99 protein-coding genes and 2 tRNA genes (2 of these 101 running past the window's edge) are annotated in these 115,343 nt (G+C 60.8%); 78 read left to right on the forward strand and 23 right to left on the reverse strand.

Going from position 1 to position 115,343, the window contains the following annotated elements; all coding sequences use genetic code 11:
* Positions 1-950 carry the final stretch of a selenium-dependent xanthine dehydrogenase gene (gene xdh / locus ACKUTP_RS04650; RefSeq protein WP_409063652.1) on the forward strand. Its footprint begins 1,828 nt before the window's first position, so 950 of the gene's 2,778 nt are visible here — the last part of the coding sequence; the start codon falls outside the window, past its left edge; its stop codon occupies positions 948-950.
* 489 nt (positions 951-1,439) lie between these two features.
* Here the strand turns inward: xdh and ACKUTP_RS04655 are convergent, their stop codons facing one another.
* Entirely contained in the window at positions 1,440-2,438 is a 999-nt protein-coding gene (locus ACKUTP_RS04655; protein ID WP_409063653.1) for a hypothetical protein, read from the reverse strand.
* Between the two features lie 764 nt (positions 2,439-3,202).
* On the opposite strand from ACKUTP_RS04655, the gene ACKUTP_RS04660 reads away from it, so the two are divergent.
* Positions 3,203-4,360 (forward strand): IS110 family transposase, encoded by a 1,158-nt coding sequence (locus tag ACKUTP_RS04660; RefSeq protein WP_409063376.1) that lies wholly within the window; start codon positions 3,203-3,205, stop codon positions 4,358-4,360.
* 207 nt (positions 4,361-4,567) lie between these two features.
* Entirely contained in the window at positions 4,568-5,959 is a 1,392-nt protein-coding gene (locus tag ACKUTP_RS04665; protein ID WP_409063654.1) for an ATP-binding protein, read from the forward strand.
* A 295-nt stretch (positions 5,960-6,254) separates the two neighbouring features.
* Here ACKUTP_RS04665 and ACKUTP_RS04670 read toward each other — a convergent pair whose 3' ends face one another.
* Positions 6,255-6,380 carry a hypothetical protein gene (locus tag ACKUTP_RS04670; protein ID WP_255360338.1) on the reverse strand — a complete coding sequence of 42 codons (126 nt, stop codon included), beginning with the start codon at positions 6,378-6,380 and terminating at the stop codon, positions 6,255-6,257.
* A 258-nt stretch (positions 6,381-6,638) separates the two neighbouring features.
* Here ACKUTP_RS04670 and ACKUTP_RS04675 point away from each other — a divergent pair, with 258 nt between their 5' ends.
* Positions 6,639-7,373, forward strand: coding sequence for an exonuclease domain-containing protein (locus ACKUTP_RS04675; protein WP_409063655.1), 735 nt, complete (start codon positions 6,639-6,641; stop codon positions 7,371-7,373).
* Positions 7,374-7,483: 110 nt separating this feature from the next.
* Here ACKUTP_RS04675 and ACKUTP_RS04680 read toward each other — a convergent pair whose 3' ends face one another.
* The 3 genes from ACKUTP_RS04680 to ACKUTP_RS04690 form a co-directional block, all read right to left on the reverse strand.
* On the reverse strand, positions 7,484-7,906 hold the full coding sequence (locus tag ACKUTP_RS04680) for a hypothetical protein (RefSeq protein ID WP_409063656.1): 423 nt from the start codon (positions 7,904-7,906) through the stop codon (positions 7,484-7,486).
* A 380-nt stretch (positions 7,907-8,286) separates the two neighbouring features.
* Complete coding sequence (locus ACKUTP_RS04685; RefSeq protein WP_409063657.1) at positions 8,287-9,273, reverse strand: hypothetical protein; 987 nt, start codon at positions 9,271-9,273, stop codon at positions 8,287-8,289.
* 123 nt (positions 9,274-9,396) lie between these two features.
* Entirely contained in the window at positions 9,397-10,050 is a 654-nt protein-coding gene (locus ACKUTP_RS04690; protein ID WP_409063658.1) for a transcriptional regulator, read from the reverse strand.
* Between the two features lie 277 nt (positions 10,051-10,327).
* Between ACKUTP_RS04690 and dpaL the strand changes: the two genes are divergently transcribed.
* The 5 genes from dpaL to hydA all read left to right on the forward strand — a co-directional run bounded on the left by dpaL (position 10,328) and on the right by hydA (position 16,548).
* Positions 10,328-11,542, forward strand: coding sequence for a diaminopropionate ammonia-lyase (gene dpaL / locus ACKUTP_RS04695; RefSeq protein ID WP_161145232.1), 1,215 nt, complete (start codon positions 10,328-10,330; stop codon positions 11,540-11,542).
* A 74-nt stretch (positions 11,543-11,616) separates the two neighbouring features.
* Complete coding sequence (locus ACKUTP_RS04700) at positions 11,617-13,002, forward strand: YgeY family selenium metabolism-linked hydrolase (RefSeq protein WP_055252228.1); 1,386 nt, start codon at positions 11,617-11,619, stop codon at positions 13,000-13,002.
* Between the two features lie 201 nt (positions 13,003-13,203).
* Positions 13,204-14,406, forward strand: coding sequence for a knotted carbamoyltransferase YgeW (gene ygeW / locus ACKUTP_RS04705; RefSeq protein WP_055287465.1), 1,203 nt, complete (start codon positions 13,204-13,206; stop codon positions 14,404-14,406).
* Between the two features lie 150 nt (positions 14,407-14,556).
* The gene (locus ACKUTP_RS04710) at positions 14,557-15,171 is read left to right on the forward strand and encodes a nucleotidyltransferase family protein (RefSeq protein ID WP_152067670.1); all 615 of its coding nucleotides are present in this window, start codon (positions 14,557-14,559) and stop codon (positions 15,169-15,171) included.
* Positions 15,172-15,180: 9 nt separating this feature from the next.
* Entirely contained in the window at positions 15,181-16,548 is a 1,368-nt protein-coding gene (hydA, locus tag ACKUTP_RS04715; protein WP_152067671.1) for a dihydropyrimidinase, read from the forward strand.
* A 110-nt stretch (positions 16,549-16,658) separates the two neighbouring features.
* Here hydA and yqeC read toward each other — a convergent pair whose 3' ends face one another.
* Positions 16,659-17,393, reverse strand: coding sequence for a selenium cofactor biosynthesis protein YqeC (yqeC, locus tag ACKUTP_RS04720; protein ID WP_409063659.1), 735 nt, complete (start codon positions 17,391-17,393; stop codon positions 16,659-16,661).
* Positions 17,394-17,495: 102 nt separating this feature from the next.
* On the opposite strand from yqeC, the gene yqeB reads away from it, so the two are divergent.
* The 23 genes from yqeB to ACKUTP_RS04835 all read left to right on the forward strand — a co-directional run bounded on the left by yqeB (position 17,496) and on the right by ACKUTP_RS04835 (position 32,067).
* Positions 17,496-18,290, forward strand: coding sequence for a selenium-dependent molybdenum cofactor biosynthesis protein YqeB (gene yqeB, locus ACKUTP_RS04725; protein ID WP_409063660.1), 795 nt, complete (start codon positions 17,496-17,498; stop codon positions 18,288-18,290).
* 9 nt (positions 18,291-18,299) lie between these two features.
* Positions 18,300-19,343: an XdhC family protein gene (locus tag ACKUTP_RS04730; protein ID WP_409063661.1), complete on the forward strand. Its 1,044-nt coding sequence runs from the start codon at positions 18,300-18,302 to the stop codon at positions 19,341-19,343.
* 311 nt (positions 19,344-19,654) lie between these two features.
* Positions 19,655-20,212 carry a 50S ribosomal protein L5 gene (rplE, locus tag ACKUTP_RS04735; RefSeq protein WP_006235260.1) on the forward strand — a complete coding sequence of 186 codons (558 nt, stop codon included), beginning with the start codon at positions 19,655-19,657 and terminating at the stop codon, positions 20,210-20,212.
* 79 nt (positions 20,213-20,291) lie between these two features.
* On the forward strand, positions 20,292-20,477 hold the full coding sequence (locus tag ACKUTP_RS04740; RefSeq protein ID WP_022094280.1) for a type Z 30S ribosomal protein S14: 186 nt from the start codon (positions 20,292-20,294) through the stop codon (positions 20,475-20,477).
* 119 nt (positions 20,478-20,596) lie between these two features.
* Positions 20,597-20,995 carry a 30S ribosomal protein S8 gene (gene rpsH, locus ACKUTP_RS04745; protein ID WP_006235262.1) on the forward strand — a complete coding sequence of 133 codons (399 nt, stop codon included), beginning with the start codon at positions 20,597-20,599 and terminating at the stop codon, positions 20,993-20,995.
* Between the two features lie 33 nt (positions 20,996-21,028).
* Complete coding sequence (gene rplF, locus ACKUTP_RS04750) at positions 21,029-21,565, forward strand: 50S ribosomal protein L6 (RefSeq protein ID WP_346970120.1); 537 nt, start codon at positions 21,029-21,031, stop codon at positions 21,563-21,565.
* A gap of 75 nt (positions 21,566-21,640) precedes the next feature.
* A complete protein-coding gene (gene rplR, locus ACKUTP_RS04755; protein WP_006235264.1) occupies positions 21,641-22,009 on the forward strand; it encodes a 50S ribosomal protein L18 in 369 nt (122 codons plus the stop codon).
* Between the two features lie 14 nt (positions 22,010-22,023).
* Positions 22,024-22,548: a 30S ribosomal protein S5 gene (gene rpsE, locus ACKUTP_RS04760; protein WP_006235265.1), complete on the forward strand. Its 525-nt coding sequence runs from the start codon at positions 22,024-22,026 to the stop codon at positions 22,546-22,548.
* A 2-nt stretch (positions 22,549-22,550) separates the two neighbouring features.
* A complete protein-coding gene (gene rpmD / locus ACKUTP_RS04765) occupies positions 22,551-22,733 on the forward strand; it encodes a 50S ribosomal protein L30 (protein ID WP_006235266.1) in 183 nt (60 codons plus the stop codon).
* A 3-nt stretch (positions 22,734-22,736) separates the two neighbouring features.
* Positions 22,737-23,186 (forward strand): 50S ribosomal protein L15, encoded by a 450-nt coding sequence (rplO, locus tag ACKUTP_RS04770; protein ID WP_006235267.1) that lies wholly within the window; start codon positions 22,737-22,739, stop codon positions 23,184-23,186.
* Entirely contained in the window at positions 23,180-24,466 is a 1,287-nt protein-coding gene (gene secY / locus ACKUTP_RS04775) for a preprotein translocase subunit SecY (protein WP_035137447.1), read from the forward strand. The genes rplO and secY overlap by 7 nt, the downstream gene beginning before the upstream one ends.
* 18 nt (positions 24,467-24,484) lie before the next feature.
* A complete protein-coding gene (locus tag ACKUTP_RS04780) occupies positions 24,485-25,111 on the forward strand; it encodes an adenylate kinase (protein ID WP_006235269.1) in 627 nt (208 codons plus the stop codon).
* Positions 25,108-25,896: a type I methionyl aminopeptidase gene (gene map, locus ACKUTP_RS04785; RefSeq protein ID WP_006235270.1), complete on the forward strand. Its 789-nt coding sequence runs from the start codon at positions 25,108-25,110 to the stop codon at positions 25,894-25,896. Before ACKUTP_RS04780 ends, map begins: the two co-directional genes overlap by 4 nt.
* Before the next feature lie 104 nt (positions 25,897-26,000).
* Positions 26,001-26,219 carry a translation initiation factor IF-1 gene (gene infA / locus ACKUTP_RS04790; protein ID WP_035137443.1) on the forward strand — a complete coding sequence of 73 codons (219 nt, stop codon included), beginning with the start codon at positions 26,001-26,003 and terminating at the stop codon, positions 26,217-26,219.
* 150 nt (positions 26,220-26,369) lie between these two features.
* The gene (gene rpmJ / locus ACKUTP_RS04795; protein WP_006363204.1) at positions 26,370-26,483 is read left to right on the forward strand and encodes a 50S ribosomal protein L36; all 114 of its coding nucleotides are present in this window, start codon (positions 26,370-26,372) and stop codon (positions 26,481-26,483) included.
* Between the two features lie 14 nt (positions 26,484-26,497).
* On the forward strand, positions 26,498-26,872 hold the full coding sequence (rpsM, locus tag ACKUTP_RS04800; protein ID WP_022094275.1) for a 30S ribosomal protein S13: 375 nt from the start codon (positions 26,498-26,500) through the stop codon (positions 26,870-26,872).
* 14 nt (positions 26,873-26,886) lie between these two features.
* On the forward strand, positions 26,887-27,291 hold the full coding sequence (gene rpsK, locus ACKUTP_RS04805) for a 30S ribosomal protein S11 (protein WP_006235274.1): 405 nt from the start codon (positions 26,887-26,889) through the stop codon (positions 27,289-27,291).
* 19 nt (positions 27,292-27,310) lie between these two features.
* Complete coding sequence (gene rpsD / locus ACKUTP_RS04810; protein ID WP_006235275.1) at positions 27,311-27,907, forward strand: 30S ribosomal protein S4; 597 nt, start codon at positions 27,311-27,313, stop codon at positions 27,905-27,907.
* Positions 27,908-27,939: 32 nt separating this feature from the next.
* Positions 27,940-28,881, forward strand: coding sequence for a DNA-directed RNA polymerase subunit alpha (locus tag ACKUTP_RS04815; RefSeq protein WP_006235276.1), 942 nt, complete (start codon positions 27,940-27,942; stop codon positions 28,879-28,881).
* A 30-nt stretch (positions 28,882-28,911) separates the two neighbouring features.
* The gene (gene rplQ / locus ACKUTP_RS04820) at positions 28,912-29,379 is read left to right on the forward strand and encodes a 50S ribosomal protein L17 (protein WP_055287451.1); all 468 of its coding nucleotides are present in this window, start codon (positions 28,912-28,914) and stop codon (positions 29,377-29,379) included.
* A gap of 92 nt (positions 29,380-29,471) precedes the next feature.
* Positions 29,472-30,296 (forward strand): tRNA pseudouridine(38-40) synthase TruA, encoded by an 825-nt coding sequence (truA, locus tag ACKUTP_RS04825; protein ID WP_409063662.1) that lies wholly within the window; start codon positions 29,472-29,474, stop codon positions 30,294-30,296.
* Positions 30,297-30,499: 203 nt separating this feature from the next.
* A complete protein-coding gene (locus ACKUTP_RS04830) occupies positions 30,500-31,444 on the forward strand; it encodes a glycosyltransferase family 2 protein (protein WP_409063663.1) in 945 nt (314 codons plus the stop codon).
* Between the two features lie 185 nt (positions 31,445-31,629).
* On the forward strand, positions 31,630-32,067 hold the full coding sequence (locus ACKUTP_RS04835; protein WP_006235280.1) for an arginine repressor: 438 nt from the start codon (positions 31,630-31,632) through the stop codon (positions 32,065-32,067).
* A 188-nt stretch (positions 32,068-32,255) separates the two neighbouring features.
* On the opposite strand, the gene ACKUTP_RS04840 is transcribed toward ACKUTP_RS04835, so the two are convergent.
* Entirely contained in the window at positions 32,256-34,460 is a 2,205-nt protein-coding gene (locus tag ACKUTP_RS04840; RefSeq protein ID WP_409063664.1) for a transglycosylase domain-containing protein, read from the reverse strand.
* Positions 34,461-34,622: 162 nt separating this feature from the next.
* Between ACKUTP_RS04840 and ACKUTP_RS04845 the strand changes: the two genes are divergently transcribed.
* From ACKUTP_RS04845 to ACKUTP_RS04860, 4 genes are all read left to right on the forward strand, one after another.
* Positions 34,623-36,581: a peptidase U32 family protein gene (locus tag ACKUTP_RS04845; protein WP_409063665.1), complete on the forward strand. Its 1,959-nt coding sequence runs from the start codon at positions 34,623-34,625 to the stop codon at positions 36,579-36,581.
* Positions 36,582-36,677: 96 nt separating this feature from the next.
* Positions 36,678-37,889, forward strand: coding sequence for a tyrosine--tRNA ligase (gene tyrS / locus ACKUTP_RS04850; RefSeq protein WP_006235283.1), 1,212 nt, complete (start codon positions 36,678-36,680; stop codon positions 37,887-37,889).
* A gap of 384 nt (positions 37,890-38,273) precedes the next feature.
* Positions 38,274-40,094, forward strand: coding sequence for an adenine deaminase (locus tag ACKUTP_RS04855; protein WP_409063666.1), 1,821 nt, complete (start codon positions 38,274-38,276; stop codon positions 40,092-40,094).
* Positions 40,095-40,300: 206 nt separating this feature from the next.
* Complete coding sequence (locus tag ACKUTP_RS04860) at positions 40,301-41,095, forward strand: Cof-type HAD-IIB family hydrolase (RefSeq protein WP_195444904.1); 795 nt, start codon at positions 40,301-40,303, stop codon at positions 41,093-41,095.
* 344 nt (positions 41,096-41,439) lie between these two features.
* On the opposite strand, the gene ACKUTP_RS04865 is transcribed toward ACKUTP_RS04860, so the two are convergent.
* The 7 genes from ACKUTP_RS04865 to ACKUTP_RS04895 form a co-directional block, all read right to left on the reverse strand.
* Positions 41,440-42,552 (reverse strand): IS110 family transposase, encoded by a 1,113-nt coding sequence (locus ACKUTP_RS04865; protein ID WP_409063434.1) that lies wholly within the window; start codon positions 42,550-42,552, stop codon positions 41,440-41,442.
* Positions 42,553-42,773: 221 nt separating this feature from the next.
* On the reverse strand, positions 42,774-43,616 hold the full coding sequence (locus ACKUTP_RS04870) for a Cof-type HAD-IIB family hydrolase (RefSeq protein ID WP_409063667.1): 843 nt from the start codon (positions 43,614-43,616) through the stop codon (positions 42,774-42,776).
* 86 nt (positions 43,617-43,702) lie between these two features.
* Complete coding sequence (locus ACKUTP_RS04875) at positions 43,703-45,121, reverse strand: citrate synthase (protein ID WP_409063668.1); 1,419 nt, start codon at positions 45,119-45,121, stop codon at positions 43,703-43,705.
* A gap of 77 nt (positions 45,122-45,198) precedes the next feature.
* A complete protein-coding gene (locus tag ACKUTP_RS04880) occupies positions 45,199-45,486 on the reverse strand; it encodes an ACT domain-containing protein (RefSeq protein WP_006235289.1) in 288 nt (95 codons plus the stop codon).
* Positions 45,487-45,880: 394 nt separating this feature from the next.
* Positions 45,881-46,588: a site-specific integrase gene (locus ACKUTP_RS04885; protein WP_409063878.1), complete on the reverse strand. Its 708-nt coding sequence runs from the start codon at positions 46,586-46,588 to the stop codon at positions 45,881-45,883.
* Between the two features lie 18 nt (positions 46,589-46,606).
* Complete coding sequence (locus ACKUTP_RS04890) at positions 46,607-46,858, reverse strand: helix-turn-helix transcriptional regulator (RefSeq protein WP_006235292.1); 252 nt, start codon at positions 46,856-46,858, stop codon at positions 46,607-46,609.
* A gap of 9 nt (positions 46,859-46,867) precedes the next feature.
* A complete protein-coding gene (locus ACKUTP_RS04895; RefSeq protein ID WP_147336061.1) occupies positions 46,868-47,380 on the reverse strand; it encodes a hypothetical protein in 513 nt (170 codons plus the stop codon).
* 552 nt (positions 47,381-47,932) lie between these two features.
* Here ACKUTP_RS04895 and ACKUTP_RS04900 point away from each other — a divergent pair.
* The 20 genes from ACKUTP_RS04900 (at position 47,933) to ACKUTP_RS04995 (ending at position 72,781) form a co-directional block, all read left to right on the forward strand.
* A complete protein-coding gene (locus ACKUTP_RS04900) occupies positions 47,933-50,155 on the forward strand; it encodes a hypothetical protein (protein ID WP_117734371.1) in 2,223 nt (740 codons plus the stop codon).
* A gap of 5 nt (positions 50,156-50,160) precedes the next feature.
* Positions 50,161-50,901: an ATP-binding cassette domain-containing protein gene (locus tag ACKUTP_RS04905; protein ID WP_117769450.1), complete on the forward strand. Its 741-nt coding sequence runs from the start codon at positions 50,161-50,163 to the stop codon at positions 50,899-50,901.
* Positions 50,902-51,180: 279 nt separating this feature from the next.
* Positions 51,181-52,869: an ATP-binding cassette domain-containing protein gene (locus ACKUTP_RS04910; RefSeq protein WP_409063669.1), complete on the forward strand. Its 1,689-nt coding sequence runs from the start codon at positions 51,181-51,183 to the stop codon at positions 52,867-52,869.
* A 1-nt stretch (position 52,870) separates the two neighbouring features.
* Complete coding sequence (locus ACKUTP_RS04915) at positions 52,871-53,215, forward strand: hypothetical protein (RefSeq protein ID WP_409063670.1); 345 nt, start codon at positions 52,871-52,873, stop codon at positions 53,213-53,215.
* Between the two features lie 366 nt (positions 53,216-53,581).
* Positions 53,582-54,007, forward strand: coding sequence for a 50S ribosomal protein L31 (rpmE, locus tag ACKUTP_RS04920; RefSeq protein WP_055285657.1), 426 nt, complete (start codon positions 53,582-53,584; stop codon positions 54,005-54,007).
* Between the two features lie 309 nt (positions 54,008-54,316).
* Entirely contained in the window at positions 54,317-57,124 is a 2,808-nt protein-coding gene (secA, locus tag ACKUTP_RS04925) for a preprotein translocase subunit SecA (RefSeq protein WP_373093136.1), read from the forward strand.
* Entirely contained in the window at positions 57,124-58,272 is a 1,149-nt protein-coding gene (gene prfB, locus ACKUTP_RS04930; RefSeq protein WP_195521201.1) for a peptide chain release factor 2, read from the forward strand. The genes secA and prfB overlap by 1 nt, the downstream gene beginning before the upstream one ends.
* 165 nt (positions 58,273-58,437) lie before the next feature.
* Positions 58,438-59,328, forward strand: coding sequence for a YitT family protein (locus tag ACKUTP_RS04935; RefSeq protein WP_195247200.1), 891 nt, complete (start codon positions 58,438-58,440; stop codon positions 59,326-59,328).
* A 208-nt stretch (positions 59,329-59,536) separates the two neighbouring features.
* Positions 59,537-60,367, forward strand: a complete 831-nt coding sequence (locus ACKUTP_RS04940; protein ID WP_225093804.1) for a transketolase — start codon at positions 59,537-59,539, stop codon at positions 60,365-60,367.
* 1 nt (position 60,368) lies between these two features.
* Positions 60,369-61,310 carry a transketolase family protein gene (locus ACKUTP_RS04945; protein WP_117769460.1) on the forward strand — a complete coding sequence of 314 codons (942 nt, stop codon included), beginning with the start codon at positions 60,369-60,371 and terminating at the stop codon, positions 61,308-61,310.
* A 504-nt stretch (positions 61,311-61,814) separates the two neighbouring features.
* Positions 61,815-63,035, forward strand: a complete 1,221-nt coding sequence (gene ftsE / locus ACKUTP_RS04950; RefSeq protein ID WP_022094244.1) for a cell division ATP-binding protein FtsE — start codon at positions 61,815-61,817, stop codon at positions 63,033-63,035.
* Positions 63,022-63,942: a permease-like cell division protein FtsX gene (gene ftsX, locus ACKUTP_RS04955; RefSeq protein WP_117769462.1), complete on the forward strand. Its 921-nt coding sequence runs from the start codon at positions 63,022-63,024 to the stop codon at positions 63,940-63,942. Before ftsE ends, ftsX begins: the two co-directional genes overlap by 14 nt.
* A gap of 135 nt (positions 63,943-64,077) precedes the next feature.
* Positions 64,078-66,213, forward strand: coding sequence for a ribonuclease R family protein (locus ACKUTP_RS04960; protein ID WP_409063671.1), 2,136 nt, complete (start codon positions 64,078-64,080; stop codon positions 66,211-66,213).
* A gap of 176 nt (positions 66,214-66,389) precedes the next feature.
* A complete protein-coding gene (locus ACKUTP_RS04965; protein ID WP_055310347.1) occupies positions 66,390-66,995 on the forward strand; it encodes a recombinase family protein in 606 nt (201 codons plus the stop codon).
* 104 nt (positions 66,996-67,099) lie between these two features.
* Positions 67,100-67,681 carry a VanZ family protein gene (locus ACKUTP_RS04970; RefSeq protein WP_409063672.1) on the forward strand — a complete coding sequence of 194 codons (582 nt, stop codon included), beginning with the start codon at positions 67,100-67,102 and terminating at the stop codon, positions 67,679-67,681.
* Between the two features lie 204 nt (positions 67,682-67,885).
* Positions 67,886-68,737 (forward strand): MurR/RpiR family transcriptional regulator, encoded by an 852-nt coding sequence (locus ACKUTP_RS04975; RefSeq protein WP_409063673.1) that lies wholly within the window; start codon positions 67,886-67,888, stop codon positions 68,735-68,737.
* Positions 68,738-68,747: 10 nt separating this feature from the next.
* Positions 68,748-69,671, forward strand: coding sequence for an N-acetylmuramic acid 6-phosphate etherase (gene murQ / locus ACKUTP_RS04980; RefSeq protein WP_138340408.1), 924 nt, complete (start codon positions 68,748-68,750; stop codon positions 69,669-69,671).
* 57 nt (positions 69,672-69,728) lie between these two features.
* The gene (locus ACKUTP_RS04985; RefSeq protein WP_035137407.1) at positions 69,729-71,159 is read left to right on the forward strand and encodes a PTS transporter subunit EIIC; all 1,431 of its coding nucleotides are present in this window, start codon (positions 69,729-69,731) and stop codon (positions 71,157-71,159) included.
* Positions 71,160-71,276: 117 nt separating this feature from the next.
* Complete coding sequence (locus ACKUTP_RS04990; RefSeq protein ID WP_409063674.1) at positions 71,277-72,329, forward strand: MupG family TIM beta-alpha barrel fold protein; 1,053 nt, start codon at positions 71,277-71,279, stop codon at positions 72,327-72,329.
* A 92-nt stretch (positions 72,330-72,421) separates the two neighbouring features.
* The gene (locus tag ACKUTP_RS04995) at positions 72,422-72,781 is read left to right on the forward strand and encodes an arsenate reductase family protein (RefSeq protein ID WP_347479471.1); all 360 of its coding nucleotides are present in this window, start codon (positions 72,422-72,424) and stop codon (positions 72,779-72,781) included.
* Positions 72,782-72,977: 196 nt separating this feature from the next.
* Here the strand turns inward: ACKUTP_RS04995 and ACKUTP_RS05000 are convergent, their stop codons facing one another.
* Positions 72,978-73,388 carry a hypothetical protein gene (locus ACKUTP_RS05000; protein ID WP_409063675.1) on the reverse strand — a complete coding sequence of 137 codons (411 nt, stop codon included), beginning with the start codon at positions 73,386-73,388 and terminating at the stop codon, positions 72,978-72,980.
* Positions 73,389-73,664: 276 nt separating this feature from the next.
* On the opposite strand from ACKUTP_RS05000, the gene ACKUTP_RS05005 reads away from it, so the two are divergent.
* From ACKUTP_RS05005 to ACKUTP_RS05030, 6 genes are all read left to right on the forward strand, one after another.
* Positions 73,665-73,738: transfer RNA gene (locus ACKUTP_RS05005), tRNA-Gln, on the forward strand.
* 17 nt (positions 73,739-73,755) lie between these two features.
* Positions 73,756-73,832: transfer RNA gene (locus ACKUTP_RS05010), tRNA-Glu, on the forward strand.
* A 94-nt stretch (positions 73,833-73,926) separates the two neighbouring features.
* Positions 73,927-74,844, forward strand: a complete 918-nt coding sequence (locus tag ACKUTP_RS05015; RefSeq protein WP_148332039.1) for a hypothetical protein — start codon at positions 73,927-73,929, stop codon at positions 74,842-74,844.
* Complete coding sequence (gene smpB / locus ACKUTP_RS05020; RefSeq protein WP_006235325.1) at positions 74,834-75,304, forward strand: SsrA-binding protein SmpB; 471 nt, start codon at positions 74,834-74,836, stop codon at positions 75,302-75,304. Before ACKUTP_RS05015 ends, smpB begins: the two co-directional genes overlap by 11 nt.
* Before the next feature lie 206 nt (positions 75,305-75,510).
* The gene (locus ACKUTP_RS05025; RefSeq protein ID WP_117746556.1) at positions 75,511-76,014 is read left to right on the forward strand and encodes a flavin reductase family protein; all 504 of its coding nucleotides are present in this window, start codon (positions 75,511-75,513) and stop codon (positions 76,012-76,014) included.
* An 88-nt stretch (positions 76,015-76,102) separates the two neighbouring features.
* Positions 76,103-76,246, forward strand: coding sequence for a rubredoxin-like domain-containing protein (locus ACKUTP_RS05030; RefSeq protein ID WP_035137395.1), 144 nt, complete (start codon positions 76,103-76,105; stop codon positions 76,244-76,246).
* A 151-nt stretch (positions 76,247-76,397) separates the two neighbouring features.
* Here the strand turns inward: ACKUTP_RS05030 and ACKUTP_RS05035 are convergent, their stop codons facing one another.
* Positions 76,398-77,654: an Nramp family divalent metal transporter gene (locus ACKUTP_RS05035; RefSeq protein WP_409063676.1), complete on the reverse strand. Its 1,257-nt coding sequence runs from the start codon at positions 77,652-77,654 to the stop codon at positions 76,398-76,400.
* A 361-nt stretch (positions 77,655-78,015) separates the two neighbouring features.
* Between ACKUTP_RS05035 and gltB the strand changes: the two genes are divergently transcribed.
* The 5 genes from gltB to ACKUTP_RS05060 all read left to right on the forward strand — a co-directional run bounded on the left by gltB (position 78,016) and on the right by ACKUTP_RS05060 (position 88,420).
* Positions 78,016-82,713: a glutamate synthase large subunit gene (gltB, locus tag ACKUTP_RS05040; protein ID WP_409063677.1), complete on the forward strand. Its 4,698-nt coding sequence runs from the start codon at positions 78,016-78,018 to the stop codon at positions 82,711-82,713.
* A 5-nt stretch (positions 82,714-82,718) separates the two neighbouring features.
* Positions 82,719-84,200, forward strand: a complete 1,482-nt coding sequence (locus ACKUTP_RS05045; RefSeq protein ID WP_409063678.1) for a glutamate synthase subunit beta — start codon at positions 82,719-82,721, stop codon at positions 84,198-84,200.
* A 415-nt stretch (positions 84,201-84,615) separates the two neighbouring features.
* On the forward strand, positions 84,616-85,323 hold the full coding sequence (locus ACKUTP_RS05050) for a hypothetical protein (protein WP_409063679.1): 708 nt from the start codon (positions 84,616-84,618) through the stop codon (positions 85,321-85,323).
* Positions 85,324-85,516: 193 nt separating this feature from the next.
* Complete coding sequence (locus ACKUTP_RS05055; RefSeq protein WP_409063680.1) at positions 85,517-86,593, forward strand: hypothetical protein; 1,077 nt, start codon at positions 85,517-85,519, stop codon at positions 86,591-86,593.
* 456 nt (positions 86,594-87,049) lie between these two features.
* On the forward strand, positions 87,050-88,420 hold the full coding sequence (locus ACKUTP_RS05060) for an amidohydrolase family protein (RefSeq protein WP_349074071.1): 1,371 nt from the start codon (positions 87,050-87,052) through the stop codon (positions 88,418-88,420).
* A 107-nt stretch (positions 88,421-88,527) separates the two neighbouring features.
* Here ACKUTP_RS05060 and ACKUTP_RS05065 read toward each other — a convergent pair whose 3' ends face one another.
* From ACKUTP_RS05065 to ACKUTP_RS05095, 7 genes are all read right to left on the reverse strand, one after another.
* Positions 88,528-89,001 (reverse strand): hypothetical protein, encoded by a 474-nt coding sequence (locus tag ACKUTP_RS05065; protein ID WP_055310332.1) that lies wholly within the window; start codon positions 88,999-89,001, stop codon positions 88,528-88,530.
* A gap of 146 nt (positions 89,002-89,147) precedes the next feature.
* On the reverse strand, positions 89,148-89,420 hold the full coding sequence (locus ACKUTP_RS05070; protein ID WP_022094020.1) for a metal-sensing transcriptional repressor: 273 nt from the start codon (positions 89,418-89,420) through the stop codon (positions 89,148-89,150).
* Positions 89,421-89,555: 135 nt separating this feature from the next.
* On the reverse strand, positions 89,556-89,777 hold the full coding sequence (locus ACKUTP_RS05075) for a heavy-metal-associated domain-containing protein (protein WP_260699774.1): 222 nt from the start codon (positions 89,775-89,777) through the stop codon (positions 89,556-89,558).
* 147 nt (positions 89,778-89,924) lie between these two features.
* Complete coding sequence (locus ACKUTP_RS05080; RefSeq protein WP_409063681.1) at positions 89,925-92,264, reverse strand: heavy metal translocating P-type ATPase; 2,340 nt, start codon at positions 92,262-92,264, stop codon at positions 89,925-89,927.
* Positions 92,265-92,764: 500 nt separating this feature from the next.
* Positions 92,765-96,100 carry a CAP domain-containing protein gene (locus tag ACKUTP_RS05085; protein WP_409063682.1) on the reverse strand — a complete coding sequence of 1,112 codons (3,336 nt, stop codon included), beginning with the start codon at positions 96,098-96,100 and terminating at the stop codon, positions 92,765-92,767.
* Positions 96,101-96,420: 320 nt separating this feature from the next.
* Complete coding sequence (locus tag ACKUTP_RS05090) at positions 96,421-98,505, reverse strand: protein kinase domain-containing protein (protein WP_409063683.1); 2,085 nt, start codon at positions 98,503-98,505, stop codon at positions 96,421-96,423.
* 171 nt (positions 98,506-98,676) lie between these two features.
* Positions 98,677-99,639: an FHA domain-containing protein gene (locus tag ACKUTP_RS05095; RefSeq protein ID WP_409063684.1), complete on the reverse strand. Its 963-nt coding sequence runs from the start codon at positions 99,637-99,639 to the stop codon at positions 98,677-98,679.
* A gap of 518 nt (positions 99,640-100,157) precedes the next feature.
* Here ACKUTP_RS05095 and ACKUTP_RS05100 point away from each other — a divergent pair.
* From ACKUTP_RS05100 to ACKUTP_RS05150, 11 genes are all read left to right on the forward strand, one after another.
* A complete protein-coding gene (locus tag ACKUTP_RS05100; RefSeq protein ID WP_409063685.1) occupies positions 100,158-102,401 on the forward strand; it encodes a DEAD/DEAH box helicase in 2,244 nt (747 codons plus the stop codon).
* A 621-nt stretch (positions 102,402-103,022) separates the two neighbouring features.
* Positions 103,023-103,784 carry a 4Fe-4S dicluster domain-containing protein gene (locus ACKUTP_RS05105; protein ID WP_409063686.1) on the forward strand — a complete coding sequence of 254 codons (762 nt, stop codon included), beginning with the start codon at positions 103,023-103,025 and terminating at the stop codon, positions 103,782-103,784.
* A gap of 233 nt (positions 103,785-104,017) precedes the next feature.
* Positions 104,018-105,130, forward strand: a complete 1,113-nt coding sequence (locus ACKUTP_RS05110; RefSeq protein ID WP_409063434.1) for an IS110 family transposase — start codon at positions 104,018-104,020, stop codon at positions 105,128-105,130.
* A gap of 556 nt (positions 105,131-105,686) precedes the next feature.
* Complete coding sequence (locus ACKUTP_RS05115) at positions 105,687-106,199, forward strand: PTS glucose transporter subunit IIA (RefSeq protein ID WP_158556878.1); 513 nt, start codon at positions 105,687-105,689, stop codon at positions 106,197-106,199.
* 18 nt (positions 106,200-106,217) lie between these two features.
* The gene (locus tag ACKUTP_RS05120; protein ID WP_409063687.1) at positions 106,218-107,072 is read left to right on the forward strand and encodes a PRD domain-containing protein; all 855 of its coding nucleotides are present in this window, start codon (positions 106,218-106,220) and stop codon (positions 107,070-107,072) included.
* Positions 107,073-107,171: 99 nt separating this feature from the next.
* Positions 107,172-108,788 carry a PTS transporter subunit EIIC gene (locus tag ACKUTP_RS05125; RefSeq protein ID WP_409063688.1) on the forward strand — a complete coding sequence of 539 codons (1,617 nt, stop codon included), beginning with the start codon at positions 107,172-107,174 and terminating at the stop codon, positions 108,786-108,788.
* Between the two features lie 3 nt (positions 108,789-108,791).
* A complete protein-coding gene (locus ACKUTP_RS05130; RefSeq protein WP_409063689.1) occupies positions 108,792-110,174 on the forward strand; it encodes a 6-phospho-alpha-glucosidase in 1,383 nt (460 codons plus the stop codon).
* A 256-nt stretch (positions 110,175-110,430) separates the two neighbouring features.
* A complete protein-coding gene (locus tag ACKUTP_RS05135; RefSeq protein WP_409063690.1) occupies positions 110,431-112,263 on the forward strand; it encodes an NAD(P)-binding protein in 1,833 nt (610 codons plus the stop codon).
* Between the two features lie 50 nt (positions 112,264-112,313).
* Positions 112,314-114,068, forward strand: coding sequence for a [FeFe] hydrogenase, group A (locus ACKUTP_RS05140; protein ID WP_409063879.1), 1,755 nt, complete (start codon positions 112,314-112,316; stop codon positions 114,066-114,068).
* Positions 114,069-114,070: 2 nt separating this feature from the next.
* On the forward strand, positions 114,071-115,123 hold the full coding sequence (locus tag ACKUTP_RS05145) for an ABC transporter substrate-binding protein (protein WP_409063691.1): 1,053 nt from the start codon (positions 114,071-114,073) through the stop codon (positions 115,121-115,123).
* A gap of 3 nt (positions 115,124-115,126) precedes the next feature.
* A protein-coding gene (locus tag ACKUTP_RS05150) for an ATP-binding cassette domain-containing protein (protein ID WP_409063692.1) crosses the window boundary here: on the forward strand, positions 115,127-115,343 show its 5' end (the start). The gene runs 1,163 nt beyond the window's last position; only the first 217 of its 1,380 coding nucleotides appear in the window; its start codon is at positions 115,127-115,129; the stop codon falls past the right edge of the window.

A 115,343-nucleotide genomic window follows, 5' to 3' on the forward strand; every position in this document is an offset into this window, starting at 1 on the left:
TGGGCGTGGGCCTGCCCGATGCCGGCCGCTGCAAGATTCGCGTCGAGAACGGCGTGGCCGTGGTCTATGCCGCCACGTCCGACATCGGCCAGGGCTGCAACACCGTCTTTTTGCAGGACGTTGCCGAGGCATGCGGTCTGCCGCTTCACTGTATTGCCAACGGCGAGTGTTCTACCGAGAACGCTCCCGACTCCGGCACCACGTCTGGCTCGCGTCAGACGGTCGTGACCGGCGAGGCCGTGCGCGGTGCCGCCTTCCTGCTGCGCGATGCCATGCTTGACATCGAGGCCGGCAAGCCCGCACCCGATACTCCCGTGAGCGCGCATGGCGACGGCGTCAAGATCGAGTACGACGACGGTCGCGCCTATCAGCTGCACACGCAGGAGCTCGTCGCCGGCCAGGGTATGCATCCTCAGGATCCCGCGGCCGCCATCAAGGCGCTCGAGGGATGCGAGTTTGGCTACGTGTACCTGGAGCCGACCGACAAGCTGGGTGCGGATGTTCCCAACCCCAAGAGCCACATCTGCTACGGCTTTGCCACACATGTGGTCATTTTGGATGATGACGGCCGCGTGAGCGAGGTCTATGCCGCGCACGATTCCGGCAAGGTGGTCAATCCCATCTCCATCCAGGGTCAGATCGAAGGCGGCGTGCTCATGGGTATGGGCTATGCGCTTACCGAGGACTGGCCGCTCAAGGACTGCGTACCCCAGGCAAGGTACGGTACGCTCGGGTTGTTCCGTGCGCCCGAGATTCCGGATATCCACGCCATTTACGTGGAGAAGGACGAGCTGTTGCCCGTGGCATACGGCGGCAAGGGCATTGGAGAGATCGCAACGATTCCCACGGCGCCCGCCGTACAGAACGCCTACCGCGCGTTTGACGGCAAGCTGCGTCCAGATCTGCCCATGGTGGATACGCCTTACAGCCGCGTCCGCAACCGCGGGTAGGGTAGGGCGCGGACGGTCATTGCTGACGAGCTGTTCGCGCTCAACATCAACTGTATATGCTGCGCCTTTGGCCCCAGCTCCATCGCGAGCCGGGGCCTTTTGTTTGGAGCGCCTCCGCATGCGGAAGCTGCGTCCCAGATTTCGGCTCCAGAATGGGACGTACTTTCCGGACGGGGCTTCAAACGGAAACTGTATCCCGGATTCGACGCTCAGAATGGGATGCGTTTTCCGGTAGAGGCCTCAAATGGAAAGTGTGTCCCGGAATATGGCTCCAGCCTGGGATGCATTTTCCGGTTGAAGCCTCAAGCGGAAACTGCGTCCCGGAATTCGGTCTCGGAACGGGTCGTGCTTTCCGGATCGCCCCTCAACCGGAAGCTGTGTCCCGGAATCATGCCTCAGAATGGAACGCGCTTTCCGTTGGCGTGGCCGTTGGGAAAACACGGCCCAGATAGGGGGGATGCGATCCGGCGATGCGCGGCCTAGCAGCTCCTACAGGTCCACCTCGTTGAGCCATGTCGGTAGAGCGGTCTGCCGGATGCCTGCCGTCTGCAGCTTTTTGGCGAGCATTCCTGCCGAGCGGACCTCGTTCATGGTAAAGCGCAGCAGAGGGTGGCCGTAGAGCGATAGGTGCGCCTCGCGCTGTCGTTCGGCAACGAGCGCCTCGGCGGTGGTGCGTCCGGCCAGCATGGTCTGGTCGGTATATTTGATGAGCCCGTCGAGCTCGCCCAGCGTGAGTTCCCGCGCCTGGCGCTCCCAGGCAAAGTCCGTTCGTATGGGCTTGGCCGAATCGAAGGGGTCCGTCAACTCGTATTGAAGCCAGTCGGGCGCAAAGCCCGTCTCGATCATGACGGCTCGGGTGACCGATTCCCCGCCGCTCTCGGCGCGGGCGTCGGCATATCGAAGCGTTGTGAGGGCGGTGCGAATCGCGCGACCATTGCGTGCAGTCGCTCGTTGCTCAACGGCCTCCATCAGCTGTTCCGGCGCAAGGCCGAGCTTTGAGATCGCCGAATCGGCAATGGGCATGCCGTCGGCAAAACCAGTTTGCAGCAGGCAATCTGTGGCCGTTTGGATGGGCGGCGTTACCGATATGCCGGCTTTGCGTATTGCTCCGGCCGGCTCAATCTGGTGCCGCTGAATATGTGCGCCCGGACGAGCCGACGGCTTTGTCGAGCTGCAAACATGCACGACGTTCAGGTGTCGCCACGAGACCTCGAGCCCCAGCGGGCAAGCTGCCGAAAACGAGCAGAACGTCCAATCGGGATGGATGATCGCAAGGGCGCGGATAATCTCGCAATGGCGTTGCGCTCGGTTGAGTTCATCCCAGCGCGTTTTTCGCGCAAACAACCCCGGAATGGGCGAGACAACCGTGCCGCCGGTGCGCCGAAGGAGCGCTTTTCGGATCGCCGCGCTCGGGGGAATCAGACAGCGCCCCTCTTGTTCGGCTTGAGTGAGCAGTTGGTCGATGAGCTGGTCATTGCAATGGGTCATGAGCTACCGCCTCCTTTTGGATAACAAAAACGTATCAGCTGGAACTTGCCGCTCAGCTGACCAAAAGCTGACCAAAATCTAACCATGCAGGTAGATGGCCTGGTTTTGACGTCATTTTTTGAAGCTGAATCGGTGGGCGGTAATCGGCGACCTTGAACGGTAGCTGGATATGAAGTCTTGGTAAGTTTCGAGACGTGTACTTTTTGAAAAAGAGCATTCTATCTGCTGTTTTGTGTTTCTGGATCGCATATTTGAAGGCATGTGATAAGGGCGGAGGATCGTCGTCTTGTACCTGAGGAAACCGTGACCCGGAATGAGCGCTCGGAATGGGATGCATTTTCCGGTAGAAGCTTCAGCGGAAAGTGCATCCCAGAATTCAGGCTCAGAACGGGACACGCTTTCCGGATGGAATGCTTGGCGGAAACTACGGCCCAGTTTTTGGCTCCAGAACGGGATATATTTTCCGGAACGGTCCACGTGCGGTGGTGTACCCATTACAGTCTGAAATAGGTCATCGATAAATTTCGATGGCGAGCATTCGGCGCATTGCCTACGATACGGGCAAGCCCCGAGGGGCCGCCGATCGGGCGCCTCCGGATGGCCGTCTGCCCCTGCCCCGTAGAGGGCCCGGGGGGTGTTGCCACCGGGGGCGCTCGCCGCTCCGGACGACTGATAGGAAACTGCCGGGCGCAAGCGCCACGGCCAGGTAATGTGGGTGTCGCGGGGAGGGGTTCCGATCGGCCTACCGATTGGAGGATACCACCGTGGCACCAATTAGAATGTCGGAAGCCGTCATCGGGCTCGATGTCGGGAAATCGTCCCACTGGGCATGCGTCGCGACTCGAGACGGCGAGGTGCTGTTGAGCACCCCCGTCGCGAACAGGGAGGACGACCTGGACTCGCTGTTCGGCCGCTTCCCCGATGCGCTCGTGGTCGTCGACCAGTCGCGCAACATAGGCGCCCTCGCGCTCGCCCGCGCCAGGGCGGCCGGGATGTCGGCGGCGTACCTGCCGGGACTCGCGGCGCACGGGGCCGCCAGGCTCTTCGCCGGCGACGCCAAGACCGACGAGCGAGACGCGATGGTCATCGCGAAGACGGCGCTTGGCATCCCCGACGCGCTCCTGCCGGTCGGAGACCCAGGTCCGACGATTGCGGCGGCGAGGGCGCTGGCCGCCCAGAGGAACTTCCTGACCTGCGAGAACACTAGGAATAAGAACCGGCTGCGCAGCATCCTGCTGGAATCGTGCCCCGCCTTCGAGGCACTGGTCGACCTGTCCGACGGGCCCCAGCTGAGGCTCATGGCATCCCTCGGCGGGGCCTGGTCGGTAGCCGACGCCGGGCCCCGCAGGGCGGCGGCGCTCACGCGTGGGGCGGCGCGCGGTAAGATCGAGGCCCTCGTCCGCTCGACAACCTCCTCGACAAGGCCGGATGCGTCGGTCGTCGCCGCCGAGGACCGGGCGGTGAAACTGCTCGCGCGCAGGATATCCGAGAACTCGGCGGAGATCGAGGCGATCACGGCGGAGATCTCCGCCCTGCTCGAGGGCGACGATACCTACCGATGCCTCCTGACGGTGCCGGGCATCGGGCCCAAAACCGCTTCCGAGCTTGCGATCTCCATCGACATCGAAGACTTCCCCAGTCACGACAGGCTCGCGTCGTACTGCGGCCTGGCGCCGCGCAACCGCCAGTCGGGAACCTCGATCTCCTCGGTGACGGCATCGCGCCAAGGCAACAAGAGGCTGAAGAACCTGCTCATATTCTCATGTAACTGCCTCACCCGGACAGAGGGGAGATGGGGCGACTACTACACCAGGTGCCGAGAGCGGGGCATGTCGCACGGCAAGGCGCTCAAGGCGCTGGCGCGAAAGAGACTGAAGGTCATCTACGCGGTCATGCGAGACAGGGTGCCTTACGCAGCCTAGCCGAAACGCACCGAGCAGACTGAAGCCCACCGGCCTAATGGCTTGGCGTCAGCATGCCGCGATTCGGTCGCACGAAGAGCATTTCCCAGTTGACAAAACTATAGGAACACCCCCCTTGCGTGGCCCGCTTGTCGAATTACGTTATAGCTAGCTATATTATAGGAAGATATAATATAGCTAGCTATAACGTAAAGGAAGGATGGCCCTATGTTTATCGGAAGAACAGCGGAAATGTCCGAGCTCAATCGACTGTATGGCACGGGCTCCTTTGAAATGCCTGTGATTTACGGCCGCCGTCGTGTGGGTAAAACGCGCCTTATCACAGAGTTCATCCAAGGCAAGAAGGCTATTTACTTTCAAGCTCGTCGTACCAATGCGGAGGCAAACCTGCACGGCTTTAGCCAGGCGATACTTGCAGGCTCGGTTGGTGCTGCAGGCGTGTCGTTTCGTAGTTTTGACGAAGCGTTCGATGCATTGGCCACCATGGCTCGCACGGAACGTTTGATTGCCGTGATCGACGAGTATCCCTATCTCGCCCAATCGAATCCCGAGATCAGCTCGTTGCTGCAAGACAAGATCGACCACTTATACAAAGAGACCAGGCTAATGCTGATCCTATGTGGCTCGTCTCTTTCGTTTATGGAGGAACAGGTGTTGGGCTACGAGAGCCCACTATACGGTAGGCGTACGGCCCAGTTTAAGATCATGCCGCTCGATTTTACGACGACCCTCGGGTTGTGGCAGAGCATGGGTCGCGAAGACGCTGCGGTTTGCTATGGCATGACGGGCGGCATTCCTGCATATATCGAGAAAGTCGATCCTGCCGCACCGCTCAAGGACAACATCAAACGTCTTTTTCTTACTCCTACGGGCTATCTCTTTGAGGAGCCGAGTAACCTGCTATTACAAGAGTGCCGCAATCCCGAGCAATATGATGCGATCGTGCAGGCAATTGCTCAGGGGTGCTCGAAGATTTCGGAGATTGCGAGCTCTACGGGAATCCCTGCGAGCAACGTAAAGAGCTATGTGGATAAGCTGGCATCGCTTGGGATTGTCGAGCGCGAGCTGCCCTTAAACGAGACGAGCAATAAGCGAGCCGTGTATCTGCTGAGCGATCAGATGTTTAGGTTCTGGTACCGGTTTGTGCCGCAGAACATCGGGCTGATTCAAAACGATATGGCCGAGATGGCGTATAAGCGCATTGAGCCGCACGTATCGGATTACATGGGCACGGTCTTTGAGCTTATATGCAGGCAATACGTGTACGAACTTGCGCGGGCGGGCCAGCTCGATGTGGTTCCGGCGAGCGTCGGGCGCTGGTGGGGGACGGACAATCGCACGCATACGCAGGAAGAAATCGACTTGATTGTTGACGATGGCGAGGGCACTGCGCTGTTTGCGGAGTGCAAATGGCGCAATGAGCCGGTGGGCGAGGATGTTCTGGAAAAGCTCGTGTACCGAAGCGAGCTCTTTAGACGGCAGCATAAAAGCTACGTGATCTTCTCGAAGCGTGGCTTTACGCAAGGATGTCAGGATGCTGCGGCGAGCAGGGGAGATACCAAGCTGATTTCGTTTGCCGAGATGTGCGAGCGGAGATAACCAAGCGCGCTCTGATTTGATGCTCGGAATGGGATGCGCTTTCCCTTTGCGGCCTTTGGCGGAAACTACGTCCCGGATTCCCGCTTCAGGATGGGATGCCGTTTCCGATAGAGGCATGGGGCGGAAAGTGCGTCCCAGAATCCGGCGCAACGCCGCTGGAGTAGAGGGGCGAGCTCCGGACTTCGTAACCGAAAATCCATTTGTTAAACCTGGCACCCGTGGGTAGAATAAGGTCGACGGCAGCCCAAGGGTGATAGCTGGGCAGCGCCGTTACTTCGATTAAGGGGTCAATGCCTTAGAGGCGTCGACCCCTCTTTTTCTGCTTCGTACGCTGCTTGAGTGCCTCGGTAAGTCCGATAAGCGCCGTGAGGAGCGAGACCAAAGCGGTCAGGAGCTTCACGAAATCAGTCAGATCGGTCATGGGCATCACCTCCCGTCGCATGGAGGGCGCTGCCCGGCACATGGAACTGCCGTCAACAACTGCAATTCTATCAAAGTACTGCTATAAATACGAATATATGTTCGATAATAACAGTGACATGATTCTCTCAAAGTGTGGCTTTACGCAAGGATGCCGGAAAGCCGTGCTGTGCGATTTCATGTCCGCACGGGTTCCTATCCTTACGGCAATGTAGCCGCCTATGTAGCAAGCGGCAGTTGACGGAGAAGGGCCCTAACCGTGTCAGCTGAAAAGACGCCGTGTATCTCGGCTATCGATACGACGAACTTTGCGCGTCAAATCGTGCTGGACTTCGAGTTTGCGCCGGTGCCAAAGCAGCGCCAGCGCCGTGGGCTGCGCAACGAGATTATCGAGGTCGGCGCCGTCAAGCTCGATTACCACGGCAACGTTATGGGCGAGTTCTCGCAGTTTGTGCAGACGGAATTTACCGAAGGCGTTGCGTTTCCCGTCCGCGAGCTTACGGGGATATCGGCCGTGGACACCGCGATGGCCGACCCGCTCTACATGGTGATCAAAAGGCTCAGCGATTGGATCGGCCGCTACTCCGCCCAGATAGTTTGCTGGAGCGGGACGGACCGTCGACAGCTTATGACCGAGTGCCAGGCAAAGCAAATCGACCTTGCCGCATTTCCTACGGACTGGGCCGATCTGCAGGCGTTTTACACCTCGATCATGGACGTGGGCAGCCACGAGTGCGTCTCTTTGAATGACGCGGCGACGTGGTTTGGCATCGAGTTTGACGAGTCGACGGGTCACGCCCACAGTGCCCTAGCCGACGCGCGCGTGACCGCCAAGTTGCTCAAGCAGGTGATGGACGGGGACTATCGCGTGAGTCCGCGCGCCCAGGAGATCCGCCAGCGGTGGGGGATGGGCGAGCGAGCCCAGACGCGCCTTTCCAGCAAGTGCCCCGAGCTGGGCGACCTGCTGCTGAGGCTGAAGGCGGAGGGGAGGTAGGCCTTTTGAGAACGCCATTCGGTTTGGCATGGCAGGGCTGTAAGCGCGACTTCGCACTGCTGTTTGAATCGAAGCGTCAACCAGTATGACGAGCTGTCTGGTCTGTCTGCCTACACCATCGCAATCCCGCGCGCCGCGCTCAGCAGCTCGTACTCCCTCTGGCTCCACTGGCGCAGCTCGGCCGCGTCGACGGCGTTGCGGCACAGATCCAGGAATACCTCAGCGCCTTCACAGAAGCACTCGCGGGCAAAGGCGCCGGATCCGTCCGCAACACACACGTCGTCGGCAAACAGCTTCCAGCTAGACGGCTCGCGCGAATCGTCTCCGAGCAGCTTGATCTGCAGTACGTGCGGGTCGTCGGCGTCGCAGAGCTCTTCCTCGAGCACCTGCACCGTAAAGCGCATCTGGTGGGAAAGGCTGCTCTTGACCATGGCCGAGGCGTAGCCATTTGGCTTATCCAGAAGATGCATGTGATTCGGTTTGACGACTTGGTTGTGGAAGTTGCGCTCGCTGCGCACAGAGAAATTGTCCATACGGACTCCTTTCATCGATGTTGGCAGGGCCACCGTGCCTCTTGACCGGTTGGCGTTGGGATCGTGGAGCCAACTCTCTACCCCGACTCTGGATAAAACGCGCCCGCTCCTTGCGGGCAAGATGGAGTCTATCAACGTGTACGGACTCAACGTGTACGGACAGAAATCAAGCGCCATCCGCGAAATGACGCGCGGATGGCGTTGGTTTCCCAAGTGATTATTCGGCTTTCATCCGGAAAAGTGTCGAAATCAGCCGTGTAAAAGTACGGAAAAGTGTCGAAATAGGCACCTTAAAACTTCGGAAAAGTGTAGTTGGATGACAAAACAGCACTTAGAAGCCGATGCTGGATGCGGGATCCTGCGGCTGCCTTCAGCCCTCGCTACTCGTCGTCTCCGTCGTTGGGGTCGCCCTTGAGGGTGTTGATGTCCAGGTACTGGTTATCGTCCTCTTTTTGCTGGGTTTCCGACTCCGCTTGGGTGGGGCCGCGGAACAGCTGGAATCCCTCAAACGCAATGACACCGAGCAGGGCAATGATAATGGCGATAAAGGCAACCTTGACTGCCTGCGGAAATTCCGAGAAACGCAGCGCCTTTTCCTCGGCGTAATAATCGGCGAAGCGCTCTTCGCCCGTGCTTTTGGTATACGCCGGCGTGGACGCGGCCTCCGGGTCATATTCCGGTGCGGGCGTGGCAGCGTACGGATCGTTGAGATAATCGCTCGATGCGGTGCCATAATCCTCTGTCTCGATGCGATCGTTGCCAGCATAGCCATCGGAATAATCGGAATATGCCGCACCGCCCTCATAGTCCGCGGCGCTCGTGTTGGCGGCAAAAAGCGGGTTAACTGGAACGTCGAGCGCCGGCATGCCGGTAGAGGTCTCATCCAGATCGGCTGCAGCCCAGGAATCGTAGGCAACCTGATGGACAACGGGCTCATCGAGCCTTGCGACCGGAGGCTTGCGTGCCGCAGGAACAGGCAACTGCTGGGCGCTGTACATAACGGTGCTGTCGGCCGATTTGCCCTGCGTCGCTGCAGCGAGAAATGCCGCCGTCTCGGACGGGTCGCTTGCGGGGCGGGGAGCGGGCGTGGGCGCCGAAGTGGGTGCGGGCGTAGGCGCGGGCGTCGAAACAGGCGACTGCGCAAGAGTCGGCGCAGATGCGGGCTTAGGCGCAAGTGCGGGATCGGGGCTTGACGGGCGAGCCCCGCCGCTCATGAGTTCGTCGGCGGTCCACGGGCGATCATTCATCACGTCGTCAAGGCTCAGCGAAAACAGGTCGTCTTCACTCTCATCGAACATGTGGTGCACATGTCCACCAATTGCCGGAATCAATCCGCGACCGGTGCATGATGCCTTGCTTAACGCCATTCTGTCCCATCCTTTCGAAATACCAATGACATCGATTATATGGAACTTCCCAAGCGGCCCGGTCTTGGATTCGTGCTTTCCAGAACTCGCGCCCAAAAGGGGAGGGGCAATCCAGGCGAGTGCCTACTTGTCGCCGGCCGCCGCCTTGGCCTCATTGAGGTAGCTATAGAAGCTGTACTTGGAGATGCCAAAGAACTCGCAGGCGCGCTCGCTCGACTTGGAAATGAGGAAGGCGCCGCGACGGTCGAGGTAGCCAATGGCACGAATGCGCTCGTCTTTGGTCATGAGCGCCGCGGGCTTGCCCACAAACTGCTCGCACTCGTGCAGCAGGTCCTCGAGTAGGTCGCCGATGTTCTTGGTAATGGGCTCGGGCTCGGTATAGCCCGTGCCGCCGGTGCCGGTAAAGGCGTCGAGCGAACGCTCAAAAGCCTTCATAAGCGTAATGTCAAAGTTGATGCCCAAAATGCCGACGGGCTTGCCCTCGTCGTTGCGGATAAAGATGGTAGAGGACTTGAGCAGCTTGCCATCGGTGGTTTTGGTGAGGTATGGCTCGCGGTCGTGCACGTCGGTGGTGCCCTCGTGCATGGACTCAAACACAATATGGCTGGGGCCGTCACCCAGTTTGCGCCCGCTGACGTGGCCGTTTTCGATCACTACGATGGAGTGGTCCACGTCCTCGGTCTCCAGATCGTGGACGACGATTTCGCAGTTGGGGCCAAATTGGAGCGCCAGGCCGTGTGCAAGGCGCTTATAAAACTCAATCTGTGCGGGGGTCATAGGTGCCTTCCTAAAAATTAGTTTGGGCTCACTGTGCCATAAACCACACATGACCGCAAACAAATCCATCAACAAGGCAATTCATGACCGTTCGGCGGCGAAAAAGTACCGATTGCGGCAACAAACAATTCGTTAGGTATACCAATCAAAAAGTGTGATAGAACATTACTAACAAACTTTTTGTTTGGCATCCACATAAAAGTTCAGTCGTATGAATGGGAATGGGCTGAAACGCGTATGCGGGGGCCGGCAAGAGAGGACTTAAGGAGTTCACCGTATGGCCGATAAGATCCAGTGGGCGAGCAACACGATGCCCAAGAGCGATGACAAGCACTTGGGAATCATGAGCCTCGACCACGTGAAGAAGGCCCGCGCCTTCCACCAGTCGTTCCCCCAGTACACCGTCACTCCGCTTGCTCGCCTGGACGGTCAGGCCGCGCGCCTGGGCCTGTCCAACCTGTGCGTTAAGGACGAGAGCTATCGCTTTGGCCTCAACGCCTTTAAGGTTCTGGGCGGATCGTTTGCCATGGCCAACTACATTGCCGACGAGACCGGCAAGGACGTTGCCGAGTGCACCTTCGATTACCTGACCTCCGATCAGCTTGCCAAGGACTTTGGCCAGGCCACCTTCTTTACCGCCACCGACGGCAACCATGGCCGCGGCGTGGCATGGGCTGCCAACAAGCTGGGCCAGAAGGCCGTCGTGCACATGCCCAAGGGTTCCACCAAGCCCCGTTTTGATAACATCGCCGCCGAGGGCGCCACGGTGACCATCGAAGAGGTCAACTACGACGAGTGCGTGCGCATGGCCGCCGCCGAGGCCGACGCCTGCGAGCGCGGCGTCATCGTTCAGGACACCGCCTGGGAGGGCTACGAGAAGATCCCGTCCTGGATCATGGAGGGTTACGGCACCATGGCTTCCGAGGCTGCCGAGCAGCTGCGCGAGATGGCCATCAACCGCCCGACGCACGTGTTTGTCCAGGCTGGCGTGGGTTCGCTCGCCGGCGCCGTGGTGGGCTATTTCACCAACCTGTATCCCGATAACCCGCCCACCTTCGTCGTGGTTGAGTGCGCACCTGCCGCCTGCCTGTACAAGGGCGCTGCCGCCGGCGACGGCGATCCGCGCATCGTGGACGGTGACATGCCCTCCATCATGGCCGGTCTGTGCTGCGGCGAGCCCAACATTCTGGGCTGGGATATCCTGCGCAACCACGCCACCGCCTTCGTGTCCTGTCCCGACTGGGTCACCGCTCGCGGCATGCGCACCCTGGGCGCTCCCGAGAAGGGCGACCCGCGCGTCATCTCCGGCGAGTCCGGCGCTGTGACCACCGGCCTGGTCGAGACCCTCATGCTCGATCCCGAGTATGCTGAGCTCAAGGAACTCATCGGCCTGGACAAGACGAGCTCCGTGCTCTGCTTCTCCACCGAGGGCGACACCGATCCCGACCAGTATCGTCGAATTGTTTGGGAAGGCGAATATCCCACTTGCTAATCGTTGGGGCGGAGTAAATAGGTATCGCTCCGCCACCTCACAGGTAGATTCCTTCGTTTGAAAGGTTATGAACAATGGCTAAAGAACTCGATTTCGACGCTATCAAGGCTGCTGCTGAGTCCCACCGTGCTGATATGACGCGTTTTCTTCGCGCAATGATTAGCCATCCCTCTGAGTCCTGCGAGGAGGGTGAGGTTGTTGCCTGCATTAAGGCTGAGATGGAGAGTCTTGGCTATGACGAGGTCAAGGTCGACGGCCTGGGCAACGTTATGGGCTTTATGGGCGAGGGCGACAAGATCATCGCCATCGACTCCCACATCGACACCGTCGGCATCGGCAACATCGAGAACTGGGACGCCGATCCTTATGAGGGCTACGAGACCGACGAGATCATCTACGGCCGCGGCGGCTCCGACCAGGAGGGCGGCATGGCTTCTGCTACCTACGCTGCCAAGATGATGAAGGACATGGGCCTCATCCCCGAAGGCTACAAGATCATGGTCGTCGGCACCGTCCAGGAAGAGGACTGCGACGGCATGTGCTGGCAGTACATCTACAACAAGGACGGCATTAAGCCCGAGTTCGTCATTTCCACCGAGCCCACCGACGGCGGCATCTATCGCGGTCACCGCGGCCGCATGGAGATCCGCGTCGACGTTCACGGCACCTCCTGCCACGGCTCCGCTCCCGACCGCGGCGACAACGCCATCTACAAGATGGCCGACATCATCGCCGACGTCCGCGCCCTCAACAACAACGGCTGCGACGAGTCGACCGACATCAAGGGTCTCGTCAAGATGCTCGACCCCAAGTACAATCCCGAGCACTTCGAGGATGCCCGCTTCCTGGGCCGCGGCACCTGCACCGTCAGCCAGATCTTCTACACCAGCCCCAGCCGTTGCGCCGTGGCTGATTCCTGCGCCATCTCCATCGACCGTCGCATGACCGCCGGCGAGACCTGGGAGTCCTGCCTGGACGAGATCCGCAACCTGCCGGCCGCCAAGAAGTACGGCGACGACGTGAAGGTCTCCATGTACATGTACGACCGTCCGTCCTGGACCGGCGAGGTCTACGAGACCGAGGCTTACTTCCCCACGTGGATCAACAAGGAGACCGCTCCGCACGTCAAGGCCCTCGTCGACGCCCACAAGGCCATGTTTGGTGACGAGCGCATCGGCTGCGAGCCCAGCATGGACAAGCGCACCGGTCGCCCGCTGTGCGACAAGTGGACCTTCTCCACGAACTGCGTCTCCATCCAGGGCCGCTACGGCATCCCCTGCGTGGGCTTTGGCCCGGGTGCCGAGTCTCAGGCTCACGCTCCCAACGAGGTCACCTACAAGGACGACCTGGTCACCGCTGCCGCCATGTACGTGGCTGCCCTGAACCTCTACGATCCGAGCCAGGCCGATGGCGACGCCACCGTGTTCCGTGCCGGTCTGACCAACAACAAGATCGATTAGTCCCATTCCTCGATTTTGTTGAGCCGGGGGCTGCTCGTGTCCCCGGCACCCCCTGTTGACTTGGGGCCCGCGGTCGTTATCTCCCATGCTTCCTCAACGGTGGCGGGTCCTCGTCATGGTGCTCTGCATGTTCTAGCCACACGCGCATGCCGGAGCACATCTACTCATTGCGATCGTTTCATCTTTAGAAAGGACATTTCCATGGACGCTAAGTTTACCGAGCTCGTCGAGCAGCTGAACGGCCTCGACTTTAAGGGTATGTACGGTAGCGACTTCCTGCACACTTGGGACAAGACCACCGACGAGCTCAAGGCGCTCTACATCGTCGCCGACGCCCTGCGCGAGCTGCGTGAGAACAACGTTTCGTCCAAGATCTTCGACTCGGGCCTGGCCGTCTCCCTGTTCCGCGACAACTCCACCCGTACGCGCTTCTCCTTCTCTAAGGCCGCCAACCTGCTCGGCCTTGAGCTGCAGGACCTGGACGAGAAGAAGTCCCAGATCGCCCACGGCGAGACCGTCCGCGAGACCGCTACCATGATCTCCTTCATGGCCGACGTCATCGGCATCCGCGATGACATGTACATCGGCAAGGGCGATGCCTACATGGCCGAGGTCTCCGAGTCTGTCCAGCAGGCCTACGAGGACGGCGTTCTGGATCACCGTCCCACACTCATCTCCCTGCAGTCCGATTCCGACCACCCCACGCAGTCCTCTGCCGACATGCTCTACCTCATCAACGAGTTTGGCGGCCTCGAGAACCTCAAGGGCAAGAAGGTTGCCGTCACCTGGGCCTACTCGCCCTCTTACGGCAAGCCGCTGTCCTGCCCGCAGTCGCTGATCAGCCTGCTGCCCCGCTTTGGCATGGACGTCACCCTGGCCCACCCCGAGGGCTACGACCTCATGCCCGAGGTCGTCGAGCGCGCCAAGGGCTATGCCGCCGAGTCCGGCACCACCTTTAAACAGGTCAACACCATGGCCGAGGCTTTCGAGGGCGCCGACATCGTGATCCCCAAGAGCTGGGCTCCGTTTGCCGCCATGGAGAAGCGTACCAACCTGTACGCCGAGGGCGACGACGCCGGCATCGCTGCGCTCGAGAAGGAGCTGCTCGCCCAGAACGCCACCCATCAGGATTGGTGCTCCACGACCGAGCTCATGGAGAAGACCGCCAACGGCCAGGACACCATCTTTATGCACCCGCTGCCCGCCGACATCTCCGGTGTCTCCTGCGAGCACGGCGAGGTCAACGCCGACGTCTTCGACATGCACCGCGTGGGCATGTACAAGGAGGCCAGCTACAAGCCGTACGCCATCGCAGCCATGATGTTCCTGCAGAAGGTTGCCGATCCCGCCGCTACCCTCAAGGCCCTCGACGAGCGCAACACCGCCCGTTGGCTCCAGGCCTAAAGCCGGGTTGAGGTAAGCCATGTAAAGGGGGCGCTCTGCCAACCGGCGGGGTGCCCCTTTTTTGCATCGCGGGCGTGTGGGATAAGCGCTTTCGATGTGGATGCCCGCGGCGCGAGTTATGGGTACGATGGTTTCAGGGGAGGTATCACCATGAAACTTGGATGCGTCATTATGGCTTCGGGCGAGGGCAAGCGGTTTGGCTCCAACAAGATGCTTGCCGATATCTATGGCGAGCCGCTGATTGCTCGGACCATCGATTCGGTTCCCCGGGGCTTTGACGTCGTGGTTTCGACGCGTTGGCCCGAGGTCGCTCAGATTTGCGAGGACAAGCATTGCCCGTGCGTGCTGAACGATGGCGAGCTGCGCAGCGAAAGTGTCCGTGCGGGCCTTTCGTGGGGAGTCGAACGCGACTGGAAAGGATGCCTCTTTTTGCCGGGCGACCAGCCGCTCGTGAGTTCGGATTCTTTTGAGGCTATGGTTCGTGCATTTGACGAGCGTGGCCGCAAACATCCGGTGCGTCTTGCGTGCAACGGTGAGCCTTCGAGCCCGGTGCTCTTTCCGGCGGAACTGTTCGATGCACTTATGTGTCTTGAGGGCAAGGACGGCGGGGGCTCGATTCTCAAAGGTCGCGTCGACGTTGCGCTGGTCGAGGCGCGTGCCTACGAGCTGTGGGACGTCGATACCGTCAAGGGACAGCGACGCATAACGGAGCATATTGCCGCCTGCTCGTATTTTGATCGCGTGGCCAACTGCATCAATCAATAAGGAGCAATTATGATCATCATCAAAAACGGCGCGCTCGTGACGCCACAGGGGCTTCGCCGCGCCGATCTTGCCATGGAGGGCGATAGGATCGTGCGGATCGCCGCGGCGATTGAGCCGGGCGAGGGCGATACCGTCGAGGACGCCGCGGGCTGCTGGGTATTCCCTGGCTTTATCGACGGCCACACGCACATGCAGTGCTGGACCGGCATGGATTGGACGGCCGATAGCTTTGAGACCGGCACGCGCGCGGCTGCCTGCGGCGGCACGACGACCATTGTGGACTACGCGACGGCCGATCGCGGCGTGACCATGCCCGATGCCTTGGTCGAGTGGTATCATCGCGCCGACGGCACCTGCACCGCCAACTACGCCTTTCATATGGCACTCGCCGAGTGGAATGAGCGCAACCGCGCCGATCTTTCGGCTATGCGCGAGGCGGGCGTATCGTCGTTTAAGACCTACTTTGCCTACGATCATTTGCGCCTGGACGATGCCGAGACGCTCGAGGTGCTCGAGGAGCTCAAGCGTATTGGCGGCATACTGTGCGTGCATTGTGAGAACGGTACGCTGGTGAATGAGCTGCAGAAGCGCGTGTACGAGCAGGGGATTCATGGGCCCGAGGGGCATGCGCTCAGCCGTCCGGACGTGTGCGAGGGCGAGGCCGTGAGCCGCCTGCTGTATCTGGCGCACCTGGCCGGGGACGCTCCGGTCAACGTGGTGCACCTTTCGACCAAGCTGGGGCTCGAGGCCATTCGCGCTGCCAAAGCGCGCGGGCAGAAGAACATCTATGTCGAGACCTGCCCTCAGTATCTGATGCTCGACGATACTTGCTACTTGGAGCAGGGCGAGGACGGCTTTGCGGGCGCCAAGTACGTGATGAGCCCGCCGCTGCGCCATGCCGGTGACCGTGCCGCGCTACGCGAGGCGCTTGTGGCCGGCGAGATCGATACGATTGCGACCGATCATTGCAGCTTTAACCTGCACGGGCAAAAGGACCGCGGGCGCGACGATTTCCGCGCGATTCCCAACGGCGGGCCCGGCGTGGAACATCGTCCCGTCGCGATTGCCACGAGCTTTGAGGGCCAGCTGGGCCCCGAGGATCTGTGCCGCTTGATGAGCGAGAACCCGGCGCGCGTTTTTGGCATGTATCCGCGCAAGGGCTGTCTTGCCGAGGGTGCCGATGCCGATGTGTGCGTGTGGGATCCCAAGGCGCGCTGGACGATCAGTGCCGCGACGCAGCATCAGGCTGTGGACTACACGCCGCTCGAGGGTTTTGAGGCACATGGCCGCGCCAAGGCTGTGTTTGTGAACGGCGTGCTGGTGGCGCGCGATGGCGAGCCCACCGGAGCCCAACCCGGCCGCTACGTCCCCCGCTAACAGGAAGATCACCGGATTCCCCTCCGCAGTTGCGGTGAAATACGGACTGTTTGCGGCCGTCGGGCGGCCAAACAGTCCGTATTTCACCGCAACTGACGAGATGGGGCCGGCTACTTGAGGCTGGTGGCGATGAGGGGGCGGTTGAGGGCTGCCTCGAAGCGATCTGCCATCGTGGGGTCGCTGAGCGTGTCGACTTGGTTGAGCATGATGCGGGCATTGTTGAGGTTCAGCATCCGCAGCTCGGCATTGAGCACCTGGGCGACGCGCTCTGGGGTGGCAGTGTCGGTGAGCTCGCAGCCGCAACGCTCGCAAAAGAGCTCGGGGCGGTGGGCAACCTCGGCGACGGGTTTGCCCAGTCCCGAGGCGCCGACGACCCAGACAACGTTTGCCGTGCCAGAGGGAATCACCGGCTCCCAGGCGGCGTGCGCCTTGAGCGGGAGCCGCTTGCTGCCGTCCGCCTCGGCCAACACGTAGTCAAAGCGCTGTGCCAGCTCGTTGAGTGGCTCGGCGGGGGCGGAGAGCTTGCCTGTTTCCGGGTCTAAGACACCCGCCTGGCAAATACTCCCGCGGGCAAGTCCCGCGCACGCCTCACAGGTGCAGCCGGGAACATGCGCGGCACCCGGCTTCCAAGGTGCGGCACCCAGGCGACGATTCGACCCGTCCCATGGCACGCCGGCAACGGGAAGCATATGCGTGGTGGTGCAGAGGAGCACGCGGCCGCCAGCGCGCATGAGCTCAAGACCCAGCGTTTTGAGCAACGTCGACTTGCCGCCGCTGCCGATAATCGCGGTAATGCCCGGCTCGATCCTGAGCGCCGAGGCAAGATTGCCGCTAACCGTTTCCATCTGTTCACCGCCGTATAATACTGTGATAATAAATAATCATCAGAGTAGCGGTCGAACCGCTTTTGCTCTGCTCAAACCGTAGCACAGGGAGGTGCCCCGGGAATGCTCGTTTATGTTCGCGGCGCCGGCGATATCGCCACGGGTGTCGCCGCTCGCTTGGTGCGCGCCGGCGTGTCGGTCGTCATGGCCGATATCGCGGTTCCCACGTGCATCCGCCGCACAATCAGTTTTTGCGAGGCTATTCGCCTGGGCGAGGTTCAGGTCGAGGGCATTCGCGCTCGCTTGGCGCAGACGCCGGCAGAGGCGCTCGAGATTACCCAAGCGGGGGATGTTGCCGTCGTGGTGGACCCTCAGGCCAAGATGCTCGATGAGCTTAAACCCGCGGCTGTGGTCGACGCGATTCTGGCCAAGCGCAACCTGGGCACCACGCGCGACATGGCGCCTACCGTCATCGCCGTGGGGCCGGGCTTTACCGCGCCGGTCGATTGCGACGCCGTGGTCGAGACCATGCGCGGGCATTTTTTGGGCCGTGTCATTACCCAGGGCTCGCCCCAGCCCAACACGGGCGTGCCGGGCGTGATCGCCGGCTATGGCAAGGAGCGCGTTATCCACAGCCCCGCCGCCGGCGTGTTTCGGTCCGACCGCGCAATCGGCGACATCGTGAGCGCCGGAGACGTGATTGGCTACGCGGACGATACGCCCATGTGCACACAGATCGATGGCTGCCTGCGCGGGCTTTTGGCGAACGGCGTGCAGGTGACTGAGGGTTTTAAATGTGCCGATGTCGATTCGCGCGGCGATGCCAGCTATATCAACTACATTTCGGACAAGGCGACGTCGGTCGGCGGCGGCGTGCTCGAGGCACTCGCTATGCTCACCGATATCTTTAGAGGATAGAAGGCGGCAATGGAAAAGCTCGATGTTGTGAATGCGGCGCTTGCCGCCCTGCGTGCTGGCGAGACGTGCGAGCTGGCGGTCGTGGCCGGCACGGCGGGGTCGTCACCGCGCGGTGTGGGCGCATGGATGGCCGTCTTTGCCGACGGTAGCCAAGCGGGCACTATCGGCGGCGGCAAGATTGAGCTCTTTGCGCTGGACGAGGCGCGCGAGCTGCTGGCCGGGGGTAAATCGCGTCTGGTCCGCTACACCATGGGCGGCGAGAACTCCGATACCGGCATGATCTGCGGCGGAGCTATCTGCCTGTGCTATCTGCACCTGGACGCGACCAAGGCACCGTTGTTCCAGTCGGTTGCCGACGTCTTGGTCTATCGGCGCATCGGCGACTTCGTCATCGACTTTGAGCCGTTTATCGCGAGCGCGCTCGAGGGCGATGTGGCCGACTATCATGGCGAGGAATCGCGCCGCACCATTGTGGGCTGCCCCGGGCTTTCGCTGGTGGAGGAGGGGAGTAACGTCACCTACACCAACGCCGCCTCCGAGATTCCTCCCGCGCACATCGAGACGCTCTGCCCCGAGGGCCTGACCTACATCTTTGGCAGCGGCCACGTGGGCGCCGCGACGGCGCGGGTGCTCACGGCGGCGGGCTTTGCCGTCGTGGCGTGCGACGACCGTCCCGGCACGTTGACGCCCGAATGGGTGCCCGGTGTCTACGACCGTCGTCTGGTCGACTACAAGAACCTGAGCAAGCAGTGCCCCATCGGCCCGCGCGATCTGGTGGTCGTCGCCACGGCGGGTCACAAGTCCGATATCGACGTGGTGATTCAGGCCATGCGCGCCAAGCCTGCCTACCTGGGCTGTCTGGGTTCGCGCCGCAAGACGGCCTTTGTGCGTGCCCGCCTGGAGCAGGAAGGCTTTACGCAGGACCAGATCGACGAGCTGCACCTGCCGATCGGCGTTGCCATCGAGGCCGAGGACCCCGAGGAGATCGCCATCTCCATCGCCGCCGAGATGATCCACCTGCGCCGCACCAAACTCGTTCCCCGCAAGCGCTAATCGCATCCCCACCAATAAGTTGCGGTGAAATACGGATTGTTTAAGCCTGTTAGGCCGCCAAACAGTCCCTATTTCACCGCAACTGCTTTTTGGGATCCATTTGTGCGGGGGAGTTGTGGAGTTGTGCAGGCAGACGAGGTTTTTCTGGAAATACGCTCCCGATGCGCGTATAGTACCGATTGTTTTGTCGGCTCCTGCTGTGTCGAGTCCAAACCGCAAAATGCCATGAGCGGCGCGGATGCAGCCAGGAGGCACGAGGACAACCCATCGTGGCCACGCCCCGTGCTTAAAACCCCAAGAAGGAGTGAACAATGGCAGAAGAGAAGTATGTGCCGCGTCTGAAGACCAAGTACAACAACGAGGTCAAGCAGCAGCTTCAGGACAAGTTCCAGTACGAGAACGTCATGATGATCCCCAAGTTTGAGAAGATCGTCGTGAACATGGGTGTCGGCGAGGCCGCTACCGATTCCAAGGCCATCGACGGTGCCGTGCGCGACCTGCGCGCCATCACCGGCCAGCAGCCGATGATCACCCGTGCCCGCAAGTCCATCGCTACCTTCCGCCTGCGCGCTGGTATGCCGATCGGCTGCAAGGTTACCCTGCGTGGCGACCGTATGTGGGAGTTCTTCGATCGTCTGACCTCCGTCGCGATCCCCCGTATCCGCGACTTCCGCGGCATCTCCGCCAAGAGCTTCGACGGCCGTGGTAACTTCTCCATGGGCGTCACCGAGCAGCTCATCTTCCCCGAGATCGACTTCGACTCCGTCGATCACCAGCGTGGTATGGACATCACTTTCGTGACCACCGCCAACACCGATGAGGAGGCCAAGGCCCTTCTGGACGCCTTCGGTTTCCCGTTCAAGAAATAGGTTCACCTGCCCTATAAGCGCCGTTCCCACAAGGGGGCGGCGCTTGGGGCGAACAATACTCTATGTGAGGAGGATATAAGTGGCTAAGACATCGATGATCGTCAAGTGCAATCGCAAGCAGAAGTTCTCTACTCGTGAGTACACGCGCTGCCAGCGCTGCGGCCGTCCGCACTCTGTGTACCGCAAGTTCGGCCTGTGCCGTGTCTGCTTCCGCGAGCTTGCACTCAAGGGCGAGCTTCCCGGCGTTAAGAAGGCCAGCTGGTAAGTCACTACCAGCGTTTCAAGCATCAGTTTGGAACAGGGAAAACGCGCTAAAAAGGCTTTGCCGTTAAGGGCGGCGAAGAACCAAGAGCACGTGTTCATCAAGAACGAAGGAGAATCTGTATGAACCTTACAGACCCGATCGCAGATATGCTTACGCGCATCCGTAACGCTAACTCTGTGAACAAGGCCACGGTCTCCATGCCGAGCAGCAAGAAGCTCGTCGAGATCGCTCGTGTTCTGCACGAGGAGGGCTACATCGAGGGCTACGATGTCGAGGACACCGTTCCCCAGAAGACTCTGCACATCACGCTTAAGTATGGTCCCAAGAAGGCTAAGGTCATCAACGGCATCCGCCGCATTTCCAAGCCGGGCCTGCGTAAGTACACCGGCGTTGCCGACATGCCCCGCGTCCGCGGTGGCCTTGGTACCGCCATTATTTCCACCAGCCATGGCGTCATGACCGACCGCGATGCTCGCAAGCACAACGTCGGCGGCGAGATCATCGCTTACGTCTGGTAATTCGCTCGGTAGGTAGAAGGAAAGGAGATCACCGTGTCTCGTATCGGTAATAAGCCTGTCCAGATTCCCGCCGGAGTCGAAGTGGCAGTCAACGGCAACAACGTTGTCGTCAAGGGCCCCAAGGGCCAGCTCGAGCTCGATGTCTTTGAGAAGCTCGCTATCAACGTCGAGGGCAACGTCCTCACCGTTTCCCGTCCCGACGACGAGCGTGAGACCCGTGCCCGCCACGGCCTCACCCGCGCCCTCATCCACAACATGGTTGTTGGCGTTTCCGAGGGCTTCGAGAAGAAGCTCGAGCTCGCCGGCGTCGGTTACCGCGTGCAGCAGAAGGGTAAGAACCTCGAGTTCTCCCTGGGCTTCTCGCACCCCGTGATCGTCGAGGCTCCCGAGGGCATCACCTTCGAGGTTCCCGACAACACCCACGTGAACGTCAAGGGTATCAACAAGCAGCAGGTCGGTCAGATCGCCGCTGAGATCCGCGGCCATCGTCCTCCCGAGCCTTACAAGGGCAAGGGTATCCACTACGTTGGCGAGCACATCCGCCGCAAGCTGGGTAAGGCCGCCAAGTAGTCGTAACCGACTCACTCGCATAAGACCAGCACCCCGTCAGGTGCTGGCAAGATCAACCTTTTTAGGAGTTTACGTATGAACAAGCATAAGGCGAAGCTGGAAGGCCTCAAGCGTCGTCAGCGTCGTGTTCGCGGCAAGGTCTCGGGTACCTCCGAGCGTCCGCGTCTTCGCGTGACCCGTACTAACGCCAACATCTATGCCCAGATCATCGACGACAGTAAGGGCTCCAGCCTGACGCTCGTCTCTGCCTCGACCCTCGAGGCCGAGTTCAAGGGCACCCACACCTCGAACAAGGAGGCTGCGGAGAAGGTCGGTCAGCTCGTTGGCAAGCGCGCCATCGAGGCCGGCATCACCAAGGTCGCCTTCGATCGCGGTGGCCGTATCTACCATGGCCGCGTCAAGGCCCTCGCCGACGGTGCTCGTGCCGCCGGTCTCGAGTTCTAGGAGGTATGTAGCACATGGCTCGTAATCAGAAGCAGCAGCGCGAGGCCTCCGAGTTCGAGGAGCGCGTCGTTTACATCAACCGCGTGTCGAAGACCGTCAAGGGTGGTCGTCGCATGAGCCTCGTCGCTCTCGTCGTCGTTGGCGACGGCAAGGGCAACGTCGGCGTTGGCATGGGCAAGTCCGCTGAGGTGCCCATGGCCATCTCCAAGGCATCTCTCGATGCCAAGAAGAACATGTTCCACGTGCCGGTGACCGAGCAGGGCACCATCCCGCACGAGGTTCTCGGCCACTTTGGTGCCGGCCGCATCATCATCAAGCCCGCTGTCGAGGGTACCGGCGTTATCGCCGGCGGCGCTGTGCGTCCCCTCTTTGAGCTTGCTGGCATCAAGAACGTCCTGTCCAAGTCCCTCGGTACCGACAACGGCCTCAACATCATCAAGGCTGCCGTCGAGGGCCTCAAGGAGCTCTCCAGCCCTGAGGACGTCGCGGCTCGCCGTGGCCTGACGGTCTCCGAGATGTTCGTCGGTAAGGAGAACTAAGCATGGCTGACACCATCAAGATCAAGCAGGTCCGCAGCACCAACGGTTGCAAGCAGGACCAGGTCCGTACTGTCCGTGCCCTCGGTCTCCACAGGATCCGCGAGGTTCGCGAGATTGCTGACAACGAGTCCGTCCGCGGCATGATCTTCAAGGTCAAGCACCTTGTCGAGATTGTAGAGGAGTAGCAAATGCAGCTTCACGATCTTACTCCCGCGCCCGGTTCCACCAAGAACCGCAAGCGCGTCGGCCGTGGCAATTCTTCGGGTCACGGCACCACTTCTGGCCGCGGCCAGAAGGGCCAGGGTTCCCGCTCTGGCGGCACCAAGGGTGCCGGCTTCGAGGGTGGCCAGACTCCGCTGGCTATGCGCCTGCCCAAGCTTCCGGGCTTCCGTAACCCCCGTCGTATCGAGTACACCGCTGTTAACGTTGAGCGTCTCGAGCGTAAGTTCGAGGACGGCGCTGTGATCGACGGTGCCGCTCTTAAGGCCGCTCGCATCACCAAGAGCGAGTTCGAGCCCGTCAAGGTGCTCGGCAATGGTGAGCTCACCAAGAAGTTCACGGTCAAGGTCGACAAGGTCAGCGCTTCTGCGCAGGCCAAGATCGAGGCCGCCGGCGGAAAGGTCGAGCTGCCGTGCTAAATGGTCTTAAGAATGCTTTCCGCATCAAAGAATTGCGCGAAAAGATTCTTTTTACCATAGCTATGCTCGTCGTGTACCGCATTGGTGCGCACGTTCCTGTGCCCGGCATTCCCTTCCAGGGGATGCTGGGCCTTTTCTCGACCGATAACAATTCGGTCGCCGCAGGTGCTATGGCCCTCCTGAATCTTTTCTCTGGCGGCGCGTTGAGCTATGTGTCGGTGTTTTCGCTGGGCATCATGCCTTACATCACCAGCTCGATCATCCTCCAGATGCTCCAGGCCGTCGTGCCTTCCCTGCATGAGCTTGCCCGCGAGGGCGAGGTCGGTCAGACCAAGATTACGCAGTATTCGCGTTACCTCACCCTGGCTCTGGCAATCCTCAACTCCGTTGGTTACCTCTTCCTCTTTAAGAGCTTCGGCATCAGCTTCAATGGCGCCGGCGCTCCCGAGATCATCTTCGACCTCATGATCGTCGGCACGCTCACTGCGGGCGCCATGCTGATCATGTGGATTGGTGAGCTCATCACCCAGCGCGGTATCGGCAATGGCATGTCGCTGATCATCTTCGCGAACATCATGGCCGGTCTGCCGCAGGCTATCTTCTCCAGCACCGAGGGCAATGCCGGTGGCATCATCACCATGGTGATCATCTGCGCCATCATCCTGCTGGTTATCCCGTTGATTGTTTTCCTTGAGCGCGGCCAGCGCCGCATCCCGGTCTCCTACGCTAAGCGCGTCGTGGGCCGTCGCATGATGGGTGGCCAGACCACCTACCTGCCCATCAAGGTCAACACCGCGGGTGTCGTGCCGATCATCTTCGCTTCGGCGCTGCTGTACTTCCCGGCTCAGATTGCCGTGTTCTTCCCCGGCATCGGCTGGATTCAGGCAGTTGCCTCCGCGCTTTCGACCGGTTGGCTCAACTGGGTGCTTAACGTTGTCCTCATCGTGTTCTTCGCGTATTTCTACACCTCCATGGTGTTCAACCCCGATGACACGGCCGACAACCTTAAGAAGCAGGGTGGCTTTATTCCGGGCGTGCGTCCGGGTAGGGCTACCGCGGCCTACATCAAGAACGCGCTCAACAAGATTACGCTTCCCAGCGCTGTCTTTTTGGCGCTCATCGCCATCGTGCCTTCGATCATCTTCTCCTTCACGGGTAACCATCTGATCCAGGCATTTGGCGGCACGTCCATCCTCATCATGGTCGGCGTCGTGCTCGACACGGTCGATAAGCTCGAAGGCCAGATCAAGATGTATGATTACGATGGATTCTTTAAATAGGCTAGAGGAGGATTGCTCATGAACCTCGTATTGCTCGGAGCTCCGGGTGCCGGTAAGGGCACCGTCGCACAGGAGCTCGTCGCCGAGTTTGGCGTCGCCCACATTTCCACGGGCGACCTGCTGCGTGCTGCCGTCAAGGGTGGCACCGAGCTTGGTATTCAGGCTAAGAAGTACATGGACGCTGGCGAGCTCGTTCCCGACCAGCTCGTGATCGACCTTGTCAAGGAGCGCCTTGCCGCCGATGACGCCCAGCAGGGCTTCATCCTCGACGGCTTCCCGCGCAACACCGCCCAGGCTGTGACGCTCGATTCTGAGCTCTCCGCCATGGGTCGCGAGATCGATTGCGCCCTTCTGGTCGATGTGGCTCCCGAGGTCATTATCGATCGTCTGTCTTCGCGTCGCACCTGCCGCGCATGCGGTTACACCGGCACCGCTGCCGATGCTACCTGCCCCAAGTGTGGCGGCGAGATGTATCAGCGCGACGACGACAAGCCCGAGACCATCAAGAACCGTCTCGACGTCTACGAGAAGTCCACGAGCCCGCTCGTCGACTACTATCGTGGCCAGGGTCTGCTCAAGTCGGTCAACGGTGACCAGGCTCGCGAGACCGTGTACGGGGATGTCAAAGAGGCTCTCGGTCTATGATCAAGATTAAGTCTGCAACGCAAATCGAGCAGATGAAGAAGGCAGGAGCGCTATCTAAGATGGCGCTCCGCCACGTTGGAGCCATGGTGCGCCCCGGCGTTTCCACCTTTGAGCTCGATCAGCTCGCGGAGCAGATTATCCGCATGCATGGCGGCACCCCGGCCTTTAAGGGTTACGGCGGGTTCCCGGGGACCATTTGCGCATCGATCAACGATGCCGTGGTCCACGGTATTCCCAACCCCGACATGATCCTGCGCGATGGCGATATCATCTCCATCGATACGGGAGCCGTTGTCGACGGTTGGGTTGGCGATAACGCCTGGACGTTTTTCGTCGGCACCCCCACGCCCGAGGCCAAGGCCCTGTGCGAGGTTACGCGAGATTGCCTAAAGGCTGCCATCGAGCAGGCTGTTCCCGGTAACCATATCGGGGACGTCGGCTATGCCGTTCAGTCCCTCGCCGAGTCTCACGGTTACGGCGTGCTTCGCGATTATGTGGGGCATGGTATCGGCCGTGTGATGCACGAGGACCCCAACGTTCCTAACTATGGAAAGAAGGGGAGGGGCGTTCGCCTCCAGGCCGGCATGGTCATTGCCATCGAGCCGATGGTTACGATGGGTTCCAACCATGTGAGCACGGGCTCCGACGGTTGGATTGTTACGACCAACGATCACCTGCCCGCTGCGCACTACGAGAACACCGTCGCCATTACCAATGACGGTCCGGTGATTCTCACCACGGATGCCCAAGGTGCTTGGTGCTCCCTCCAAGGCGGAGAAATGTAACAAGTTCCATTTAGTTGTGGAGCCATTACGAAGTTATTACGATGCGTGCATACGTGTTGTAGAATACTCAATCGCTGTCGTTTTCTAGAGAAAGATGATTGCTTGTGAAGAAGGAAGACGCAATTGAGCTCGAGGGTACGGTAAAGGAACCGTTGCCCAACGCCATGTTTAAGGTCGAGCTCGAGAACGGTCATTCGGTTCTGTGCAACATTTCTGGCAAGATCCGAATGAATTACATCCGTATTCTCCCCGGTGACAGGGTTGTCGTGGAGCTTTCCCCGTACGACCTGACCCGCGGCCGCATCACCTATCGCTACAAATAGCGGCACGCATACACGCACTCCATTTCCGACTGCAGGCTTAGCTCAACCTACGGTCGGATTGTGTGTGAAGACCAGCCATAGTTTTAAACGCCTGCGGCTGGGCGAGTAGATAGTAGGGAAGTAGTTTGAGCGCTACCGAAAGGAAGAACGATGAAGGTACGTCCTTCGGTCAAGAAGATGTGCGATAAGTGCAAAATCATTAGGCGCCATGGCAAGGTCCTCGTCATTTGCGAGAACCCCCGTCATAAGCAGCGTCAGGGTTAAGAGAGGAGACTACGTTGGCCCGTATTAATGGTGTCGACCTCCCGCGTGAGAAGCGCGTTGAGATCGGTCTGACCTACATTTACGGCATCGGCCGCACCACTGCGACGAAGATTTGCGTCGAGTGCAACGTTAACGTGGATACGCGCGTTAAGGACCTCACCGAGGATGAGGTTAACGCCATCCGCGATTATATCGATAAGAACCAGATCATGGTTGAGGGCGACCTCCGCCGTGAGCGCAACCAGAACGTCAAGCGCCTTATGGACATCGGCTGCAACCGCGGCCTTCGTCACCGCAAGGGCCTCCCGGTCCGCGGCCAGCGCACCCACACTAACGCTCGTACCCGCAAGGGCCCGAAGCGTCAGATCGGTGCTAAGAAGAAGAAATAAGGAGCGCTAGATAGATGGCTACTGCTAAGAAGAACGTTCGCGCTGCCCGTCTGAAGCGCGCGGACCGTAAGAACATTTCCGTGGGCCAGGCTCACATTCGTTCTACGTTCAACAACACGATCGTTTCGATCACCGATCCCCAGGGCAACGTCATTTCCTGGAAGTCGGCTGGCCAGGTGGGCTTCAAGGGCTCCCGTAAGTCCACGCCGTTCGCTGCCCAGATGGCTGCCGAGGCTGCTGCCAAGCAGGCCATGGAGCACGGTATGAAGAAGGTTTCCGTCTTCGTCAAGGGCCCCGGCTCCGGTCGTGAGACCGCCATCCGCTCCCTCCAGGCTGCTGGCCTCGAGGTCTCGAGCATCCAGGACAAGACCCCCATTCCGCACAACGGCTGCCGCCCCAAGAAGCGTCGCCGCGTGTAACTGAAAGGATCGTATCAATATGGCAATCGACAGGACTCCTGTTCTTAAGCGCTGCCGTCAGCTCGGGATCGATCCCGCTGAGCTCGGTTACAGCAGCAAGAAGGAATCTATCCGTCAGCCCAAGCGCCGTCGCAAGGAATCTGAGTACGGCATGCAGCTGCGCGAGAAGCAGAAGGTCAAGTTCATCTATGGCGTTCTGGAGAAGCAGTTCCACGGCTACTTCAACAAGGCCCGTAAGATGAACGGCGTCACCGGTGAGAACCTCATGATCATTCTTGAGTCTCGCCTCGACAACGTCGTCTTCCGTCTTGGCTTCGCCCGCACCCGCAAAGAGGCTCGTCAGTCCGTCCGTCACGGTCACTTCACCGTGAACGGCAAGCGCGTGGACATCCCGTCCTACCGCGTCAAGGCCGGCGACGTCGTCGCTGTCGGCGAGAAGTTCCGTGACCTCCTCCCCATCAAGGAGGCCCTGATTTCCTCCGAGCGCTTTGAGGTCCCTGGCTGGCTCGAGGTCGATATCGAGAAGCTGTCTGGTAACGTGCTCGCTCTGCCGACGCGTGAGCAGATCAGCGGTGATATCAACGAGCAGCTCATCGTCGAGCTCTACTCTAAGTAGTCCATCCGGGCTGCTGAGGCTGGAGGTAATACATGTCAGAATTCATTAGGCCTCAGGTTCAGGTCGAAGAGATCAACGAGACGTCTGCTCGTGTCTCCGTCGAGCCGCTCGAGCGTGGTTACGGCGATACGCTGGGTAACTCCCTTCGTCGCGTTCTTCTGTCCTCGCTCGAGGGTGCCGCCGTCGAGGCTATTCAGATCGATGGTGCGCAGCACGAGTTCATGACCATCCCTAACATGGTCGAGGATGTCACCGACATCGTCCTGAATGTCAAGGGTCTTGTCTTCAGGGCTCTCGGCACGACCGACGAGGCGACCGCCACCATTTCGGTTGACGGCCCCTGCGAGGTCACCGGTGCGGACTTCTTTATTCCGTCCGAGTTTGAGCTGGTCAACCCCGAGCAGCACATCGCTACGCTCACCGAGGGTGGCCATCTCACCATGAGCATGCGCATCGGCTATGGCCGCGGCTATGTTTCTGGCGAGGCCAACAAGCGCGACAACGATCCCATCGGTGTGATCCACGTCGACTCGCTGTACTCGCCGGTTTCCCGTTGCGCCAAGCTCGTTGAGGCTTGCCGTGTCGGTCAGCACACCGACTACGACCGCCTTGTCCTCGAGATCGAGACCAACGGCTCCATCGCCCCGCGCGACGCCGTGGTCCAGGCTGCCAATATCATCAACCAGCATATGGCCGCCTTTATGAACCTTGCCGAGACCCCCGAGGTCGAGGAGGAGGCTTCGATCTTCGCTCCCGAGGTCACCAACGACAACGCCGAGCTGGACAAGCAGATCGAGGATCTGGACCTTTCCGTCCGTTCCTACAACTGCCTTAAGCGCGCCAGCATTCACTCGGTCCGTCAGCTCGTTGAGTTCTCGGAGAACGATCTGCTCAACATCCGTAACTTCGGTGTTAAGTCGATCGAGGAAGTGAAGGACAAGCTTGAGTCCATGGGCCTGAGCCTGAAGGCTTAATGCTTCGCATATTTGAGGAGAAACTAGACCATGCGTCACAACGTTAAGAAGGGCCTGAAGCTCGGCACCGATGCGAGCCACACCAAGGCCATGAAGAAGAGCCTTGCTAAGGCCCTCTTCGAGAACGACCGCATCAAGACCACCGAGACCCGCGCTAAGGCGCTGCGTTCGGTCGTCGACCCGATCATCACTTGGGCCAAGAAGGGCGACCTGCACTCTCGTCGTCTGGCTATCGCCAAGCTCGGCGATAAGCAGCTTGTTGCCGAGATCTTCGACAAGGCTGCTCAGGGCATGTGGCAGGACCGCAACGGCGGTTATACCCGCATCATGAAGCTCGGTAACCGTAAGGGCGACAATGCTCCCATCGTTATCATGGAGCTCGTCACCGAGCCTTGCACGCCTAAGGCCAAGAAGGCTGCTCCGGCCCCCAAGAAGGCCGCTGCTCCCAAGAAGGTCGAGGCTGCCGAGGAGGCTCCTGCTGAGGAGACCGCTGAGTAGACAATCCGTCTGCATAGGCTATATTCGAGGGGTACGTTCGCGTACCCCTCTTTTTTTGTCGAAATGCCATTGCCTGTTTGTTGGGAGCGCCCATGACCGCGCCGTCTGATTTCAATTCGATTCCCGAGCTCGATGCCACGCTCGTTTTCCGCGTGGCCTACGATGGCTCGTCCTACAGCGGCTTTGCCGAGCAGCCCGGTCAGACGACGGTTGCGGGCGAGTTGCGCCGCGCTATCGAGACGCTCCTGCGCCGCCCGATCGACCTGACGTGTGCGGGACGTACCGATGCCGGCGTGCATGCGGTGGCACAGTTTATCAGCGTGCCCGTAACGGACGCTGAGTTGGCTTTGACGCGCCGTAGGTGGCTGAGGGCTATGGATGCCCTCCTGCCCAAAGATATCGCCATAAACGAGGTCTACAGGGCCCGTAAAGGCTTTTCTGCACGCTTTGATGCGCGTTCCCGTACGTATACGTACCGTATTGCCGATCGCGACGCGCGCCCTGTGCTTTCGCGCGGTGCGGTGTGGTGGCATCGCTACCCATTGGATGTTGAGGCGATGTCTGCGGCCTGTCCCGCGCTGCTGGGCGAGCAGGACTTCAAGAGCTTTTGCAAGGTGGCGTCTGCCGTGGGCAAGCCCACGCACCGCTGCGTGATGCGTGCCGAGTTTGGCCATGAGGTGGCCTTTGGCGAGGACATCCTGACGTTTACCATCGAGGGCAATGCGTTTCTGCATTCGATGGTCCGCACGATCGTGGGCACGCTTGTCGAGATTGGCATGCATCGCCGTGAACCCGAGTGGATGCGCGAGGTCATCGATGCTTGCGACCGTACCGCTGCGGGCCCCACGGCTCCTGCCTGCGGCCTTACGTTTATGGGCGTGGATTACGATCCCGCCGAGCTTGTCGTGCTCGACTAGGGGAGGGCTCGGCGCGTCGTGCGTCGGCACCTGTCATCTGTGGGCTGCGCGTGTGCAACATCTGTTCTTGGCGTGCAATACAACCGGTGTCTCATTGCTTTTATTGCCGGGGTGTACCATGAACGACAGTTTGATTCACTGCTGTCGAGAGGACGGATAACTTGGTTCGACGTGGCTCGCATCCGCGACTTTCGGTGATCCTTGTGGTAGAAGGTTCGCCCAGCTATGCGATGCGTGCGCTCGAGAGTATCCAGAACCAAGACCTCTACGATTTGCAGATTGTCGTTGTCTGCCGCGATGCTGCGCCCGGTGTGCGCCATTCGCTTCAAGTTGCTGCCGACAGGGACATCCATATTGATTTGATTGACGTCGAGGACGCGAAGCGCGGCGCTTGTCTTCGTGCCGGTTTTGCTGCCTCGCGCGGCTCTCAAATCATCGCCATGAACGCCGATGAGTGGTTTGCTCCGCAGTCTCTTTCCAAGATGGTCGATATCGCGTGCGATACTACGGCAGACATAGTGCTCCCCACGGTGTCGCTCGACCGCTATGATGCACATCGAGAGCGCCATTCGCGCGTCTTGGATGCTGCTCATATTTCCATTGATAGCAAATCTTCGATGGTGACCGGGCTGTCCCAGTTGATTTTAGGCGGCCTAGTCGTTCAGACCTCTGGCGTGATGTATAGCCGTCCGCTGTTTGAGGCATGCCTTTTGTACGACAAGGCGTTTCGCACAGTTGGGTTTATGGCGTGCTCGCTCTCGCGGGCGCAGCGCGTCTCCGGATGCGGCGACGCTTGTTTCCACGCGGCGGCACCTAAGCTTACAGATGCCTTTGATACCACCATGTATGCCAAGGTATCCGATGACACCCGGGCGCTCGACGAGCTTACGGACTCACTCTCGGAAGCAGATAGCGGTGGTCGGCTCAAGCTGGCAACCCAAAAGTTCTACTTTGCCGGACTGGTCGCCTGCATCGAGAATTTGTGTCTGAGCCCGCATGGGTGTCGTCAATCGAGCGTTCCGCCCGTATGCGTGATATGCTCGAGGCGCCTCGAACCCGTCAGATGGTCGCCGCGCTCAAGGATAACCATCGGGGGCTCGGTCTGTTGTTTGGGCCGATCGCCAGCGCCAAGCCCGCGCGCTGCGTGATGTGTACGCATCTGGCAGCTTTTCTTAACCGGACGGGCGCAAAAACCGCCTAAACGGCTCATCTCGAAACAAATTTGCATAGAATTGTTTCGAAATGCGTTCTTATACACAAAAGCCTTCAAATAGCGTTAAACTATTCAATCACTGATTGATTGTCTCCGCCATCTTTTGGAGAGAGGGTTTGTATGGCTAAAAAACGCAATGGGCGCCAGGATGCCATTAGAGATATTGTGCGCAATAAGGACGTCCGCACGCAGCGCGTGCTGGTCGATGAGCTCCGCGCTATGGGCTTTGATTGCACGCAGGCGACTGTCTCTCGCGATATTGCCGATATGGGGCTGCGTAAGCTCCCTGAGGGCATCTATGTTCTGGCAGAGGACCTGCACCTGCAGCGTATGGTTTCCGAGCTCGTAACGGGCGTTCTGCGCACCGATAATCTGGTTATGATCAAGGCTCAGCCTGGCACGGCTTCCGGCATCGCCGCCGCCGTTGATGCGGCAGAGCTGCCCGATGTGCTTGGCTCGCTTGCCGGCAACGATACGATTTTGGTTATTGCCCAGACGGCCGAGGACGGCGAGCGTCTTGAGGCGCTGATCAATAAGCTGAGCAATTCTCGCAAGTAGGCGTGCGGGTCGTGCGCTCGGCACTGTGTGCGTGACATAGTGGCTTGTAAGGGGTATCGACGTTGGTCGGTACCCCCTTTTTTTGTTTGCCGGTATAAAGACCGCCCACCAGGTCGCTTTAAACTAAAAGGCCCCCGAGCAGTTTAATAAGCTGCTCGGGGGCCTTGTTGCTTATGGCCGGATGATTTCTAGCCGACCGTATCGTCAGGCGTGGGCGAGGGGTCGGGAGTGGGCGTAGGCGTAGGCGTAGGCGTAGGCGTGCCGCCATCGCCGCCGGTCGAACCACCAGTTGAGCCGCCCGTCGAGCCACCGGTCGTACCGGTGCCGCCGGTGGTGTCGCCACCCGTGGTCTCGGTGGTCGTGGTCGTCGTGGTAGTCGTTGTGGTGGTTTCCTCTTCGTCCTCGTTCTCGTCCTTGTCGTCGTTCTCCGTCTTCTTGGAGTTGTTGGTGCCGTAGAACTTCCAGACGCTGTTGTTCTTGTAGGTGGGCGCCGTTCCGGTCGCAAACTCCTCGCGCTCGGTACCGGTCAGAACGGTGTTCATAAACCGCTTAAAGACAGGCAGGTTGGTGCTGTCGCCCAGCAGGTCCGTGCCGTATTTTTGGATGGGGATCTCGCCCGCGGAATAGCCGGTCCACAGGGCGCACGCCAGCTGCGGGGTATAGCCGCAGAACCACAGGTTGGTGGTGTTGTCGGTGGTGCCCGTCTTGCCGGCATAGGGCTGGTTGACGCTCAGGGCACCGGCAGCACCCGTACCGCCGCCCTGCATGACGCCGGACAGAACATCGGTGACCGCGGCGGCCTCGCCCTCGGTAAGCACCTGTGAGGGATTGTCGGTGTGCTGGTACAGCACCGAACCGGTACGAGAGTCAATCTCGGTGATGGCGATCGGCTGGCGATAGTAGCCGCCGTTGGCAAACGTCGCGTAGGCGGCGGCCATCTCGAGCGGCGAGATCGAGCCGGTGCCGAGGGTCATGACGGGAACGTCCTCGATGTTGTCCTTGGCGGGATCGATGCCGAGCTTTTTGACGAGCGAGATGATCTTGCTGTTGCCGACGGCTTCCGCCACCTGGATGTAGCCGGTGTTGGAGGAGTATGCCGTCGCCTGCTTAAGCGTGATGTTGCCATAGCTATGGTTGGCGTAGTTTTGGACCTCGGTCGTGGTGCCCTTGGCCTTGAGCGGCGAGTTGCAGTTGAGGGTGACGTTGGGGTTCATGCCGTTTTGGATGGCAGTTGCCAGCGTAAAGGCCTTAAAGGTGGAGCCGACGGGACGCTTGGCCGTGGCATGGTTTACGTGGTTCTCGTCGGCGTTGTAGTCGTAGCCGCCCACCATGCACTTGATGTAGCCGGTTTTGGGGTCGACGACGACCATGCCCATGTCCAGGCCGTCGAGTGAGAGTGTGTCGAGCTGCTCGCGGACGGCATTCTCTGCCACCTGCTGCATCGTGGGGTCGATGGTGGTCTTGACGGTCAGGCCGCCCTTAAAGAGCACGTCGGTCGAGAACTCCTGCTCCAGCAGCTGCTTAACATAGGCGACAAAGTAGGACTGCGAGTATACGTCGACGCCGCTGCCCGAGATTTCGGTCACGTTGAGGGTGATGGGCTCGGCCTGTGCGGCATCGTGCTCCTCCTGCGTAATGTGGCCCAGACGCAACATGTTGTCGAGGACCTTGTTGCGACGGGACAGCGCCAGGTCGGGGTTGACCGTGGGGTCGTACTGCGAGGGCGAGTTGGGAAGGCCGATGAGCAGCGCGGCCTCGCTCAGGGTGAGGTCGGCGGCGCTCTTGGACAGATAGGTCTCGGCTGCGGCCTCGATGCCGTAGGCGCCGTGGCCGTAATAGATGGTGTTGAGGTACATCATGAGGATCTCGTCTTTGGAGTACATATCCTCCATCTTTACGGCGATGTAGGCCTCGCGCACCTTACGCTCGATGGTCGAGTCGAACTGCTCCTCTTGCAGGATGGTGTTGCGCACCAGCTGCTGGGTGATAGTCGAGGCGCCTTCGTGCCCGCCGCCGAGGGTTGCCACCGCAGCACGCGCGATACCCCACAGGTCGATACCACCGTGCTCGTAGAAGCGCTCGTCCTCGACGTCAACGGTGCCCTGCAGCACGTAGGGGGAGACCTCGTCCTTGGTGATGGACTTACGGTTTTGCGTGTAGAAGCTCGCGATCTTGTTGCCGTTGCAGTCGACGATCTCGGTGGTCTCGCTCACCAGATACGCGTTGGCGTCGGTGTAGTCGGGCAGATCGGACAGCCAGCGGTTGACGTTGCCGACCATGCCGATGCCAAATGCCACGCCCGCGATAAGCAAAAAGCCCAAAAACGAGAGCAGGATTATGGGCAGGGCATGCGTCTTTGAACGGCTGCGTCCCTGTCGTTGGCGAGGACCCATATATTGACCTCCAGGTATGTCGTGCCCGACGGCGGATGTGCCGTCGGGGCAGGATGGACATAAGTTATTACACGATAAACCAAACGGGGTGCGCGAGGCCTCGTGTATGCTGGAAGGCGGCATTTTTCAGAGTGAATGCATACCTTGGTAAGGAGTTTGTCGATGGCGATTCGGACGATGGGGCCGAGCGGACAACACAAGACTGGATTGGATGCTGCCGGTGCGGCGCTGCCCGAGCTGCTGGCGCCGGCGGGCGGGCTCGACCAGATGCTTGCGGCCATCGCCGCGGGCGCCGATGCCATCTATGCGGGGTTGGGCGGCTTTAACGCCCGTGTGAGCGCCCATGGCTTTACGGATGACGAGTTTGCGCGCGGCAGCGCCGTGGCGCATGCCCGTGGCGTGCGTGTGTACGTGACGCTCAACGTGTTCGTGTTTGACGATGAGTTATCCGACGCGGTGGCGCTGGGAGCTCATGCACTGGAGCTGGGCGCCGATGCTCTGATTGTCGCCGATGCCGGGTTGGCCTGCGCGCTGAGCGCGGCGATTCCAGGGGTCGAGATTCACCTGTCTACGCAGGTGGGCGTTCATAGCGAAGGCGCCGTGCGGCTTGCCGCCGATGAGCTGGGGGTCGAGCGTGTGACGACGGCGCGCGAGCTGACGGTCGACGAGATTGCGGCGCTATGTGCCACGGGCGTGCCCATCGAGGTATTCTGCCACGGTGCGATTTGCATCGGCTATTCGGGGGCGTGCGAGTTCTCGGCCCTGCGGCGTGGGCGCTCGGCGATGCGCGGCGACTGCACGCAGCCGTGCCGTCTGGCGTACGACCTGGTGGACGAGGCGGGGCAGAGCGTTGTCGCCGTCGAAGGGGATCGCCTGTTGTGCCCGCGCGACTATCTGGGTATTGCGCATCTGCCCGAGCTTGTAGATGCCGGCGTGGCGTCGCTCAAGATCGAGGGGCGCATGAAGAACCCCGATTACGTATTCAATGTGGTGCGGGTGTGGCGCCGGGCGCTCGATATGCTGCGCGACGACGCGTGGGACCCCGGTGCCGTGGAAGAGCTTGAACGCGAGCTGGGAAGGTCGTTTAACCGTGGGTTTACCGATGCGTACCTGCGAGGGCGTTCGGGTGCCGAGTTGATGAGCTTTGAGCGTGCGATTAACCAGGGCGTGCGCGTGGGACGCTTGGTCGCTGTGGGCCACGAAGAGGTGACCGTTGAGCTCGACGCCGCCGTGGCGGCGGGTGACACGCTCGAGATTCGGTTCTGTCCGGGTGTCGACGCGCGTCCCGATGTGCCCAAGCGCTGGCCGCAGGTGCCCTGCCCGGTGGATGCCGCAGCGGGGAAGCGCGTCGTCGTGCATTGCAAGCGTAAGGTGGACGCGGGCTGCGAGGTGTACCTGATTCGCAGCGCCGGCGTGTTGGATCAGACGGCGGCGGTGTTGGAGCGCATGCGGGCCGAGGCAGATGCGATTGCGCCCGTTGCGCGTGCCGTTGAGGTGCTGCCCTTTGAGGACGTTGCGGTGGATGGCGGTGCGTCGACGGAGTTGATGGAGTGCGCGGTTCCCGCTCGCATGGTTTTTGCTTGGCAGCTGATGGATGCCGACCCGCGCGGAGAACTCGATTTGTCCGACGCCGTTGTGGTGCTTGACGAGGCGTGCCGCACGGGTGACGCTGACCGGACCCGCTCACTGATGCAGCGTGCCGGGCGCGTCGTCTGCCGCAACCTGGGACAGGTGGTGATCGCTCGCGAGCTGGGCGTGACGTTTGACGTGGCGGCGCCGGTGTTCTGCGCGAATCGGGCCACGCTTACCTGGCTGCGCGGACTCGGTGCGGGGCGGGTGTACTTGCCGGCGGAGTTGCTCGGCAATGATGCGGAGCGTATTGCCGAACTGGCTGCTGAACCCGGCGTCTTGGGTCCGGTCGACGCCGACCGTCCCGAGCTTATGGTGTGCGAGCACTGCCTGCTGACCGCCGAGGGCGTCTGCGCCACCGATGCGACGGGACAGGTTCGTTGCCGCGACTGCTTGCGTCGTCGGCAGGCACGCTATCTGGTCGAGCGTGACGGTACACGTCTGCCAGTTGCCATTGACGCATGCGGCAGGACGAGGATTTTCCTGTCGTAGGTGCCGCGTCGCGTCAGTTTGTTATCATATGAGAGTTTATGGACTTCCAGCACCGCCGTATCCGGTGAGGGTGCTATAGCAAAAGGAGGATACCCAATGCTGTCTGTTGACGAGCAAATGCGTATCATCACCTCGGGCGCTGCCCAAATCGTTCCCGAGGCCGACCTTCGCAAGAAGCTTGAGAAGGGCGAGCCCCTCAACATCAAGCTCGGCGTCGACCCCACCAGCCCCGACCTGCACCTGGGCCATGCCGTGCCGCTGCGCAAGATGCGCCAGTTCCAGGACCTTGGCCACAACGTTACCCTCATCATCGGCAACGGCACCGCGCTGATCGGCGACCCCTCGGGCAAGAACTCCACGCGTCCGCAGCTTTCGCAGGAGCAGATCGAGGCCAATGCCGAGACCTACGTGAGCCAGGCTATGAAGATCCTGGATCCCGAGAAGACCACCATCGTGCACAACGGTGACTGGATCCTTTCGATGGACCTGGCCGGTCTGCTGCAGGTATGCTCCAAGTTCACCGTCGCCCGCATCCTTGAGCGCGATGACTTTACCAAGCGCTACCAGTCTCAGACGCCGATCGCCCTGCATGAGTTCCTGTATCCCGTGATGCAGGCCTTCGACTCCGTGCAGATCAAGGCCGACGTGGAGATGGGCGGCACCGATCAGCTCTTCAACCTGCTCGCCGGCCGTGAGCTCATGGAGAAGATGGGCATGGAGCCCCAGATCGCGCTCACCATGCCGCTGCTCGAGGGCACCGATGGCGTGCGCAAGATGTCCAAGTCCTACGGCAACTACATCGGCCTGACCGACGCCCCCAAGGATATGTTCGGCAAGACCATGTCCATCCCCGACGAGATGATTGGAAAGTACTATCGCCTGGCGAGCTCGCTCACCCCGGCCGAGGTCGACAAGATCGACGCTGCTCTGGCCGACGGCTCTGCCGATCCCTATGAGCTCAAGCGCGCTCTGGGCCGCGACCTGTGCGACACCTACCACGGCGCCGGCGCCGGAGACGAGGCTCAGGCCGAGTTCGACCGCGTGTTCAAGGAGGGCCAGCTTGCCGACTTCCCCGAGAAGCATGTCGAGCTGACCGTCAACGACGAGGGCCAGATCTACCTCGCCGGCCTGCTCAAGGACTTGGGCCTTTCGGCGAGCGCCGGCCAGGCTCGTCGCGATATCGACGGCGGCGGCGTCAAGATCAACGGCAAGGCCGTGGCTCCCAAGAGCTACAACATCGATCCGAGCGCCCTCAAGCTGGGCGACACCCTCTCCGTAGGCAAGCGCAAGGGCTTCAAGTTGATTTAGTTCCGCCGTTCTAACGAACGGCGGACCGGCCGACGCTGCGCGGGCCGCATTTGGACAATCTGACGTTCAACTTCAAGGGCGCGACCAGAAGGTCAGCGCCCTTTCGCTTCACGTCACCTTGTCTCAAATGCGGCCCGCTCGCTGTCGTTGCCAAAACATCGGCGCTTCCGTTGTTGGCACTTGGGGACGATCCTTTTGTGCCGGCACTTTGGGACACTCCTTGTCATTGGTGCAAAGCAACCTGTCCCCATTGCGCCAAGCGGCGTGTGCCGTTAAGCGGAGAGGCGTATTGTTGACCCATCGTTTGGGCATACAATGGCTGTTGGCTTGCTGCGGTGAAGGCTCGTCCGCTCCGCAGTTATTTCTACAGTTAAAGGAGTATGTATGTCCGTTGAGGTCATGAGGACTGTGATCGAGGCCGCCGGGGGCCGCGTGCCCGTCGACACGCTGTTTACCAATGCGCAGATCGTCGACGTGTATGGCCAGCGTGTGGCGCCCGGTAGCGTTGCCGTCAAGGACGGTGTGATCGTCGGCGTGCTCTACGATGGTCGCGACGATGCCGCTGGCACCTACGAGGCAACTGAGGTCATCGACTGCCAGGGTCGCTATCTCGCTCCCGGTTTTATTGACGGGCATCTGCATATCGAGTCTTCGAACATCCGTCCCGCCGAGTATGCTCGCATGGCCGCGACGCGCGGTACTACCACCGCCATTGCCGACAGCCACGAGATTGCCAATGTTGCCGGTCTCGACGGCTTGCGCTTTATGATCGAGGATGGCCGCCGCGCACCCATCTCCATCAAGTACATGATGCCTTCGTGCGTGCCCGCGCTGCCCGACGAGCAGGCCGGTGCCGTTATTTCGGCTGCCGATATGCAGGCGTTTTTTGCCGAGCATCCAGGCGATGTCTTTGGACTGGGCGAAATGATGAACCTGCCGGGCGTCTTTATGGCCGACCCCGAGACCTGTGCTCGCATCGATGCTGCCAACCAGACGCCGTCCAAGCAGGTCGACGGCCATGCGCCGCTCGTTGCCGGTAAGGACCTCAACGCCTATGCCGCAGCGGGCATTATCGCCGACCACGAGTCGACGATTCCCGAGGAGGCGCTCGACAAGCTATCCCGCGGCATGTATGTGATGCTGCGTGAGGGCACGTGCAGCCACGACCTGGCCAACCTGTCGCCGATGCTGCTGGAGAATCCCGCCCGCGCCCGTCGCTGCTGTTTTGCGACCGACGACCGCGCTCCCTCCGATGCGCTTTCGACCGGTATGATCGACAACGCCTGCCGAGTGGCTATCGAGGCCGGTATTGACCCCGTGGTCGCCATCTCTATGGCGTCCCTTTCCACGGCCGAGGCGTTTGGCCTGGACCACGGCTGTCGCGACCCGCACGAGCTGCGTGGCGCCATCGCCCCGGGCAAGCGTGCCGACCTGCTGGTACTCAACGACCTGACGTTTGCCGCAGCTCCGCATCGCGTATATGCCGCCGGTGCTCTGGTGGCGCAGGACGGCACCTTTGTGGGCGAGATCGCACCCGAGATGGCCGAGGTTGCGGCCCTTGCCGATGAGCTGCGTGCTTCCGTTAAGCTGCCGAAGCTATCGCTCGACGTGTTCGACTATGCCTTTAAGCCGGGCGAGGCCGTGATCGACGTGGTGCCGGGCAAGGCCATCACGGGTATGGCTCGCCCCGAGAACGCCGGGGGCCTGCGCCGCATTATGCTGATCGAGCGCCACGGCCGCGGCGTGTCACTGCAGGCCAAGGGCGCCGATGGCGACGGTCCCGCCGGCATGGGACTCGTCGGCAAGCATATCGGCCGCGGCTGGGTGCGCGGTTTTACCATCACGGGCGGCGCTATCGCCTCGACGATCGGCCACGACTCGCACAACGTGTGCGTGGTGGGCGACAGCGCGGCGGATATGATGGCTGCCGTCGAGGCCGTGGGCCAGGGCGGCCACGTGCTGGTGCGCAACGGCGAGGTCGTGGCGCGTATTCCGCTGGCGCTCGGTGGCCTTATGAGCGAAGGCACGGCCGAGGACGTTGCTGCGCAGCACGACGACTTTATGGTCAAGGCGCGCGCCATGGGTATTGAGCCGCCGCTCGACCCCATCATGGGCATCATCTTCCTGCCCCTGCCGGTCATCCCGACGCTCCGCATCCGCCCCGAGGGCATGTTCGACGTTACAACCTTCACCTATGCCGACTAGTCATCGGGGACGTTCTTAAACGACTAGTCGTCGGGGACACTCTTTGGCGGGCTGCCTGACGCCGCGACCGTAGGACCTCTGGCATGTGTGAGCTATTTGCTAGGTCCTTGTAACGTTTGCGCCCACGGAGTCTTATTTGAGTTCCCTTTGGGTACGGTGATTTTGGATATACGTCCGATTCCAACAAGCCCGAAGGGAGCTTTCCTATGTTTAAACTGATTGCATCCGATATGGACGGCACGCTGCTTGACGAAAACGGCCAGGTGCCTCCCGAGACCTACGAACTGATTCTGGCGCTACACGAGCATGGCGTGCATTTCGCCGCATCGTCAGGTCGTCGCTACGATCGCCTGTGCGAGTTCTTTGCGCCCGTTCGCGACAAGATGGACTTTGTCGCCGCTAACGGCGCCCAGGTCTACGCCGACGGTAAGATGGTAGACCGTGAGGTGTATTCCCACCTGGCGATTCGAAGGCTCGCCCAGGCCGTCAGGACATTTCCCAATCTGCATCTTGCGCTCTTTGACCGAACCAAGTCCTTCTTGCTCGATGACGAGTGCAAGTTCGTGCGTGAGGTCGATAAGGACCTTCCCAATGCCGAGCGCATTTGGGAGCTGCCCGATCCCAGCGTAAATATCATCAAGGCGAGTATCTTTTGCGATGACTGTGCCGTTATGGACAGTGCCTACGTACTGCAGCGCGAGCTTGGCCAGCTTTTTACCTTTGCGCCTTCTGGAAACGCATGGATCGATGCCATGCAGCCTGGTGTGTCGAAGGCCTCGGGAATCGAGCAGCTCATGGAGCACTATGGCGTCGAACGCGACGAGGTCATGGCGTTTGGCGACTCGATGAACGACTACGAGATCATTCGCTTTGTCGGCACGGGCTGCGCGATGGAAAATGCGCGCCCCGCGCTCAAGGCGGTGGCCGATCGCGTCGTAGGCTGCAACCGCGACCACGCCGTTCAGCATGAGCTCCGTCGCGTGCTGGAGAGTCTCTCCTAATCCGGCAGATGGGGACGTTCCTTTTAATATGAGCAGGACATTGTCAAGAGGCAAAATCGGGCCTGGCCCCAACGATATGAGGTCAGGCCCTCTCCCTATATCAACCCGTCCGCGGCGACCTCGGCGTGTCTTACCGACGCTCGTCTTTGCAGTTTAATATCCGCCCGCGGCGATCTCTCGCTGGGCAATCCGTTGCTACGGCTGAGGCTTCTACGTCGAACCGACAGTCTGTGCACGCGTGTGGCGCCCTGGGCGCTCGCAGAAAAGGGACCTGAGGTTCGCCTCAACGGCTTCGGATCGAACCGCTTCCGGGGTGATCGGCTTATGTGCGGGGGACCGGCCCCCTACGCCTCCTCGGCCATGAGGCCGACCGCCCACACCCAGCAGGCGAGCTCGCGCGCCGTGGCCACGTTCGCCTTGTTGTTGTGGACCCCGCGCGCGAGCAGCGCCTCCCGCCTCTCGACCAGCCTCCGCACGCCCTTGGCGGCATGCCTGCGGGCGACCCGGTCCGGGGCCTGGCCCTTGGCGAGGCCCTTCGGCCGCCCCGAGCACGTCAGGTAGTGCCACGCGGCCTCGACCAGCGCCTTCCTCAGGTGCTTGTTGCCTGCCTTGGTGATCGCGCCCCTGCGGTCGCTCTCCCCGCTGGAGTGCTCGGAGGGCGTCAGGCCGACCCATGCGGCGAACGACCGGGCGTTCCTGAACCTCGAGAACTCGCCGGCCTCGAACACGAGGTCGGCGGCGGACGCGGTGTCGACGCCCTTGAGGCAGCGCAGGGAGTCGACCCTCCTCCTCCACCTGGGCTTGCGGGCCTCGGCCTCGACGAGCCCCTCGAGCCGCGCCTTCTCCTCCGCCGCCCGCCTGACCGCGTCGACGTAGTAGGCGAGCACGTCGTTGTCGGCCCCCTCCGCGAACCTAATCGACTCGATCCAGGACCAGTGCGCCCGGGTCCAGTTGCCCTTCCTGCGGCCGGTGGGCGTCCTCTCGTCGAAGGCGAGCCCGTGCCTGAGCAGGAACTTGGAGAGCCGCTGCTTCGCGCGCGAGAGGTCGTCCCTCGCGTCCTCGAGCGCCCTGGTCAGGTCGCGGGCGGCCTCGCACTCGTCGTCGGGGACCCACACCTCGACGACGTTGCCGACCGACAGCATGCGGGCGAGGAACTCGGCGTCGTTGCGGTCGTTCTTCCTGCGCCTGTCCGCGCTGGGCTTGATCATCTTCGAGACGGCGCCGACCACGCAGTCGACCCCGAGGCCGGAGAGCCTCTTCTGCAGGTCGAACCCCGTGACCCCGGATTCGTACACGCACCTGGCCTTTGGGTCCACGGACCGCACCCACTCCGCGACTGCCCCGGCGTCGTAGCCGAAGGTCGCGCAGCGCACCTCCCCGGTCATGACGTCGAGGGAGACTGCCTTTATCGAGCGGGCGTGGACGTCGAGGCCGACGAAGGTGGTAGTATCGAGCATGGGAGCCCCTTCCATGAATGCGGCGTGGCCGCCGCGGCTGAATTAGACACTCACCATTGTCGGCCTAATCCGCGGTCTTTCATGCAGCAGGGGCTCTCAATGTTTTTATGTCCTGCTCATATCGTCTCTGCCGACAGTGGGGGACAGTCCTTGCAGCTTTTTCGCGAAGACTGTCCCCAACGACTAGTCGTTTAAGAATGTCCCCAATGACTACCCAACGACTAAGCGAGGGCGGCCATGATGGTGCGGGCGACGCCGTCGTGGTCGTTGTCGTATTCGGTGATGGCGTCGGCGGCCTCGCGGTCTTCGGACTCGGCGTTGATCATGGCCATGCCGTGGCCCGCTGCCTGCAGCATGGGGATGTCGTTGATGTTGTCGCCGAACGCCCAGGCGTCGGCGAGACGCTCGCCCAAGTGCTCGCATAGCCACGTGAGGGCCGTCCCCTTGGTGGCGCCCTCGCCCATGACCTCGATATTCATGGCGTACGAACGCGTGACCTCAATGCCTCCGAGCGTGTCGAGCTCTGCTGCGATGGCGTCGCGATCGGCCGGGTCGTGCCAGTACATGGCGATGCGTTCGAGCGTCTCGACCTCGTCGATCTTGCTGTCGATATCCATGTCGATCGGTGTTCGTGTGCGCTTGAGCGAAGCCGCGATGTGGGGGTCGCCGCCACAGAACTCATCCAGACGCCCGTATAGCGAGCGGGGGAGGAAGCACTGCCCATCCGCGAAGATATCGAAGGTCACATCGTGGCCGGCGGCAATGCGATGGATGCGGTGGGCAATGCCACGGTCGAGCGGACGGCTCAAGATGCACGTGGCGCGCGAGGCGTCGGTGGGCGTATCCTCGTCGAGCTGCCAGACGCTGGCGCCGTTGGCACAGACCGCGTAGTGCACGGCGGGATGGGCGAGAATGGGCTCAAAGACGCCCGACAGTGGACGTCCCGTGCAGGGAACAAACTCGATGCCACGACGTGCGAGCTCGTCGAGCATTGCCCAGGTGGCATCGCTCATCTGCTTATCGCTCGTCAGCAACGTCCCATCCATATCGGAAAACACAATCATTCGTTGCGACCCTTTCTACTGGCATAAAAAGCGTGGCCGAGGGCTTGGGTCCCTGACCACGCTCGAGTTCTATAACGGTCCGCGTCCTAGCGGTCGGCGAGCGGCTTGTACTCCAGCGGCTCGATCACCGGACGATAGGCGGGGCGGATGATACGGTGCGCGCAGAAGAGCTCTTCCATGCGGTGCGCCGACCAGCCGGCCATGCGGGCGACGGCGAATAGCGGCGTAAAGAGCGTCTCGGGCACGCCGAGCATCTTGTAGATAAAGCCCGTGTACAGGTCGATGTTGGCGCAGATGGGCTTGGTCATGCCGTGGTCGCGCATCACCTGCGGTGCCAGGCGCTCGATGCGCTCGATGAGCGCGAACTCCTCGCCCAAGTCCTTCTTGGCGGCAAGCGTGCGCGCGTAACGGCGGCACACCTCGGCGCGCGGGTCACTGAGCGTATAGACGGCGTGGCCCATACCGTAGATGAGGCCCGTGCCGTCGAAAGCCTGCCTGTCGAGGATCTTGCCCAGGTAGGCCGCGACCTCGTCCTCGTCCTCCCAGTTGGAGACATGCGCGCGGATGTCCTCGTGCATAGACACGACCTTGGCATTGGCGCCGCCGTGGCGCGGGCCCTTGAGCGAGCCGATAGCCGCGGCGTAGGCGGAATACGGGTCGGTGGCCGATGAGGACAGCACGCGGCAGGCGAACGTGGAGTTGTTGCCGCCGCCGTGCTCGGCATGCAGCATGAGCATCACGTCGAGCAGCATGGCTTCGTCGCGGGTGAATGCCATGCCGCCGCGCAACACCTGCAGGATGGTCTCGGCGGTGGAGAGGCCGGGTGTGGGGTGCGGTACATGAACCTCGGAGCCGCGGCGCTTGGCGACCGAGGCCATATGCGCGAAGGCGGCGATGCGGGGGAGACGGGCGAGCATGGAGATGGCGACGTCGATTTCGTGCTCGGGTGTAATGGCGTCGGGCTCGGCGTCGAAGGCGTAGAGCAGCAGCACGGCGCGCTGAAGCACATTCATGATGCTCGACGACACCGTGGTCATGGGGAACTCGCGGACGTATTCGTCGCTCAGGTGCCTAAAAGCACGCAGGCGTCCGCAAAAACCGTCGAGTTCCTCTTTGGTGGGCAGCGAGCCCGTGATGAGCAGATAGGCGACTTCTTCGTAGCCGTAGCGGTTCTCGGCCTGGGCGTTGTTGACCAGATCCTCGATGCTGTAGCCACGAAGCGTGAGCTTGCCCTGATCGGGCACGACTTTGCCGTCGACCTTGTTGTAGCCGTGCACGTCCGAGATGCGGGTAAGGCCCGCGACCACGCCCGAGCCATCGGCATTGCGCAGACCGCGCTTGACGTTGTGCTCTACGAACAGGTCCTCGTCGTACGGGGCGGTCGGCAGGCCGTGGTAGAGGTTTTCGCTTTCGGGCGAAATCTGACGGCTCGCCTCGTAATCCAGAACCAGGCGGCTCAGGTGATCGTCGAAGCGGTAGTAGATTTTCTTGGCGTCGTAGGCCATGCGCGCTCCTCTCCGGTCCGCTTTGGGGCCGCGCGCTTGGACGATATGACGTCAAGCTGCCCCGAGCGGCTCGTTCGCTACAGGCGGTACATAAAGTTGAAGACGTCCTCGCGCTGGATGGACACGTTGACGCCCGAAAGCTCGCCGGCCTCGGCCAGCGCCTTCTGCAGCTCGGCGAAGTCGAGCTTGGACTCGGCGGTGTCGGCCAGCATGGTCATGGTGAAGATGTCCTCGATAATGGACTGCGTGATGTCGCGGATGTCGACGTTGGCCTCGCCTAGAACACGGGTGACGCCGGCGACGATACCGGGGCGGTTCTTGCCAAGGACGGTGATGACGATACGGGAGGACGAGATCTCGGCCATGGGAAACCCTTTCGCGTGGTTGCGGCGCGCGCGGCGCTCCGCTACGGTACAGTGTTCATCATTGTACCTGTCTGGCGCAAAAAAGGCGCGCTCGCTGCGGCGTTACATGCCTGCAACATGAGCGTAAGGGGGAAGGCCGTACGGGGAAGAGCCGTCTGGCGCGTGTCCGGCTCGTGTTGGGTTGATTTCCGATCTCAGCCGAACACATTGAGCGGACAGGCCGTTCCCGCAGTCAGCCGAACGCCTCCGACGGCTGATTCCGAACTGGAAGCGGAGGGCATCCCCGCCCTTCGGTAGGGGATACCGCTCCGCGGCGCATGCCGCGGGCGGCGCCCCTATCGGACCACCGTGACCTCAGTTGGGATGGGCCCAGCACTGCCGCGTACTCGGTGAGCTAGAGCCAACTGTTCATCTTCACGTCGCGTATGGCGATATTTCGGTCGTCCGGCTCGGTGATGCCGTAGCCGAACGCCTGGAGCGTCTCGATGGACTCCTGGATCCTCTGTTGGAACATGGGACCCGGATCGACCCTCGGCCCGAGGTGCCCGCGCCAAAGGCACGGCGTGGCGCGCAGCATGTTATGGATTTTGGAGATGGGCTCGATGTCGGCGTAGACGTTGAGCGTCGCCATGGCGTCCTTGTGGCCGAGGATCGATTGGAGCGCCTTGATATCGCCGCCTTGGCGGATCCACTGCGTTGCGAACGTGTGGCGAAGGCCGTGGAACGTGATCAGCTCGTCGTTGGTGCCCATGAGGCCGTTGGTCTCCGAGAACGTCTTGAACGCCCTGCGGATATAGCTTGTCGTCGCGAAGGTCGCGTCCGGCTCCGACAGGATGTAGCAGTCCCCGATCTCGACCGCCCCGGTAAGGCCGCGCAAGCGCAGCTTTCCGCAGTCGATCTCGTGGGTCTCCTTCAGGAAGGGGAGTAGGCCGACCGGGTCGATGGGGATACCCCTGGCGTCATGGGTCTTGGTGTCCTTGATGAACGAACCCATTCCCTTCGCGTACGCCACCGAGTGTCTGATCGAGATCAGGCCCGTCTCGAAATCCACATCGCACCACCGAAGGCCGCAGACCTCGCCGATTCGCATCCCCGTGTGCAGGGCGAGTACGACCGCCCTCTAATCCTCGGCGGACCAATCGAGTCCGAACTCCTTTCGGGCATCCTCTTCGCTCATGACTTCGAGAAGGTCTCCGGGTTGGCAACGAAGGGCGAGGCATAGCTGCTCGAGCGTGTTGAAGCGAATGCCGCGAATATGCCCTTTTTTAATACGGGACAGGTTCACGGGCGTGGTTCCAATCCTTTCGGCAAGTTCGTTCGAGGAAATCTTTCGCTCGGCCATGATCTTGTCGAGGCGAACAATTACGGGCATGGCGTTTCCTTACGCAATCTCGTCGGAGTCGAGGTACAGCTCTCGGGCGTACAAGAAGAGCTGGGAAAGCATGAACAGGACGATGCCGAGAACCAGAGAGGTCCAATCGAATGATGAAGCGATCTCTTGGGCGCCGACGGCCCCCTCGCCGCCAAACATCGAAACGGAGGTTTTGAGTGAGCCGGCGTAGAGGCTGGTGGCAGCTTGAACAACGAAGAGAATGCCGAGCACCTTCAAGCATGTCGCAGACCCTTTCTTGAAGGGGTCTGCGCTCTTGATCGTCCACACGAGAACGGCGCTGAGGATGGTCGTAGCGATACCGATGACGGCAGGGACCAATGTCGAGATCGCAAGGGCTGGATACGCGGGGGAGTCTGCAATTACAGGGTTGTCGAGCACTTCGATTGCTGGCTTTAAGGAGAACGCCACTTGTGCGATGGCGGTGGCGCAAAGGGTCGCAGAGGCTATCGCACATGCGATGCGGAAGGAATGAAGCCGGGGAGTGCGATTGTCGGAACTCATAATAACCTCCGAAGAATTTAAAAAACTCAGGTTACTTTTTAACAGTTTATGTTAAATTGACTTTGCCGGCAAGTAATCACAGCATGCTGCAACCGAAATCCCTCTAGATTGGAGAGGATTATGTTCAGTACTGTTAAGTCGTGTAAGCTCTTGGTTTTCCTCGGCCTCGCTCTTTGTCTGTTGCTGCCGGGAGCCCCCGCTTTTGCGGATACCCCGATGCCTCCTTCCCAGGAGAGCAGCCAGTGTGCCCTCGTTGAGCCCCTCGGGTATACGGACGACGTCGTCGATACCTACTGGAGCTACAGCTGTCCTCGCGGCGTAAGCGGGCACAGCATCTCGATGTTCAACATCTCTTACAAGACGATCTCCTACCGAAATGGCTATCGCCGATCCGCGCATCATAGGGAATCCCGCCTCGCTGCAATGTGCTCCTGTGGTGTTCTTGGCACAACTGATAAATGGCAATTTGTCTATAGCACCTACTAGATGCGAGGAAGGGCCGAGCATTTTGTTCGGCCCCTCTGTTCCGACTGGATGAGGTTAAGGTTGGCGATGAATATGCTCAAAATCTCGAAGGCGATCTTTAGGTCGCTTCTCTCCTCCAGGTCGCTCTGTGTTGTCGTTGTTGCGTTGATGGTTCTTTGTGCTCTGCCCGTCTTCAGGAGCGCGGCTGGCATCGACGGACGGGTCGAATACCTCGAGTCGGGAATAACCCGTGTTGAGCAGGAATTGTCAGCATCCTATGCGGATGCGCTTGTGAATGCGGGGGAGGACGGTGTCTATACCTCTTCATCAAGCATGCCCGCGCTTCTGTACCCTCTTGCCGCGGGACGTCTTATCTTGGCACCGCTCTCTCCCCTACTTCCGTTTCTGCAGATATCGGATGGAGAGTACACCTATTATGACGGATCGAAGGAGTACTTGCTATGGGTCGCAACGGCCGTTGCCGTCTCGTTCCTTGCCGCGCGTCTTAACAAACGTGAAAAGCTCATCATCCAGGCACCGATGGGCGAGCTGGGTAGACTTGTTGCATCGAGCGTATGGGCGAGTGTTTTTGCAATGCTTGCCGTCCTCGCCATCAATCTTCCGGGGATAATCGCCGCGCTTGTGAAGAATGGCCCGGGCTCGCCGTTCTATCCGATAGGCTACATTCAATATGCGACTCCGGTTATCAAACCGGCTTGGCTGGTGTTCGCGCAGACGGCCATCTTGCAATTCTTGGTGGCAGCGTTCATCTCGCTTGTCGTTCACCTTGCCGTGAAGATTGCCAATAACCCTACGCTTGGAATCGTGTTCGTATGTGCCCTGATGGGGGTGACGATGGTTCCCGGGTATTACGGAAGATCCATCGCTTTACGTGAGTTCGCCCTGTTGAATCCCCTTACGTATGCGAACACTGAGTTGACCGTCGGCGCCTATAGCCCGTACCCGACAACGCAGATAGTGAATCTGCCTGGACTTTGCTTCGAGCGTGGCGCGATTGCCCTCGTATGCGCAATCGGGATCGAGGTGCTGGCAATTAGCCTGCTTTGCGTTGCTGGAAAGAGCGGCTGCGCGTGCCCGATATCCCCGATTTGTCTTGAGAGAGGTTCCTTCACTGCATCGAGAACGGCAACTCGTTCGAGCGCTTGTGCCTCCGCCGTTGCATACGTAAGAACGATGGGGAAACTGCTCCTGCGTTCTCCTACCCTCGCCGTATGCGCGATTGCAATGTCGACGACGATGCTGGCCCCGGCTCTGGTCGAGATGTTTCCTGACGCTGATAACGTTTCCGCTGTTCGGTATAGGGATGGGGAGCTCCGTTCAATAGATCGGTATCTAGAGCAGAACGCTGCGAATATGGACGTCGAGGGCAAAGCGGCCCTGGAAGACATGCGGGATGCTCTTTCGGGTTTCGTGTACGCGCCTATGCCTGCGGAGGGGTTTCGAAGCCTTGCGACGTACGAGCGCGCTCGAGGTGAGCTGGGCGCGGCAGATGCGACTCTCCTGCAATCGATCGGAATCGAGCCGGAGACTCCTTCTCGTGCGGAGGCGCGCGCCCTTCTGCTTGAGTCGATCGCGAGCTTGCCGGACCCCAAGGTTTACGAGTTAAGTACGAAGATGCCCCCATTAATCCTCCTTTCGTATCTCCAGGCAGCGCTTCCCTCCTTATTTTTGCTGTTGCCCGTGGTTGTCACATCGCTCGCGTGCACCCACCTGCAGTGTCGTTCCCTTCTGGTTCTCCAGATCCCCGCAACAGCGCATGTGCGTTTTCTGACGGCTGTTGCGCTGGCTCTCCTGCTTGGCTTGGTGCTGCTTTTGGTGTCGATGGTTCCCGCTGTCGTTGTGTCCGTGATTAAGAACGGTGCGGGTGGATCGGAGTATCCCGTCGCTCTCATTCGGGCGGGAGCTTCGACAACGTCCATGGTGGGGGAGGCGGTGTTGTGCAGTATTCCGTTGCTGGTCATGGCATACGGCGTGATTTCCGTCGTCGCTGCGTTGACAGCAGCGATTAGCCGCAACCCCGTTGTCACCGGAATGGTTTGCGCGGTTCTCTTGGTGTTGGGTTCGTTGAGCGCTCATGTTGAAAGCGTGGGCATGGGCGTCGCGCTGCTGGCTCCATTCGCCTCGTTTGATCCCGCTTCCCAGGTGGGGACGATTGGGTTCCTTGGGCGAGGGACGAACGCGATGCCTTTTGGAGAGGTCGTCGGCGCATCGGGCGCTCTGCTGGTGGTCTTGGGCGCCGTATCTCCGTTGATGGTGCGCCTGAGTGTTCCAAAGATCGAAAGGGGATGATCTCGATGATTGACCTTCAAACGCTGACGATCTCTTATGGAAAGAAGGTGCTCGTAGATTCGGTGAACGCTGAGTTTGCCCCGGGTACGGTCTACGGTCTCGTCGCTCCGAACGGGCATGGAAAGACGACGTTGCTGCGTGCGATGGCAGGTTTGCCGGGTCCTCGCGTGGACGGGAGCATCGTTCTGGATGAGGTGCAGGGTACGGGTGCGAGAGAGGTCCGTTCTATGATCTTCTATGCACCTGGTGAGGGGACGCTGCTGTATCCCGGATTGCGTGCGGAAGATCACCTCAAGATGGTTTGCGATATGTGGCCGCATGCTCGCGATATCGAAGAGATAGTGGAACAAACGCAGATAGGCGAGTTCGCGAAGATGAGGATCCGCACTCTGAGCCAGGGCATGAAGCAGCAGCTTACCCTGGCGATTGCGTATGCGACGGGCGCGCGGTACCTTCTATTAGATGAGCCCATGAACGCGCTCGACCCCAGCAGGGTGGACTTGCATTCCGAGATTCTCAGGAAGCTGGCCGATTCTGGTACGTGCATCATCATGTCATCCCACATCTTGGATTCGGTCGATAGGCTGTGCGATGAGATTCTGTTTTTGAAGGATGGGAGGCTCATTAGAAGCATTCCGCAAGATGATGCTGCGCCGAAGTCTCCTGGATCCCATTTCGCAAAGCCTGCCGGACGCGCCGAGGGTGCGCTAAGCACGTATCGGCGACTCTACGAAAAGGGCGGGTAGAAATGCAAGTTAAAAATCTATGTGGCCAATGTGATACCGTTGAACCAGCGTATCGATACCGCTCAGCCATTCGCCTCGCCCCCGTCGCACGCATCTTCATTCGGGCTGTCATTATTAATCTAACGATGCTTTGAGAAATGTAGGTGCTTCTAAATGTGCTGTCGACTTCTTCTCAAACTAATCCTAAGAGACAGGGCCGTATGGATTTGTACGCTCGTTCTCGCTGTAGCCTTTTCCGTCCCCATTGCGTTCAATTCACCCATCTACGGGCCCTTCTTTATGAAGCAGGGCATGCAGGGCTTTGTCGACGCATTCAATACGCGCGCGCCCCAGGCCAGCGGCACAGACCTATCTCCAGAGCAGCAAGTCGACGCGGAGCTTGCAAGATACGCGAACGCCGCCCTCGCCGCCCAAACCGACGCCGCCTTTCTCGATTCTGCCGAGAGCTACTACGCGCTCATGGGCGAGGGCTTCCAATCCGGGTCCATCGTGGGAGACCGAGAGACCAATGACGCGGAGCTCGCGTATTGCCGTGCCCTGAGCAGCTCCGGCATCACGGATATCCCGGCCTCCGCAAGCGACCTGCCATTCCTTTCCTTCCTGCCTTACGCCATTGCCGCGGCGCCGTCTTTCCTTCCCTTCATCCCCTTCCTTCTCTCGTCGATACTCCTGCTCGGCGCCACAAGGCCTGCGACCCTGGCGGCGAAGGCGCCCGTGCCCAAATTCCGGCGCCTTATTCAGATCGTGTTTTCGATAATCGCCGCGGGGACCGCGATGCTCCTCGCCGGCCTCGCACCCGGGGGCATTTACGCCTTGGCCCTAAACGGCTTCGGGCAAATTGGGTACCCGATCGCCTTCTTCCATGACGGCGCGCTTACCACCACGACCGCGGGAGACGTCTTCACGGCCCTGCTTCTCGCGCTGCTTGCGGGCGGAACCTTGATATCCGTTTGCTCCGCCGTCCTATCGACCGCAACGAGGCGCGTCCTCGCGGGCCCCCTTACCTCCGCGCTGCTTGTCGCGGCCCCGGCATTCCCGTTACTGTCCGATTCGGCACTGGAGCATAACGCCGCGCTCAATCTCCTGCCGCTGGCCGTATTCTCGCCTATCGAGGCAACGGGTTACGTGGGATGCTTCCCGACAGAATTCATTGGCTCCGGTTCAGGCAGTGCATCGATGCTTGCCGTGGCCCTGGCATACGTCGCGGTCCTTTTTGCGGTCGGCGCCGTTGCGGCACGTTCGCCCAAACAGGCTGGACCCGCGAAAAAGCACCATGGGCTCGAGCTTCTGGACGCGAGCGTGGGATACGGGAGCGCGACGGTACTTTCAATCGGGTCGCTTTTCCTGAGCCCGGGAACGGCGGCGGGCCTCATTGCCCCCAACGGCTCGGGGAAAACCACCCTTCTTGAAGCGCTGTCGGGCCAATTTCCCACCCGCATCCGCTCGGGAAGCCTGGCGGCAGACGGAATCTGCCAACGTCGATCAGCCGAATTTGCAGAACTCGTCTACCTGAGCTCTTCGGGCAGCGCGGATCTCTACCCCACGCTATCGGCCATCGAGCACCTTGCTTTCGTTAGGGAGGCGTGGAAATCGGCCACCGACATCGACTCGCTCTGCGACTCCCTCGGAATCTCCCCATATCTCGACAAGCCGACCCGTAAACTCTCGACAGGAATGAAGCAGCAGGTAAAGCTTGCCATGGCGATATCGACCGATTGCCCGTACCTCATCCTCGATGAACCGCTGAACGGCCTCGATCCGGGAAAGCGGAAAACCTCCTGCGACGCGATGCGCAGCGAGGTGGCGCGGGGACGAAGCGTGCTCATTTCAAGCCATCTGCTCGACGACCTGGCAGACCTCACCGACTCGTTCTACTTCATCGAGGCCGGCACGCTCGTGGAAAAGATCAAGTCGTCCTCGCAGACGCTCAAGCAGGAATACCTCGATACATACGAGCGACGTGAATGACATGAAACTATTTGAACAGCTGAAGTCCAATGCGTCGCGCATGGCTGTCTACGCCATCCTCGTGGCAACGGCTTTATGCGGAATCGCGGCACCCGTCTATGCGCTCAACGGGGAGAAAGGCGATGTCGAACCCGCGTACATGGCTTCGACGGTTAAGGACCGGTACAAAGCCTTCTCTGGAGACACGTTTTACGCAGCAGAGTACGACACGACCTACCGTCAGCTTCGCTACAACAAGGGCTACGACTATCTAGGCGCAGAGGCAATCAGCTATACGTCGGGTTGGTACCGCTCCAACTATGGACACATAACCCAGTTCAAGTGTAACTACCGTGTGTACAACTAAAGCAACCGGCTGGGACGAGGGGCGACGCAAAAGCGTCGCCCCCGTTTTTAACCATGTCAACTGAACCTAGTTCAGTTTGGTTGATTTCCGATCTCAGCCGAACACATTGAGCGGAAAGGCCGTTCCCGCAGTCAGTCGAACGTCCCCGGGGCCCTTCTCAGGCCCCGGGGACGGCATTTTCCCAGTTGAAGGAACGGTGGAGATGTGTTTCGATGGGTCAGATTCGTGTCGTTCCGAAAAGACCGTGAACCTTTTGTGGGACACGCGGCGCCGTGGTACCATAGCCAAGTTTGTTGTCTTGGTCGGAAACCAAGACGCCTTATGCGCTGATCGGTAACCAGCGCCTGACCAATAAGGAGTCCTACCATGAAGCAGGGTATCCATCCCCAGTATGTCGAGTGCACGGTGACGTGCTCCTGCGGCAACACCTTCAAGACGCACGCTACCGTGTCCGAGATGAAGGTCGAGCTTTGCAACGAGTGCCATCCGTTCTACACCGGCCAGCAGAAGTTCGTCGACACCGGTGGACGCGTCCAGCGCTTCGCCGACAAGTTCGGTGGCGCCGCTGCCGCCCAGCTCAAGAAGGCTGAGGAGGCCAAGGCTGCCAAGGCCGCCAAGGCTGCTGAGGCCGAGGCCGCTCGCAAGGCCGCCGCTGAGGCTAAGGCTGCCGAGAAGGCTAAGCGTGCCGCTAAGTTTGCCGAGGAGGCTGCCAAGCAGGCCGCCGAGGCTCCCGCAGAGGCTCCCGTCGAGGAGACCGCTGCCGAGGCCGAGACCACCGAGGCTGCTGAGTAAATAGCTCGCCGCGGAATCACTCGCATTCATGGCATAAGGGCCGTGCATCCGTTTGGGTGCGCGGTCCTTTTTCTTTTTAAATTAGTGCAAACTAACCTGTCCCCATGGCACCACATGGCAGAGAGGCGGCGTTTGCCCAGATAGACCTGCCAAAATTAACCTGTCCCATTGTGGCAGGTTGGTCGTAGTTATTACGTGGCGGTCGAGCTCGACCGTATAGGCCGCGCCTTGTTTGGCTAAAGTACAATCATCTGTGTTTAACTCGCCCGCAGCTGCACGGCGTGGGCGATGGCCAAAAAGGAAAACCACATGGGATTCATGTCAAAGCTGCTGTCCTTTGGATCCGATAAGGACCTTAAGCGCTACTACAAGATCGTCGACCAGATCAACGGTCTTGAGCCCCAGTTTGAGAAGATGACCGAGGAGGAGCTCCGCGGCCAGACCGATAAGTTCCGCGAGCGTTACGCCAACGGCGAGTCGCTCGACGACATGCTTCCCGAGGCCTTTGCCACCGTGCGTGAGGCTTCCAAGCGCACCATGGGCATGCGCCACTTTGACGTGCAGCTCATTGGCGCCATGGCACTGCACGAGGGCCACATTGCTGAGATGAAGACTGGCGAAGGTAAGACCCTCGTCTCCACGTTGGCCGGCTATCTCAACGCTATTGCCGGCAAAGGCGTACACGTCGTTACTGTCAATGATTACCTTGCCAAGCGCGACTCCGAGTGGATGGGCCGCATCTATAAGTACCTGGGCATGACCGTCGGTCTGCTCCAGAACAACATGCCGCTCGAGCTCAAGCGTCCGGCCTACCAGGCAGACGTCACCTACGGCACCAACTCCGAGTTCGGTTTCGATTACCTGCGCGACAACATGGTTACCCGTCCCGAGCAGCGCGTACAGCGCGGCCACAACTACGCCATCGTCGACGAGGTCGACTCCATCCTGATCGATGAGGCCAGGACGCCGCTCATTATCTCGGGCGCTGGCACCAAGTCCGCCAGTACCTACAAGGACTTCGCGCGTGCCGTGCGTGGCCTTGAGCGCGGCGAGGACGTGTCGCACGACATGCTCACCGCCACCGAGGATGCTGAACCCACGGGCGACTACGTCATGGACGAGGCCAAGCATACCATCGCCGCCACCGAGCGCGGCCTTAAGAAAATCGAGCGCCGCCTGGGTATCGATGACATCTATGCCGATCTCTCCGGCCAGCTGGTCAACCACCTGCAGCAGGCGCTGAAGGCCCAGTACATGTTCCACCGCGATAAACAGTACGTGGTCACCAACGGCGAGGTCAAGATCGTCGACGAGTTCACCGGCCGCATTATGGAAGGCCGCCGTTACTCCGAGGGCCTGCACCAGGCCATCGAGGCCAAAGAGGGCGTGCTCGTACGCGAGGAGAACCAGACCCTGGCCACCATCACCCTGCAGAACTACTTCCGTCTGTATGACAAACTCTCTGGCATGACCGGTACGGCGCTTACCGAGGACGCCGAGTTCCGCGAGATCTACAAGCTGCCCGTCGAGGTCATCCCCTCCAACAAGCCCGTGCAGCGCGTGGACCACGAGGACCTGGTGTACCGCACCATTCAGGCCAAGTACAACGCCGTTGCCGACGACGTTGAGCGTCGTCACGCCAAGGGCCAACCGGTCCTGGTGGGCACCGTCTCCATCGAGAGCTCCGAGAAGCTGTCCGCCGCCCTTACCAAGCGCGGCATCGCACACGAGGTCCTCAACGCCAAGCACCATGAACGCGAGGCCCACATCGTTGCCCAGGCCGGACGCTACGGCGCCGTGACCATCGCTACTAACATGGCCGGTCGTGGTACCGACATCCTGCTGGGCGGCAACCCCGACGAGCTGGTGCGCGAGCGCCTGGAGTACGAGGGCCTGACCATGGAGGACGTGACGCCCGAGCAGCTCGAGCAGTTTAACGCCGAGGCCAAGGAGACCTGCAAGGCCGAGCGCGAGCGCGTGCTTGCCGCCGGCGGCCTGACCGTTATCGGAACCGAGCGCCACGAGTCCCGTCGTATCGACAACCAGCTGCGCGGCCGCTCCGGTCGTCAGGGCGATCCGGGCGAGACCCAGTTCTACCTGTCGCTCGAGGACGACCTCATGCGCCTGTTCGGCGGCGACAAGATGGACCGCGTCTCCAAGATGATGGTCACGGCCGACATGGGCGACGACATGCCCATTCAGCACAAGATCATCTCCAAGGCCGTCGAGAGCGCCCAGCACAAGGTCGAGAGCATCAACTTCTCCATGCGTAAGAGCGTCCTTGAGTACGACGACGTCATGAACAAGCAGCGCCAGGTCATCTACGCCGAGCGCAATAAGATTCTGGACGGCAAGGACCTGACCGACCACATCACCGAGGTCATGCACGACACCGTGTACCGCTGCGTGCAGGAGTTCTGCACCAAGGACAGCCACGATGGCGAGCGCGACCTGGAGGGTCTGCGCAAGTGGGTTGTGGAGCTCACCGGCCACATCGATACGCCGAAGTTCCCCGACGAGGATTATGAGGCCCTGGCTGCCGATGTCCTGGCTTACGTAGAGAAGTGCTACAACATGAAGGCCGAGCGCTTGGGCGAGGACCTGATGCGCGAGCTCAACACCCAGGTCATGCTGCGCGTCATCGATACCCGCTGGATGAACTACCTGCAGGAGATGGACTACCTCAAGACCGGCATCGGCCTGCGCGGCTTTGGCCAGCGCGACCCGCTGGTTGAGTACAAGACCGAGGCCTACGGCGCGTTCCAGATACTCGTCGATACCATGTACGAGGATTATCTGCGTACGGTTCTGCGCATCGAGATCAAGGCTGCCCCGCGTGCCGTGGAGCACAAGGAGGAGCCCGCGCTCGAGGGTGCGCACTTCTCCGGTCCTGCCGAGGTCGATGGTGACAACGGCGGCTCGGTGCTGCGCAAGCAGGCGCAGGTGCAGGCCCGCACGGCTGTCCAGGGTGGTCCGGCTGCCGTCAACAACGGTGGCAAGGTGACCACCTATCGCAAGTCCGAGAGCGACGATCCGTACGTCAACGTGGGCCGCAACGACCCGTGCCCCTGCGGTAGCGGCAAGAAGTTTAAGTACTGCCACGGCAGGAATCGTTAATGGCTGAGGCTTTAGAGGTAACGCCCGCCGAGCTGGACGCGTTTGCGGACCGGCTCGGTGAGGTCGAGTCTTATCTCCACCTGGACGAGAAGCGTACCCGCGTGTTCGAGCTCGAGGCCAAAAGTGTTGCCCCTGGCTTTTGGGATGACGCCGACGCCGCCCGTGCCACCATGGAGGAGATCGCGCGCACCAAGGAAGATATCGCTGCCGTGGACACCGCGCGCGGCGAGCTTTCCGATGCCCGCGCCGCGCTGGAGCTTGCCGAGGAGATGGGGGATGACCCCGACGCCGCCGCCCTTCGCGAGGAGGCTGCAGCCACGGCTGAGCGCCTGGCCCGTGCCATCGATGAGCTTGAGCTTTCGAGCTGGTTTACCGGTGAGTTCGATCACGGCGATGCCATTGTGACCATCAAGCCCGGACAGGGTGGTCTGGAGGCCCAGGACTGGACCTTCATGCTCTTTAAGATGTACATGAAGTACTGCCAGCGTCGCGGCTGGAAGGTCACCATCAACGACTGTCCCGCGGCCGAGGTCATCGGCATTGACCGTGCGACCTTTACCGTCGAGGGCAAGGACGCATTTGGCATGCTGCGCGCCGAGGCCGGCGTCCACCGCTTGGTTCGCATTAGCCCCACCGACGACAAGAAGCGCCGCCAGACCACGTTTGCCGGCGTCGAGGTCATCCCCGTGCTACCCGATGATATCGACATCGAGATCAGTCCCGATGACATCCGCGTGGACGTGTACCACGCGAGCGGCCCGGGCGGTCAGGGCGTCAACACCACCGACTCCGCCGTGCGCGTGACGCATTTTCCCAGCGGCATTGTGGTCACCTGCCAAAACGAGCGCAGCCAGATTCAGAACAAGGCCGCGTGCATGCAGATCCTCAAGGCTCGCCTGTACGAGATTGAGCTCGAGAAGCGCGCCGAGGCGCTCGATGAGATCCGCGGACCCAAGACCACGATTGGTTTTGGCAACCAGATTCGCAGCTACGTGCTCTACCCGTACCAGATGGTCAAGGACTTACGCACGGGCGTGGAGACCAGCAATGTCGAGGCCGTCCTTGACGATGGCGACCTGGACCCGTTTGTTATTGGCTACCATCGCTGGGCTACCGGCAACGCCGATGCAGAAGGCTCGGAGGTCTAAAACATCGGGTGGCTTCAAGCCGATGCCAAGCCCAACGGTTGGACGGGTTTGTATCCAGAATAAACCCTGCGCAGGGGTGGTTTTTGTCCGGCGAATCGGTAGAATCGAATACAAGAAGAAGTTCAAAGCGCATCCGTTTGGGTGCGCTTTTTTGAGGGAGGCAGCATGGCATATCGTCTGGACATCAAGCGCATTCTTTCGATGAACTTCTTTCACGACCTGCCCCAGATCATGTTGGGGTGTGCCTTGGCCGCCATCGCGACCGACTTGTTTTTGATTCCCAACGGTCTTGCCGCCGGTGGCGTTACGGGCCTTGCCACCATTATCCAGGCGGTCGGCGCGGCGCGCGGCCTATCGCTTCCCGTTGGTATTCAGACGATCGTGATGAACGCCTTGCTGTTGTTGGTCGTTATGCGCGAAGGCGGCATGTTCTACGTGGTGCAGACCGCGACGGGCTTTGTGCTGCTGGGCTTCTTTACCGATCTGTTCGCCCCGTTTGTAGCACCTCTGGCGGATGCGGACCTGATGCTCCCTGCCATGTGGGGCGGCATTATTACGGGCATCGGTTACGGCATGGTGTTGCGCGCCGGCGCCAACACCGGCGGCTCGGACACGATTGGCCAAATCATCTCGCGTAACACCTCGCTGCCGGTGGGCTCGACCGTCATGGCGATCGATGTTGCCGTATGCGCGCTATCGGCTCCGGTCTTTTCAATCGAAAACGCACTGTATGCAGGCCTTTCGATGGTCATTAGCGGCTACGTGATCGATGCCGTGGTCGATGGTGGCAACAAACGCCGTATGGTACTCATCATCTCGGACAAGTTCCCTGATATCGCTGCCGATATCATGTATGGCCTGGGTCGTGGTTGTACCAAGTTTAAGGCGACTGGCATGTATTCGGGTGCCGAGAAGCCAGTGATTATGGTCATCGTGAGCCGTCGAGAGCTCAATACCCTCAAGACGATCGTGCGCGAGCGCGATCCTCATGCCATCGTGACGGTTGCCGACGTTACGGAAGCCTTCGGCGAGGGATTCAAGGACATTAGCGCGTAGGGTCGATCGCGTTCCATCCAAAAGACGTTCACATTGATAAACCGTTTCATCAGCGGTTCTGCCTGCTAAATTGTTCAAATAATGATAAAAACTCTGGTAAAGCCATCAGTTTCCAGCATAATGAATGACGTACGTGCATTGCGGCTGTGTTGGGATTACCTTTCCGTGCCGTGCGCATTTTGTCTAATGAGGATGAAAGGAAGGCACAATGAGCGACGAAGAGCTCAAAAAGGTTGCCAACGAGGTAAGGAAGGGCATCGTCACCGGCGTGCACGCTGCCAAGTCCGGCCATCCGGGCGGTTCGCTCGGCGCTGCCGACATCATGACCTATCTGTACTTTGAGGAAATGAACGTCGACCCGGCCGATCCCCGCAAGGCCGACCGCGACCGTTTTGTGCTCTCCAAGGGCCATTGCGCTCCGGGCCTGTACGCCGTGCTCGCCGAGCGTGGGTTCTTCCCCAAGGAGGATCTCGAGACGCTGCGCCATATCGGCAGCCACCTGCAAGGTCATCCCAACATGAACGACACCCCGGGCGTCGATATGTCCACCGGCTCGCTCGGCCAGGGCATCTCCGCCGCCGTGGGCATGGCGGTTGCCGCCAAGCACTGGGGCGATACTTACCGCACGTACGCCCTGCTGGGTGATGGCGAGAGCGAGGAGGGCCAGGTCTGGGAGGCAGCCATGTTTGCCGGCAACCATCAGCTCGATAACCTCTGCGTGATCGTCGACCACAACGGCCTGCAGATCGACGGCCCCGTCGAGGAGGTCAACGACCCCATGCCGCTCGCCGACAAGTTCCGCGCCTTTAAGTTCCACGTGGTGGAGCTTGCCGACGGCAACGATTTCGATCAGATCCGCGCCGCCTTTGCCGAGGCCCGCGCCACCAAGGGTCAGCCGACCGCCATCATCGCCGAGACCATGAAGGGCAAGGGCGTTTCCTTTATGGAGAACCAGGTTGGTTGGCACGGCAAGGCCCCCAACGATGAACAGTTTGAGCAGGCCATGGCAGAGCTCACGGCCGCCGGAGAGGAGCTCTAGGATGGCAGACGTCAAAAAAATCGCCACGCGCGTAAGCTACGGCGAGGCCCTCGTCGAGCTCGCCAACGAGCACGATGACTTTGTGGTCCTCGACGCCGACCTGGCCGCCGCCACGCAGACCGGCAAGTTCAAGGCCGCCTGCCCCGATCGTTTCTTCGATGTGGGCATTGCCGAGAGCAACCTGATGGGCGTCGCCGCCGGTATCGCGACCACCGGCCGCGTTGCCTTCGCGAGCACCTTTGCCATGTTTGCCGCCGGCCGCGCCTTTGAGCAGGTCCGTAACTCCATCGGCTACCCGCATCTCAACGTTAAGATCGGTGCCACGCATGCCGGTATCTCGGTGGGCGAGGATGGCGCCACGCACCAGTGCTGCGAGGATATTGCCCTCATGCGCGTCATCCCCGGCATGACTGTGATCGTTCCTGCCGACGACGTCGAGGCCCGCGCCGTAACGCGCGCCGCCTACGAGTGCGACGGTCCGGTGTACATGCGCTTCGCTCGTTTGGCCTCGCCGGTTATCAACGACCCCGAGACCTACAACTTCGAGTTGGGTAAGGGCATTGTCATGCGCGAGGGCGCCGACGTCACCATCATCGCCTGCGGCCTGATGGTCGGCGAGGCTCTCGAGGCCGCCGAGCAGCTCGCTGCCGAGGGCATCGACGCCGAGGTCATCAACATGCACACCATCAAGCCCATCGATGCCGACCTGATCGTCAAGAGCGCCACCAAGACCGGCCACGTCGTGACCGTCGAGGAGCATTCTGTAATCGGTGGCCTGGGCAGCGCCGTTGCCGACGTCCTGTGCGAGCAGTGCCCGACGCCCCTCAAGAAGATCGGCGTCAACGACACCTTTGGCGAGTCCGGCCCGGGTGCCGAGCTCTTGCACAAGTATGGCCTGGACGCCGCCAACATCGTGGCGACCACCAAGGAGTTCTTGGCATAAGGCAAGGCGGATCTCAAGGACTGCTTCGCCAGAACTATGGAAACCCGGCAGGGGCGCTCTCTTGGAGAGCGCCCCTGTTTCAGTTGCGGTGAAATAGGGACTGATTAGACCTTTTAACTGGTAAAACAGTCCCTATTTCACCGCAACTCATGAAGACGCCCCTCAAGCACGGTCCCATCAGGAAAAAGGGCATATATCGACAAAGCGCAATTCAGACCCTTCCAGCTTTGTATATGCAGCACCTCAAGATAAACGCAGCGACCCCTTAGTTATCGCAGGCCGGACACAGGGTTACTCTCCAAATCTTTCCGCAGGACGGAGGAGCCCCCGCCGCACGTAGTGCGCAGCGGGGGCTCCGACATGTCCGAGGACGATTTGGAGAGTAACCCTGTGCACGGCCGACGGGATCCCTAAGCACGCCATGCTTCTTATGTGCAGCAAAGCTAATGCTGCTAAAATACAAAGCGCTCATGTAGTTTAAACGCACGACGATAAGGAGCACCAGTGGGTAACCACTTCCGTACCTCCGGTGCGGGCGATGATGCCCCCAAGACGCAGGCAGGCGTCCAGGGCAGTCGTTTCGCCACTCCGGATTCAGAGGGCCAGCCTGTTGCTCAGGCCCCCGCTCAGCCGGCAGATCAGGCACAGCCGGCATCCGATCCCTTTGCCTACAATCCAACCAGCGATGTCGCGCTTTCCGGCACGGCGGGTTTTGAGCCCGTTCAGGCCGTGACCGCTCGCGTGGAGCAGCCTCAGGCTGGTGCCGCCACGCCGCAGCCTACCATGGCCGGCATTCCCGACCCCTTGGCCCCTGCGACGCCGGCTCCTCAGCCTGCGCAGTCCGGTCTCTTTGCCGCTATTCCCGACCCCACGCAGCCTGCTGCCCCGGTGGTCGAGAGCGATCAGGCAGCCGAGGTCGCAAGCCTCGATAACGCGCTCAACAACCCCGATTTTACGTCGGTGTTTGCGCCCATCGATCCGCAGGCCAGCCGCAAGAAGATGGCCAAGCAGGCCGGTGTCGAGCCCGTCATCCTTATGGAGCATGTCACCAAGATCTATCCGGCACAGCCTAACAAGCCTGCACTCGACGACATCAACATCGAGATCTATCCGGGCGAGTTCGTCTTCCTGGTCGGTCACTCCGGCTCGGGTAAGACCACGCTGCTGTCGACGCTCAACCGCGACGTCAAGCCGACGAGCGGCCGCATCCTGGTTGCCGGTCAGGACCTCATGAAGATCAAGAACCGTAAGGTTCCGTTCCTGCGCCGCCAGATTGGCGCCGTGTTCCAGGACTTTAAGCTTCTGCCGCAAAAGACCGCCTACGAAAACGTGGCGTTTGCCCTGCAGTGCATCGGCAAGCCCAAGGGCGTCATTCGCAGCCAGGTGCCCGAGGTGCTGCGTCTGGTCGGTCTGGCCGATCAGATGGACTCGCTGCCCGACCAGCTTTCCGGTGGCGAGCAGCAGCGCGTTGCCGTCGCCCGTGCTATGGTCAACCGTCCGCCGCTGCTGATCTGCGACGAGCCCACGGGCAACCTCGACCCGGCGATCTCGCTGGGCATCATGAAGCTGCTTGAGCGTATTAACCGCACCGGCACCACCGTGATCGTCGCCACGCACGACCGCGAGATGGTCGATAGCATGCACCGTCGCGTGATCGCCCTCGAGGGCGGCCACGTCATCCGCGACCAGGAGAGGGGAGGTTACGGCAACTATGGCACCAACTAACGTGGGCTACTCCTTCAAAGAGGCAATCAGCCACTTCTTCCGTAACTGGACTACCTCGCTCGGCGCCGTCATCACGATCTTCCTTTCGCTGTTTATCATCGGCCTGTTCATCATGGGCTCTGCGATGCTGAACTCCGTGATCGGCACCGTCGAGGATCAGGTTGTCATCAACGCGTTCATTAGTGATGACGCCGATCAGGCCGATGTTCAGGCTTTTGAGGCCGAGCTTAAGACGTGGAATAACGTCAAGTCCGTGACCTATAAGGACAAGGACGACGCGCTGGCCGAGTATACGAGCAAGATGTCGGGCAACGCCGACGCCACCATGAGCGCGCTCGATGGGCAGAACCCGCTGCCGGCTTCCTTCGCTATTGAGATGGACGATCCGTCCAAGGTCGAGAGCACGGCAAAGAAGCTCAAGAAGGATGCCGATTTCCAGAAGATCGCGGATGACGGCGACGTCAACGCGAGCGTGCTGTACGGCCAGGAGGAAGTGAGCCGCCTGTTCCAGGTGACCAACTACATCCGCATCGCCGCCGTGGTGCTCGTTGGTCTTCTGACCTTTATCGCATTCATCTTCATCAACAACACGATTCGCCTGTCCATCACGGCGCGTCGTCGTGAGATTGCGATTATGCGTCTGGTCGGCGCCAGCAACGGCTTCATTCGTGGCCCGTTTATCACCGAGGGCGTGCTGCAGGCCATTTTGGGCTCGCTGCTTTCCATCGGCGTTCTGGAGCTGCTGCGCAATCTGATGATCCCGCGTCTGCAGGAGAGCATCGGCTGGATGTCGTTTGCCCTGCCGATGCAGTACTACCTGGTGACCTATGCTGCGCTGATTCTGGTCGGCGTGATTATCGGTCTCTTTGGTTCTGCCATCGCCATGCGCCGCTACCTGCGCGTGTAGGCATGCTTGGAATTCATCCCTTCCAACGGGTCGTCTCTTATGGGGCGGCCCGTTTTTTGATCCCTAGGGGACGGCAGGAAAGCGAATCATTTGGGTAGACTCTTTGGAGTTCGCAATCGATAGTTAGGAGGCGCCATGGGGCGCAATAACAAGCATAAGCGTGGAGCTCGCAATCAGCGCGGGCCGGTGCGCAGCGAACGCCGTCCGAGCCTGACCGGGCGCGTGCAGCTCCATGAGCATAGCGCCTACGTTGTAACCGAAAACGGCGACTACAAGGTCATGGGCCGCGGCAAGCGCGAGATCATGGATGGCGATACCGTTGCCGTGAGCATTAAGAACAGCCCGCACGGTGAGCGGCGCGCCGTGATCGAAAGCGTGGTTGAGCGTGCAGCCATAAGCGTGGTGGGCACGTACCAGACCGCCGGTCCGCTCGGTGTGATCGAGCCGCTCGATTCGCGTCTGAAGGCTGACTTCTTTATTTTGCCCGAGGACACTTCGGCGGAGCGCCTGGGCGTGCGCCCTGGCGATGTCGTCGTCGCGCGCATTTTGACCTACCCGACGCGCCTGGAATCGGGTACCGTGACGATCGAACGCCGCATTGGCGGAGATGACGCGCCCGATTTGGGCGTTCAATATGTGATGGCGCGTTACGGCTATACCGATAGCTATCCCGAGGCCGCGCTGGACGAGGCCGAGGGGCTTTCGCTCGATGTGTCCGCGGCGCTTAAGGACCCGCTCCGCCGCGATCTGCGCGACCGCTTTGTCATCACGATCGACCCGGTCGACGCGCGCGACTTTGACGATGCCATTTCGTTGGAGCGCACGCCCGAGGGTGGCTACAAGCTGGGTGTGCATATCGCCGACGTTTCACACTATGTGGCTTGGGACGGGCATATCGATCTTGAGGCTCGCCATCGTACGACATCGGTGTATCTGGCCGATCGCGTGCTTCCCATGCTGCCCGAACGCCTGTCCTGTGACCTGTGCTCGCTTCGCCCTGACGAGGACCGTCTTGCGTTTACCGTCGATATCGAGCTCGATGCGCAGGGTCGCGTGCGGCATTACGATCCGTATCCCAGCGTGATTCGCTCGCGTGTGCGTATGGACTATGACGGCGCCGAGGCGCTGCTGGTGCGTGCCGGCGCGGTTGAGTATTCGGTGCTGGAGGGTGCGGCCGAGGATGTTGCGGCTGCCGAGACCTCGCGCGAGGAAGCGCTTGAGCGCGGTCTTGCGTGCGAGGAGGCCGCCCGCGGCTACAACATCGACCTCGGCGATTTCCTTGTTGCCGCTAACGAACTCGCCGAACTTCGCCGTCGTATTCGTCGCGCCCGCGGCTCAGTCGATTTTGACACAGCCGAGATTCGCGCTCTATTGGATGAGGGCGGAGTGCCCGTGCAGATTGTGGCGCGTGAGCGTTCGTGTGCCACGTCGCTTATCGAGGAAGCCATGCTGCTCGCCAACGAGTGCGTTGCAGAGTGGCTGGCAGACCGTGATATCGAGGCCTGCTATCGTGTGCATGAGGATCCGAGCCCCGATAGCCTGCACGGTGCCGCCGTTGCGCTGGCGCAGCTAGGCATCATCGACGATCGCCGTGCTGCCGGTATTGCCCTGGGGAGCCCCGATGAGCTGCAGGCTGCAGTTGATGCTGCCGCCGGTACGGCCAACGCACCGCTCGTCAACACGCTGCTTCTGCGCAGCATGCAGCGCGCGCTGTACAAGCCGCGCAACGAGGGCCACTTTGCGCTCGCCGCGCCGTGCTACTGTCACTTTACGAGTCCCATCCGTCGCTACCCCGATTTGGTGGTGCACCGCGTGCTCAAACTGCAGTTGGCCTATGAGCGGCTCGGCGGCAAGGACGCCTTGGTCCGTACGCCGCGGCTGATCGGCAAGGGGCGCGAGTCGCTGCCGCGCATTCTGCCGCAGATCTGCCGCGCATGCAGCGATGCCGAGCGCGCGGCAGATGCCGCCAGCCATGCGACGCAAAAGATCAAGATTGCCCAGTACTATGAGGACCGTCTGGGCGAGCGCTATGCCGGAACCGTCTCGTGGGTTAGCAGCATGGGCCTTTTTGTGCGCTTGGACCTAACGCAGGTCGAAGGCTTGGTTTCGATCAAGAGTCTGGGCAACGAGTGGTTCGAGTTCGACGAGGACGCGCTCACGCTCACAGGTGCCGACACGGGCACCCGTTACGAGCTGGGGCAGCGCGTGATTATCGAGGTCTCGCGCGTCAATACCACGCGTGGGCACTTGGACTTTAAGCTTATCCATTAGCCAAATCCCGACTCATGGTGGGGGAGCGGAGGGCGGCCTTTCGGGACCGCCCTTCGCATTTGAATCGTGGCTACCTTGCCGTCTGCTCGGCCGCCCGCTTTCCTGCTATTTGGGAGGTAAAACCTACCAAAATAAACCTGTCCCTTTTGGCAGGTTTACAAGAAAGCGGGGATGAGATGGCGACGGTGTACGGGTATGCGCGGGTGAGTTCGCGCGATCAGAATCTGAATCGGCAGCTGGATGCGCTGGGCGCCTATGGCGTGGGCTCAGCGAATATTTATGCCGACCATGCGAGCGGCAAGGACTTCGATCGACCGCGTTATCGCGAGCTGCTGCACGTCCTGGGAGACGGGGACGTGCTGGTGGTGCTTTCTATCGACCGACTTGGTCGTAATTACTCCGAGATTCTTGAGGAATGGCGACGCATCACCAAGGAGCTCGGGGTTGCCATTGTGGTGTTGGACATGCCATTGCTTGACACGCGCGCTAGGGCCAGCGGCGCGCCGGATGTGACCAACACCCTGATTGCCGATATTGTGCTGCAACTGCTGAGCTACGTGGCGCAGGTGGAGCGCGAGAATATCCATCGGCGCCAGGCGGAGGGGATTGCAGCGGCGCGGGCGCGAGGGGTTCGTTTCGGTCGACCTCGCAAGCCGTGCCCTCCTCAGTTTGAGCTGGTGCGCGATAGCTATGAGGCAGGCGATATTACCCGCAGCCAGGCAGCAAAGTGCCTGGGCGTGTGCGTGGGGACGTTCGATCGCTGGATGCGCGAGGCGGGGTAGGGGTTTGCGTCGCTTTGTCGCTTCCTGTTGCGATTCAAATTTTGATACGGTGACGATGCCATTTGGGGCTACACTCGCTGATATTCAAAAAAGGAGGTTGGCCCTTGGCGCGCGTAAAACAAATAATCGGATGGACCGCGATCGTTCTGTTCGTTGCAACGCTGGCGGGCATCTGGGTGCTGACGGAGCAAAATGCGGTGGAGACGTCGTTGCTGAGCGAGTCCACCGCGCGTGTGGTGGAGGGTCAGGCTACGGGCGTTCAGGCTGCCGATGCCACGGGTGAAGCCCAGACAGAGAACGGAATGACCGGGGGCGCCGATTCGGCTGCCTCGAATGTCCGGTCTGGCCGACTTGCTTCCATTCGCATGTGGGTGGGCACAAACGTCCGTCGCGTTGCCCATACCGTAGAGTTTTTCTTCGTCGGATTGTTCGCCTCGGTGGTCGTGGTTTGCTTTTCCAGGCGTCCGTGGAGCGTATGCTCCCGTTGCGTGCCTGTATTGCTCTTTTGCGCCGCCTGCTCCGTTGGCGATCAGGTACATAAGACCTTTGTTCCCGGCAGGCATTTCGACGTTATCGATTTAGGATTCGATGCTGCGGGCTATGTCACCGCCATGCTGTTGGTATTGCTGGCGGCGGCGTTAGTGCGCCATGCGACTCGGCCGATCGGCGCCCATGCGAGGCGCTAGCCGGTAACAAACCCGTTTCTGATAATGCGACCTTGTTGAATTATTTTGTGTCGCGCGTATTTCCGAGCGGTCGGATTTGAGGGGCGAGCGGTAGAACGCTCGCCCTTTGTGCGCCACGATGCGGCACAATGTACCGCAAAAGCTGTTTGTATCCGGTACGAATCGTTCGTTGGTCTTTAATTCTTCTCAACGGAGGTGTTTGAGATGGCAAACGGATTGCTTTTGCGGCTTCGCGAGCGTGAGCTCAGCGCGAGCCCGGCGGAACGCAATGTCATCGCATATGTAAGCGCTCATCCGCACGAGGTGGTCGGGCTGTCCGTCCGCGGTCTTGTCGATGTCACGTTCTCCTCGCCCTCGAGCATTTTGCGCTTTTGCAAGCGTTTGGGTTTTGCGGGCTACAAGGAGTTCCAGCGCGAACTGATTGCCGAGCTGGCGCTCTTAGGTGACAAGAAAGACATAGCCCTCGAGGACATCTCCATGGATGACAGCGTCGAACGTATCGTGGGGAAGGTGATGAAAAGCAACGTGCGCACAATCGAGGCGACGGCGCGAACGCTCGATTACACCGTCTTGGAGCGATGCGCGGCCCGTCTTAAGCGGGCACGCGCGGTCAATCTGTTCGGTATTGGTGCCTCTCGTTTGGTCGCGCACGACCTGGCGCAAAAGCTCATGCGTGTCGACAAAGAGTGCCATCTGTACGACGACTGGCATGATCAGCTCTTATGTGCCAAGAACATGCATGAGGGCGATATGGCAATCGCCTTTAGCTACTCGGGCTTGACGCAAGAGGTGCTGGACTGCACCGCCGAGGCTCAACGTCACAACTGTCCCGTTGTGGCCGTTACCAAAGTAGATGGATCATCCAAGCTTGCCACCATGGCCGATGCCGTGCTCGGCGTCGCTGCGAGTGAACCCTTGGTCCGCAGCGGTGCCATGGCTTCGCGTATGGCCCAGCTTATGGTTGTCGATGCCCTGTACGCTGCTTACGTTGCCAGCGACTACGAACGGGCGACGCATGTCATAAAGCAAAACTACATCGAGAAACAGGAAAGATGAGGTGAATGAAATGCTCGATTTAACAAAATTCACGACCGAACAGCGTAATCAAAGGTCAATGGACCTCGATACGATGACATCGCTGCAAATCGTCACGACGATGAACGATGAGGATCTTCGTGCCGTCCAGTCGGTCACGAAAGTGTTGCCCCAGGTTGCCATGGCAATCGACTGGGCTGCTGAGACACTCGAGCGCGGCGGGCGCGTCTTTTACATGGGCGCAGGCACCAGCGGTCGTCTGGGCGTACTCGACGCTTCGGAGTGTCCGCCCACGTTTGGCGTGTCACCCGATCTGATTGTCGGGCTCATTGCCGGAGGCGAGACGGCGTTTATCAAGGCTGTCGAAGGTGCCGAAGACAGCGAGGAGCTTGGCGCGAGCGACCTGCGGGAGCGTGGACTCTCGGACAAGGATCTTGTCGTTGGCCTGGCGGCAAGCGGCCGTACTCCTTATGTGGTGGGCGGCCTTGCGTACGCCAAGGCAACTGGGTGCAAGACCATTGCAATTGCCTGCAACCAAGGGTCGAAGATCGGGGAGAGCGCAGATCTTGCCATTGAGCCCGTGCCCGGTCCCGAGGTGCTGACCGGCTCAACGAGGCTCAAGGCGGGAACGGTTCAAAAGCTCATTCTCAACATGATTTCGACCGGTGCCATGGTCAAGATCGGCAAGGTATACCAAAACCTGATGGTCGATGTGCAGCAGACGAACGAGAAGTTGGTGGTGCGCGGCCAGAACATCGTGATGGAGGCGACCGGCTGCACGCGCGAGCGCGCTGTTCAGGCGCTTGCGGATGCCGGCGGCCACGTAAAAACCGCTATTGTCTCGGTGCTGTTGGACTGCGATGCCGAGCAGGCTGCGGTAGCTCTTGAACGGGCGCACGGCCATGTCCGTACTGCGGTGAGTGGCCATGAGAAGAGCAATGCCGATGTCCAATAGGTGCACGGCGTGAGCTGATATGACATCTAGACGAGATACCCAATACAAGGAGGAGTTATGACGAACAAAGAGCTGGCTCAAAAGCTGCTGGACCTTTTGGGCGGTAAAGACAACGTGCTCGCAAACGCGGCGTGCATGACGCGCCTGCGCGTGACCGTCAAAGACACGGGCAACGTCGACACGGAGGGTATTAAGGCGCTCGACGGCGTGATGGGCCTGGTCGAGGACGACACGATGCAGATCGTGCTGGGTCCGGGCAAGGTGAATAAGGTGCTCGAGGAGTTCTCCAAGCTCACCGGCCTTGCGAAAGGCGTTGCCGACGAGAGCGTGGTTGACGCTGCGGCCACAAACAAGGCCGCGCAGAAAGCCAAGTACGAGTCCAAGCCGGTTCAGGCCTTCCTCAAGAAGATTTCCAATGTCTTCGTCGCCCTGCTTCCCGGCATCATTGCGGCTGGCCTCATCAACGGTATCTGCAACGTCATTAACGTCTCGACGGCAGGCGCGCTTGCAGGCGAGTGGTGGTACCAGGGCATTCGTTCCATGGGCTGGGCCCTGTTCGCCTATCTGCCCATCTTGGTGGGTTATAACGCGGCACGTGAGTTTGGTGGCTCCGCTGCGCTGGGCGGCATCGCCGGCATGATGTGCATCGCCAACAGTGCCATGCCCCTGCTTGCGCCTGGCGCGGCTGATCCTGCCACTGCCATTCTGCTGCCGCTCACCAATGCGCAGTACAACCCCGCAGCGGGCGGCATGATCGCGGCTCTCATCGCTGGCGCATTTTTTGCCTGGATGGAGCGTCAGATTCGCAAGGTTATGCCCAACGCACTCGACACGTTCTTGTCCCCGCTGCTGGTGCTCATCATCGGCGCCTTTGCTCTGATGCTCGTCATCCAGCCGGTTGGTGCATGGCTGACGACTGCCATCTTTAGCGTTTTGACCTTTATCTTCGAGAAGCTGGGCGTCCTGGGCGGCTATATCCTGTCGGCAGGCTTCTTGCCGCTGGTGTCCGTCGGCCTGCATCAGGCGCTCACGCCGATCCACGCTATGCTCAACGATCCCGACGGCGCTACCAAGGGTATCAATTACCTGCTTCCCATCCTTATGATGGCTGGCGGCGGCCAGGTCGGTGCCGGTTTGGCGCTGTACTTTAAGACCAAGAACGCCAAGCTCAAGAAGTACGTCGCAGAGTCCATTCCCGTTGGAATCCTGGGTGTGGGCGAGCCTCTGATGTATGCTGTTACGCTGCCGCTCGTTCGTCCGTTTGTGACGGCCTGCCTGGGTGCCGGATTTGGCGGCGCGCTCGCGGCGCTGCTTCACATCGGCACGGTTTCTCAGGGCGTTTCCGGTCTGTTTGGCCTGCTGATCGTCGTTCCTGGCCAGCAGCTCGGCTACGTTGCCGCTATGCTGCTTGCCTATGCCGCCGGCTTTGTCCTGACGTGGTTCTTCGGTGTCGACGAGCAGAAGATCAACGAGTTCTTTGGCGAGTAGTTTGATATCGCGAGCCGTGTTGCTCGGGGTTCGCGGCGCGCGGCAGATTTCTTGATGTTATGGTTGTGCCGGCGGGGCTAGCTGCTCCGCCGGCCTTTTTTAAAGGAGCGTTGAAGCGTGAAAACGGGTATTTCGATTTATCTTTCCAGCCCTCTGCAGGATATTGAGCGGACGATTGAACATGGTGCCGCGGCGGGTGCGCGCTATGCGTTCACCTCGCTGCATATTCCCGAGGATGGGGGAGCGGCGCATGCCGATAAGGTCCGTCATGTGCTGTCGCTGCTTTCCGCCCGCGGCATTGCGCTCATTGCCGATGTGGGGCCTCGCACGTGCGATTTGCTCGGGCTTGAGCGCATCGAGGACCTGCGCGATCTGGGGTTGGAATACCTTCGTTTGGACTATGGCTTTAGCGCCCAGCGGGTCGCGGAGCTGTCCGGTGTATTTCACATTGTGGTCAATGCATCGACGGTGAGTTCTGATGAAATCGCATCGTGGCGTGAGGCCGGTGCCGATGTGACTCGTTTTGCCGCCTGCCACAATTTTTACCCCAAGCCTTATACCGGTTTAGCTCTTGAAGATGTTGCTCGGACGAATCTTCGTCTTGCGGCGCTTGGATTCGAAATCATGGCTTTTGTGCCGGGTGATGCTAACGTTCGCGGGCCGGTATTCGAGGGACTGCCGACGGTCGAGGCGCAGCGCGGTCGCGCGTCAAAGGTCGCTCTCAATATGCTTGAGCTTGCACATGGCGCCGATTGCGACATTGTGTTGGTCGGCGACCCCGATCTATCCGATGCGGGCTGGGCGCAGTTTGCTCAAGTTTCCGCCGGATACGTGGACCTGCAATGCGAGCTTGAGCCCGGTTATGCCTATGTGCGCGGGCAGATTCATCACGACCGGCCCGACTCGAGCGTCCTCATCTTTAGGTCTCAGGAGTCACGTACGACGCATAAGCCGGATTCCGTGCCGACGGATGCCGGAGCCGGCCTGCCGCGAAAGGCGGGGTCGATCGCTGTGAGCAATAGCGGATATGGGCGCTACGAAGGCGAGCTTGAGATTGCGCGGGTCGATCTTCCCGGTGACGAGCGCATGAACGTTGCGGGCCATATCACGCCCGAGGCAATGGAGCTGTTGCCGTTCATCAAACGCGGATTCGGGGTACGGTTCGTTTAGCGTGTGACCCGTGGGCTACAATTGCCTCATCATGCGAAGGCGCCTCGTATGGTGTGTACCTGCGTTGGCCGATCTACATTCGGAGGATTCCCATGACCGTACTGTTTGTTGAATATCCCAAATGCTCGACGTGTAAAAAGGCCAAGGCCTGGTTGGACGAACATGGGGTTGAGTATATCGACCGCGATATCGTTACGGACAATCCCACGGCCGATGAACTTGCGACCTGGATTGCTCGTTCGGGGCTGCCGGTGCGACGCTTCTTTAACTCGTCGGGCATGAAATATCGAGAGCTGGGCCTGAAGGCTCGCCTGGATGCAGGTATGACGGACCAGGAATGCTGCGAGCTGCTGGCGACTGACGGCATGCTTGTTAAGCGTCCGCTACTGGTGGGCGATGACTTTGCGATTCCTGGCTTCAAAGAAGCGGCTTGGACCGAGGCGTTGCTGTAGCGGCTGCGGAAAGTGCGACCCGGAATTCGCTTCCAGAATGGGATGCACTTTCCCAAAGTGGCCGGTTGCGGAAAGCACGTCCCATTCGGAGCTTCGATTGTGGGACACGGTTTCCGGTTGAGGGCTCGACGGGAAAGTGGGGACCAGTTCGAGCTTGAAATCTGGGACGCACTTTCCGCCGGCGGGCCTGCCCCAGTCAGTCCGCCAGCTGTGCCCATTCGTGCGGATCGTAGACCTTTACGTGTTTGTTGGGCTTGCCGCTCCAGTACTCCTCGTCCATAAAGGGCAGATATGCCTGAACGCCGGGGCAGATAAAGGGAATCCGCTGCTGTTGCAGTCGCTCGCGCTGGCGCTGCTCCAGGTGCGCCTCGGATATGACGGTCGGCATACCGGACAACTCGACGAGGCTTGCCTGGATTCGCTTAAGGTCGGGGAGTCCCGCGTGCCATGACATCCGCATGATCAAAAAGGATGCACGGAGGTATTTTGCCTGCACCACAGTAATGGCGGGGCGTAACGTGGGGTGAATTTTGTCCCGTTCGGGCCAAAGGTCGGCAGTGATCTCGAGGCCCAGGGTCTCCCATAGGTAATCAAGCTCTTCGTCCATGGTGCCTCGATATCTACGCGATCATTGATACTTCGATTGTGTTGCCTGGTGCTATCGTTTTCACGGTAGAATCTGCCAACGGTTGACGGCTACCGCTCGCGGCGTTTTGCCCTTCGTGTACAGCGGTTGGCTTCACAGGTCCTTCACGGGTTGGACTAAATTAGGCCAATTTGACTGAATTTCAAAAAAGTCAAAATTGGGGCTTGCGTCACGGCGAGACTTCCCGTATATTTCTTTCTTGCGCAAAGGCACAGCCGAGCGCAGCGATGCAGTCATTGGGATGTCGTCTAATGGCAGGACAGCGGATTCTGGTTCCGTCAATGGGGGTTCGACTCCCTCCATCCCAGCCATTGCATTTGCTACATATGGCCCGTTCGTCTAGCGGTTTAGGACGCCGCCCTCTCAAGGCGGAGATCACCAGTTCGAATCTGGTACGGGCTACCAAAATTGAACGCCCGGGCCTCGTAAGAGACCCGGGTTTTGTGTATTGACCGTATGTACGGCGCCTGCCGTGTTTCGCTCAGATCGAGGAGTAGCCATGGATCTGCCCATCAGCTTGCAAGACATCACGTATGCCGAGAACTATCTGGCGCAGGGCGACCTGGCTACGGCGACGCCGCTGCTGGAGCGTCTGGTAGAGCTCGCCGAGGAGTATATCGACGCTGAGTGCAAGACGGAGGAGAAGCGCCAATACTTTAGCTTCGATAGCAAGTTTGAGCGCTTGGCCTATCGCCGCGTGGAGAAGGATCCGCGCGAGCTCGTGCAGGTCGAGGTGCCGTTTGACCGCCTGTACTCTGATATGGCGTTTGCCTACATTCGCCAGCAGGATTATGTGAGCGCTCGTAATGCCCTGATGCAGGCTGTGCGTTGGGACCCCATGAACTGCAACTATCGCTTGGATTTGGCCGAGCTGTTCCGCGCACTCGAGGACAAGCAGGAATGGGCATCGCTCTCGTTCTCGGTGCTGGAGCGTGCAAGCGATGGCAAGTGCGCCGCCCGCGCTTACGCCAATCTAGGTCAGTACTTCTTGGAGCCCGAGACCGAGAACGTTTCGGCTGCCGTGGGCTGCGCGCGTCTGGCGCTGCGCCTGGCGCCCAACGATGCGCATACGACGCGCCTGCTCAACAAGATCCATACCACCTATCCGGATGCCGCCGATGAGAGCGACGAGCACGTGATGGGTGAACTGGCCCTGCAAGGCGTTCCGACCTCGCCTTCGGCCGAGATTGCCATCTGCCTGATTATGTGCGCGACCGATGCTGCAAGCGACGGCGACAAGCAGGAGGCGACGCGCCTGACGGTGCGTGCTCGCGACTTGGTGGGCGAGGAGGCCTGCGCGGCGATTATTAAACTGGTGCGCGAGAGCGATGCCGAGCTCAATGCCGAGCGCAAGGCAAAGCGCGAAGCTACGGGCAAGGGTTCCGATGGCGCCAAGGAGGCCGGCGATGCCCAGTAAGCGCGAGCGCAAACTCATTTCCAAGAATCGCTCGGCACATCACGAGTACTTTATCGATGAGACGTTTGAGTGCGGTATTGAGCTGAGCGGCACCGAGGTCAAGTCGATTCGCGAGCGCGCCTGTCAGATCACTGACACTTTTGCGCTGATTCGTGGCGGCGAGTGCTGGCTCGTCGGACTGCATATCCACCCTTATAGCCATGGTGGCGTGTGGAATCGCGATCCCGACCGTCGGCGTCGTCTGCTGCTGCACCGCAAGGAGATCGACTTTCTTGACGGCAAACTTCGCAACCGTGGTTATGCGCTGGTTCCGTTGGAGCTCTACTTTAATACCGACGGCCGCGTAAAGCTGCTGCTGGGTCTGGGTCGCGGCAAGAAGCTCTACGACAAGCGCGAGGACATGGCCAAGCGTGATGTCCAACGCGAGATCGACCGCGCCCTCAAGGAACGCAACCGGTAGGCGCTCTATATAAGTTGCGGTGAGATACGGACTGTTTTGCCTGTTTGAGGGGCTATTCAGTCCCTATTTCGCCGCAACTGCGGGCGTCTTATCTTTCTTACTGTTCTGACACATATGTCTCAAAGGCGGCGTCCGTTATGGGTGCCGCCTTTTTTGTGGGTACATACATTCATGAGGTTCCAACCCGAGCTAGGGGAGTGATCGTTATGGACAAAACTGCGTTCTTTACCATGCCGAGTGGCCTGTACGTGGTGAGCGCCGCGGCAGACGGGCTGCGCGCCGGCTGCGTCATCAACACTGCGGTGCAGGTGACGTCCATGCCGCCGCGTATTTCGGTTGCCGTGAACAAGGACAATGTCACCTCGGGCGTCATCGCATCGGCCAAAGCGTTCGCGCTGACCGTGATCGATCAGACCGCCGACATGCTCTACATCGGTAACTTTGGGTTCCGCACCAGCAGCGATTATGACAAGTTTGCCAAATACGAGACCCGCGAGACGGCTCTGGGCATGCCCTATGTGCCCGAGCACGCGGCGGCCCTGTTTAGCTGCCGTTTGATCGACACTGTGGATGTGGGCACGCATCTGCTGTTTATTGGCGAGGTCGAGGATGCCGAGCGCCTGAGCGACGAGACGCCGCTGACGTACGACTACTATCACAAGGTGCTAAAGGGCAAGACGCCGCCCAAAGCCTCGTCGTATCAAGGCTAGAAATGTTCTAAAAATACTTGCATTATGTTATTGAGAATATATACTAATAAGTAAGTACACCAGCAGTCACGTTCGAGAGGAGAACATCATGGCTGAGGAGAAGAAGACGTATAAGTTTGTGTGCACCGTTTGCGGTTACGAGGTTGAGGTCGACACGCCCGAGCTGCCCGAGGACTACGTGTGCCCGGTGTGCGGCGTCGGTCCCGATCAGTTTGAGCTCGTCGAGGAGTAACTCGCAGGCACACGGCGAAAGCCGAACATAGCTCTGTCCAAGGGTCCCGGTCGAATTCTCGGCCGGGACCCTTTTGATTTATCTGACGGTTTAAAACGGTCTCACGTGTTACAGATTAAGACGTTATATCTGGACAGTCACGCCATCCCAATTACATCCCCGTTAGCAGCACGATGTCGAGAATCGTCACGATGACGCCGATCCCTACGAGCAGCGCGTTGAGCGGGCGCGAGTTGGCGTATTTGCCCATAACGCGGGCTGAGCTGGTGAGCCGTATGAGCACAAAGACCGTAATCGGCAGCTGAAGCGACAGCAGCGCCTGACTCCAAATGAGACCCTCAAAAGGATTCGGGACGACCAGGCACGCCGCCACTGCGCCGACGAAACAGGCCGCCACTCCGATCGAGGAATGTCGGTCGTGAATGTCATATTCCTCGTAGAACATGCCCGCGGTGATGGTGCCCGCCGCCATGCCCGCCGTCACACTACTCGAGAGCCCCGCAAATAGCAGCGCCACGGCAAAGATGGTCGAGCTTGCCGGGCCCAGAATGGGGGAGAGCGTGGCCGCTGCGACGGCGAGGTCGTCTACGACCATGCCGTGCGCAAAGAAGGTCGTTGCGGCCAGGATGACCATGGCCGAGTTGATTGCCCAGCCCACGCCCATCGAAAAGAGCGTGTCGAAGAGCTCGTAGCGCAGACGTTCCTCGATAACCTGCTCGCCTTGGCCTTCGAAGTGCATGGATTGGATGACCTCGGAGTGCAGGAAGAGGTTGTGAGGCATAACGACCGCGCCTAGGACACTTACGATAATCGCGGCCGAGCCGGTGGGCATACTGGGTGTGATCCAGCTTGCGGCGGCCTGCGGCCAGTCGACCTTGACCAGCGTGAGCTCAGCCAAAAACGAGAGTCCTACCACGCCTACGAAGGCGATGATCCAGCGCTCGGCACGCTTGTAGGAGTTCGTCATGAGCATCGCCATCGATACTGCCGCCACGATGACGCAGCCCGCGCGCACGGGCAGCCCAAAGAGCATTTGAAGGGCAATCGCGCCACCCAGGACTTCGGCCATGGCGGTGGCGATGGTCGCGAGGTAGGCACTGGCGAGCACCGTGCGTCCAACGAAACGGGGGAGGTAGCGCGTCGTGGCTTCGGCAAGACAGGCGCCCGTTGCGATACCCAGGTGCGCCGCGTTGTGTTGCAAGACGATCAGCATGATCGTGGACAGCGTGACGATCCACAGCAGCGCGTAGCCAAACTGCGAGCCGGCGGCCATGTTGGAGGCCCAGTTGCCCGGATCGATAAAGCCGACGGTCACGAGCAGCCCGGGGCCGATATGCCGGGCGATATCCAGACCTCCGTGGCCTCCGGTGCGGTGCGAGCCAAAGTGTTGTTTGAGATGGTTGAGCATGGTGAGCTCCTGCGTGCCGTTTGTTTGACGCCGCAAAGGATACCCGTTTTATGCTAAAAAGTTAACCAAGACTAACAAAATTGTTGTATTTGAATAGGATGGTGAAAGGGGATTACCGAAATGTCTTGATCTGTAACAACTAGGGATGGAAATTGGATCTTACTGTTACAGATTGAGATGTTTGAAGCGGTGAGTTTACAGGTCGAACTTGGGCCCTTGTTGCCGTCCTTGAGGTCGGCGGTGTCCACTCGTAGGGCGTGCGTTACGCGATTGTTTCGAAACGGGCGGGAAACACAACGGGCCGGCGATGCTCCTAGTATGCCTAGTCAACTGACTGTCTAACACCTAGGGGAGGATCGCGATGCAGGCAGATTCCGCTCAGCAGCAGGGCCTTTATCGCCCCGAATTCGACCACGATGCATGTGGCATCGGCGCGCTTGCCGATATCAACGGCGAGCGCCATCACCAGATTCTGGACGACGCACTGTCCATTCTGGTCAACTTGGAGCACCGCGGCGGCACCGGACTCGAGAAGAACACCGGCGACGGCGCCGGAATCCTGTTTCAGGTTCCGCATCACTTTTTCCGCAAAGAGGCTCAAAAGTGCGGCCAGATTCTGCCGGCAGAGGGCGACTATGGTGTGGCCATGCTGTTCTTCCCGCAGGACGACAAGGGCGTAGAGGATGCCCGCCGCGTGTTTGAGGAGGGCTGCGCCGAGGCCGGCGTGCCGCTGCTCTTTTGGCGCGAGGTGCCCGTCGACCCGCACGACCTGGGCGAGACGGCCCGCGCCTGCATGCCCACAATCTTGCAGGCCTTCCTGGGCCGCCCCGACGACACGCCCGCCGGCGACGCCTTCGAGCGCCGCCTGTATGTGTGCCGCCGCACCATCGAGAAGAAGGCCGACGCCGAGTTCGCCTTGCGCGACAAGATCTTCTACGTCTGCTCCATGAGCTCGCGCACCATCGTGTACAAGGGCATGCTGGTCGCCACGCAGATGCGCCGCTTCTTCATCGATCTCAACGACGCCGCCGTCAAAACGGCCGTGGCGCTCGTCCACTCGCGCTACTCCACCAACACCACGCCCAGCTGGGAGCGTGCGCACCCCAACCGTTTTATCATTCACAACGGCGAGATCAACACCCTCAAGGGTAACGTCAACTGGATCCGCGCTCGCGAACCCAACCTGTACAGCCCCGTGTTGCAACATGATCTTGAGCGCGTGATGCCCATCATCAACCGCGAGGGTTCCGACTCCGCGATTCTGGACAACGTACTCGAGTTCCTGGTCATGAACGGTCGTCCGCTCACGCGTGCCGCATCCATGCTGCTGCCCGAGCCGTGGGACCACAACGACAGCCTGAGTGAGGAGCGCCGCGCCTACGACGCTTACCAGTCCATGCTCATGGAGCCGTGGGATGGCCCGGCGGCCATCGCCTTTACCGACGGTCGCACGCTGGGTGCCGCCCTCGACCGTAACGGCTTGCGTCCCGCCCGCTACTACGTGACGCGCGACGGTCGCTTTATGCTGGCAAGCGAGGTGGGCACCATCGAGGTAAGCCCCGAGAACATCCTGACGAGCGGCTGTCTGGGGCCGGGTCAGATGCTCGAGGTCGACTTTGCCCGCGGCCGCGTCATCTACAACGACGAGCTGCGCGCCCGTTACGCCAAGGAAAAGCCCTACCGTGATTGGATTGCCGAGGAGACGCTGACCGTCGACGCGCTCGATAGGCCCGCCGCGCCCGCGCCCGCCGAGGACGCCGAGGTGCCTGCCACCGTGCGCATGGCCAAGCTCGGGTATCACTGGGATGACGTCGATGAGGTCGTGCGTCCCATGGCCCAGCAGGGCAAGGCCCCGCTTGCCTCGATGGGCATCGATGCGCCGCTGGCCTGCCTGTCCAAGAAGACGCGCTCGTTCTTCGATTACTTCTATCAGCTGTTCGCCCAGGTCACGAACCCGCCCATCGATGCCCTGCGCGAGCACATGGTGACTTCGACCACGCTCTACCTGGGTAACCACGGCAACCTGCTCGAGGACTCCCGCACGGCCTGCCAGCTGGTTCGCTTGGAGTGTCCGCTGCTGAGCGAGGAGGAGTTCGACCGCATTTGCGCCATCGATCGCGTGGGCTTTAAGACCTGCCGTTTCCGTGCCGTGTACCGCCGCGATGCCGGCGAGGGCGCGCTGCAGGCTGCGCTCAAGCAGCTTGCAGAGGACGTTGAGGCTGCGGTCCGCGACGGCGTGAACATCGTGGTGTTGAGCGATCGTGCCGCTGCGGGCGAGGTGCCCGTGCCGTCGCTGCTCGCCGTGGGCTGCGTGCACAACCACTTGATCCGCGCCGGCGTGCGTACCTTTGCCGACATCGTGGTGGAGTGCGGCGACGCCGTGTCCCCGCACGACTTTGCGGCACTGGTGGGCTACTCCGCGAGCGGCATCTATCCGTACAACGCACATGCGTGCATCCGCGACTTGGCGGCACGCGGCGACCTGGACGTGACGGCCGAGCAGGGCATCGCTAACTACAACAAGGCTGCGACCGCCGGCATCGTCTCCATCATGTCCAAGATGGGTATCTCCACGGTGCAGAGCTACCATTCGGCGCAGATCTTCGAGGCCGTGGGCTTTACGCCGGAGTTCGTCAACGCGTATTTCGCCGGCACGGTGAGCCGTGTGGGCGGTATGGGCGTCGAGGACGTCGAGCGCGAGCAAAACGAGCGCTACGATGCCGCGCTCGCTATCCTTAAGAGCCCGGCTCCCGATCAGCTGCCCACGCTGGGTCTGACCAAGTGGCGCCCGCTCGGCGGCGAGGATCACCTTATCGATCCGCAGACTGTCTACTTGCTGCAGACCGCCTGCCGTGAGGACTGCTACGACACCTTTAAGGAGTACAGCGCCCGTCTGCACCGCACCGGCCGTGCCGTGCGCCTACGCGACCTGCTCGACTTTAATGCCAGCGGCCGCACGCCGGTTTCGCTCGACGAGGTCGAGCCTGCGCTCAACATTGTCCGCCGCTTTAACACCGGTGCCATGTCGTATGGCTCCATCAGCAAAGAGGCACACGAGTGCATGGCCATCGCCATGAACCGCCTGCATGGCCGTTCCAACTCGGGCGAGGGCGGCGAGGACCCGCGTCGCGAGACCCCGCTGGCCAACGGCGACTCCAAGAACTCCGCGATCAAGCAGGTAGCAAGCGCGCGCTTTGGCGTGACGAGCCGCTACCTGTGCAGCGCCTTCGAGATTCAGATCAAGATGGCCCAGGGCGCCAAGCCCGGCGAGGGTGGCCACCTGCCCGGCAAGAAGGTCTATCCCTGGATCGCCGAGGTCCGTCAGTCCACGCCCGGTATCGGCCTGATCTCGCCTCCGCCGCACCACGACATCTACTCCATCGAGGACCTGGCGGAGCTTATCTTCGATCTTAAGAACGCCAACCCCGGTGCGCGCGTGTCGGTCAAGCTAGTCAGCGAGGCCGGCGTCGGCACCATCGCCACCGGTGTGGCCAAGGGCGCTGCCGACAAGATCTTGATCAGCGGCCACAATGGCGGCTCGGGTGCCGCTGCGCGCGATTCCATTTGGCACGCGGGTCTGCCGCTGGAGCTCGGCCTTGCCGAGGCCCAGCAGACGCTGCTGCAAAACGGCCTGCGCTCGCGCGTGGTGCTCGAGGCCGACGGCAAGCTCATGGACGGCACCGATGTTGCCGTCGCCTGCCTGCTGGGCGCCGAGGAGTTTGGCTTTGCGACCATGCCGCTCATCTCGATGGGCTGCCTTATGCAGCGTGACTGCCAGCAGGATACCTGCCCGGCCGGCATCGCCACGCAAAACTGCCGCCTGCGTCGCGGTTTCCGCGGCAAGCCCGAGCACGTTGAGCACTTTATGCTCTTTGTTGCCGAGCAGCTGCGCGAGGTCATGGCGAGCCTGGGCTTCCGCACCGTCGACGAGATGGTCGGCCATCCCGAGTGCCTGCGCCAGATTGAGGTCCCGGGCAACCGCAAGGCCAACCTGCTCGATCTGTCGCCCGTGCTGGCGAGCGCGACCTGCGAGTTCGGTGCCCATATTCCGGGCGCCGACGGTCGCCACTTCCTGCCGCAGATGGCCGCGGACAGCGAGCTCGACAAGACGCTCGACTCCACGTTGTTTGTGCCCTATACGGCCGATGCCCGTGCGCACCTGCGTCCGATTCGCTTCCGCGCCGATATCGCCAACGTCAACCGCTGCGTGGGCACCATCTTGGGCAACGCGGTGACCAAGGCGCATCCCGAGGGCCTGCCCGCCGGCTCCATTACCATCGATTGCGATGGCTCGGCCGGTCAGAGCTTTGGCGCCTTCCTGCCGCGCGGCATTACGCTCAACGTGTGCGGCGACGCCAACGACTACTTTGGCAAGGGCCTTTCGGGCGGCGAGGTGTCGGTGCGCCCCAACCCGCATGCGACCTACAAGTTCGACGAGAACATCATCGTGGGCAACGTTGCGTTCTTTGGTGCCACGAGCGGTCGCGGCTTCATTAACGGCCTGGCCGGCCAGCGCTTTGGCGTACGCAACTCCGGTGCCACGGTGGTGGTCGAGGGCTGCGGCAACCATGGCTGCGAGTACATGACGGGAGGTCTGGCGCTCATCCTGGGCGAGGTCGGGCAGAACTTCGCCGCCGGCATGACGGGCGGCGTGGCTTACGTCTTCGATCAGTACGGCACGCTCGATGCCCGCGTGAACCACGAGAGCGTTGAGCTCAAGGCCCCGACGGCCGGCGAGCTGGCGCAGATTCGTGCGCTCATCCAGGAGCACGTGGACGCGACGCAGAGCCCGCGCGGCATTAAGCTACTCTACAGCTTTGAGACGATGAGCAAACACTTTGTGAAGGTCATTCCGACCGAGTACGAGCGCGTGCTGGCGATTGTCGCCGCCGCCGAGGCCGTCGGCAAGACGCATGAGCAGGCCGAGGAGCTAGCGTTTGACATTGTGACCGGTCGCGCCGACGCTGCCGATGTCGCTCGCTTTGATGTGGCGGGTGGTGTCGCTGGCGCTGCGCCCGCCGCTGCCAGCCCTGTTGCTTCGACCAAGAAGGAGGCGTAAGTGCCATGGGTAAGCCCGGTGCTTTTCTTGATATCGATCGCGTGACCCACGAGCTGCGCCCCGTGGAGGAGCGCAGCCGCGATTTCGATCCGCTGTACGTGGAGCTCGACGACGATGCGCGCCGTGCCCAGGCGAGCCGCTGCATGATGTGCGGTGTGGCGTTTTGTCAGATGGGTGCGAGCTTTGGCAAGGCGCGTCCGAGTGGCTGCCCGCTGCACAATCTGATTCCCGAGTGGAACGAGCTAGTGTATCGCGGCCGCTGGGACGAGGCTGCCGAGCGTCTGTCACTCACCTCGCCCATGCCCGAGTTCACGAGCCGCGTGTGCCCGGCGCTGTGCGAGGCCGCGTGCAACCTGGGCTCGGTCGACGGCCAGCCCACGACGATTCACGACAACGAGCGCGCGATCAGCGACCATGAGTGGGCAAATGGCGGTCCGCGCCGCTTTGAGCCGGCGGGGGAGGGCGCACCCACGGTTGCCGTGGTGGGCTCCGGTCCTGCTGGTCTGGTGGCAGCATGGGAGCTTGCGCGTCGTGGCGCCCGCGTGACGGTGTTTGAGCGCGACGACCGTCCGGGCGGCCTGCTCATGTACGGCATTCCCAACATGAAGCTCGAGAAGTCCGTGGTCGAGCGCCGCGTGGCGCTCATGCGCGAGCTGGGCATTGTGTTTGAGCTGGGTGCCGACGTTACGAACCCTGCGGTAGCGGCCAAGCTCAATGGCTTTGACGCCGTTGTGGTGGCTGCCGGTGCTCGTGCCCCGCGTGGACTGGCTGCTGAGAATATTGACGCACCCGGCGTGGTGTATGCCGTGGACTACCTGACGGCCTCGACCGTCTCGGTGCTCGATGGCGGCGAGCCTGTCGTCGATGCACGCGGCCTGGACGTCGTGGTCATTGGCGGCGGCGATACCGGTAACGACTGCGTGGGCACCGCGGTACGTCAGGGTGCGCGCAGCGTGCGCCAGTTTGAGTTCTTGCCGGCGGCGCCTGATGCGCGCGCGGCGAGCAACCCCTGGCCGCAGTGGCCAAACGTTAAGAAGACCGACTACGGCCAGCAGGAGGCCATCGCTGCCATGGGCGGCGAGATGCGCGCTTGGGGTGTGGATACGCTCGAGGTGCTGCTGGACAATAAGGGCGCGGCCGCGGGCCTGCGCGTGGCCGATCTGGATTGGTCGGCTGGCAAGCCCGAGCGTATCGCGGGCTCCGAGCACGAGGTGCCGGCCCAGCTGGTGCTCATCGCCTGCGGCTTTACGGGCCCGGAGCACGGTGTGTTCGACGCCGTTGGCGTGCCCGTTGCCACTGCTGGTCGTCCGCTGCCTGTGATGGCCGCCGAGGGCTCGCATCTTGCGGCGCGTGTCGACAGCGTCGCCGCGGATGCCGCGCCGGTGTATGTTGCCGGTGACGCTCGTAACGGCAGCTCGCTCGTGGTGAACGCTATGGTCGACGCCCTGGCCTGCGCTGCCGAAGTCGCCGAGGCGCTGGAGCTGTAAGGCGGCTGTCCACAGCTGAATCGTCAAGGTCTGTCCCCAACGGCCGGCCCAAAAGGAACGTCCCCAAGTGCCGGCAGCTGGGGACGTTCTTTATGTGCCGGCACCCAGGGACACCCCTTGCGGGTTTGCGGGCGACTTTGTCATTTGTCGACGTACAAGTATTCATTCGTCGACGTTTGCGACTGTGGTGCTCTGCTGTTTCTGTGGTGGCAGCGGGCATCTGGCTCAAAATGGCGGGTCAGCTGTCTATATCTACCTGCCGTTTCTTTGCGGTGCGCATTTTCGGTCAAGCATCCCGTCAAGTGTTTGGTCAGCAGTTGGTTTGCAGCCGGAGGCCTATTTTGTCCGTGCCAACAGTGGCTGCCCACCCTCCTCGTAAGCTCAAATTGAGGTTCATCAGTTTGAGGAGGATGCCGTGACTGATCACGTTTTAGACCGAGCACATCTGGCTGAAGCCGTCGGCAACGATATTGCCGACATGGCCCATTTTTGGATGCTGCGGAAGTTTCAGTTTTTGGAGCCGGCGCGCGAGCAGTTCGAGATCATTGTCGACCCGTGGCTCGGCTATTGCACCGAGCCTTCCCAAAACGAAATCATGGCCTACAACATGGCATTTACCGATTGGCTGCTCTTCGAGCGCCCCTATCGCCATGGCAAGACGCTGCTCGAGCTGTATGTTGATGAGCCGCCGGCATCGCTTTCGCCTGCCTCGCTCAAGCGGCTCGAGCAGGTGCGCGACACACAGTATTTCTCGCGTTTTGGCATTTTGGACAAGGATCCCACGACTGGCATGGTTGCGCTGAATGATACGCGCACCGACCGTCGCTTTGATGTCTACGACCCGCATATCGTGCAAAAGGAGCATTGGAGTGACGGCGCGATTGCGGTGCGCCTCGCCTGCGTCGACGATGTCTGGCTGACGGCGGGACAGCTCTATCTGTATGACATCGCGCGCCTGAGTGACACGGCGGTCGATGGGCCGGGTGCGGTGCATCCGGAGGACCTGCAGGATGGCTTTGACACCTCGTGCATCAGCTTCTTTTTGCGCCTGGTCCGCGACATCATGGGCGCCCAGGGGCGGTATGTAAAGTCCCTCAACATCTACGAGCAGGAGTGGGAGTAGGGGATGTGACTGGTGTCGCCCTGCTGCCCTGACTTTGTCTCAATCTGTAACGTTTGGCGGCTGTTTGGGCCCGTAACTGTTACAGATTGAGACGGAAGGTTGGCGGCTGCCGAAAGATCTTGTTCTGTAACAACTAGAGGCTCAAAGACTGTCTTCCTGTTACAGATCAAAACATTTGTCAGCGGAGGCAACGGTGACGATGGCCCATTTGTCTGACGTGGTGGTGATGAAAGTGTCTAATACCGTTCTCAAACACAAACATGCGACTCGCAATACGTTGGCGCGGAATAGGATGCTCGCGCGGCTCACGGAGACGGCTAAGCAAGGTGCGCTGCTCGCAACGCATGACAATGCCGAGCTCATGTGGCTGCGACGCCATGTTGGAACTGACGATATTGCGGAGCCCGAGCCGTACCTGTTCTGTTTTAAGCATGATTGGGATGCATTGACGCCGGCGGAGCGAGCGCTGAGGACTATCAAAGGGCTTGCGGAATTTCATCCCGATTGGGCGTTTTGGGGCTATGACGCGGCGCTTTTGTGGGGTTTGGAGGTGCCGAATGATCTGCTTGGGCCACGATATCTTGTTAAGACGGGTTGCTCGGTGCCGCTGAGTGCAGGGTGTCGGCTGTTGCGTCCGCAGGCGGCGGGTGTACTTGAACAAGTCGACGGCGTGCAGGTGACGTCGTTTTGGCGCACGGTGGAGGGTTGCTTGCTGCGTGCGCCGTTCTCCTACGGGTTGGCGATTGCCGATTCTGCACTGCGGGCGAAAGGCGTATCACGTTGGGATTTGTGCGAGCGCCTCCGCGCCGATCGCGAGGGCAGGCGAGGGTATCGCAGGGCACAGGTGATTGCGTCGTATGCGGACGGGCTGTCCGAAAACGGCGGCGAGTCTCGGTTCCGAGCGTTCTTTATTGCGTACGGCTTTCCGGTTCCGGAGCTGCAGGTGGAGTTTCGCGACCCGCTCGATCCGAGCCAGGTGTTTCGCGTCGACTATTTTTGGCGGCTCGAGGACGGGACGTGTGTCATCGGCGAGCTCGACGGAAAGGGGAAGTACACCTTGCAGAACGGCGAGGGCCGGGAGTCGGTCGATCCATTCGTGGCAGAACGTCAACGGGAGTCCCATCTGACAATGCTCGGGCACAAGGTGCTTCGGTTTACGTTTAACGAACTCAAAGACCCGGGGAAGCTTGTCGAGAAAATGAGGCTGGCGGGTATTCCGCGACGGCCCGATTTGGCTGAGCAATGGAGGCGCCAGTGGTATGGGCACTGAAGCGGACTGTCTCAATCTGTAACAATAAGGGGCCGTTTGGCCTCGTAACTGTTACAGATCAAGACAAAAGGTTGGCTACCGCCAAAAGATCTCAATCTGTAACATCTAGAGGCCGAAAACCTGTCTACCTGTTACAGATTTAGACGTTTGACGATGGGGCTGGAGAATGTCTCGATCTGTAACATCTAACGGCCAAAAATCGGTCTAACTGTTACAGATTGAGACAAAGGCTGGAGGCACGACCGAAAATCTCGATCTGTAACATTTGGAAGGTTAAAGACGGTCTATCTGTTACAGATCAAGACGTTTTGCTGGAACGACCGACGCATCGCTGCGCTGGTCTGTTCATCCTCACGCCCTTTTCTTCCTCCCGTTAGCCGATATGTCCGCAGCAACCTTGCCGCGCTGGATAATAATGGACAAATGTTCAAGTTAATTGTGAGGGAGGAGCTCGATATGGCGTCTGCCGATCGTTCCACGTTGTTTATCAATGCGACCGTCCTGGATGGCTCGAAACATATGGAGCCGCAGCCCGATATGGCCGTGGCCGTTGAGCGCGGTGTCATCACGTGGATGGGGCCGAGTGCTGTGGCGCAGGCGCCTGCGGGTGCCGAGGTTATCGACCTGGCAGGTGCGTATCTCATGCCAGGCCTCATCAATATGCATGTGCATCTGTGCGGTTCGGGCAAGCCGGTTTCGGCGGGCGATGCGGGCGCGCTGATGAAGAAGCTCGATAATCCCGTGGGGCGCGCCATCGTGCGCCATATTCTTAAGGGCAGCGCCCAACAACAACTGGCAAGTGGCGTGACCACGGTGCGCGGCGCGGGCGACCCGCTGTTTGCCGATCTTGCCGTGCGCGATGCTATCGATGCCGGCAAGTATCAAGGTCCTCGCCTGGTGGCGCCGGGAACGGGTGTCACGGTGCCGGGCGGCCATGGTGCGGGTTTGTTCGCCCAGGTGGCCAACAGTCCCGCCGAGGCAGCCGAACAGGTGCGCGACCTGTATGCGCGCGGTGCCGACGTCATCAAGCTGTTCGTGACGGGCGGCGTGTTCGACGCTACCGAGGTGGGCGAGCCGGGTGTGCTGCGTATGCCGGTCGAGGTTGCCGCGGCGGCGTGCAAGGCGGCGCACGAGGTGGGCCTGCCGGTTATGGCTCATGTCGAGAGCACCGAAGGCGTGAAGGCCGCGCTTGAGGCCGGCGTCGATACGATCGAGCACGGTGCCCCGATGACTCCCGAGATCTTGGAACTGTACCGCGGCGCCGCGGGCACGCAGCTCGAGGGGCGTGCGCCCAGCGTTACCTGCACTATCAGCCCGGCGCTGCCGTTTGTATTGCTCGACCCGGAAAAGACCCATTCGACCGATACACAAAAGAAGAACGGTGACATCGTGTGCTCGGGCATCATCGAGAGCGCCCGTGCCGCACTGGAAGCTGGCGTTAAGGTGGGCCTTGGCACGGACTCGAGCTGCCCGTTCGTGACGCAGTACGACATGTGGCGTGAGGTGGCCTATTTTGCCAAGTATGTCGGCGTGGGCAACGCTTTCGCGCTGCATACGGCCACGCAGGTCAATGCCGAGCTGCTGGGGCTGGGCGGCGAGACCGGCACAATCGAGTGCGGCAAGGCCGCCGATATTCTGGTGACGCGCGAGAACCCGCTCGATGACCTGTGCGCACTGCGTGATCCGACGCACGTGATGTGTCGCGGTGATCTGGTGCGCAAGCTCAAGGTGAAGCGTATTCCCGAGGTGGACGCCGAGCTCGACGCGATTATGGCCATGCCTGCCGAGGCGTTGGCCGAGGAGCTTGCCCGCGATGGCGTGGCGTAAGCGCGCGATATGGCGATGCGACAAAGGGACAATCCTTTTGTCATAATCAGAAAAAGCCGAGGTCCCAGTGCGAGGCCTCGGCTTTTATTTGTCCCATAGTATGGCAGCTATGAGCGCGTCTCCATCTTGGCATGGCACTTGGGGCAGGTGACGCGAATCTTGCCTTTGCCCTTGGGAACGGAGAGCATCTGGCCGCAGTTGGGGCACTTAAGATAGGCCGTGGTCTTGCGGCCCTTCCACATCTTCTTGGCTGTGCGCTTGGCACGTTCAAAGTCTTCCTTGCTAGTACCGGCTGCGCGCGAGGCGTTGGCCGCTGCAGCTCCGCCGCCCAAGCTAGCTACAAACTTGCCCAAGCCGGGTACGTTTGCAGTCGCGGCGACAAAGGCCTCGTTCTCCTTGTGACGTGCGTCGATATTTTTGGACAGGCCGCGCAGCACGCCAATCACGATTACGGCGATGGCAATCCAGCTGAGCCACTGGATGCGGGCTATCGATCCGATCATCGCGATGACGATGCCGGCAAAACCCATCACGATGGTGAGTTCATCGGCACCATTGCGACCCTTCATAAAGTCATTCATGCAAATTGCCTTTCGTTCGATATGCTGCACGCCTTTATACCCGATTTAGAGCAAGGGGGACAGGTTAATCTGCACCAATGTGGTGCAAACATACCTGTCCCCGGAATACCAAGACGGTGCAAAGAAATCTGTCCCCAATGCCCCTATTACTTGGAGAGCTTGTCGACGACGCGTTCGATTTCGGCGAGCTTGGCGGCTTTGAGGTCTTCGTCGCCCGATTCGATTGCCGAAGTCACGCAGCCCTCGATATGCGCCTTGAGCACGTCGGCGTTAATGCGCGCGAGGAGCGCCTGCGTTGCCATGAGCTGCGTGGAAATATCGACGCAGTAACGGTCCTCCTCGACCATCCGCAAGATGCCGTCGATCTGGCCGCGTGCCGTCTTGAGCATGCGGGTCACCGATTTATGGTCTGCCATCATGTCGGGTCCTCGTTTCTGGTCGATCTTCCGGATGTCCCCGTCAGTTGCGGTGAAATACGGACCGTTTAAAGGCCTAGGGCGGCACAACAGTCCGTATTTCACCGCAACTTCTGAGGATTCAGTAGGCAGCGACTGCTATGCGGCGGTCACCGAAAGGGCGTGGAACTTCTCGCCGGCGCCCTCGACAGCGGCGGTGAGCTGCTCGACGGTCACGGTGTCGGCGCACTCCACCTGGACGGTCTGGGTCTCGTGATCGGCGTCGGCGTCGGTCACGCCGGCCACGTTGAGCAACGCCGTCTCGACGGTGGCGTCGCAATGGCCGCACATGAGGCCGGAAGTCTTGATTGTGTAACGCATGGGTATTCCTCCCTGTTGTGTCGGCTTTCCCAGGCACCCGACCTTGACCTTCAAGCCGTCGCTCGCGTACCAAAGTGCGCGTCGCTCCTCTTTCGGGTCAATCTCGGGCGTCTGGAAAACCCGTTCTAGATGGACTTAATGGTGAGCCTATTTTGCCACTTTTGGCTTAAAGGATTTTAAGCGCAGCGCATTGCTTACGACGCAGACACTCGACAGGCTCATGGCCGCGGCGCCAAACATCGGCGAGAGCTGCCAACCGGTGAGGGGGAAGAACACGCCCGCCGCCAGCGGAATGCCGATGCCGTTGTAGAACAGCGCCCAGAACAGGTCCTGCTTGATGTTGCGAATTGTGGCGCGCGACAGCTCGATGGCACGGGCGACGTCCATGAGGTCGCTGCGCATGAGTACCACGTCGGCGCCCTCCTTGGCGATGTCTGCGCCGGTGCCGATAGCAAGGCCCACGTCGGCGCGCGCCAGGGCGGGGGAGTCATTGATACCGTCGCCCACCATGGCGACCTTGCTGCCCGCATCCTGCAGCTCGCGTACGTGGTGCTCCTTGTCGGCGGGGAGGACGTCGGCGATGACCTGTTCGCTGCTCAGCCCCACGCGGCGGGCGATTGCTTCGGCGGTGACTCGGTTGTCGCCGGTGAGCATGCGCACGTCGACGCCAAGCGAGCGCAGTGCGGCGATGGCTCCGGCACTCGTTTCCTTGACCTCGTCAGCCACGGCAATGGTGCCGGCGAGCTCGCCGTTCTTGGCAAAGAACAGCGGCGTCTTGCCCTCGGCGGCGAACTGTTCGGCAAGACCCGCGGGCACCTTCGCGCCCAGCTCGTTCATCAGGCGCATATTGCCGGCGGCAATGGCGTTTTGCCCCTCGCGCGCCGTAACGCCTCGCCCGGGCACGGCGGCAAAGTCCTCGACGGCGCGCGCGACAATCCCTCGCGTCTCGCACTCGGCCATAATCGCCTCGGCCAGCGGGTGTTCGCTTGAGCGCTCCAGCGCGGCGGCCAGCTTGAGTAGCGCCTTTTCGCTCATGGCGGGCGATCCGTCGGCGCGCGTGGCTACCACGATATCGGTCACGGCAGGCTTGCCGCGAGTGACCGTTCCCGTCTTATCGAACACCACGGTGCCCACGCTGCGCAGATTCTCCAGCGCCTCGGCGCTCTTGAACAGAATGCCCATCTCGGCGCCCTTGCCGGTGCCGACCATAATAGCGACGGGCGTGGCCAGACCCAATGCGCACGGACAGCTGATCACCAGCACAGCGACGGCGGAGGTGAGCGCTTCGTTCACGCTACCGGTCAGTGCCATCCACGCCACGAAGGTCATGGCCGAGATCACGAATACCACGGGCACGAACACGCCGGCGACCTTGTCGGCCATGCGGGCGATGGGCGCCTTGGTGGCGTTGGCGTCCTCGACGAGCTGGATAATCTTGGCGAGCGACGTGTCGGCGCCCACGCGTGTGGCACGGAAGGCAAACGAGCCGGTGCGGTTGACAGTGGCGGCGTTGACGGTGTCGCCGGCGGTCTTTTCCACGGGGATGGACTCGCCGGTGAGCGCGCTCTCGTCCACGGCCGAGCTGCCCTCGAGCACCACGCCATCGACAGGGATGGACTCGCCGGGGCGCACACGCAGCACCTGGCCGGGCAGAATGGCATCGACGTCGACGGTGGCCTCGCTGCCGTCCTCTGCCACGACGGTCGCGGTCTTGGGTGCTAAGTCGATGAGCGCCTCGATAGCGCCGCCGGTCTTGGACTTGCTGCGCGTCTCGAGGTATTTGCCCACGGTGACGAGCGACAGGATGGTGCCAGCGCTCTCAAAATACAGATTGTCCATGCCCGTTATCATGGCCTCGTGTACCTGACCTGTGGCCAGCTGGTCGGCCATGATAAACATGGCGTAGAGCGACCAGGCAATGGACGCGGTGGCGCCGACGGCGATGAGGGCGTCCATGGTGGGCGCGCCGTGCGCGAGCGATTTAAACCCATTGATAAAGTACGCGTCGTTGACATAGACGATGGGGATGAGCAGGACGAGCTCGGTGAGGGCGAGCGTCATGCTGTGAGTATGGTCGGTGAAGATGCCGGGCAGCGGCCAGCCGAGCATGTGCCCCATGCCTGTGTAAAACAGCGGGATGAGGAAGATGATCGAGATGATGAGGCGGGTACGCATGGCAGAGGCGGCGGCCTCCAGCTTTTTGGTGGGCGACTCCATATGGGTGACGCCAGACCTGGCCTGCGAGCTGCCGCTTGAGGCGGCGTCGGTGCCCGCGCTGATGGGCGAGGCCGAGTAGCCAGCGCGATCGACAGCGGTGCAGATATCGTCGGGGGAGACCTGCGCAGGGTCGTAGTCCACCAGCATAGAGCCGGCGAGCAGATTGACCGCGACGCTTTGGACGCCGTCGAGCTTGCTCACGGCACGGTCCACGTGCGCTTGGCACGCGGCGCACGTCATACCGCCCACGTCAAACTTATCCTGAGCCATGGCTTCTCCTTTCTGTAATTTGGTGTTGGAATTGTTAACCTGCTGATACTATACACCCATACCCCCTGGGGGTGTCCAGTGGAGATTGAAATGTATGACATTTCGTTACAGATGAGGGTAGTTGGTTGACCGATGGACCGTCCCAACCAATCATCTCGATCTGTAACATCTAGAGAGGTTTTTGAACCATAACTGTTACAGATTTAGACGAACTGTTGAGTGGCAGTCCAATCATCTCGATCCGTAACATGTTGACCCGTTTTTGTCGAGTAACTGTTACAGATCGAGACAAACCATTCGATGGCAACCCGAACATCTCGATCTGTAACAGTAAGACCGATATTTGGGACCTAGATGTTACAGGTCGAGACAATCTCGGAGCAGATGCCCCGGCCATACAACGTAAAACGCCGGGGCGCCCGTGTGGTGGACGTCCCGGCGCATGTCAGGCGGGGTTTGTGAAACGGTGGGAGGGGGGAGAAGCCGTCCTCCCGAAATCCTTACTCCTGACAACGTTTCTTGTCGGTTAGGAAGACGCCGGCGGCTACAAGCACGACGCCTCCGATGACAAACGTCTCACCGGCGAGCGCAGCATTGTCGCCTGTGGTGGGAAGTGCCGAGTTGGCGGCCGTCTTGGCGTTGCCGGCAGACGGCTTTCCAGCAACCGGCTTAGCGGCAGCCTGCGTGATCTTGGCCTGCTCGGCCTTTGCTGCCTCTTGCTCCTGGCGGGCAATCTCGTCCTTCAGGGCTTGCTCGGCGGCTACGCGTTTTGCCTTCGCCTCGTTGTAGGCATTGAGCGCCGCGGTGTAGGCGGGCGTCGCAGCATCAAGGTCTGCCTGAGCGGCATCAAGTGCGACCTTTGCGTTAAGTTCTACCTGCTTGGCAACGACGCACTTGGCAAAGAGGGCATTGAGCGTATCGTTCGCGTTTGCGTCAGAGCCAGTAGCAATGCCGTTTTCGACGTTGATGGACTTGAGCTTTCCGAGGGTAGCGACAGCGGCGTCCGATGCGGCCTGAGAATTCTCGACCGCCTGCTCGGCGTTCGCGATGGCGTCATTTGCCGCACCAAGGGCGGCCTCGGCCTCGGTAACTGCTGCGTCGGCGTCCTTCTTGGCCGCCTTTGCCGCGGTAAGATTGTTGGCCGCGTTGCTCAGGGCGTCGGCATGGGCCTTCTTTGAAGCAAAGTCGTTTTTCGCCGTGGTCAGATCGCTCGCAGCGTGCTCCGCGGTCGCCGCCTTGGCCTCGGCGCCGTCCTTGGCGATAGCGAGGGCCTGCTTCTTGGCAGCCGCGTCGCGCTCCGCCTTTTCAAGAGCGCTCTGGGCAGACGTCTGAGCCGCCGTGGCTTCATCGAGCGTTTGATGGGCCTTGTCAGCCTTCTCCTGGGCCGCAGCAACATCGGCAGAATACTTGGCAAGTTCCTTCCTTGCATCTTGCAGAGCCTGCTGCTTTAAGAGAGCCTCTGCCTTGGCGTCATCAACCTTCTTCTGACTCTGAGCGGCTTGCTCTTGCGATGCCTTAAGCTCGGCGCGCTTCTGGTTGACGACCTGCTCTGCGGTCGCCACGTTACTTTGGGCGGCTTTGACCTGGTCTTCGGCTTCGGTAACTTTTCCGTTTGCCTTGGCGAGATTCTGCTCTGCTAGGGCAACAGCGGCGGCGGCACTTGCTACGCTGTCGTTCTTGGCGGCAAGGTTGCTGTTCGCGGTATCAACGCCTTCCTGCTTTTGAGCGACGAGGGTCTCAGCTACCTTTACGGCATTGGCTTTCGATGCCGCTGTGCTGCGCTTTTGTTCAAGGTCCGTCTTTGCGGCGGCGAGCTTTTCGCTGGCTTTGGAGAGGCTCAGCTGATACTGATCAAAGAGATTCTCGAGTTCATCGATCGAGTATTCTTTCTCGTACGAACCGTAATTGTTGTCGATCTCCAAGACGAACACATACGGCCAAAGGGTTCCGCGCGAGTTGATGCCGTATCCCATGGTTTTGGCGTTAGGTTGTACGATATTCAAATAATGGCCGACGGTGCCAAAACCCACGCCTTGGGCTCCGAATTCGGTACCGTGACTCCAGAAAGTCTTCCAAGCATCTTTGGGGGCAACGTTGCCAAGGCCGGCTTTCGCTGCAGCATCGTCAAATATTTTCTTTTCGCCATCAACCCATTGGTGCGCGATGTTTTCTTTCGTGCTGAAGTTCCAAGCGGCATTTTCAAATCCGGCATAGTCTGAGTGCCCCTTCGTTGCGTCAGAGTAATTGGAATCAGACTGAGCGATTGCCATTTGCTCTGCCGTCACCTTAAGCTCGCTAAGGCCGACGCTTTTGCGATATTCATTAATTTCGCGCAGCTTGCCAAACGAAAGCTTGGCGTTATCGAGTGACGTGCCGTCTTTTTTATCGCCAATGGTCGTCGGGTTTTTATCGCTCTGCCTATAGATGATGTTTGCAGCGTCGTTGGCACCGATGAACTGGTAGAAGCCGATGACGCTCTGCGCCTCCGCCGTTGTTGCCTTATCGGTTGCCGCCTTGCACGTATCGTATGCTTTCTGTGCATCGATAACGGCTTGATCGGCGGCCGCCTGGTTTGCCTTGGCAGTTTTGAGCGCCTTGTCTGCCTGCTCCTTCTCGGCTTTTGCCTGATCGACTTGTTTCTGAGCGGCCTTTGCTTTCTCCAGTTCGGTAGCATGTGCCTGCTTTGCCGAGGTCAACTCCGATTGCGCCGCATCGGCTTTCGTCTGGGCTGCCGTTACATCATTTTCGGCTGCTGCGACTGTCTGCTTCTTGGCTTCGAGCTCGCTTTCGGCACCGGTGAGGGCGTCCTGCTTGGATGCAACGTCGCTATTTGCCTGAGAAAGGCCTGCTTCGGCAGCCGCCTGCTGCTGCTTCGCCTGGTTGAGTGCGCTTTGGGCTGCATCGACCTTTGCCTGGGCGGCGTCATACTCCGGGCCCTCGGCGCCTGCCTTTGCGGCCGCCAAATCGGCTTGTGCGCTGTCGTACGCTGTCTGTGCCGCAACTACCTTACCATCCGCGGCGGTCTTTTCCTGCTGAGCGAAAGCCAGCGTGCCTGCCGCCTCGTCGTAAACGCTCTGCGCGGCGCTCTGAGCCTGCTGGGCATCGGCGAGCGCGGAATCGGCAGCGGCCTTCGCAGCCTTTGCTTGGTCCAGAGCGGCCTGCGCATCTGCGGCAGCCTGCTTGGCGACCTTGATTTCCTCCGGCGTTGCGTTGGCGGCTGCCTTCTGGGCTGCCTCGAGCTTGGCCTGCGCATCAGCTGCCGCCTGCTTTGCGGCATCAAGGACCTTCGACTTGTCCTCGGCGTCGGTCTTGGCTGCATCGAGCTTTCCTTGGGCATCCTTCAGCGTGGCACTGGCGCTGTCGGCCGCCTTGACGCTTTCATCGAGCTGGCGAGCATATTCGGCGCGCGCGGCGGCCTCTGCCTGCGAATTATCGGAGACGGAGGCGTCATAGGTGCTTTGTGCGTTGTCGCGGGCCGCCTGCTTTTCGGTATAGGGGGCAGCCACCGTGTCGTAGTCGGATTTGGCGTCTGCCTCGGCAGCCTTTGCGGCATCGATCGCAGCCTGCAGGTCGGCAATCTTCTGGGCGTTTGCCTTTACTGCGGAGCCTGCCGCCTCGCCGGCGTGGACAGCAAGCGGCGACATGATCGCGTCCTGTGCCGTGGTATCACTCGCATCGTTGGCAAATACCGAGAACGGCGCGAGCAGCGTCGAGCCAGTCATAGCGATGGTGGTTGCCGCGGTGACGGCGAGTCGTGTTGCCTTGTGGCCCGAGAATGTGGGGCGAGGCTCGGCGCCGCCTGAGACCTCCAAGTGTTTAGGTGCGTACTTTGCCATTTCTTCTCCCAATCGTTGAAGGGGTACCTATGACAATTCGTACGTTACGACCGCCGAAAGGGTTCCTGTTGCGCAACATTGGCAAGGAAATATCGACACACTTGAATCACATTTACGAGGCGAAGTTCTCGGCAAGCTAATGTCTCGTTCTGTAACATCTAGAGAGGTTTTTGACCCCTTACTGTTACAGATTGAGATGTTGTCTCGCGGGGTTGGGGTTTGTCTCGTTCTGTAGCATCTAGACCTGTATCTGCCGAGCTAGTGTTACAGATCGAGACAATTGCCGGGGAGGGGTCCCGTCACGGCAAGACGCCCGCTCGCTAGATGCAGAATCCGGGGATTACACAGGTTCGTTTGTTTGGCTTGTCCGCAGGCGTTGCGTACGTAAAGGCGTCGCCGTCGTGGCCCACACGGTTTATGTAGAGCGTGCCTTCGGTCTCCGATGAGTCGGGGCTCACCGTGCGCTCCCACCAGCAGGTGTCCTTGCCCTTCCACTGGCGGACCATCGTCTCGTTCGTGGAATACGGGCTCACCTTGAGCTCGCGGAAGAGCTGATACTCCTTGCCTTCGCCGTTATAGATGTCGGCCAGGTAGTGAAAGCCCTCGGTAAACGACTCGGGCGGCTGCACTCCGCACAGCTCGACCATGGCGGGCAGCCAAAGAGTTGCGGGCAGCTCGCTCAGGCACGATGCGCTGTTGGCGGCGCCCACATTGTTCGAGACCTTCTTGACCCCTTTAATGAGTGCGCGCAACTCGTTGGGCAGCAGCTTAAGGCCGTCGCCGTTGAGCCATTCCCGTAGCTCGCAATCTGCCCAGCCGGCGCTCGGCGGTTCAGCCGCAGCGTTGCGCTCGGCAATACCCGCATCGAACATAAACGTCAGTCCGGCCTTGCCCGTCCCGTCCAGAAGCTCATCGTGGCGGATGCCCACAAGCTGCGCGCCAACCTGCAGCCCGTTGGTGAGCGTGACACGTTTGGTACACGGATAGGGGATATGCCCATCGGCATCGAGCAGGTGATAGCGCTTGGCAATCTCGCGTGCCTCGCTACGGGTCTCGGCGGCCTTAATCTTGAGCGAAATCTCCTGCAGCTGATCCCAGGTGTAGTCGTCAAGCGAACCGCGGATGCCGTCCAGGTAGTCGGGGATGCCAAAGCCATGGGTCGCCGCCCCAATGACGCTGAGCCCCGCAACGGCTGCAACGACGCCACCGATAATAAACCGGCGGCGGGTCATGGCATCGTGCCGGGCCTGCTCCAGGATCTCTCGCGCGCGCTCGCCGGCGACGTCGACCTTAAGGTGCGTACCGGAGTCGATGTCGATTGCGGCGTCACTGCCCGCGCCCTCGCGGCCCTCGGATTCGGCATCGGTGAGGTATGCCGAGAGCACCTCGAGCATCTGCTGCTCGGTGGGACGATCGCACTGCTCGACTGAGAGACCCTTCATGATGATCTGGACGAGCGCTTCATCGTCCTTGCAGCGCGGCTCGAGCGGTGCCGGCTTGGTCTTGGTCTTTATGAGGTAGAACGAGCCGGTTGCCGCGGCACCCGTCGACTCGACATCGAACGGTTTGCGACCGCTGTAGAGCTGGTACAAAATGCTCGAAAGCGCATAGACGTCGATTGCCGGCGAACGGCGAAGGGCCGCGATGCCTTCGATATCCTGCGTGAGCATCTCGGGCGCGGCGTATGCGGGCGTGGCAAAGCGCCAGATGTCGGCGCGCCGGGTGATCGTGTCGTCGCCGAGAGCCATGGTCGCGGAGCCCATGTCGATGAGGCAGGGGTCAAAGGAGCAATCGGCAATCTGCTGCTCGAGCGTTCGGCTAGTGGTGCGGAACATGATATTGGCAGGCGACAGGTCGCGATGGATGACCGGATTCACGAGGCCTTGGGTCATCAAGAGCGCACGAAGCACGGCGTTTCCGACGGCGGCGACCATCTGGGTGGTCAGCCCGCCCGAGGCGTCGTGCGGAAGCAGGGGCAGCGCCTGCTTGAGCGAGGTGCCCTCGACCCACTCCATGAGGATGAGAGGGTCATCCTCGCACGATCCGTAGCCATAGACGCGCGGAAATCCGCGCAGGTGCGAGACGGTACACAGATGACGGTACTCCTCGAACAGCGCGGCGGTGCTGGCCAGGTGCGCTGCCGATTGCTCGGCGGAGCGGTCGGGGGCTTGGCCGGAAAGGATGGCGTTGTCCTTGAGTAGCTTGACGGCAAAGACCTCGCCGCTCGTGTTGGTCGCACGCAGCACGTGTCCGATGTTGCCGTTGTTGCGGTGGGCCGTCTGGAGAATAAGCGTCATAAACCGACGCTTGGCGTCGTCCTCGGCGCTGGGGTCGACCGCCACGGCGGTGTCGAACGTGTCAAGACGGATGAGTTTGTCGCCATAGGCGCTATCGGTAGTATCCATGGCGTTCCTTTGTCTGGCATGGGTTGCCGCGCGTATACGTGAGCAGTGCGGATATCGGTAAAGTACCATGATAGCCGCACTGCCCACGCATACCGCTGAGTATTGTCGTTTACGACGCAGAAGGTAGAAGACGAAAGACGGACGGCGACCGTCTTCCGATCGCCGTCCGTGCTAGTCCACAATGACAAGGAATGTCGTGTAGTGACCCAGATGGAGCCTGTCGCTGTTGGCGATTTCCACGGGGGGATAGATCTTGCCGGGCTCGCGTTGGTCGCGCGGCGGCTCAATCACAATATCGCCGTCGCCTGCACCCGATTCGAGCACTGTGCCGTTGGTCGATCCAAGGCCCTGGGCGTACCAGTGCTCACCCTCAAGCCAAATGCGAAGATGCTCGCGCGATGCGTCGGCGCCCACATCGGTGATGCTGGGCGAGGTTTTGGGCAAAGAACCAATTACGGTGCCGCGCGGATCGCGTGTGAGGGGATGGATTTGCATGTCGGCGCAGTTGTCGGCATGGGTTCTGAGCAGACCGAGGTTGGGGGCGACGGTGCGCGGCTGCTCCAGGCTGCTCATAAAGCCACGTCCGACGGTAGTTTCGGTGGTGCCAAAGTGCCCGCCCGTCTTGCTGTCGCAAAAGCGCTCGACGGTGGCCACGCCCTGAACGGGATCGGCGAGCGTCCCCGTTGCCACAAAGAGCATAAGGTAAAGCGTGCTTTTCTCGCGCACGGTATTGCCGTCAAAGTTGTCGATGCGATTGAGGGCATTTGCATATAGGCGGCTGTCCAGCTTGTAGCTGGTGAGAGCCGACATCATTTCGTTGGCGGCCGGACCGCGATAGTGCTCGGCGATTGCCCGATAGGCGGACTCGCCGCCGCCGAGCTTGCTGCAGATTGCCGCGGAAAGGTTGAGCGTGGTGACGGTAAAGTCGCTGTAGATGGCGGGCGCGCACTGGTCAGGCTTGCGATGGACGATGTAACGGGTGAGATACGAGCGGTTGGAAGAGCATTTCTCGAGCAGGGTACTGCCGAGATAAGAGTTTCCATTGATAAGCATTCGGGCGATCTCGAGATGTTTAAGACCGCCGAACGAGCGAATATCGTTATAGAGGACCGAGCAAGGCGTCTCTGCTGCCACGGATACCTCCTTTGATTGCTTCCTAGCCAATATGGCGATAGGAATTAATGGCCCCCGGTGGGCGACGTATTAAATGGCTGCGCAATATATAGCGTAACCAAAGCAACATTATAGGCCACATGTTCGAAATTGCAGGAAGCCTGAGAGATTTGGTTTGGACTGGACGGAAATCCCCCTCTGTCTTGATCTATAACAATTAGGGCCGATTTTACTCGTTAACTGTTACAGATTGAGACAATCAGCCGGGCCCACCTCGGGCCCACCTCGTCCGCCTCGTCATCTGTGGTTTACGTGGGGGCATGCGAAGCACGGGTATACTAACCGGCGGCGAATCTGCTCCATCGCTTAGAGCTGCTGCGTCTGGACGGCGCGTGATAGGGCTGCCAAAGCGATCGCCAGCGTGCTGAGCAACGTCCTCTCTGTGCGCACCTGTTTTTGTATGTATTAGCGCACTACCAAGCACGCCCGCGCGGCCGCATGCCGCGCCCATTGCGCGTGCAGATAAGGAACAACAACATATGCGTAATTCTGTATCCGACGTTACGGACGCCGAGATTCTGGACGAGGCCCGCGAGGCCATGACCCAGGCTGCCTTCGATGCCGCCGATGAGGCCAATGCTGCCCAGGCCGTCGAGTCCGCTACCGAGAGCCTGCCCGCCTTTGACGAGCTGGGGCTTTCCGACGAGATGCTTCGTGCTATCGAGAACCTGGGCTACACGGCGCCGACGCCCGTGCAGGCCGGCTCCATCCCCGTGGTGCTCGAGGGCCGCGACCTGCTTGCCGCCGCTCAGACCGGCACCGGCAAGACGGCCGCCTTTTTGCTGCCGACCATGAACAATCTGGAGCACATCGCTCCTCCCAAACCCGTGCGCGAGCGCGGCGACCGCAACCGTCGTCGCGGTGCTAAAAAGCCCGAGGGCAACGGTCGCGGCCCCGTGATGCTCGTCATCACCCCTACGCGCGAGCTTGCCCAGCAAATCGACGAGGTCGCAAGCAAAATCGCCGACGTCACCGGCCATGTTGCCGTGACCGTCGTGGGCGGCGTGAGCTACAAGCCGCAGACCGCGGCACTTAAGTACGGCTGCGACATCCTGGTCGCAACGCCGGGCCGTCTGGTCGATCTGATCGAGCAGGGCGCCTGCCACCTGGACGAGGTTAAGGTCCTGGTGCTCGACGAGGCCGACCGTATGCTCGACATGGGCTTTTTGCCCGCCGTCCGGCGCATTGTGCGCGAGACGCCGGCCGAGCGTCAGACGCTGCTGTTCTCGGCGACCCTCGACGAGGAGGCCGTGGGCGAGATCACCGACCTGGTGAGCGACCCGGCTCGCGTGGAGATCGCACCTGCCACGTCGACCGCCGACACCGTCGACCAGTTTGTGTTCCCGGTGTCCATCGAGGCCAAGAATAACCTGTTGCCCGAGTTCCTCAAAAAGGAGGGCCCGGAGCGCACCATCGTCTTTATGCGTACCAAGCACCGCGCCGACAGCTGCTGTCGTCGTCTGGAGCGCAAGGGCATCAAGGCCGCCGCGATTCACGGCAACCGCAGCCAGGCCCAGCGCGAGCGTGCCCTTTCGGCCTTCCGCGACGGCACCGTCGACGTGCTGGTGGCGACCGACGTGCTCGCCCGCGGCATCGACATCAGCGACGTGCGCTACGTCGTGAACTTTGACGTGCCGGCCGAGCCGACCGACTACATCCACCGTATTGGCCGTACGGGTCGTGCCGGCGAGCTGGGCTGGGCCATCACGTTTGTGACCGAGCAGGATGTCGATGAGTTCTACGAGATCGAGAAGCTCATGGACAAGACCGCCGACATCTACGAGGCCGGCGACCTGCATGTGGGCCCCAATCCGCCCGCGGTTGACCCCGAGCGCGATCCTGCGGCCTTTAAGGTGAAGAAGAAGACCAAGCGCGGCAAGTCCAAGAGCAAGAAGAAGCTTGAGCAGGCGCGTCGCGACGGCAAACGCAACGGCGATGACTACGGCGATGTGGCCGGTCGTTCCAGCCGCGGTCGCGACGAGCGTCGCGGCGACGGCGAGCGTCCGAGCCGTCCTAAGCGCGGCGGCAAGACCCGCGTGCGCGAAGGCGTTCAGGCTCGCGTGGACGAGGCTGTTGAGAGCGTGGCCCGCGAGGTGGCTGCCGAGGAGCGCGGCGGTGCTGTCGAGCAGGCCCCGCGTGGCAACCGTGCCGAGCGTCGTGCCAAGCAGTTCCAGGGCGAGGCACATCGCCGCCGCCGCGAGGACGAGGATCGCGGTGGCCGTCGTCGTGTCGAGCGCGAGGACGAGGGCCGCGGTTCGCGCGGTGGCAAGCGCGGTTCGGGCGACCGCCGTCGTTCCGGTCGTGATGACGAGCGCGGCGGCCGTGACGAGCGTCGCGGCGGCGAGGGTCGTGGTGAGCGTGCTGCCCGTGGCGGTGAGTCCCGTGGCGGCAAGCGCTTTGAAGAGCGCGGTAGCCGCGGCGGCGAGCGTCGCGAGGGTGCTCGCGGCAATGGCGGCCGCGGCGGCGCTGGTCGTTCTAACGAGTTGCGCGACCGTCGTGACCCGCGTGCCAGCCGCGATCGTCGCGATGACTGGCGCAACTACGACGATACCCGCGAAGAGCGTCGCGGCGGCTACTGTGGTGGTCGCGGCGGCAACCAGGCCGGTTCCCGTGGCGGCCGCGCCGGCGGTCGCGATAACCGCGGCAGCTATGGCAACAGCCGTGGCGGCAAGCGCGGCGGCAGCTCCCGTCGCCCCGGTGACGGCGGCGGCAAGCGCAAATAACACACGCATCGCCCGCTAGAGCGAGGTGAACCAAGGGCCCCGAGCAACTACGCTCGGGGCCCTTTTTGTTTGCCGTATCCGATCGCTAGTTCAAATGTGATTTCCTCGGGAATGCGTCTAGAGGATGCCGTGGGCCTGTTTCCTACCATGCGGCAATGGGTCCCATGGGGTGCGCCGTGCATTTTTTGGAGTATTCTGCAGTTCGAGTTGTCTGCATATGATTTGACGTCGCCAACGGTGGCTTTCGGATATCCCTAGCGAGCGTTCTGAGTCAGATTTCGTCGTTTTCCGGAGCAGGGGCGCGTCATTCTCGCCATGTCGGAACCCAAAATGATGCAGCGCCCTAAAGGTTTGCCCGCTCGGGGTATTGCTGGCGCGGTCACGTTGCAGAATACTCCGTTTTTTGCACGGGCCAGGATGGGGTACCTCGGGAGAACACGGCGGTATCCCGTAAATATATACAATCTGTACCGTAATTTATACAAAACGAAGAGGCAGACAGCGTAGGGTTGGTGCATTGGGGTGCTTGATGCACCAAAATGGGGATCCCACGTGCCGTATACTCTGGCTGGATGTGAAAACGGCTTGACGCGTTGCCAGACGTAGGGGGAGGGTGTCTCGATGAGCGTATTCGAAATTGTGTTTAGTCCGACGGGTGGAACGCAGAAGGTGTCTGGCCTTGTGGCCGGGGCACTGGACAAGAATACCGTTACCGTCGATCTGACCGATAGCGGGCTAGATTTCAGCGCTGTCTCGATGACTGAGGACGACGTGGCCGTAATCTCTGTGCCGGCGTATGCCGGTAGAATCCCGGCTGTGGTGGCTGACCGGTTGGGCATGGTTCACGGCAACGGAGCGCGGGCCGTTCTGGTGTGCGTCTACGGAAACCGCGCGTTTGAGGACACGCTCGTAGAGCTGGAGGACGTTGCGAAGCATGCGGGATTCCGGGTGATCGCGGCAGTTGCGGCCATTGCAGAACATTCCATTGCGCGACAGTTTGCTGCCGGTCGTCCGGATGCGCAGGATGCGGCGCAGCTCGCAGAGTTTGCGCAGCAAATTCAGCAAAAGCTGTTGGCCGAGGATACATCCGAGCCCTCTATTCCCGGCAATCGTCCTTATAAACAAGCCGGAGGTCACCGCATGGCACCCGAGGCAACAGGGGATTGTGTCTCCTGCGGTGCATGCGCCGCGGCGTGCCCCGTTTGTGCTATCGACAAGGGTGACCCCAAACGAGCAGCTGGCGAGGCGTGCATCTCCTGCATGCGCTGCATTGCCGTATGTCCGCGAGGCGCTCGTAAGCTTGATCCCAACAAGCTATCCGCTGTTTCCCAGATGCTGAGCAAGGTTTGCGTCGTGCGGAAGGAATGCGAGCTCTTTATCTAGCGCATACGAAATTGGTGCAATGGGACCAGGCTAATCTGCACCAACCTGGTGCAAACAAACCTGTCCCCAATGCACCAGAGTGAGGAGTGTCCCCGAGTGCCGGCAGAGACGATATGAGCAGGACATAAAAACATTGAGAGCCCCTGCTGCATGAAAGACCGCGGATTAGGCCGACAATGGTGAGTGTCTAATTCAGCCGCGGCGGCCACGCCGCATTCATGGAAGGGGCTCCCATGCTCGATACTACCACCTTCGTCGGCCTCGACGTCCACGCCCGCTCGATAAAGGCAGTCTCCCTCGACGTCATGACCGGGGAGGTGCGCTGCGCGACCTTCGGCTACGACGCCGGGGCAGTCGCGGAGTGGGTGCGGTCCGTGGACCCAAAGGCCAGGTGCGTGTACGAATCCGGGGTCACGGGGTTCGACCTGCAGAAGAGGCTCTCCGGCCTCGGGGTCGACTGCGTGGTCGGCGCCGTCTCGAAGATGATCAAGCCCAGCGCGGACAGGCGCAGGAAGAACGACCGCAACGACGCCGAGTTCCTCGCCCGCATGCTGTCGGTCGGCAACGTCGTCGAGGTGTGGGTCCCCGACGACGAGTGCGAGGCCGCCCGCGACCTGACCAGGGCGCTCGAGGACGCGAGGGACGACCTCTCGCGCGCGAAGCAGCGGCTCTCCAAGTTCCTGCTCAGGCACGGGCTCGCCTTCGACGAGAGGACGCCCACCGGCCGCAGGAAGGGCAACTGGACCCGGGCGCACTGGTCCTGGATCGAGTCGATTAGGTTCGCGGAGGGGGCCGACAACGACGTGCTCGCCTACTACGTCGACGCGGTCAGGCGGGCGGCGGAGGAGAAGGCGCGGCTCGAGGGGCTCGTCGAGGCCGAGGCCCGCAAGCCCAGGTGGAGGAGGAGGGTCGACTCCCTGCGCTGCCTCAAGGGCGTCGACACCGCGTCCGCCGCCGACCTCGTGTTCGAGGCCGGCGAGTTCTCGAGGTTCAGGAACGCCCGGTCGTTCGCCGCATGGGTCGGCCTGACGCCCTCCGAGCACTCCAGCGGGGAGAGCGACCGCAGGGGCGCGATCACCAAGGCAGGCAACAAGCACCTGAGGAAGGCGCTGGTCGAGGCCGCGTGGCACTACCTGACGTGCTCGGGGCGGCCGAAGGGCCTCGCCAAGGGCCAGGCCCCGGACCGGGTCGCCCGCAGGCATGCCGCCAAGGGCGTGCGGAGGCTGGTCGAGAGGCGGGAGGCGCTGCTCGCGCGCGGGGTCCACAACAACAAGGCGAACGTGGCCACGGCGCGCGAGCTCGCCTGCTGGGTGTGGGCGGTCGGCCTCATGGCCGAGGAGGCGTAGGGGGCCGGTCCCCCGCACATAAGCCGATCACCCCGGAAGCGGTTTGATCCGAAGCCGTTGAGGCGAACCTCAGGTCCCTTTTCTGCGAGCGCCCAGGGCGCCACACGCGTGCACAGACTGTCGGTTCGACGTAGAAGCCTCAGCCGTAGCAACGGATTGCCCAGCGAGAGATCGCCGCGGGCGGATATTAAACTGCAAAGACGAGCGTCGGTAAGACACGCCGAGGTCGCCGCGGACGGGTTGATATAGGGAGAGGGCCTGACCTCATATCGTTGGGGCCAGGCCCGATTTTGCCTCTTGACAATGTCCTGCTCATATTAAAAGGAACGTCCCTAAGTGCCGCTTAAATACCGTTTATCGGAGAAAAAATACCGTTCGCCGGTCATAATGATTGTTCCGGCTTTGGGCTTGTCTATAATAACCCCCGTAAAAGAAATGCGGAAGGTTACCGAGTCCCCTCGGACGTGGGCCTAACCAAAGTCTTAGAACGGGTGTGTCTCAATGGGTGCATTCGATTGATTTTGGTTGGGCTATATTTATGAAGGGACATGTCACCATGGGTTTCTTTTCTCGCCTAATGGGTGGTTCGGATAAGCAGACGACTGCGGCTTCCGAGTTCGAAATCCTCGCTCCCGTTTCCGGCGAGCTTGTTAATCTAGAAAAAACCAATGACCCCGCTTTTAGCAGCCGTGCAGTGGGCGATGGCGTTGCCGTGGTTCCCCAAGAGGGAACGGTGTGCGCTCCTGTTTCCGGTACCGTCGCCGCTCTGTTTCCGACTGAGCACGCGCTGGGCATCATGTCCGATAACAGCTCTGCTCAGGTGATGCTGCATATCGGAATCGACACTGTTAAACTTGAGGGCAAGGGCTTCCATGCGCTTGTTGCCCAGGGTGATCACGTTGACGCGGGCCAGCCCCTCGTCGAGGTCGATTTCGACGTGGTTCGCGCTGCCGGCTTTGATCCCACGGTCTTCGTTATCGTGTGCGAGCGTTCGGAGAACTCGACTCTTCGTGAGCATGCTTCCGGCCCTGTTGCTGTTAAAGAGCCTGTCGTCTGGCTTTCCGAGTAAATTCTTGTGGTGGGTACCGTGGTTATCAAGCGAGTTTTTAACAACAACGTCGCAATGGTCACTTCGGACGATGGCTCCGAGCTCATCGTCATCGGTCGAGGCCTCTGCTTTGGCCGTCATGCCGGCGATGCCATCGACGAGGCATCAGTCGAAAAGACCTACGCGTTGCAGGAGGGAACTTCTCAGGATTCGCGTACGATTGACCGCTTGGCACATCTTTTGGAGTCCATCCCCACCGTCAACCTCGTGATTTCCGAGGAAATCGTTCAGATGCTTCGTCGAGAGCTCAATGTCGACATCAACGATAAGATTCTCATCGCTCTCGCAGACCATATCAGCCTTGCTTTGGAGCGCGAGCGCAAGGGCGTCCCCTGTGAGAATCCGTTGCTGCTCGAGATCCAGCAGTTCTATCGCAAGGAGTATGCGCTTGCGGGCCGTGCGCTGCAGATTATCAAGGAGTACATGGGCATCCAGATGAGCGAGGAGGAGCAGGGTTTCATTACCTTGCATATCGTCAACGCCACCATGCCGCAGCGCTCTGACCGCCTGATTGTTTCGGTCCAGCTTGTTCGCGACGTGCTTGCGATTGTTTCCAAGCGCTATGCTACGACCCTCGATGACACCTCGCTGCCTTACGAACGTTTCGTTCGTCACCTGCAGTTTTTCGCACAGCGAGCGCTCGATCCTACGGCCGGGCAAATCAACGGAGACGCGCTGTTCCGAATCGAAGAAACGGCGTATCCGCGTGCATTCTCGTGTGCGGATGCCATAGCCGCCCACTTGTCGTCTACCTATAACGTTGTCGTTACCAATGCCGAGAAGAGCTATCTCGCATATCACATTGTTAACCTGCTTGGAGAACCTGGTCTCTAGGCATAACGTGCCCACACATCGATTGGTATAAGGCAAGGCTTACGGTCTTGCCCAGGGCACATCTGTCTTAATTTGCGGAAAAGGAAGGGGAGTACCGCTATGACCGCAAAAAAGAAGTTCAATTTCAAAGCGCCGTTGGAGGTGTTCGCGAAGTCGATCGTTCAGCCGATGATGTATCTCTCGGTTGCCGGCATCCTGCTCATCGTGGGCATCATTCTGACCAACAAGACCATCTGCGCCATGATCCCCGTGCTGGGCTTCGGTCCGTTCCAGCTTGTGGGCGCCGTTGTCTATCAGTCGCTGATGTTTATCATCAACAACCTCTCGATTCTGTTCTGCGTGGGCATCGCCGGCGCCATGGCAAAGAAGAACAAGGGCCATGCTTCGCTGATCGCCCTGATGTCGTTCTTCCTGTTCCTGCAGGCTAACAACATCGTGCTCAACGCCACCGGCTCTCTTGCCGATGCGAGCGGCATGCTCGGCCTTACCGGAACCGGCCAGGCCACCGTTATGGGCATCCAGGTACTCGATACCGGCGTATTTGGCGGCATCATCCTCGGTTGCATCACCGGTGCTGTGTTCAACAAGTACTCGAACAAACAGTTCCCCATTGCCCTTTCGATGTTCTCGGGCGTTCGCTTTCCGTTCCTGATCATGATCATCATTTCCTGGATCATGGGCGCTGGCTTCTGCATCGTTTGGCCTCCGGTTCAGGGTGCCATCTCCTCCGTTGCCGGCATCATTAAGGAGTCGGGCAACATCGGTCTGTTTATCTACGGCATGCTCAACAAGCTGCTTGTTCCCACCGGTCTGCACCACCTCATCTACACCCCGTTCCAGTTCTCCGATGTGGGTGGCACCCTGACGCTGGGTGATCAGGTTATCGCCGGCGCCTATCCCATCCGTGTTGCCGAGATGGCAATGACGGGCCAGCCCTTCTCCGATAGCACCTATTTCAACAGCTACACCTTCAACAACCTGTGGCCCTACATCGGTATCGGTCTCGCCTTTATCGTCACCGCTTACAAGGGGAACAAGGATAAGACCAAAGCCGTTATCATCCCGCTGATCATCACCGCCGTGCTCTCCTGCGTGACCGAGCCCATGGACTTCCTCTTTGTCTTTGCCGCTCCCGTGCTCTTTGTCGTTCACTCGGTTCTTTCTGGCATCTTCCTGGTCCTGCTCAAGGTTCTCTCCGTGCCCGCTTCGACTGCAGGCGGCATCATCAACATCGTGGTTTCCAACCTGGTTCTTGGTGTCGATAAGACCAACTGGCCGGTTATGCTGGTACTTGGAGTCGTCAACGCCGCTCTGTACTTCTTCCTCTTCACCTTCCTTATCAAGAAGCTCAACCTCCACACGCCTGGCCGCGAGGAGGAGTCCGAGCTTGCTGAGTCCGTTGCCGAGGGCGAGGCCGCCGCGTCTGTCGCGGTGAAGCAGGGCGCTGTTGCCGCGGCTCCCGCAGAGGGCGTCGATGCTGGCATTGCCGACCTGGTCGCAGGTCTTGGTGGCAAGGACAACATCGAGGAGCTCGAGAACTGCTTTACGCGTCTCCGCGTGAACGTTAAGAACCCGGGCCTCATCGATGAGAACCTCATTAACCACGTGCCCAACAGCGGTATCAACCGCAACGGCAACAATATCCAGATCATCTTTGGCATGAAGGTCGCCGAGATGCGCGACAAGGTCGAAAACGCAATTGAGAAGGAGCAGTAAACAATGATCATTACTCTGTGTGGTGGCGGATCCACCTTTACCCCCGGCATCGTCAAGTCCATCGCCCTGCGCAAGGACGAGCTCGACGTTGACGAGATTCGTCTGTACGACATCAACGAGGAGCGCCAGCGCAAGATTGGCGTGCTCGTGGACTGGATTTTGCACGAGGACCTCGGCCTGGACATCAAGCTCACGGTGACCACCGACAAGGAGACTGCCTTTACGGATGCCAGCTTCGTGTTTGCCCAGATGCGCGTGGGCGGCTACGCCATGCGCGAGCAGGACGAGAAGATTCCGCTGCGTCACGGCTGCGTGGGTCAGGAGACTTGCGGTTGCGGTGGCCTTGCCTACGGCATACGCACCATCTTCCCCATGGTCGAGCTGATCGATGACGTTGAGAAGTACGCCAAGAAGGACTACTGGATTCTCAACTACTCCAACCCTGCCGCCATCGTCTCCGAGGGTTGCCGTGTGCTGCGTCCCAACGCTCGCATCATCAACATCTGCGACATGCCGATCGCGATCATCGACGTGGTTTGCGCCGCGCTCGACATCGACAAGAAAGATGTCGAGTACGATTACTTTGGCCTCAACCACTTTGGTTGGTTCACCTCGATCCGCCACAAGGGCGAGGAGGTGCTCCCGCAGCTGCGCGAGTACATCAAGGAGCACGAGATTCTGCTGCCCGATTCTTACCTCAAGGGCATGGGCTCGCTCATGGCAAAGAAGCCCGAGGAGACCGCCGACGAGCATCCCGAGCAGAACCGCCACACTAAGGGCAGCTGGTACTACGTCTGGAAGGGCGAGTACGAGATCATGGAGTGCTTCCCGGAGTACCTGCCCAACACGTATCTGAACTACTACCTGCAGCAGAAGGAGTTCGTCGAGCATTCCAACCCCGAGCGCACCCGTGCTAACGAGGTTGAGGAGACGCGCGAGAAGAACCTCTTCGACGGCATCGACCACTACGAGAAGACCGGCGAGATCGACGAGAGCACGTTCTATGCGGGCAGCCACGGCGACTGGATTGCCGACCTGGCTATCGCTCTGAAGAACGATACCAAGCAGCGCTTCCTGGTCATTTGCGAGAACAAGGGCGCTATCCCCAACATGCCCTACGACGCTATGGTCGAGCTGCCTGCCTACATTGGCAAGAACGGCCCCGAGGTCATCAGCCGTGACAACATTCCTCTGTTCCAGCAGGGCCTCATGATGCAGCAGCTGAACTCCGAGAAGCTCGTGGTCGAGGCTACGATCGAGGGTTCGTACGAGAAGGCGCTCAAGGCCTTTACGCTCAACAAGACCGTGCCTTCGATGAAGGTCGCCAAGGAGGTTCTCGACGACATGATCGAGGCCAACAAGGGTTACTGGCCCGAGCTTAAGTAAAAGCAACAGGGTCGCTGGCCGCATACCATGAGCAATGCCCCGTCCACGTGATTGCGTGGGCGGGGCATTGTCGTTTGGTAACGCGTTTTATCAAATATGGCATTTATCTGCGGTAATGTTCTATTTCACCGCTGAGGGTGACATTTCATGCCGCCTGCCGAACTGCGTGAAGACCTAACAACTTTTTAGGTCAGTGTTGTGCGTGTAGCAACTTCGCCCGGCCTCGCCTCCGGGCTGCCATGTGAGAGGGGATCTTATGGCTCGACTGCATGTAATGGAACGCAGCCACGCTCAGGCCGTCATGGACGATCTGCACGATGCGCTCGGACGTCGTCTGGCGGTGAGCTCGCTCGCCCCGTGTCCCGTGGAGTTTACGGCAGCGCTCGTCAACCTGTGCTCCACCCAGAGCTGCGGCAAGTGCACGCCCTGCCGCGTGGGCCTAAGCGCGCTGAGCGACCTGCTCGCCGATGTGCTCGAAGGGCGCGCCGATGAGTCCACACTCAACCTGATTGAGCGCACGGCCCGCACCATCTACCTTTCGAGCGATTGCGCCATCGGCTACGAGGCCGGCGCCATGGCGCTCACGGCCATTCGCGGCTTCCGCGACGATTTTGAGCATCACATTAGCGAGCACTCCTGCGGCTTTGATCGTGAGGCCCGCGTCCCGTGTGTCTCGGGCTGTCCGGCGCACGTCGACATTCCCGGTTACATTTCGCTCGTCGAGGCCGGCCGCTATGCCGATGCCGTCAAGGTCATCCGCAAGAATAACCCGCTGCCGCTCGTTTGCGGCCTGGTGTGCGAGCATCCCTGCGAGATGCATTGCCGCCGTGGCATGGTCGACGACCCCATGAACATCCTCGCCCTCAAGCGTTTTGCCGTTGAGCACAGTGACCTCAACGACCACAAGCCGCATGTAGTGGACAACACCGGTAAGCGCGTCGCCGTGATCGGCGGCGGCCCGGCCGGCCTTTCCTGCGCCTACTACCTGGCCGTGATGGGCCATAAGGTGACCATCTTTGAGCAGCGCCACCACCTGGGCGGCATGCTGCGCTACGGCATCCCCAGCTATCGTCTGCCGCGCGAGCGCTTGCAGGCCGAGACCGACTGGATCTTGAGCGCCGGCATCGACGTTGAGCTCGATCACTCCGTCAACGGCGAGGAGCTTGTCCGCCTGCGCGACGAGTTCGATGCCGTCTATCTGGCCATCGGTGCCCATAGCGACAAGAAGCTCGGCCTTCCGGGCGAAGAGGCGCCCGGCGTGGAGTCGGCCGTCAAGATGCTGCGTGCCATTGGAGACGACGAACTGCCCGACCTGAGCGGCCAGCGCGTGTGCGTCATCGGCGGCGGCAACGTGGCCATGGACGTGGCGCGCTCTGCCGTGCGCTGCGGCGCCGAAAAGGTAAGCATCGTCTACCGCCGTCGCATCTGCGATATGACGGCTCAGGACGCCGAAATCGCCGGCGCCCAGGCCGAGGGTTGCGAGGTTCTGGAGCTTACGGCCCCGCTCGCCATCGAGACGGGCGAAGATGGTCGCGTGAGCGGCCTGCGCGTGCAACCGCAGATTATCGGCGAGCCTCGCCGTGGGCGTCCGGCCCCGCGTGCCGCAGCCACGCCCGAGCGCGTCATTCCCTGCGAGCGCGTGTTTGTGGCCATTGGCCAGGACATCGATTCCAAGCCGTTTGAGGACATGGGCATCGCCTGCAAGTGGGGTCGCGTCGTTACCGATTCGGATGGCGCAGTGCCCAACTTCGATGGCCTCTTTAGCGGCGGCGACTGCCAGACCGGTCCCGCCACCGTCATCCGGGCCATCAACGCCGGCCGCGTTGCTTCGGCAAATATCGATCGCTATCTGGGCTTTGACCACAAGATCAAGCTTGACGTTGAGCTACCGACCGTACAGTTTAAGGGCAAGCACGAGTGCGGCCGCTGCGAGCTGGGCGAGCGCGAGGCCGGCGAGCGCATCCACGATTGGAATCTGGTCGAGCAGGGCCTTACCGAGGAGGAGGCACGCCAGGAGGCAAGCCGCTGCCTGCGTTGCGACCACTTTGGCTTTGGTGCGTTCCGCGGAGGGAGGAACCTGGAATGGTAGAGCTCAACAACCCCACTGTCAGCGACAACACCGAAAGCGGAGCACTCAACATGGTCAAGCTCACTATCGATAATTGCGAGGTCGTGGTGCCCGAGCACACCACGATCCTGGACGCGGCCAAGTCCGTCGGCATCCAGATTCCCACCCTGTGCTACCTACGCGATCTAAACGAGATTGGCGGTTGCCGCGTGTGCGTGGTCGAGGTTGAGGGCTGCGACCAGCTGGTTGCCGCCTGCAACAACTACGTGCTCGACGACATGGTGGTCCACACCAACAGCCCCAAAGCCCGCGAGGCGCGTCGCACCAACGTGCAACTGCTGCTGTCCCAGCACGACTCGCGCTGCACGAGCTGCGTGCGCAGTGGTAACTGCAACCTGCAGACCATCGCCAACGACCTGGGCATCTTCTATCTGCCGTATCAAAGGCATTTGGCGGGCGAGGGCTGGGATTTCGATTTTCCCATCATCCGCGAAAACGACAAGTGCATTAAATGCATGCGCTGCATCAAGGTGTGCGAGAGCGTGCAGGGCTTAGGGATTTGGGACCTGACCAACCGCGCCACGCATACCGCCGTGGGCACCCGCGGGCGTGCGCCGATCGGCAAGACCGATTGCGTCGCGTGCGGCCAGTGCATCACGCATTGCCCGACGGGCGCCCTGCGCGAGCGTGACGATACCGAGACCGTGTTCGACGCTATCGCCGATCCCGACAAGATCGTGCTGGTGCAGATTGCGCCGGCCGTGCGTAGCGCCTGGGGCGAGGAGCTCGGCATTCCGCGCGAGGAGGCTACCGTCGAGCGCCTGGCTTGTGCGCTGCGCCGCGTGGGCTTTGAGTACGTGTTCGACACCGACTTCTCGGCCGATCTCACCATTATGGAGGAGGGCTCCGAGCTGCTCGAGCGCCTGGGCGCCGCCGCTAAGGGTGAGGGCGACAGCCGCGGCTGGCCCATGTTTACGAGCTGCTGCCCGGGCTGGGTGCGCTTTGTGAAGGCACGTTACCCCGAGTTTGTCGACAGCCTGTCCACGTCAAAGTCGCCGCAGCAGATGTTCGGCGCTATCGCCAAGACCTACTACGCCAAGGTGCTGGGCGTGGAGCCCGAGCGTCTGTTCGTGGTGTCCGTTATGCCATGCACGGCCAAGAAGGCCGAGTGTGCGCTGCCGAGCATGATGGGCGAGGGCGGCGCGCCCGACGTGGACGTTGCGCTGACGGTGCGCGAGATGGTGCGCATGATCCGCGCGAGCCACGTGAGCGTTGACACGCTGGTCGAGGAGCCGCTCGATACGCCGCTGGGCTTTGGCACGGGCGCGGGTGTGATCTTTGGTGCCACGGGCGGCGTGATGGAGGCCGCCGTGCGCTCGGCCTATTACCTGGTGACGGGCAAGAACCCGGATGCCGATTTCTTTACCGACGTGCGCGGACTCGACGGCTGGAAGGAAGCCGTCGCCGATATCGATGGCACTAAGGTGCGCGTCGCCGTGGCACACGGGCTGGGCAACGCTGAACGTCTGCTCGACGCGATTCGCGACGGCCGTGTGAGCTATGACTTCGTTGAGGTCATGGCGTGCCCGGGCGGCTGCGCCGGTGGCGGCGGTCAGCCCATTCACGACGGCTGCGAGCTGGCAGCCGAGCGCGGTCAGGTGCTCTGGGGCCTCGATGCGAACGCCGAGATTCGCTTCTCGCACGAGAATCCCGATGTTCAGGCGTGCTATAGCGAGTTCTTGGGTGCGCCGCTCTCGCCGCTGGCCGAGGAATTGCTGCATACCGACCATCACGCATGGACGATGCCTAACGAGGGGACGTGCTAGCGATGCGCGCGTTTAATGTTGAGCTGTCGCGCCGGGGGTTTGCCTCGGCGCTCGCCGCGGGCGCGTTGTCGCTCGCGCTGGCTGGCTGTGGCGGCGGAGCTGCGGGGGCGGGGTCCGCCGCGGGCTCGGCTGCCGGTGGTGCGGCGACCGCCGCGGGGCCCGTCGAGGTGCACGTCGCCTCGCTCAAGGGTCCGACGTCGATTGGGCTGGTGCAGTTTATGGACCAGGCAGCGAGTGGCGAGACAGATAACGAGTTCGACTTTGCGATCAGCGCCGTGGCCGACGAGATCGTGCCCAAGGTCATTCAGGGCGATGTCGACATTGCCTTGGTGCCCGCCAACGTGGCGAGCGTGCTCTACAGCAAGACCGAGGGTGCGGTGCAGGTCATCGATATCAACACGCTGGGCGTGCTGAACGTGGTGACGGGTAACGCGGACGTTACTTCGTTTGGCGATCTGGCGGGCCATACCGTCTACATGACGGGCAAGGGCGCCACGCCGGAGTACGTCATGAACTACCTGCTGGAGCGCGCGGGCCTGACCGGCCAGGTTACGCTCGAGTTTAAGAGCGAGCCCACCGAGGTGCTGTCGGCGTTGCTTGCCGATTCGTCTGCCGTGGGCGTGCTACCCGAGCCGTTCAAGACCGCTGCCATCGCAAAGAGCGAAGGCAAGCTGTCGGCTCCGGTAAGTCTGACCGATGTGTGGGATGAGCTGGCAGGTGACACGGGTTCGCGCCTGCTGACGGGCGTGACCGTGGTGCGCCGCGCCTTTGCCGAGGAGCATCCCGAGGCCGTGGCGGAATTCCTGAGCTGCCATGCTGCGAGCGTTGAGGCCGTGAACGTGGCGCCGGCGGACTGGGCTCAGGCCGTGGCCGATGCGGGTATCGTGGATAACGCCGCGATTGCCGAAAAGGCGATTCCCGGGTGCATGCTCGTGTGCCAGACGGGGAGGGATATGAAGGCGGCGCTCGGTGGGTACCTGCAGGTGCTGGCCGATGCGGACGCGAGCGCCGTGGGCGGCAAGCTCCCGGCTGGTGATTTCTACTACATGGAGTAGCCCGTGCGTGCGTTTGCTCGACACATGACAGAGCGTATGAAGGCGGTGGCGGCAGGTGGTGCCGTCGCCGCCTTTTGGCTTGCCGTGTGGGTGCTGGTGGCGGGTCTCGTGGCGCAGCCGTTGATTTTGCCGGGGCCGGGCGCTGTCGTGGTGGCGTTGCTGCGGCTGGTGTGCGATGCCAGCACGTGGGCGATTCTGGCGGGCTCGGGTGCGCGGATTC

This window comes from Collinsella sp. wc0529, assembly GCF_046116875.1.
Classification (GTDB): domain Bacteria; phylum Actinomycetota; class Coriobacteriia; order Coriobacteriales; family Coriobacteriaceae; genus Collinsella.

What these genes read in the sequence shown, in the direction of transcription:
- ACKUTP_RS04655 (WP_409063653.1), bottom strand. Translation starts at nt 2,438, where the DNA reads ATGACCCATTGCAATGACCAGCTCATCGACCAACTGCTCACTCAAGCC.
- ACKUTP_RS04665 (WP_409063654.1), top strand. Translation starts at nt 4,568, where the DNA reads ATGTTTATCGGAAGAACAGCGGAAATGTCCGAGCTCAATCGACTGTAT.
- ACKUTP_RS04670 (WP_255360338.1), bottom strand. Translation starts at nt 6,380, where the DNA reads ATGACCGATCTGACTGATTTCGTGAAGCTCCTGACCGCTTTGGTCTCG.
- ACKUTP_RS04680 (WP_409063656.1), bottom strand. Translation starts at nt 7,906, where the DNA reads ATGGACAATTTCTCTGTGCGCAGCGAGCGCAACTTCCACAACCAAGTC.
- ACKUTP_RS04685 (WP_409063657.1), bottom strand. Translation starts at nt 9,273, where the DNA reads ATGGCGTTAAGCAAGGCATCATGCACCGGTCGCGGATTGATTCCGGCA.
- ACKUTP_RS04690 (WP_409063658.1), bottom strand. Translation starts at nt 10,050, where the DNA reads ATGACCCCCGCACAGATTGAGTTTTATAAGCGCCTTGCACACGGCCTG.
- dpaL (WP_161145232.1), top strand. Translation starts at nt 10,328, where the DNA reads ATGGCCGATAAGATCCAGTGGGCGAGCAACACGATGCCCAAGAGCGAT.
- ACKUTP_RS04700 (WP_055252228.1), top strand. Translation starts at nt 11,617, where the DNA reads ATGGCTAAAGAACTCGATTTCGACGCTATCAAGGCTGCTGCTGAGTCC.
- ygeW (WP_055287465.1), top strand. Translation starts at nt 13,204, where the DNA reads ATGGACGCTAAGTTTACCGAGCTCGTCGAGCAGCTGAACGGCCTCGAC.
- ACKUTP_RS04710 (WP_152067670.1), top strand. Translation starts at nt 14,557, where the DNA reads ATGAAACTTGGATGCGTCATTATGGCTTCGGGCGAGGGCAAGCGGTTT.
- hydA (WP_152067671.1), top strand. Translation starts at nt 15,181, where the DNA reads ATGATCATCATCAAAAACGGCGCGCTCGTGACGCCACAGGGGCTTCGC.
- yqeC (WP_409063659.1), bottom strand. Translation starts at nt 17,393, where the DNA reads ATGGAAACGGTTAGCGGCAATCTTGCCTCGGCGCTCAGGATCGAGCCG.
- yqeB (WP_409063660.1), top strand. Translation starts at nt 17,496, where the DNA reads ATGCTCGTTTATGTTCGCGGCGCCGGCGATATCGCCACGGGTGTCGCC.
- ACKUTP_RS04730 (WP_409063661.1), top strand. Translation starts at nt 18,300, where the DNA reads ATGGAAAAGCTCGATGTTGTGAATGCGGCGCTTGCCGCCCTGCGTGCT.
- rplE (WP_006235260.1), top strand. Translation starts at nt 19,655, where the DNA reads ATGGCAGAAGAGAAGTATGTGCCGCGTCTGAAGACCAAGTACAACAAC.
- rpsH (WP_006235262.1), top strand. Translation starts at nt 20,597, where the DNA reads ATGAACCTTACAGACCCGATCGCAGATATGCTTACGCGCATCCGTAAC.
- rplR (WP_006235264.1), top strand. Translation starts at nt 21,641, where the DNA reads ATGAACAAGCATAAGGCGAAGCTGGAAGGCCTCAAGCGTCGTCAGCGT.
- rpsE (WP_006235265.1), top strand. Translation starts at nt 22,024, where the DNA reads ATGGCTCGTAATCAGAAGCAGCAGCGCGAGGCCTCCGAGTTCGAGGAG.
- rpmD (WP_006235266.1), top strand. Translation starts at nt 22,551, where the DNA reads ATGGCTGACACCATCAAGATCAAGCAGGTCCGCAGCACCAACGGTTGC.
- rplO (WP_006235267.1), top strand. Translation starts at nt 22,737, where the DNA reads ATGCAGCTTCACGATCTTACTCCCGCGCCCGGTTCCACCAAGAACCGC.
- ACKUTP_RS04780 (WP_006235269.1), top strand. Translation starts at nt 24,485, where the DNA reads ATGAACCTCGTATTGCTCGGAGCTCCGGGTGCCGGTAAGGGCACCGTC.
- map (WP_006235270.1), top strand. Translation starts at nt 25,108, where the DNA reads ATGATCAAGATTAAGTCTGCAACGCAAATCGAGCAGATGAAGAAGGCA.
- rpmJ (WP_006363204.1), top strand. Translation starts at nt 26,370, where the DNA reads ATGAAGGTACGTCCTTCGGTCAAGAAGATGTGCGATAAGTGCAAAATC.
- rpsK (WP_006235274.1), top strand. Translation starts at nt 26,887, where the DNA reads ATGGCTACTGCTAAGAAGAACGTTCGCGCTGCCCGTCTGAAGCGCGCG.
- rpsD (WP_006235275.1), top strand. Translation starts at nt 27,311, where the DNA reads ATGGCAATCGACAGGACTCCTGTTCTTAAGCGCTGCCGTCAGCTCGGG.
- ACKUTP_RS04815 (WP_006235276.1), top strand. Translation starts at nt 27,940, where the DNA reads ATGTCAGAATTCATTAGGCCTCAGGTTCAGGTCGAAGAGATCAACGAG.
- rplQ (WP_055287451.1), top strand. Translation starts at nt 28,912, where the DNA reads ATGCGTCACAACGTTAAGAAGGGCCTGAAGCTCGGCACCGATGCGAGC.
- truA (WP_409063662.1), top strand. Translation starts at nt 29,472, where the DNA reads ATGACCGCGCCGTCTGATTTCAATTCGATTCCCGAGCTCGATGCCACG.
- ACKUTP_RS04835 (WP_006235280.1), top strand. Translation starts at nt 31,630, where the DNA reads ATGGCTAAAAAACGCAATGGGCGCCAGGATGCCATTAGAGATATTGTG.
- ACKUTP_RS04840 (WP_409063664.1), bottom strand. Translation starts at nt 34,460, where the DNA reads ATGGGTCCTCGCCAACGACAGGGACGCAGCCGTTCAAAGACGCATGCC.
- ACKUTP_RS04845 (WP_409063665.1), top strand. Translation starts at nt 34,623, where the DNA reads ATGGCGATTCGGACGATGGGGCCGAGCGGACAACACAAGACTGGATTG.
- tyrS (WP_006235283.1), top strand. Translation starts at nt 36,678, where the DNA reads ATGCTGTCTGTTGACGAGCAAATGCGTATCATCACCTCGGGCGCTGCC.
- ACKUTP_RS04855 (WP_409063666.1), top strand. Translation starts at nt 38,274, where the DNA reads ATGTCCGTTGAGGTCATGAGGACTGTGATCGAGGCCGCCGGGGGCCGC.
- ACKUTP_RS04860 (WP_195444904.1), top strand. Translation starts at nt 40,301, where the DNA reads ATGTTTAAACTGATTGCATCCGATATGGACGGCACGCTGCTTGACGAA.
- ACKUTP_RS04865 (WP_409063434.1), bottom strand. Translation starts at nt 42,552, where the DNA reads ATGCTCGATACTACCACCTTCGTCGGCCTCGACGTCCACGCCCGCTCG.
- ACKUTP_RS04870 (WP_409063667.1), bottom strand. Translation starts at nt 43,616, where the DNA reads ATGATTGTGTTTTCCGATATGGATGGGACGTTGCTGACGAGCGATAAG.
- ACKUTP_RS04875 (WP_409063668.1), bottom strand. Translation starts at nt 45,121, where the DNA reads ATGGCCTACGACGCCAAGAAAATCTACTACCGCTTCGACGATCACCTG.
- ACKUTP_RS04880 (WP_006235289.1), bottom strand. Translation starts at nt 45,486, where the DNA reads ATGGCCGAGATCTCGTCCTCCCGTATCGTCATCACCGTCCTTGGCAAG.
- ACKUTP_RS04890 (WP_006235292.1), bottom strand. Translation starts at nt 46,858, where the DNA reads ATGCCCGTAATTGTTCGCCTCGACAAGATCATGGCCGAGCGAAAGATT.
- ACKUTP_RS04895 (WP_147336061.1), bottom strand. Translation starts at nt 47,380, where the DNA reads ATGAGTTCCGACAATCGCACTCCCCGGCTTCATTCCTTCCGCATCGCA.
- ACKUTP_RS04900 (WP_117734371.1), top strand. Translation starts at nt 47,933, where the DNA reads ATGAATATGCTCAAAATCTCGAAGGCGATCTTTAGGTCGCTTCTCTCC.
- ACKUTP_RS04905 (WP_117769450.1), top strand. Translation starts at nt 50,161, where the DNA reads ATGATTGACCTTCAAACGCTGACGATCTCTTATGGAAAGAAGGTGCTC.
- ACKUTP_RS04910 (WP_409063669.1), top strand. Translation starts at nt 51,181, where the DNA reads ATGAAGCAGGGCATGCAGGGCTTTGTCGACGCATTCAATACGCGCGCG.
- ACKUTP_RS04915 (WP_409063670.1), top strand. Translation starts at nt 52,871, where the DNA reads ATGAAACTATTTGAACAGCTGAAGTCCAATGCGTCGCGCATGGCTGTC.
- rpmE (WP_055285657.1), top strand. Translation starts at nt 53,582, where the DNA reads ATGAAGCAGGGTATCCATCCCCAGTATGTCGAGTGCACGGTGACGTGC.
- secA (WP_373093136.1), top strand. Translation starts at nt 54,317, where the DNA reads ATGGGATTCATGTCAAAGCTGCTGTCCTTTGGATCCGATAAGGACCTT.
- prfB (WP_195521201.1), top strand. Translation starts at nt 57,124, where the DNA reads ATGGCTGAGGCTTTAGAGGTAACGCCCGCCGAGCTGGACGCGTTTGCG.
- ACKUTP_RS04935 (WP_195247200.1), top strand. Translation starts at nt 58,438, where the DNA reads ATGGCATATCGTCTGGACATCAAGCGCATTCTTTCGATGAACTTCTTT.
- ACKUTP_RS04940 (WP_225093804.1), top strand. Translation starts at nt 59,537, where the DNA reads ATGAGCGACGAAGAGCTCAAAAAGGTTGCCAACGAGGTAAGGAAGGGC.
- ACKUTP_RS04945 (WP_117769460.1), top strand. Translation starts at nt 60,369, where the DNA reads ATGGCAGACGTCAAAAAAATCGCCACGCGCGTAAGCTACGGCGAGGCC.
- ftsX (WP_117769462.1), top strand. Translation starts at nt 63,022, where the DNA reads ATGGCACCAACTAACGTGGGCTACTCCTTCAAAGAGGCAATCAGCCAC.
- ACKUTP_RS04960 (WP_409063671.1), top strand. Translation starts at nt 64,078, where the DNA reads ATGGGGCGCAATAACAAGCATAAGCGTGGAGCTCGCAATCAGCGCGGG.
- ACKUTP_RS04965 (WP_055310347.1), top strand. Translation starts at nt 66,390, where the DNA reads ATGGCGACGGTGTACGGGTATGCGCGGGTGAGTTCGCGCGATCAGAAT.
- ACKUTP_RS04975 (WP_409063673.1), top strand. Translation starts at nt 67,886, where the DNA reads ATGGCAAACGGATTGCTTTTGCGGCTTCGCGAGCGTGAGCTCAGCGCG.
- murQ (WP_138340408.1), top strand. Translation starts at nt 68,748, where the DNA reads ATGCTCGATTTAACAAAATTCACGACCGAACAGCGTAATCAAAGGTCA.
- ACKUTP_RS04985 (WP_035137407.1), top strand. Translation starts at nt 69,729, where the DNA reads ATGACGAACAAAGAGCTGGCTCAAAAGCTGCTGGACCTTTTGGGCGGT.
- ACKUTP_RS04995 (WP_347479471.1), top strand. Translation starts at nt 72,422, where the DNA reads ATGACCGTACTGTTTGTTGAATATCCCAAATGCTCGACGTGTAAAAAG.
- ACKUTP_RS05000 (WP_409063675.1), bottom strand. Translation starts at nt 73,388, where the DNA reads ATGGACGAAGAGCTTGATTACCTATGGGAGACCCTGGGCCTCGAGATC.
- ACKUTP_RS05015 (WP_148332039.1), top strand. Translation starts at nt 73,927, where the DNA reads ATGGATCTGCCCATCAGCTTGCAAGACATCACGTATGCCGAGAACTAT.
- smpB (WP_006235325.1), top strand. Translation starts at nt 74,834, where the DNA reads ATGCCCAGTAAGCGCGAGCGCAAACTCATTTCCAAGAATCGCTCGGCA.
- ACKUTP_RS05025 (WP_117746556.1), top strand. Translation starts at nt 75,511, where the DNA reads ATGGACAAAACTGCGTTCTTTACCATGCCGAGTGGCCTGTACGTGGTG.
- ACKUTP_RS05030 (WP_035137395.1), top strand. Translation starts at nt 76,103, where the DNA reads ATGGCTGAGGAGAAGAAGACGTATAAGTTTGTGTGCACCGTTTGCGGT.
- ACKUTP_RS05035 (WP_409063676.1), bottom strand. Translation starts at nt 77,654, where the DNA reads ATGCTCAACCATCTCAAACAACACTTTGGCTCGCACCGCACCGGAGGC.
- gltB (WP_409063677.1), top strand. Translation starts at nt 78,016, where the DNA reads ATGCAGGCAGATTCCGCTCAGCAGCAGGGCCTTTATCGCCCCGAATTC.
- ACKUTP_RS05045 (WP_409063678.1), top strand. Translation starts at nt 82,719, where the DNA reads ATGGGTAAGCCCGGTGCTTTTCTTGATATCGATCGCGTGACCCACGAG.
- ACKUTP_RS05060 (WP_349074071.1), top strand. Translation starts at nt 87,050, where the DNA reads ATGGCGTCTGCCGATCGTTCCACGTTGTTTATCAATGCGACCGTCCTG.
- ACKUTP_RS05065 (WP_055310332.1), bottom strand. Translation starts at nt 89,001, where the DNA reads ATGAATGACTTTATGAAGGGTCGCAATGGTGCCGATGAACTCACCATC.
- ACKUTP_RS05070 (WP_022094020.1), bottom strand. Translation starts at nt 89,420, where the DNA reads ATGATGGCAGACCATAAATCGGTGACCCGCATGCTCAAGACGGCACGC.
- ACKUTP_RS05075 (WP_260699774.1), bottom strand. Translation starts at nt 89,777, where the DNA reads ATGCGTTACACAATCAAGACTTCCGGCCTCATGTGCGGCCATTGCGAC.
- ACKUTP_RS05080 (WP_409063681.1), bottom strand. Translation starts at nt 92,264, where the DNA reads ATGGCTCAGGATAAGTTTGACGTGGGCGGTATGACGTGCGCCGCGTGC.
- ACKUTP_RS05085 (WP_409063682.1), bottom strand. Translation starts at nt 96,100, where the DNA reads ATGGCAAAGTACGCACCTAAACACTTGGAGGTCTCAGGCGGCGCCGAG.
- ACKUTP_RS05090 (WP_409063683.1), bottom strand. Translation starts at nt 98,505, where the DNA reads ATGGATACTACCGATAGCGCCTATGGCGACAAACTCATCCGTCTTGAC.
- ACKUTP_RS05100 (WP_409063685.1), top strand. Translation starts at nt 100,158, where the DNA reads ATGCGTAATTCTGTATCCGACGTTACGGACGCCGAGATTCTGGACGAG.
- ACKUTP_RS05105 (WP_409063686.1), top strand. Translation starts at nt 103,023, where the DNA reads ATGAGCGTATTCGAAATTGTGTTTAGTCCGACGGGTGGAACGCAGAAG.
- ACKUTP_RS05110 (WP_409063434.1), top strand. Translation starts at nt 104,018, where the DNA reads ATGCTCGATACTACCACCTTCGTCGGCCTCGACGTCCACGCCCGCTCG.
- ACKUTP_RS05115 (WP_158556878.1), top strand. Translation starts at nt 105,687, where the DNA reads ATGGGTTTCTTTTCTCGCCTAATGGGTGGTTCGGATAAGCAGACGACT.
- ACKUTP_RS05125 (WP_409063688.1), top strand. Translation starts at nt 107,172, where the DNA reads ATGACCGCAAAAAAGAAGTTCAATTTCAAAGCGCCGTTGGAGGTGTTC.
- ACKUTP_RS05130 (WP_409063689.1), top strand. Translation starts at nt 108,792, where the DNA reads ATGATCATTACTCTGTGTGGTGGCGGATCCACCTTTACCCCCGGCATC.
- ACKUTP_RS05135 (WP_409063690.1), top strand. Translation starts at nt 110,431, where the DNA reads ATGGCTCGACTGCATGTAATGGAACGCAGCCACGCTCAGGCCGTCATG.
- ACKUTP_RS05140 (WP_409063879.1), top strand. Translation starts at nt 112,314, where the DNA reads ATGGTCAAGCTCACTATCGATAATTGCGAGGTCGTGGTGCCCGAGCAC.
- ACKUTP_RS05145 (WP_409063691.1), top strand. Translation starts at nt 114,071, where the DNA reads ATGCGCGCGTTTAATGTTGAGCTGTCGCGCCGGGGGTTTGCCTCGGCG.